The organism is Streptomyces sp. NPDC012888 (assembly GCF_042900645.1).
Lineage (GTDB): Bacteria > Actinomycetota > Actinomycetes > Streptomycetales > Streptomycetaceae > Streptomyces.
The window spans coordinates 55,783-166,430 of record NZ_JBIBBM010000020.1 but is presented as its reverse complement, the minus strand read 5'-3'; the positions used below and the strand labels follow the sequence as shown (position 1 = coordinate 166,430).

Genomic DNA, 110,648 nt, shown 5'->3' with positions numbered 1-110,648 from the left:
AGGTCAGCAGCAGGGAACGGGACACCTCGGCCGGGGCGTGCTCGGTGAGCTCCTCGGCCAGGACCGAGGCGGGTACGAGCTGGTCCGGGCAGGCGGCGAGCACGGCGAGCACCTGCCGTGCGGCTGCCGTGGCCGGCACCACGGCCAGTCCGTTCTCGCGAACGCTGAGTCCTCCGAGCACCTCGATGTCCACAGACCTCTCCCCCCGGTGATGTCATGGCGGGACCTCGCCCCGCGAAAAAAATAGTACTCATACGTTTTTTTCTTGGGAACAAGGCCGGTTCCACTTGCCCGTCCGGAGCGGCCCGCGTGCCCCGGGACAAAAAAGAATCCCCTGCTCAGAGCGGGGGATTCCGCACCGTGCAGGGGGAGTTGTGACGTACCTCAAGCCCTTCGGGGCGTACGTCAGAGGGTGTCCGGGACGGCCCGTCCGAGCAGTCGCCGGGCCTCGCACCCGCACGGCCCGGTGGTGTGCGGGCCGCCGCCGGGGCCGTGGAGCGCGCGGCCGCCGCGGCCCGGGGCGGTGTCGAGGCGTACCGCCACGGCGGGCACCACGATGCCCGGCAGCACGCTCGTGTAGAGGGCCGACACCTCACGGTCCAGGTCCAGTCCGAGCGTGTGCGACATGACGTTGAGCCCGGCGAACGAGCCGACGACCAGCCGGGACGGCTCCGCCGGGTCCACGTGCGGGAGCAGTTCGCCGCGCTCCCGGGCCTGGGTCAGCAGCGCGGTGTGCAGGTCGATCCAGCCCTGGTAGGGAGCGGCCCGGTCGAGGCCGCGCCCGCCGTGCTCCAGGGTCAGGCGGGCGCTGCCGCGCAGCAGGACGTCGCGGGTGAGCCGGTGCGAGAAGATCATCCCGACGTCGACGAACTCCTGGGCCTTGAACAGCTGCGGGGTGTGGACGGGCTCGATGGCGACCTGGACCTCGATGACCGCCTGCGCGAGGGCTTCCTTGGAGTCGAAGTGGAAGTACAGCGCGCCCTTGGTGACGCCGGCGAGCTCGACGATGTCCGAGAGTTTCGCGGCGTCGTAGCCACGGCTCTCGAACACGACGGCGGCCGCCTCCAGGATCGCCTGGCGGGTGCGCAGGGCCCGGTCCTGGGACACCCGCGCTCCCGGTTGGGGCCTCTCGGCCCGTGTTTCGGTCCCCACGCATACCTCCGGGTATGTTTCCGGGGTCCAGGCTTACACGATGGTGAAGCCGCCGTCCACCGGCATCGTCGCGCCGGTCACGAAGGAGGCGCGGGGGCTGAGCAGCCAGGCCGCGGCCTCGGCGATCTCGGCCGGGTCGGCCGTCCGCGGCTGCGGGACGCCCGCGTTGACCTGCTCCTCGATGCCGGGCACGGCCGCGAACCAGGCCTCCACCACCTCGGTGCGGGTGGTGCCGGGGGCGATGGCGTTGACCCTGATCCCGTGGGCGGCGTACTCGGCCGCCGCCGCCTTGGTCATGCCCAGTACCGCGTGCTTGGCGACGACGTAGGGAGCGGCCACCTGAGTGGCCATCAGGCCCGCGACGCTGCTGTTGTTGACGATGGCGCCGCCGCCGGTGGACAGCATCGCGGCGAGCTCGTCGCGCAGGCAGTTCCACACCCCGCGGACGTTGACGTCCATGATCCGGTCGTAGAGCTCGTCCTCCATCTCGTGCAGGGGGGTGCGGCCCTGGCCCCAGCCGGCGTTGTTGAAGGCGCAGTCCAGCCGCCCGAACCGGCGGACCGCCAGGTCGACCGCCTCCGCCGTGTCGGAACGGAGGGTCACGTCGGCGACCGCGTACTCCGCCTCGGCGCCCTGGGCCCGCAGTTCGCCGGTCAGCCGCTTGAGGTGGTCCTCCCGGCGGGCCACCAGGACCAGCCGGGCACCCTCCCGGGCGAACACCCTGGCGGCGGCGGCCCCGATGCCGCTGCTGGCCCCCGTGATGAGTGCGACCTTGCCTTCGAGCAGACGCTCTGCCATGACCCCTCCTTGGTGTGACGTTCGGACCGGCCGCGGGAGTTGGCGGCGGCCGACCCGTACCCGAAAAAAATACTCCGGGGTATGCTCCATGCAGACGGGGCCCTGTCCCGCCCGTCGGGGGACAGGCGGGCCAGGGCCCCGGCTGGGTGGTGCGCGCTTACTTCAGCTTGGTACCGGTGGAGCGCAGGTTCGCGCAGGCCTCGGTGACCCGCTGGGCCATGCTCGCCTCGGCCAGCTTGCCCCAGGTGCGCGGGTCGTAGGTGGACTTCTTGCCGACCTCGCCGTCGACCTTCAGGACACCGTCGTAGTTGCGGAACATGTGGTCCGCGACCGGGCGGGTGAACGCGTACTGGGTGTCCGTGTCCAGGTTCATCTTCACGACGCCGTTCTCCAGCGCGGTGGCGATCTCCTGCTCGGTGGAGCCGGAGCCGCCGTGGAAGACGAAGTCGAACGGGCTGGTCTTGCCGTACTTCTCACCCACGCCCTGCTGGAGGTCCTTCAGCAGCTCGGGGCGGAGGACGACGTTGCCCGGCTTGTAGACGCCGTGCACGTTGCCGAAGGAGGCGGCCAGCAGGTAGCGGCCCTTCTCGCCCAGGCCCAGGGCCTCGGCGGTGCGGATGGCGTCCTCGACGGTGGTGTACAGCTCGTCGTTGATCTCGTGGGTGACGCCGTCCTCCTCGCCACCGGTCGGGGTGATCTCGACCTCGAGGATGATCTTGGCGGCGGCGGCGCGGGGCAGCAGCTCCTGGGCGATCGCCAGGTTGTCGGCCAGGGTCTCGGCGGAGCCGTCCCACATGTGCGACTGGAACAGCGGGTTGCGGCCGGCCTTGACGCGCTCCTCGGAGACGGCCAGCAGCGGGCGGACGTAGCCGTCCAGCTTGTCCTTGGGGCAGTGGTCGGTGTGCAGCGCGATGTTGACGTCGTACTTCGCGGCGACGATGTGCGCGAACTCGGCCAGGGCGACCGCGCCGGTGACCATGTCCTTGCTGTGCTGACCACCCAGGAACTCCGCACCACCGGTGGAGATCTGGATGATGCCGTCGCTCTCGGCCTCCGCGAAGCCGCGCAGTGCAGCGTGCAGGGTCTGGCTAGAGGTCACGTTGATGGCCGGGTAGGCGAACTTGCCTGCCTTCGCCCGGTCGAGCATCTCGTTGTAGACCTCAGGGGTTGCGATGGGCATCTGTCCGCTCCTTGGATGTGCGGGAGTGTCTGGTTACTGGCCCTGACCTGGGGGCGACGTCGCCGTCGGGCCTATCTTTCCAGACTCCGGCACACCCTCCACCCCGCGGTGGCGGAGCGTTTCACGTGAAACACTCCGCCCCTGAGAAAGACGCAGGTCAAGCGCCTCGTCCGGCGAGCGGGACCAAAGTCACCGGTTGTCCGGCCCTTGGTCAGGCCAGCCCGAGGTCCTCGAGCTGGTAGCCGGTCAGGTACTCCAGACCCGCCTCGGCGATGGCTCCCGCCGCGCCCCGGTCCACGATGGTGGCGACCGCCACGACCTCACCGCCGGCCTCACGGACGGCCTCGACCGCGGTCAGCGGGGAGCCGCCGGTGGTGGAGGTGTCCTCCACGACCAGGCAGCGGCGGCCCTTGACGTCGGTGCCTTCGATCCGGCGCTGCATGCCGTGGGCCTTCTGCGCCTTGCGGACCACGAAGGCGTCCAGGCGGGAGCCGCGGGCGGCGGACGCGTGCAGCATGGAGGTCGCGACCGGGTCGGCGCCCAGGGTCAGACCGCCGACGCAGTCGTAGTCCAGGTCCTTGGTCAGGTCGAGCATGACCTGGCCGACCAGCGGGGCGGCCTCGCCGTCGAGGGTGATCCGGCGGAGGTCGATGTAGTAGTCGGCCTCGCGCCCCGACGAGAGAATCACCTTGCCGTGGACCACGGCCTTGTCCTTGATCTGCTGGAGCAGCTCACCACGCACGTCACTCATGCCGCCAGCTTACGGGCGGCGCCAGGTCCAGGTGGTCGCGACCTCCAGGGGGTCGACCGGGGTCACCAGGCGGGGCAGGGTGTTCAGCCCGTTCGGCGGTCCGGACTGCGGCTCGACGCACACCGCTTCCCGCTGCTCGTCGTAGACGACCACCCAGTCGGCCCGGCTGGTGATCCTCAGCTCCAGCGCGCCGGGCCAGGTGAGGGTGACGTCGACGCCGAACGGCATGCCGAAACAGTCGTCCCAGGGGCCGGGCCGCGGGTCGATGCGGCGCCCGGTGGGGATGTGGTCGTCCCCCCGCTCCTCCTGCCAGGCGGGGTCGAAGCCGATCCGGACGTCGCCGCCCTGCCCCAGGTTCCGCAGGAACCAGGGGTGCCAGCCGGCCTGGGCCGGGAAGGAGTCGTCGTAGGTCTCGATGCCCATGCCGAGGGTCAGGGAGTTCTCGGTCAGCTCGAAGGTCTGGGTGACCCGACCGCTGTACGGCCAGGGGTCGGCCAGGTCGTAGACGAACGCAGCCTCCGCCTTCTCCACCCGGGCCGGCCGCCAGGCCGCGTCCCGGCCGAATCCGTGGATGGCGTGCGGCGGGGCGTTGACCGGCATCTGGTGCCGCACACCTCCGTTGCGGAACTGCCCCAGCTCCATCCGGCCGCACCACGGCACCATCGGGAATGCCCCGTACTTCTCCCCCTGGCGCAGGAGCTCCGTACCGTCCACACGCAGGCTGCTGACGCGGCAGCCGTTCTCCTGGTCGACGGTCACATCGACGCCGGGGGCGCTCAGTTGCGTAGTCATGCCCCGACCCTAGAGGCTGCGGACGGCCTAGACCCGGCGGCGGCGCAGGGCGCGGCCGACGACCACGGCGCCGGCGAGGGCGACCGCGGCGGCGGGGGCCAGCCAGCGCAGACCGCTGCCGGTGGTGGTGGCGTCCGGGGCGGGTACGGGCGCGTAGCGACCGCGCGGCGGGGCGTGGTCCACCTCCTCCGCGCTGCGGCCGATCATGGTGCGGCGGGCGTGCGCGGCTTCGGCCGGGGGGTACTCCTCGTCGAGGCCGGCGGCGAAATCGCCCCCGAGGAAGGGGTCCAGGGAGGAGGGGGGCACCTCGGCCTCGAAGACCGACCCCGGGCCGGTCAGCCCGTCGGGACCCGGTGCCGCCCCCGCGTCCGCCACGTCCGCCACGTCCGCCGTGTCGTCGGTGTCGGTGTCGGTGTCGGCAGTGTCTGCTGTGCCGGCCCCCGCCCGGGACGCGTCGTCGGAGCGGTCCGGGGCCGCCGCGCCGGCCCTGCCGTCCTCGGCGGCCCGCAGCAACTGGTCGGCGGCCCGGTCCAGCAGCCGCTGGACGGTGGTGACGGTGGCCACCGGATCGAAGGCGGCGGCCCGGCCCTCGGCGGTTGCCCCGGCGGTGAACTCCAGCCGGGTGCCGCCCTCGGCGGGCGCCAGCCGCAGCTCCACGAGGACCTTGACGTTGCCGGTGCCGCGCGCCTCGGTGCCCTCGCCGGAGACGACGAAGGTGTCCTCGTCCCGTTCGGTGACCGCCAGCGCGCCCCGGTAGGTGACGGTGCTCCCGCCGACGCGGAGCCGGAGCCGCCCGGCCAGCGGCCCGGCCTCCGCGTCGGCGTCCTGCTGGAGTCCCGGCACGCAGCGGACCAGCCGGACCGGATCGCGCAGCACGGCGCGGAGGGCGGACACGGACACCGGGACGAACACCTGATGCTCCATGGGCCCGAGCCTAGCGCTGCCGGGCCCCCTTGCACCCGCCCGGAGCCGCGGGTGTCTCCCCGCTCAGAACGAGGCGTAGCGGGGGTGCGGCAGCGTCGACGGGGGAAGCCCCGGGATCCGCAGCCGGCGCGCGTCCTCGGACGCGGCCCGCAGTGAGGCCGTGGTCAGCGAGCGCAGCCGGCCCGCGGCGGGGTCGACGGCCGGCTCCGGTGCGCGGCCGCGGCCGGCGAGGACGAAACCCCAGTCCTGCGGCGCGGCCGCGGTGCCGGCCCGCCCCGGGGTGCGGTCGGGGCCGGCGGCGAACCCGGACCTCCGGCCGCCCGCCGCGTACGGGGTGGTGCGCAGGCCCGCCGCGCGCAGGGTGGCCTCGACGGTCCAGTACGCGCGGGGTCGGGTGGACAGCGGCCCCCCGTGCACGACGATGCGGCCGCCGGGGCGCAGGGCGCGCGCGGCCAGGCCGTAGAACTCCTGCGAGTACAGCTTGGTGCTCGGGGTGATGCCCGGGTCGGGCAGGTCCGAGACGATGACGTCGTAGCGGCGGGAGGCGCCCGGGCCACGGAGCCAGCCGAACGCGTCGGCGGTGACGACCTCGGTCCGCGGGTCCTCGTACGCCCGGCCGTTGAGCGCGGTCAGCTGCGGGTCGGTCCGGGCCAGGCGCACCACGCCGGGGTCCAGCTCCACCAGGGTCAGCTCCGTTACCCCCGGGTAGCGCAGGGCCTCCCGGGCGGCCAGGCCGTCGCCGCCGCCCAGGACCAGCACCCGGGCGTGCGGACCGTTCATCGCGGGGTGGACCAGGGCCTCGTGGTAGCGGTGCTCGTCGTGTCCGCTGACCCGGAGCCGTCCGTCGAGGTAGAGGTCGAGGGAGCGCGGCGGCCCGTCGGCGGGGCCGGTGACCACGAGTTCCTGCACGCCGGTCTGTACGGCGAGGCGGACCTCGGTGCCGTAGACGGCGGCCCGCGCGACCCGTTCGAAGTCGTCGGACAGCGCGGTCGCCGAGCCGAGCACGGCCAGGACGGCCGCGTTCCCGAACAGCAGCAGCCAGCGGGCCCGGGCGCTCAGGTCGCGGCGGAACAGCCACAGCACCAGCGCCCCGCCGACGGCCGCGTTGACCATGCCGGTGAGCATGGCGCCGGTCAGCTGGCCCAGCAGGGGCAGCAGCAGGAAGGGAAACGCCAGGCCGCCGACCAGGGCACCGACGTAGTCGGCGGCGAAGAGGTCGGCGACGGCTCCCCCGGCGTCCTGACGGCGGATCCGCTGGATCAGAGTCATCAGCAGCGGGATCTCGGCGCCGATCAGCACTCCGATGGCCAGCGAGAACGCCACCAGGGCGGGCCGGGACTCCCCCAGCCAGGCGAAGGTGGCGTAGAGGGCGCTCGCGGAGAGGCCGCCCACCAGCGCGAGCACGGCCTCGATCACGGCGAACCCGGCCGCCGGGGCGGCCCGGAGCCGTTTGGCGAGGAGGGAGCCGACGCCCATGGCGAAGACCATCACGGACAGCACCACGGAGGTCTGGGTGACGGAGTCCCCGATGAGGTACGAGGCGAGGGCGAGGAGTTCGAGCTCGTAGACGAGTCCGCAGGCCGCGCAGACGAACACGGTGGCCAGGACGAGGAGTCGGCCGGTCCGGGGCCGTACGGGCAGGGCGGCGGCCTGGCGGGCGGGCGCCGCGGCCCGCGGCGCCGGCACCACCGGGACTACCCCGCGGGGGACGGAACGGTCGATCATGCAGCGAACCGTACGTCACTGCATCCCCGCGCCCGGTCACCCACATGGGTGTAACTGGAGTGAGCGCTCCGGCAGTTGGAGTAACGGTGCAGAAACGATCGCGCGCCCCGGCGCGGACGTCCGCCCGCACCCCGGAAGCTGCCCGGGCGCGGCCTACAGCGCGGGCGCCGCCATCCGCACGCCGACCCTGGTCCGGGTCGCCACCAGCTGCCCTTCCTGTGGGTAGGCGTGCCAGGTGCGCCAGCGGACCTGGCCGTCGTGCCGCTGCGCGAGCATCGCGGTGAAGGCGTGCGGATCGCCCGGAAAGGTGCCGGCCAGCCCGTTCGGGTGGTCCGCGACCAGGGCGAGCAGTTCCTGCGCCCGCCCGGCGAAGGAGCCCTTGGACAGGGTCTCGACGCGCGCGGCGAACTCGTACTCCCAGTCGCCGACGCGCTTGGCGACACCGAGCGGCAGCGGCGTGCTGCTGCCCGGGATGCAGGCCACCGTCTCGGAGCAGAGCACCTGCCCCTCTTCCAGCAGCACCTGGTGGGAGGCCCCGAGGAGCCGCAGTTCCACCTTCGCGCTCGCCAGTTCGAGGTTCAGTACGGCCAGAGCGGGCAGCGGATCCCGGCCCAGGGCCCAGGCGAGGTCGGCGGCACGCGTGTCCGTGTAGGTGGTCTGGAGGGTCGTGAGCATGAGTCGGCTCCGCAAACGCGCGAGGGAGAGGGGCCGGAACCCCGCCGGCGTGCTCGACGGGTGAGGGGTCACCGGCTCGGGTCCACAGGAAGTCCCGCGAGGTCCGGGGACTGGTCTACTCAACCGAGGGAATCATGAAGGGCACGGCACTCACAGCGTTTTTACCCAACTTGAAGGGGTTTACATCCCTCCGGGGGCTACCCAGTTCACGTGTTCAACACTTCGCCCCAACGCCCGGTGGCCCGGCGGAAGTTGCCCGGACCCTCCGGGTACCGCCGGGCCTGCGGAAACGCCCCGCGCGATCAGCTCCCGCCGCCGCACCCGCCGCCGCCACCGCCACCGCCGCCGCCCCCGCAGGAGGACCCGGAGGAACCGGAGGAACCCCCGCAGGAGGACCCGGAGGAGCCGGAGGAGCCGTCCGCCCACCAGAAGGAGGACGACGAGGACGAAGACGAGGACGAGGAAGACGACGAGGACGACGGGCGGTGGGCGCCGCGCCGGCCCGCCGAGACGGCGAAGGTGGTGATCACACCGACCACCAGCAGGATGAAAAGGACGAAGACGACGGCCTCGAACACGGACCTCGCCCCCTTTCGCTCTCCTCGGTCCCCCGAGGTGCGGGATCCCCCTCCCGCGTGCGGTGGGGATGCCCGTCCCCGCAGCGGCCCAAAGCACACTTGAGCAACTCCAGAGGTTCCGCGCAGGATGGCCGTCATGAGCGCACCCGCGGGCGGTCGTCGCCCCCACCTGAACCGCCGCCTGGCCGCCTTCGGCACCACGATCTTCGCCGAGATGTCCGCGCTGGCCACCCGGACCGGTTCCATCAACCTCGGCCAGGGCTTTCCCGACACCGACGGGCCCGCCGAGATCGCCGAGGCCGCCGCCCGGGCCGTCCTCGAAGGCCGCGGCAACCAGTACCCGCCGGGCCCCGGCGTCCCCGAGCTGCGCGCCGCGATCGCCGCCCACCAGGAGCGCTTCTACTCCCTGCGCCACGACCCGGACACCGAGGTCCTGGTAACCGCCGGGGCCACCGAGGCCATCGCCGCCTCGCTTCTGGCCCTGCTCGAACCGGGTGACGAGGTGATCGCCCTGGAGCCCTTCTACGACTCGTACGCGGCGTGCATCGCCATGGCCGGCGCGACCCGCGTCCCGGTCACGCTGCGGCCCCGCGACGGGCAGTTCGCCCTCGACGTCGACGAGCTCCGGGCCGCCGTCACCCCCCGCACCCGGCTTCTGCTGCTCAACACCCCGCACAATCCGACGGGTGCCGTCCTGACCCCCGCGGAGCTGTCCGCGATCGCCGCCGTGGCCGTGGAGCACGACCTGCTGGTGGTCACCGACGAGGTGTACGAGCACCTGGTCTTCGAGGGCGCCCACACCCCGATGGCGGGCCTGCCCGGCATGCGCGAGCGCACCGTGACCATCTCCTCGGCCGGCAAGACCTTCTCCTTCACCGGCTGGAAGGTGGGCTGGCTGACCGCCTCGCCCGCGCTGGTCTCGGCGGTCCGTTCGGCGAAGCAGTTCCTCACGTACGTCTCCTCCGGCCCGTTCCAGTACGCGATCGCCGAGGCCCTCGCCCTGCCGGACTCCTACTACGAGTCGTTCCGCGCCGACCTGGCGGCCAAGCGGGACATCCTCGCCTCCGGTCTGGCCGCGGCCGGTTTCGAGGTCTACCGCCCCCAGGGCACCTACTTCGTCACCACCGACATCGCCCCGCTCGGCGAGAAGGACGGCCTTGCGTTCTGCCGGTCCCTGCCGGAGCGCTGCGGCGTCGTGGCCATCCCCAACTCGGTCTTCTACGACGACCGGGACGCCGGCCGGACACAGGTCCGCTGGGCCTTCTGCAAGCGCACCGACGTGCTGGAGGAAGCGGCCGCCCGACTGAGCCGGTTGTGACCGGGGCGGGGGGCACGTCCGTCGCCGGGACCTGGCGGCGGGAGACGGCCGGGCGCCGCGGGGGCGGCCGCCGGGGGCAGGACGACGGGCAGACCGGCGGGCAGGACGGCGGCCTGTGGGTGCCCGCGGGCCTGTTCGCCGTCGGGGTGTTCCTGGCGGTGCGGGCGCTGGGCGTCCTGGTGGTCGCGGCCGGCGCCTGGTGGGCGGGCCGGGACCCGGTCGCCGTGCTCGGGGCGTCCTGGGACTCCGCCTGGTACATCGCGATAGCGGAGCAGGGGTACGGGCGCACCCGGGTGTGGGTGGCGATCGACTCCGTGCAGAGCGACCTCGCGTTCTTCCCGCTCTACCCCGGGCTGATGCGCCTGCTCAGCGCGCTGCTTCCGGGCGTGGGACCGGCCGGCGCGGGGCTGCTGGCGGCCTGGGCGGCCGCGGTGGCGGGCGCGGTCGGGGTGTACCGGGTCGGGGAGCTCGTCGCCGGGGCCCGGGCCGGGGTGCTGCTGGTGGTGCTGTGGGGAGTGCTGCCGCACTCGGTGGTGCTGGGCATCGCCTACACCGAGGCGCTGCTGGCCGCCTTCGCCGCGTGGGCGCTGTACGCCGTGCTGCGCGGGCGGTGGCTGTGGGCGGCCGCGCTGGCGGTGCTGGCGGGCCTGACCCGTCCGACCGGAGTGGCCGTGGCGGCCGCGGTGTCGGTGGCCGCGCTGTACGAGCTGCTGCTGCGGCCGGGGGCTCCGGCGCGGGTCTGGGCGGCCGGGCTGCTGGCCCCGGCGGGCTGGGCGGCGTACCTGCTGGCGGTCGGGGTGCGCCGGGGGGATCCGCTGGGCGGCTACTTCGCCGTGCAGCGGGACTGGGGTTCGTACTTCGACTTCGGTCGCGGGCTGGCCGGGTCGGTGGCGCGGGTGCTGACCCGGGGGTCCCCGCTGGCCACCACGGTGGTGCCGGTGATCGTGGCGGTGTCCCTGGTACTGGCGGTGCTGCTGGTGCGGACCTGGGCCCCGCTGCCGCTGCTGGTGTACACCGGGGTGCTGATGGTGATCACTCTCGGCGGGGCCGGTTTCTTCGAGTCGAAGCCGCGGTTCCTGCTGCCGGCCTTCCCGCTGCTGCTGCCGGTGGCCGCCGCGATGGCGCGTGCCCGGCCCCGGGCGGCGGTCGCGGTGACCGTCGCCCTGGCCGGGCTCTCCTCCGGGTACGGGGCCTATCTGCTGCTCAGCGCCCCGCTCCCGCTGTAGGGGAGGGATCAGGCGTCGTCGCCCTCGCCGTCGCCCTTCTCCTCGTCCTGCGCGGAGTCGATCTCCTTCTCCAGGCCGAGCTGGTCCACGAGCCACTTGTCGAACTCGATGGAGGCGCGGACCCAGCTGACGGTGGAGGAGACGAAGTGCTCCAGGGAGACGCCGACGCCGATCAGCATCTGCGCCTCGCCGATCAGGCGGACGGAACCGTCGTCGTGGGTGTGGGTGTACACCTTGGGCCACAGGGTGCGGCGGTTCCAGTCGTCGATCGACTCGAGGAGCTGGGGCTTCTCGTCGATGGCGTGCGGACGGTCGTAGAACGTCCGCACCGAGAAGACCTGCTGCTCGCCCTCTCCGCGGAACATGAAGTAGGTGCGGAACTCCTCCCACGGCGCCGCGAGGTCACCCTCGTCGTCGACGACGTACTTCAGCTCCATCTGGTCGAGCAGCTGCTTGACCAGGTCCTGGTCGGGGACGACGGGGCCCGCCGGTCCTGAGGCCTGCGGTTCGGGCTGTCCCCCGAAATTCGGAATCGAGGCCGGGTCGATGCTCACCGTGTACTTCCCTTCGTGCGGATGGTGTCATCCTCCCCCATCGCGCCTACCCCGTGGCAAGCCCCGGCACCCCGATCCGCTCCGGGCGGACAGGATCCGCCCGGAGCGTTCCGCCGGCCCCGGCGCGGGAGCGGCTCAGAGGGCCTTCCCGACCAGCAGGTCCTCGCCGGCCACGTCCACCCGGACGGTGTCCCCGTCCCTGATCCCGCCCGCGAGGATCTCCCGGGCGAGCCGGTCGCCGACCGCGGTCTGGATCAGGCGGCGCAGCGGCCGGGCTCCGTACGCCGGGTCGTTGCCCTTGTCGGCGAGCCAGGCCAGGGCCTCGGGGGTGACGTCCAGGCCGAGCCGGCGTTCGGCGAGCCGGGCGGCCAGGCGGCCGATCTGGAGTTCGGCGATCCGGGACAGCTCGGCCGCGCCGAGCGGGTGGAAGACGACGAGGTCGTCGAGCCGGTTGAGGAACTCCGGCTTGAAGGTGGCCCGGACCAGTTCCAGGACCTGGTTCCGCTTGACCTCCTCGCTGGTGGTCGGATCCATCAGGAACTGGCTGCCGAGGTTGGAGGTGAGGATGAGGATGGTGTTGCGGAAGTCCACCGTCCGGCCCTGGCCGTCGGTGAGCCGGCCGTCGTCCAGCACCTGGAGCAGGATGTCGAAGACCTCCGGGTGGGCCTTCTCCACCTCGTCCAGCAGGACCACCGAGTACGGGCGGCGGCGGACGGCCTCGGTGAGCTGGCCGCCCTCCTCGTAGCCGACGTAGCCGGGCGGGGCGCCGACCAGCCGGGCCACGCTGTGCTTCTCGCCGTACTCCGACATGTCGATGCGGACCATGGCCCGCTCGTCGTCGAAGAGGAAGTCGGCGAGCGCCTTGGCCAGTTCGGTCTTGCCGACGCCGGTGGGGCCGAGGAACAGGAACGATCCGGTCGGCCGGTCGGGGTCGGCGATGCCGGCCCGGGTGCGGCGCACCGCGTCGGAGACGGCCCGTACGGCCTCGGTCTGCCCGATCAGGCGGCGGCCCAGCTCCTGCTCCATGCGCAGCAGCTTCTGCGTCTCGCCCTCCAGCAGCCGGCCGGCCGGGATGCCGGTCCAGGCGCCGACCACCTCGGCGATGTCGTCGGGGCCGACCTCCTCCTTGACCATGGTGTCCTTGGCCGCTTCCTGCTCGGCCTCGGTGGCCTCCGCGAGCTCGCGCTCCAGGGCGGGGATCTCGCCGTAGAGCAGCTTGGAGGCGGTGTCGAAGTCGCCGTCGCGCTGGGCCCGCTCGGCCTGTCCGCGCAGCGCGTCGAGGCGTTCCTTGAGCTCGCCGACGCGGTTGAGGGACTGCTTCTCCTTCTCCCAGCGTGCGGTCAGGCCGCGCAGGTCCTCCTCCTTGTCGGCGAGGTCCTTGCGCAGCTTCTCCAGGCGTTCGACGGAGGCCGGGTCGGACTCGTTCTTCAGGGCCAGCTCCTCCATGCGCAGCCGGTCGACGGAGCGCTGGAGCTCGTCGATCTCCAGCGGGGAGGAGTCGATCTCCATGCGCAGCCGGGAGGCCGCCTCGTCGACCAGGTCGATGGCCTTGTCGGGGAGGAAGCGGGAGGTGATGTAGCGGTCGGACAGGGTGGCGGCGGCGACCAGGGCGCTGTCGTTGATCTGCACCTTGTGGTGGGCCTCGTAGCGGCCCTTGAGGCCGCGGAGGATGGCGATGGTGTCCTCGACGCTGGGTTCGGCGACCAGCACCTGCTGGAAGCGGCGCTCCAGGGCCGGGTCCTTCTCGATCCGCTCGCGGTACTCGTCGAGGGTGGTCGCGCCGACCATGCGCAGCTCGCCGCGGGCCAGCATGGGCTTGAGCATGTTGCCGGCGTCCATGGCGGAATCGCCGCCGGCGCCCGCGCCGACGACGGTGTGCAGCTCGTCGATGAAGGTGATGATCTGGCCGTCGCTGGACTTGATCTCGGCGAGGACGGTCTTGAGGCGTTCCTCGAACTCCCCGCGGTACTTGGCGCCGGCCACCATGGCGCCGAGGTCGAGGGCGACCAGGCGCTTGTTGCGCAGGGACTCGGGGACGTCGCCCTTGACGATGCGCTGGGCGAGGCCCTCGACGACGGCGGTCTTGCCGACGCCGGGTTCGCCGATGAGCACCGGGTTGTTCTTGGTGCGGCGGGACAGCACCTGCACCACGCGGCGGATCTCGTGGTCGCGGCCGATGACGGGGTCGAGCTTGCCCTCGCGGGCGGCCGCCGTGAAGTCGGTGCCGAACTTCTCCAGGGCCTTGTACTGGCCCTCGGGGTCGGGGGTGGTCACCCGCCGTCCTCCTCGTACGTTCTCGAAGGCGTCGAGCAGCTTCTTCGCGGTCGCGCCCTGGCGGTCCAGGACCTCCGCCGCCGCGCCGCCCTTGGCGGCGACGGCGATGAGGAGGTGTTCGGTGGAGAGGTAGTCGTCGCCGAGCTTGCCGGCGCGGTCGTCGGCCTCGGCGAGTACGGCGAGCAGGTCGCGGCTGGCCTGCGGCGGCGCGACGGTGGAACCCGTGACGCTGGGCAGGCCGGCCAGGACCTTCTCGGCCCCGGCGCGTACGGCCGCCTGGTCGGCGTCGACGGCGGCCAGCAGGTCGGTGACGTTCTCGTTGTCCTGGCCGGCGAGCAGGGCCAGCAGGAGGTGCGCGGGGGTCAGGTCGGGGTGGCCGTCCTTCACGGCCCGGCTGGTGGCGGCGTTCAGCGCGTCCCGGCTCTTGTTGGTCAGCTCGGCGTCCACGTTCGGCTTCTCCTCTCCGGCTGCTGCGGGATTTTCCTGATGCAGTCAACGTGCACAAAGTTGAGTCTATTCCACTCAAGGCAGCGGGTGGGAGCCCCGGTACGCTTCGCTCCATGGCCCTCGACCCATTCGACCCGACGCCGGAGTACCTCGCCTTCTGGCGGGAACGGCACGTGTGCACCCTGACCACGCTCCGGCCGGACGGCACGCCGCACGTGGTGCCGGTGGGCGTGACGTACGACCCGGGGGCCGGAGTCGCCCGGGTGATCAGCAACAAGCACAGCAAGAAGGTCCGCAACGTGCTGGCGGCGCAGCCGGACCCGGTCCGGGCGGCGGTGTGCCAGATGGAGGGGCGCCGCTGGGCCACGCTGGAGGGCCGGGCGCGGGTGCTGACGGACGAGGCCTCGGTCGCGGAGGCGGTGGCCCGCTACGCGGAGCGCTACGGGCGGACCCCGTCGCCGAATCCGGACCGGGTGGTCATCGAGATCGCGCTGGACCGCGCGATGGGCCGGGCCTGAGCCTGCCGGCCGGCCCCGCGGATGCGGCCGCGGGCGGCCCGGACCCGCCGGGCGGCACCGGGCGGCCTGAAGTGGCGCGTCGACCCTGTCCGGTTCACGTACTGGACGCGGACATCACAACGGCGCCATCGTGTTCAGGTCCACGATGGCGCCGTTGTGTGGGGGAAGCGCCTGAGCGATCTGCGACGACGGGGGGATCGCGTCAGGCACTGCGGGGGGTGGCGGTGGTGATATCGGGTTCGAAGAGCTGGTGGTCGCGCTGGTCGAGGTTGACGAACACCATGCCGTACCGGACCTCGCAGCGGACGGGCTGCGGGGCGCCGCGGGGGCGGCGCAGACACCGGTAGGCGCGGACGTCCTCGTCCTCCTCGCGCACGATGACGATCGGCTGGCCGAACAAGGTGACCATCAGCGAATCGCCGGCATGGGGAATGGCCGTGACAAGATCGATGAACTGCCAGCCCGAGCGGTAGGCGGACGCCATCTCGCGCCGGAAGTCGCGGTCGTCGGGGGTCATGCCACCACCTCGACACGGTCCCAGCCACTGTCCACGGGCAGCGACGCGCGGACGCTGTCCCAGCCACTGTCCACGGGCGCGGCCTGGACGTCGTCCCAGCCGCTGTCCGGCGGGCGCACCTCGTGGGTCGCCGCTACACCAAGGCCCGCTCCGATCAGCCCCCCACAGGCCACGGCCGAGAAGATGACTGTGGCAAGCGTTGAGCGAAGCATTCTCTTGTACATGGTCGGCTTCGTCCTCACTTGAAAATCCGCTCCCCCGCGGGACAAGACGATGGCTCATTCGGGCACGTCAATGCCACAGGGACGATGCATCATGTTCTTGCATGTTCAGGACCCTGGGGGGTGTAGATTTGACCATCAACAGCACAAAACAGACACATCACCACCCAGTGACGGCGCTCTGCGACGAGGGAGCCCGCCTCTACAGCCGTGCCCTCAGCAGCGGCCGGATCGCCAGGTCGGACACCCGCAACGCCCCGTGCCTGCTGGAACTCGCGCTGCTGCAGCCCGATCCGGATGACGCGAACCTGCTCTGTCCGGTTCCCCCGGCCGTCGCGCTCGCCCAGCGCCTCCACCCCATCGAACGGGAGATCCAGGACCGGCGGCGCGACACCATCGAGCTGACCGAGGCTTTCGAGCCGTTCCTGGCCATCAGCACCCAGGTCCCCGCGAGCACCCACGCGATCACCGTGCTCGAAGGTTTCGACCGCATCAACGCCGCCCTGAACCTGGCCACCGCCGACTGCCACACCGAGATGCTCACCATCCAGCCGGGCGGCGGACGCAGCGCCCCGGTGCTCACCCAGGCCCTCCAGCGGGACCAGCCGCTGACCGACCGCGGGGTCAGCATACGTACGCTCTACCAGCACACCGCCCGCCACAGCCGGGGCACCCTCGCGTACGTGGAACGCATCTCCGCGGGGAAGGTCGAGATCCGCACCCTGGAGGAGCTGATCCCGCGGCTGATCGTGTTCGACCGGACGGTCGCCTTCATCCCGGTGAGCGACGACCGCAGCATCGCCCTGGAACTCCGCCACCCGGGCCTGGTCGAGTACCTCATCAACGTCTTCGAGGCGCTGTGGCACCGGGCCACGCCGCTGACCGAGCAGATCCCCTACACCACGACCACCTCCGGGATCTCCGGGGTGCAGCGCTCCATCGCCCAGCTCCTCGTCGAGGGCCACGTGGACGAGGCCATCGCCCGCCGGCTGGGGATGAACGTACGGACCTGCCGCGCGCACATCGCCAAGCTGGCCGGGACGCTGGGCAGCGGCAGCCGCGCGCAGCTGGGCTACCTCATCGCGCAGTCGGGGATCCTGGGCGGCCCCGGGGCCGTGGAGGGCGGCGAGAACGGCGCCTGCGCCCCGGGCGGGGAGTGAACGCGCGGCAGGCCCCCGCCCGGTGACCGGGCGGGGGCCTGCCGTGTCCGCGAGGGCTTCAGTCCTGGGCGCGCTTGGGGCGCCACACCACCAGGCCCTGCTGCGGCGGCTGGTACGGGACCAGGTCCCGGCGGTACGAGGCGTGCACCTGGGCCTCGCGCTGCCGCATGGCGACGGCCGCGCCGTCGACGGCCGCCGACAGCTCGGCCACCCGCTGCTGGAGCGCGGCGACCTGGTTCTCCAGCTCGATGATGCGCTTGATGCCGGCCAGGTTGATGCCCTCGTCCTGGGAGAGCGTCTGCACCGTGCGGAGAAGTTCGATGTCCCGGGCCGAGTAGCGCCGGCCGCGGCCGGCCGTGCGGTCCGGGGAGACCAGGCCGAGACGGTCGTACTGGCGGAGGGTCTGCGGGTGCAGACCGGAGAGCTGAGCGGCGACCGAGATCACGTAGACCGGAGTCTCATCCGTCAGTTCGTAGGGATTGCGCCGTCGGCCGTCCATCTCATGCTCCCTTCGCTGCCTCGAACAACGCGGCCCGGGTGTCCTCGTCCGCCGTGGCGTCGCGGAAGGCCTCCAGCGCCTCGCGGGCCTTGTCGGACAGGGCCGTGGGGACCGCCACCTCCACCGTGACGAGCAGGTCGCCGCGGGTGCCGTCCTTGCGGACCGCGCCCTTGCCGCGGGCCCGCATCGTACGGCCGTTGGGAGTGCCCGGGGGCAGCTTCAGCGTCACCGCCGGACCGCCGAGGGTGGGCACCCGGATCTCGCCGCCCAGGGTGGCCTCCGCGAAGGAGACCGGGACGGTCACCGTCAGGTTGTCGTCCTTCCGGCCGAACACCGGGTGGGCGCCGACGTGGACCACGACGTACAGGTCGCCGGCGGGTCCGCCGCGCTCGCCCGGGGCGCCCTTGCCGCGCAGCCGGATCCGCTGGCCGTCGAAGACGCCCGCCGGGATCCGGACCTGCATGGTGCGGGAGGAGCGGGCCCGGCCGCTGCCCTTGCACACCTCGCAGGGGTTCTCCGCGATCAGGCCGCGGCCCTTGCAGTCGGCGCAGGGGTCGGTGAGCGAGAAGCCGCCCCCGCTGCCCCGGGACACCTGGCCGGTGCCGACGCAGGTGGGGCACACCCGCGGCGTGCCGTTGGCGTCGCCGGTGCCGGAGCAGGCCTTGCAGGGTGCCTGGGAGGACATCCGCAGCGGGACCGTGGCCCCGTCCACCGCCTCGGTGAAGCTGAGCGTCACCTCGGACTCGATGTCCTGGCCGCGGCGCGGCTGGGTACGGGTACCCGTGCCGGCGCCGCCCCGGTTGAACAGCCCGCCGAACATGTCGCCGAGGCCGCCGCCGCCGAAGCCGCCCGCCCCGCCCTGGGCGCCCCCGAAGAGGTCGCCCAGGTCGAAGTTGAACGAGCCGCCGGCGCCCGGGCCGGGACGGAAGCCGCCGTTGCCGAAGAGGGCGCGCGCCTCGTCGTACTCCTTGCGCTTCTTGGGGTCGCCGAGGATGTCGTTCGCCTCGGAGATCTCCTTGAAGCGCTCCTCCGCCGAGGTGTCGCCCTTGTTGGCGTCCGGGTGGTACTCGCGGGCGAGCTTCCGGTACGCCTTCTTGATCTCGGCCTCGGTGGCGTCCTTGGGGACGCCGAGAACCTTGTAGTAGTCCTTCTCCACGAAGTCCTTCGTGCTCACCGACGTCCCTCCTCCCAGGTACAGCCGCTCTGGCTACTCACTGTCCTTCTTGGTGTCGTCGGACTCCTCGGAGTCCTCGGACTTGGGGGCCGCGGCCCCCGGCTGGGGCTCGGCCACGGCGACCCGCGCGGGGCGGATCGTGCGCTCGCCGATCCGGTACCCCGGCTGCAGGATCGCCACGCAGGTCGTCTCGGTGACGTCCGGCGCGTACGAGTGCATCAGGGCCTCGTGGATCGTCGGGTCGAAGGGCTCGCCCTCCTTGCCGAACTGCATCAGGCCCATCTTGGCGACGACCGTCTCCAGCGCCTCGGCGACCGACTTGAAGCCGCCCACCAGCTCGTTGTGCTCGCGGGCACGGCCGATGTCGTCCAGCGTCGGGAGCAGCTCGGTCAGGAGGCTCGCGACGGCGATCTCCTTGACCGTGACCCGGTCCCGCTCGACCCGGCGGCGGTAGTTCTGGTACTCGGCCTGGAGCCGCTGGAGGTCCGCGGTGCGCTCGGCGAGCGCGGTACGGGCCTGGTCCAGCTGCGCCAGCAGCGCGGTGTCGTTCGCGTTCGCTTCCCCGGCCGGGGCCGCCTGCTCCGCCTGGTCGGCGGAGTCGGCGGCCTGCGACGCGTCGGGCGTGCCGTCGGCGGGGACTTCGGGCTTCTCCTCGAAGCCCGGGGTCTCCTCCGACATCAGGCAGCGCCGCCCTTCGGCTTGTCCTCGTCGACGATCTCGGCGTCGACGACGTCGTCCTCGGCCTTGGCCTGGCCGGCGTCACCGGGGGCGCCGGCGGCGGACTGCGCGTCGGCGTAGATGGCCTGGCCCAGCTTCTGCGAGACGGCGGCGACCTTCTCGGTGGCGGTGCGGATCTCGGCCGTGTCCTCGCCCTTGAGCTTCTCCTTCAGCTCGGCGACGGCGGTCTCGACCTCGGTCTTGACCTCGGCCGGGACCTTGTCCTCGTTGTCCTTGACGAACTTCTCCGTCTGGTAGACGAGCTGCTCGGCCTGGTTGCGGGTCTCGGCGGCCTCGCGGCGGCGCTGGTCCTCCTCCGCGTACTGCTCGGCCTCCTGGCGCATGCGGTCGACCTCGTCCTTGGCGAGCGAGGAGCCGCCGGTGACGGTCATCTTCTGCTCCTTGCCCGTGCCCAGGTCCTTGGCGGTCACGTGCATGATGCCGTTGGCGTCGATGTCGAAGGAGACCTCGATCTGCGGGACGCCGCGCGGGGCCGGCGGGAGGCCGGTCAGCTCGAACATGCCGAGCTTCTTGTTGTACGCGGCGATCTCGCGCTCGCCCTGGTAGACCTGGATCTGCACCGACGGCTGGTTGTCCTCGGCCGTGGTGAAGATCTCCGAGCGCTTGGTCGGGATGGTCGTGTTGCGCTCGATCAGCTTGGTCATGATGCCGCCCTTGGTCTCGATGCCGAGGGACAGCGGGGTGACGTCGAGGAGCAGGACGTCCTTGACCTCGCCCTTGAGGACACCGGCCTGGAGGGTGGCGCCGATGGCGACGACCTCGTCCGGGTTCACGCCCTTGTTGGCCTCCTTGCCGCCGGTCAGCTCCTTGACGAGCTCGGCGACGGCCGGCATGCGGGTGGAGCCGCCGACGAGGACGACGTGGTCGATCTCGGACAGCTGGATGCCCGCGTCCTTGATGACGTTGTGGAACGGAGTCTTGCAGCGCTGCAGGAGGTCCTCGGTCAGCTGCTGGAACTGGGCGCGGGTGAGCTTCTCGTCCAGGTGCAGCGGGCCCTCGGCGGAGGCCGTGATGTAGGGCAGGTTGATCGTGGTCTCCGTGGAGGAGGACAGCTCGATCTTCGCCTTCTCGGCGGCCTCGCGCAGACGCTGGAGCGCCATCTTGTCCTTGGACAGGTCGACGCCGTGGCCGTTCTGGAACTGCTTCACCAGGTAGTCGACGACGCGCTGGTCCCAGTCGTCACCACCGAGGTGGTTGTCACCGTTGGTGGCCTTCACCTCGACGACGCCGTCGCCGATCTCCAGCAGGGACACGTCGAAGGTGCCGCCACCGAGGTCGAAGACGAGAATGGTCTGGTCGTCCTTGTCGAGACCGTAGGCCAGGGCGGCGGCGGTGGGCTCGTTGACGATGCGCAGGACGTTGAGGCCCGCGATCTCGCCGGCCTCCTTGGTGGCCTGGCGCTCGGAGTCGTTGAAGTACGCCGGGACGGTGATGACCGCGTCGGTGACCTTCTCGCCCAGGTAGGCCTCGGCGTCCCGCTTCAGCTTCTGCAGGATGAAGGCGCTCATCTGCTGCGGGTTGAAGTCCTTGCCGTCCAGGTTGATCTTCCAGTCGGTGCCCATGTGGCGCTTGACCGACCGGATGGTGCGGTCGACGTTGGTGACGGCCTGCCGCTTGGCGACCTCACCGACGAGGACCTCGCCGTTCTTGGCGAAGGCGACGACGGACGGCGTGGTCCTGGCGCCCTCGGCGTTGGTGATGACGGTGGGCTCGCCGCCTTCGAGAACGCTGACGACGGAGTTGGTGGTGCCCAGGTCGATGCCGACCGCACGAGCCATTTTGATGCCTCCATTGGACTTGAGTGGAACGGACTCAACCATGCCATGGGCCCGGGCGGGCGTCAACAGACCTGAGTCGAGTGCACTCAACTCTTACGCGCCGCTTACGCGCAAGCCGCCGGGCGGGGGACTCCCCGGTGCGCCGCGCCGGTCTTACCGGACCTCCGCGCCAGGGTGGCGGCATGCGCCTGCCGCAGCCGCCCCCAGCCAAGCGCGTCTTCGACCTGCTCGGCGCCCTGGCCCTGCTGGCACTCCTCGGACTGCCGCTGATCGCCCTCGCGGCGGCCCTGCACCTGACGGACCCCGGCGGCGCCTTCCGGCGGGATCCGGCCCTCGGCCTCGGCGGGAGGCCGTACCGGACCTGGCGGTTCCGCTCGGCTCCGGACGGCCGCCTGGCGCGCCGGCGGCTGGACCGGCTGCCGGAGCTGCTGAACGTGGTGCGGGGCGAGATGTCACTGGTCGGGCCGTGCCCGCTGCCCCCCGGCTCGGTCCCGGCCACGGCGGACCGGTTCCACGTACGGCCCGGGATCACGGGCCTGTGGCAGATCGGCGGGCGGTCCCAGCTCCCCTGGGAGGAAATGGACCTGCTGGACAGGCACTATGTGGAGAACCACTGGCTCGGCATGGACCTGGCCGTGCTGGCACGCACCCCGCGGGCGGCGTTCGCTCCGCGAAGGGTGGCCTGAGCGACACAGATCACCGGCCGCACAACTACAGTGCGGCCTTGTAAGTGGGTAACCTCAGGCTTTGACTGAATAAGTTACCGCTTAGTAACGGCCCGCCCGAGGAGCCCGCCATGCAACTCGCCGCGATCATTGTGTCGCTGACCCTGACCGTGATCGGCGTTGCGCTGCTCGCCCGCGCCATCGGCCAGTTCGTCCGCTACTTCAAGCTCGGCCAGCCGGTTCCCGCCGGCACCCGGACCGACAACCCCTACCAGCGCAGCGTCACCCTGGTCAGGGAGTTCCTCGGCCACACGCGGATGAACCGCTGGGGCATCGTCGGCATCGCCCACTGGTTCGTGGCGGTCGGCTTCCTGACGCTGCCGCCGACCATCGTCACCGCGTACGGCCAGCTCTTCCAGGCCGACTGGACGCTCCCGCTCCTCGGCGGCTTCCTGCCGTACGAGCTGTACATCGAGTTCATCGGCGCGATGACCACGCTCGGCATCGCCACGCTGATCGTCATCCGCCTGCTGAACCTGCCCTCGCGGCCCGGCCGCAAGTCCCGGTTCGCGGGCTCGAAGATGGGCCAGGCGTACTTCGTCGAGTACGTCATCCTCACCATCGGCCTCGCCATCTACGTCCTGCGCGGCCTGGAAGGCGCCTTGCACCACGTGGACTCCTACGAGGCCGCCTACTTCGCCTCGTACCCGCTGGTCCTGGCCTTCGAGGGACTCGGCGTCGACACGCTGCAGAACCTGGTCTACCTCTTCGCCATGATCAAGCTGAGCACCACCATGATCTGGATGATCACGGTCTCGCTCAACACCAACATGGGCGTCGCGTGGCACCGCTTCCTCGGCTTCCCGAACATCTGGTTCAAGCGGAACGCCACCGGTGAGACCGCGCTGGGCGCCCTCCAGCCGATGACCTCCGGCGGCAAGCCGATCGACTTCGAGGACCCGGGCGAGGACGACGTCTTCGGCGTCTCCCAGGTCGAGCAGTTCTCCTGGAAGGGCATCCTCGACTTCTCCACCTGCACCGAGTGCGGCCGCTGCCAGTCGCAGTGCCCCGCCTGGAACACCGGCAAGCCGCTCTCCCCGAAGCTCCTGATCATGTCGCTGCGCGACCACGCGCACGCCAAGGCCCCGTACCTGCTGGCCGGCGGCGGCAAGACCGTGGAGGGCGAGGAGAAGGCCTCCGAGGAGCAGCTGAAGGACGTCCCGGCGGCCGCGCTGGCCGAGGCCGAGCGCCCGCTGATCGGCACCGTCGAGGAGAACGGCGTCATCGACCCGGACGTGCTGTGGTCCTGCACCACCTGCGGTGCGTGCGTGGAGCAGTGCCCGGTCGACATCGAGCACGTCGACCACATCGTCGACATGCGCCGCTACCAGGTGATGATCGAGTCCGCGTTCCCGTCCGAGGCGGGCACGATGCTCAAGAACCTGGAGAAGAAGGGCAACCCCTGGGGCCTGGCCAAGAAGCAGCGCGTCGAGTGGACCAAGGAGGTCGACTTCGAGGTCCCGATCGTCGGCAAGGACGTCGAGGACCTCACCGAGGTCGACTACCTCTACTGGGTCGGCTGTGCCGGCGCCCTGGAGGACCGCGCGAAGAAGACCACCAAGGCCTTCGCCGAGCTGCTGCACATGGCGGGCGTCAAGTTCGCGATCATGGGCGGCGAGGAGAAGTGCACCGGTGACTCGCCGCGCCGCCTGGGCAACGAGCCGCTGTTCCAGCAGCTCGGCCAGGAGAACGTCGCGATGCTGAACATGGCGTTCGGCGAGGACGACGAGGACCCGGAGACGAAGAAGCCGAAGTCGGCGAAGAAGATCGTCTCGACCTGCCCGCACTGCTTCAACACCATCGCGAACGAGTACCCGCAGCTGGGCGGCGAGTACGAGGTCATCCACCACACGCAGCTGCTCCAGCACCTCATCGACGAGGGCCGGCTGGTCCCGGTGACCCCGGTCGACGGTCTGGTCACGTACCACGACCCCTGCTACCTGGGCCGCCACAACAAGGTCTACACGCCGCCGCGCGAGATCATGGACAAGGTCCCGGGCCTGCGCCAGCAGGAGATGCACCGCCACAAGGAGCGCGGCTTCTGCTGCGGCGCCGGTGGTGCGCGGATGTGGATGGAGGAGCGGATCGGCAAGCGCATCAACAACGAGCGCGTCGACGAGGCCCTCTCCCTCAACCCGGACATCGTGTCCACCGCGTGCCCGTTCTGCCTGGTCATGCTGACCGACTCGGTCAACGGCAAGAAGAACGACGGCCAGGCCAAGGAGTCGGTGCAGGTCGTGGACGTGGCCCAGCTGCTGCTGGAGTCGGTCAGGACCCCGCTCGCGGACGGGCCGGAGGCCGCGGAGGCCGAGGCGGAGCCGGAGCCCGCCAAGTAACACCCCGGGGTGCGCGTACACGCACCCGGCACCACACGGCGACGGCCGGTCCGCGGAGCGCGGGCCGGCCGTCGCGGCGTGTCAGCGGCTGCGACGAACACCCGCGAACTCCCCGTCGGGGTGGTAACCCGCCCGAACCCCCCGCCGCCGAACCGGCGGAAAACCCCCCGGGGTTCCCCTAAGGGATGTCACAGGTCAGCCGCAAAGGGTGCCTCTTCGGGCCGCCCGTCCCCCGCCGCGCCCCGGACCAGGTACGTTCGATCACGTGGCTGGATTCAGGATCGGACGAGGCCGGGACGACAACCGCGCCCCGCAACACCCCCCGCGGCAGCAGCCGTACGGTCAGCAGCACCCGCAGGCACCGTACGGCGGACAGCCGTACCCGCCGGCGGGCCCGCCGGGCCAACAGGCCTGGCCGCAGCACTCCGGGGGCCACGGCGAGCCGGAGTACTTCGACCCGCACGCCCACCCGGGCGCGCCCGACCCGGGCTACGGCTACGCCCCCGCGCAGGGCGCCTCGTACGCGAACAACCCGGGTCACACCCAGGCCTTCGCCGTGGGCGAGGACCCGTACGGCCAGGCCGCCACGTACCACGCCGGAGCGGCCGCACAGGCCCCGACGGGTCCGCGGCTGGGCTGGAAGGAGCTCCTGAAGGGCATCGCGACGCAGCCCGGGCCGACCTTCCTGCGGATGCGCGACCACGCCGTCTGGGGCCCGGCCCTGGTGGTGACTTTCCTCTACGGCCTGCTCGCCGTCTTCGGCTTCGACAAGGCCCGCGAGGACGCGATAAACGCCACCCTGTCGAACGCCGTCCCCATCGTGCTGTCGGCGGGCGTCGCGTTCGTGATCTGCGGTCTGCTCCTCGGCGGGGTCACCCACACCCTGGCCCGGCAGCTCGGCGGCGACGGCGCCTGGCAGCCGACCGTGGGCCTGTCCATGCTGGTCATGTCGCTGACCGACGCCCCGCGCCTGGTCTTCGCCGTCTTCCTCGGCGGCGACAACACGCTCGTCCAGGTCCTGGGCTGGGCCACCTGGGTCGCGGCGGGCTTCCTCTTCACCTCGCTGATCGCGAAGTCCCACGACCTGCCGTGGCCGAAGGCGCTCGGCGCGTCCGCGATCCAGCTGATCGCCCTGCTCTCGATCATCAAGCTGGGCACGATCTGACACCTGACGCGGAAGGGCCCGGCGGAACTCCGCCGGGCCCTTCCCGTGTACCGGGGCGCTGCCGCACCCGCCCCGTCAGGCGTCGAGGACCTGGCCCTCGCGGCGGACGACGGGCGGCTCGACCGACCACGGGAAGTTGATCCAGTCGTCGGTCTTCTTCCACACGTACTCGCACTTCACCAGGGAGTGCGACTTCTCGTAGATGACGGCCGAGCGGACCTCCGCCACGGTGCCCAGGCAGAAGTCGTGCACCAGCTTCAGCGTCTTGCCGGTGTCGGCGACGTCGTCGGCGATCAGCACCTTCTTGTCGGAGAAGTCGATCGCGTCCGGCACGGGCGCCAGCATGACCGGCATCTCCAGGGTGGTGCCCACGCCCGTGTAGAACTCCACGTTCACGAGGTGGATGTTCTTGCAGTCGAGCGCGTACGCCAGGCCGCCGGCGACGAAGACGCCGCCGCGGGCGATGCTCAGGATGACGTCGGGCTCGAAGCCGTCGTCGGCGATGGTCTGCGCGAGCTCCCGCACGGCCCGGCCGAACCCCTCGTAGTCGAGGTTCTCGCGTACTACGTCACTCATTGCGGTCGCCTACCTGCGTGCGGTGGAAGTTCTGGAAGGACCGCGAGGCCGTCGGCCCGCGCTGGCCCTGGTAACGGGACCCGTAGCGCTCGCTGCCGTACGGGAACTCGGCGGGCGAGCTCAGCCGGAACATGCACAGCTGGCCGATCTTCATCCCGGGCCACAGCTTGATGGGCAGGGTGGCCAGGTTCGACAGCTCCAGGGTGACGTGGCCCGAGAAGCCGGGGTCGATGAACCCGGCGGTGGAGTGCGTCACGAGCCCCAGCCGCCCGAGGCTGGACTTGCCCTCCAGGCGGGAGGCGATGTCCTCGGGGAGCGAGATGACCTCGTAGGTCGACGCGAGCACGAACTCGCCGGGGTGGAGGATGAACGCCTCGTCGCCCTCCGGCTCGACCAGCCTGGTCAGGTCGGGCTGCTCGATCGCGGGGTCGATGTGGGCGTAGCGGTGGTTCTCGAAGACCCGGAAGTACCGGTCGAGCCGCACGTCGATGCTGGAGGGCTGCACCATCGACTCGTCGAACGGGTCGATGCGTACCCGTCCGCTGTCGATCTCGGCCCGGATGTCCTTGTCTGAGAGAAGCACCCACCGAGGATACGCAGAGCGCGCGGGCCGCCCCCAATCGAGAGCCCCCGCGCGCGTCCCGCTCACCGCTTCGGCGCCCCCACGGGCACGACGGGCACGGCGTGCCTCAGCCGCGCGCACCGCGGACACCGGATGAGCCGCCCGGGCCCGATCCGGCCGGCACCGAGCTGCTGCATCGGGAACGTGGCGGTGCTGAAAACATGCCCTTCGGCACAACGGACGACGGTGTGCTCCATCGAGTCCCTTTCCCCAACGAGCGTACTGCGACGAATCGCCACATTAGGGGATGATCCGGAGCCTCTTCCAGCCGCCGCTCCGACCCCCACGGTACGCCCAACTCCCCCCATCCGGCCCCTCGCTCGGCCGGGAACAGGACAACGACCCCGCGGCGGGTTCGCCGGGGGCCGATCATGAGGTACAGTGTGCAACGCTGCGGAATCCACACAAGTGGTCCGCAATGCGGATGTAGTTTAATGGTAGAACATGAGCTTCCCAAGCTTATAGCGCGGGTTCGATTCCCGTCATCCGCTCCACGACAAAGCCCCAGGTCGGCGACCTGGGGCTTTGTGTTGTCTAGACCTCTGGAGATCCCTGCGAGCCGACCGGTCCGGGTCTATGCGCGCATGAGGTTCGGCAAGCTGACCTTCGGCGTCGGCTTCATCACCGCCGGCCAGGTCTTCGCCACCGCCTACACCCGGGCCGCCTTCGCCCGCTCCGCCGACCCCGCCCTGCACACCGTCGACGCCCCCGCCCTCATAGCCGCCGCCCGCACCCCGTTCCCCGCCTGGCTGCGCCCCCTGGTCCTGACGCGCTTCGCCCTCGCCACCCTCGGCTCCGCCCTCGTCCTGGTCCTCCTGTGGGTCTGAGCCCTCGCCCCACCCCGCTTCACCGGCGCGGAAGCTCGCGGCATGCCACAACGCGCGAGGACCAGGGGGTGAGCAGCGGTCATCAAGGGTGCGCCGGAGAGAGGCGAGACGGCGGGCCCACAAGGCGGCACGAAGGATCGCCGAGGACGGGGACGCAGTCCTCGTCTCCCTGCTTCCCGACCACGTCGGCACCGATGCCTACGTGCCCGTGGGGGCGGGCGGCCCGATCCGGAACCTGAAGCACGGGCTAGTCGACATGATGCGGGCCGCCGCTGTGCGTGTCAGCGTGATCCAAGAGGAATCCGTACCCACTTATCACGAGGAGTTGCCCTCATGGACGGTAGGCAGGACAAGCGTCAAGGGTCGGGCAAGGGCCGCGAGGCGCAGGTGCACCATCGCCTCGGAGACCCCGCGCACCCCCAGCCGGGCAAGTCGGCCCGCGAGAAGGGACAGAAGCCCGGTCCGAAGGAGACCTCGCGCCGCCGGGAGGACGACCTGCTGCGCGAAGAGGACCTGCACGACGAGGGACTCTGACCAGCGCACGACTCGCCCGCACGCCCAGAGCCCGCCGGTCCGCAGTCACTCCGGCCGGGTTCTGTGGCACGCGTCCACGCCCACGCGGGTGATCGGGCCGAGATGCCCGGTCAACACCCTGTCCTGGTCAGGCCGGTCACAGTCCGCCGAACAGGCGTAGAGTGAAAGCACCGGAAATACTTCGCACTCCGGCTTTCACGCAGGTGTCGTTTCCGGCGATCGCCTAAATACCGGGCTGCCGACGGGCAGTCCGGGGGCAGGTCCACATCATGACCACGACCCTCGAACGGACCCCGCCCCGCGACATCGCCGCAGAGCTTCCGGCTCGTTTGTCCCTCACCCCGAAGAGCACGCTCGCCGGCCAGCTGGACGGTGCCTGGTTTCCCTACTCCCGAGACCTCCGAGCCGAGCTCCCGGTACTGCTCGCTGCCCTGGACGAGCCCTGGGGCCGCATCACCCGCGTCACCGTGAACCCCGTCCGCTGGCCCGTCGTACCGCACACCGTGCCCATGGACGGGCGCAGGCCGCACGTGGGCTGGTTCACCGAACAGGACCCCGACAAGCTGATCCTGCTCTCCTACAAAGTCGGCCGCTGGGACCTTCTCGTCGTCCCGCCCGAGACCGGGCCCGCAGCGGCGGCCCGGCTGATGGCCGCCGCGGCGATACCGGGCAGCGTCCTCACCGCGGGCGCGCTGATGGCCAACGAAGCCGCCATCGGGCGCGGCATCCACGATGCCCGTCGCCGGCAGGACACGTGGGAGGGCGAAGGCGGGGCATGCATGTCCCCCTTCGGGCACCCGATGGACCGGAGCACTCTCCCGCTGCCCGGAAACGGCCGGAGGTGAGCCTCGTGGAGACCGTCGCCCTCATCGCGGTGATCATCCTCGCGATCGCCATCGGAACGCGCTGGATCCACCTGCTGAACGTCCAGCACGACGCGCGGATCGCGGCCTACCACTTCAGCGACCCCCTGCCGAGACCTCCCGGTCTCCCGGACGGCACCGGTCGTCGAGCCCACCGCACGGATGCCGACCGGTGAGGAACAGGATTCCTCCGACCGGGGGCGGCGGTCGGGGCGCCACGGTGCCCCGACCTGCCCGCCTCTCACCCACCCTGAAGGGAACTGGCTGGGCGCCAGTAGGACCCCCGCCGGCACCGGCGCCCACTCCCACGAGGTCTGAGAAGCCCCCACCGGCCCCGGAGAGCCGACTCCACACACGAAAGGACGCGGTCATGACCACACTGCGCGAGCGCAAGACCTACCGCGGACAGGTGCTCCGGGTGCTGTACGAAGCCGTCGAGGGCAACCGCCTCCTCGGCATCACCGGAGCGCAGCTGCGGCGCGACCTCCTCGTGCCGGAACAGGATCTGGCCGCCGCCTGCACCTACCTGGCGGGCGAAGGGCTGATCAACGTCGACTGGGGGCCGGGCAACACCCCCGCGATGGTCACCCTCACCCACGAGGGAATCCGTCGCATGGAGGCCGAGGAGGAGGGGACGGCACCGGGCCCGGCCTGATCCGGAAGAGACGGCACGCAGTCACGGATCGTTCCCGCAGTCACGGATCGTTCGGGAGTGCCCCAGGGTGGTCACCACGTCCCGGTGTTCCGAGGAAGATCACCGACGCGGACGTCGAGCGGGTGATCATCAAGACCCGCTGGCGCATCCACGGTTCCACCTGCACTTCACGTCACTAGATGCGGGCGAACTTCTCGGTCTGGTGGGCGAACTCCTGGGCCATGGCCGCGCTGACCGTGGGCCTGGTGTCGCCGATGGTGCCCAGGTAGTCCTCGGTGGTGGGACGGACCCGGGTTCCGGTGTCGAAGGTGCGCTCGAACTGGATCTGCGAAACGGTACGCGCCACATGGGCGATGTCGGCAGGGGTGAACCCCTCGCTGGCTGCTGCCAGCACGGCGCTGTCGGCCTCCGCGCCCGCTCGGGCCAGGTAGCTCTCCCACAGCGCGGTCCTGGCGCGGTCGTCGGGCGGGCCGATCGGCAGCACGTAGTCGAAACGGCCGTGCCGCAGGAACGCGGAATCGAGCGTGGTCACGTCGTTCGTGGCGCAGACGAGCAGCCGCCCGTCCTGGCCCCGGAACCGGACGATCGCCTTGAGCAGTTCGTTGACGACACCGACCGCGGTCGCGTCCGCACCGCTCCGGGCCCCCGCGATCTCCTCGACCTCGTCGATGAAGACCAGCACGTGGTCGAGCCGGGCGATCTCGTCGAAGCGCCGGTTCAGCCCGGTGGCCAGCCCGTACTCGGCGGCCAGCCGGGCGGGGAACAGTTCGAGGAACGGCCATCCCAGACGGCTGGCGATCGCGTGCGCGAACGTGCTCTTCCCCGTCCCTGGCGGCCCGAACAGCATCACCGCCCGCGGCAGCTCCACTCCGTGCTGGGCGGCCATTTCGGGATGGGCCAGGGGCAGGACCAGGCGCCTCTCGATGAGCTCCTTCTCCTTGTGCATGCCCGCGACCTTCTGCCACAGCCCCCCGCGCGGCAGCTCCGCTCCCAGCGACGCGAGCATGCTGACCGCATGAGGGGTCACTCGCCCGCGCTTCTCGAAGAAGACCAGGCCCGGACGGGCGCCGAAGCCGCAGTTGTGCAGGGCAGTGGCACCGGTCTCACCGTCGGGCAGGACCGCGTGCACCGCGCGGACACCACCGGAGAACAGCCGGTGCTCCAGGGCCGTGATGAGATCGCTGCCCAGCCCCTGGTGCCGCCAGGCAGGGGCCATGCTGATGCGCAGGATCCACGCCCGGTCTCCGTCCACCCTGCTCACGGCGGCGCCGACCACCTCCTCGTCCGCGGTGGCCACCACCGCCGGGTGGAGGGCTTGGAGGGCCGCCACGGCGTCCGAGAGCGGAAAGAGCGGTGATTCTTCGGTCGTACCGCTCTCCGCGTCGACTCGGATCACCGCTTCGAGATCGTCCTGGGTGTAGTCCCTGACACGCAAACCCGTCATGGTCAGCTCCGCGTGTTCGGTCGTACTCCCATCATCGGCCGATGTCCGCCGGACCCGCACATCGGCCCCTTCAGGCCAGCGGCACTGGCCGGCACGGCGACACCTCACGGCAGCAGAGCCCGCCTCGGTTGCCGTCCTCCGCTCCATGGCGAAGCCCCGGGTCAGCGACATCGGGCTGGTTTGTCGCCAGACGGGCAACAGCTGGTCCCGCTGGGCCACTGGCAGCGTGGCCGCCGGCGATCCGCAGCCCATCGACCGGTCCGTGCGCGGGCTGGGATCACCGGCAGTCGGCACGACGACGCGTGGCTGGACGCCAGGGCGAACGGCTCGGAACGCTCCTCGCAGACGGCCCTGCGCTCGTACCTCGAATCCTTGGCAGGTCGCCGATCTCGTGGCTGCCTGGGTCCACCACGTCCTGGTTGCCCGACTCGCGGATGTCCGCCGCCTGGATCATGCCGATCCCCCCTGCCCGGTCGCCGGTGGGGGAAGTGCGGCGACGAGGAGGTCGGCGGCCTGTGTGGTGTTGTCGGCGTGGACCGCGCGGGCCATGGCCGTGCGGGCGGCGTCGGGCTCCGTGTCCGGCGGCACCACCATCAGCACGAAGTGGTCCTTGTCGCCGCGGGTGATCAGGACGGTGTCATCGCCGACGGGGAAGGAGTCGAGGTGCACGACCCGGTCGTCGACGATCAACCGGGTCGGGATCTCGTTCCAGGCAGCGGCGTCCAGGCCGACCCGGGTGATGGGTCCGAGGTGTTCGGCCAGGACGGACACCAGTGCGGGAACCTCCCGCTCCACGTCGCGGGTGCGCGGCCACCATGCCCCGTCGAGGACGCCCTGCCGGGAGTGCGTCGTCTCCAGCCGGAGCAGGGCCGTACCGGGGCGCACCGCCATGTGGATCTCGTCCGGCAGGAGCAACGGGGGCGTGGGCGGGATGTCTGAGTCGGCCATGGTGGATCCGCTCGTCTACGGGTGAGCTGACGCAGCCCGCCCGCCACGGCTGTGCCCGAGGGGGCGACAGGCCGCCGGTGGGGCGACTGCGCCGTCATTTCACGGTACCCCCGGCTCCCGCAGGTCCGCCCGTCGCCCGGACACTCGTCCGTAGGGCCCGGAAGTCCCTCCCCGTCCCAGGCCCGAAACGGATTGCTCGGACGTAGGCTGGAAGTACCGGAAGTACTTCGAGCACCAGCTTCCACGCAGGTGTCGTTTCCGGGGATCACGGAGAACCGGGCTGCCGACGCGCAGCCCGGGGGCAGGTCCGCCATGACCACCACCCTCGACACGACAGCGAACCGCGCCCTGACCCCGGGGATTCCGGCCCGCTTGTCGCTCACCCCGAAGACCACACTCGCCGGCCGGCTCGACGGGGCCTGGTGGCCCCGCTCACGCGACCTGACGGCCGAGCTGCCGGCGCTGGCCGACGCCCTCAAAGGACGCTGGGGCCGCGTCACCCGCGTCCTGGTGAACCCCGGCCACTGGCCCGTCGTCCCGCACAAGGTCGCCGTCGCCGGCCATGTCCTGCATGTGGGCTGGTTCACCGAGCAGGACCCGGACAAGATCATCCTGCTGACCGACTCGACCGGCCGCTGCGACCTGCTCGTGATTCCGCCCGAGACCGAACCGGCCTCCGCGGCCCGGCTGATGACCGCCGCCGCCCTCCCCGGCAGCCCCCTCACCGCGGGCGCGCTCATGTCCGACGAAGCCATGACCGGCCGCCGTATGCGTGAGGCGCGCAGCAGCGAAGACGCCGGGGAGACCGACGGCAGGGCTGACCCGGGACCCCGGCCGCACGAAGCGGCGCACCCCGTCGTCGGCGCGCGGATGATCCCCCTGCCCGGGTACATGCGGGTGGCGACATGGAGACCGTGATCATGCTCGTGGCAGGCGCACTTCTGATCGCGCTCGGCACATCCCTGATCCACCGGCTCAACGCCCAGCACGACGCACGCATGGCGTCCCACCGCTTCAGCGCCCGCCCCCTGCCGCTAGCCCCGACGAATCGCCGATCGCCGGTCAACGGGCACCCTGCCCTGACCTCAGACCACTCCTCCGGCCCAAGGCCGCGGGCGGGGCGCCCGACGCCAGGGACGACCACCCGCCGGCCTCCCGCTGCGTCCCGAACGGAGCACGCCTTCTTGCACCCCACCGAGAACGAGCCCCCGCCGCAGGGGGGATACGCCGAGATCCGCATCGTCTCCGCCACGCCCGAGGCCGCCCGCGCGGTCGCCGAAGTGATCCGCCGGCGCTTCGCCGGGACGGAACAGCGCAGCTACCCTGCGCCGGGCGGCGGCACACGGCTCCACCTCACCGTCGACACCGAGACCGCCGCCGGTTCCGCCCGCACCTGGCTCGCCACCAGCAGACCCCCCACCGGCACCGGCCCGCACTCCGAGGAACCCTGACCAGGACCTGCGCATCCCGGAGCCGCTGCCCGGGCGGCGCGCCAGGCCGGCGTCCTGGCCGTCACCCTGGACGCGGTCGACGAGGACGACCGCCGCCTCATCCGCAGGATCGCAGGACTGTCGAGTGGCACTTCAAAACGCCGCACTCAGGTGAATAAATATCTGCCACCGCGGCATTAGAATTTGACGGATCCCGCGGGGAGAGTTTCTACCGCCACACAGCAGCCGCAGATATTCCTCCCCCACAACCCACCGCAGCGTGCTACTGTCGATCTCGGTTGCAGTTTTGGTACCCAAGAACCTCAAGCGCCTCCAGTCGGACCTTCGGGCCGCAAGAAGCGTTTAGTATTTCCGGTGATTTTCCGGGCGGGGCATCATCGCGGCGACACGGCGTCCGCACGGCGCAGACGTTGATGCATTGCCCCAAAGGAGATATGACATGGCTGCTGGTACCGTCAAGTGGTTCAACGCGGAAAAGGGTTTCGGCTTCATCGAGCAGGACGGTGGCGGCCCTGACGTGTTCGCCCACTACTCCAACATCGCCGCCCAGGGCTTCCGCGAGCTGAACGAGGGCCAGAAGGTCACCTTCGACATCGCGCAGGGCCAGAAGGGCCCGACGGCCGAGAACATCGTTCCCGCCTGACGCTGACACGCGTTCCGCAGTTGGGGCCCGCATCCCTCGGGGTGCGGGCCCCAACTGCATGCATTTCCCGCGGTGCGTTCACCCGCGGTATCGAGCATTGAGAGATCCAACCGACTGGCCCTCTCGGAGCTGCACGCGGTCACTTTTCCTGTTTCAGGCGTCCGAGTCAGTCCGACAGGTTCCGGTCCGCCAAATCTGCCGTCTCAATCCATTCGGCCCGTTCTCGCAATTCCGTGCGCCGCTCCTATGCTGCGGGAATTCCCTGATACGTGCCGTGTCAAGGAAGGTTCCGCATGAACCCCACACGTACGAGCGAGCGCTCTTCTCGCAGCCGCGGCCGCACCCGTTCCGCCGCGCCGAGCCGCTCGGGCGGCTACGGCCGCCGGCCCGCCGCGATCCAGGGCGAGTTCGCACCGCCGGAGACGATCACCCCGGCGCTGCCCGCCGTCGAGGCCTTCAGCGACCTCGAGATGCCGGCCCAGCTGCTCTCCGCGCTCGCCCGTGAGGGCATGGCCGTCCCGTTCCCGATCCAGGCCGCGACGCTGCCCAACACCCTCGCGGGCCGCGACGTCCTCGGCCGCGGCCGTACCGGCTCCGGCAAGACCCTGGCCTTCGGCCTCGCGCTGCTGGCCCGTACGGCCGGCCAGACCGCCGAGCCGGGTCAGCCGCTCGCGCTGGTCCTCGTACCGACGCGAGAGCTCGCCCAGCAGGTCACCGCCGCGCTCGCCCCCTACGCCCGGGCGGTCAAGCTGCGCCTGGCCACCGTGGTCGGCGGCATGCCGATCCACCGCCAGGCCGGTGCGATGCGCGCCGGAGCCGACGTGGTCGTCGCCACGCCCGGCCGCCTCAAGGACCTCATCGACCGCGGTGACTGCCGCCTGAACCAGGTCGCCGTCACCGTCCTCGACGAGGCCGACCAGATGGCGGACATGGGCTTCATGCCGCAGGTCACCGCCCTCCTCGACCGGGTACGTCCCGAGGGCCAGCGGATGCTGTTCTCCGCCACCCTCGACCGCAACGTCGACCTGCTGGTCCGCCGCTACCTGACCGACCCGGTCGTGCACTCCGTCGACCCCTCGCAGGGCGCGGTGACCACGATGGAGCACCACGTCCTGCACGTCCACGGCGCCGACAAGCAACGGACGACGACGGAGATCGCGGCCCGCGACGGCCGGGTGATCATGTTCCTGGACACCAAGCACGCCGTGGACCGCCTCACCCAGGACCTCCTCGACAGCGGGGTCCGCGCCGCGGCCCTGCACGGCGGAAAGTCCCAGCCGCAGCGGACCCGGACCCTGGCCCAGTTCAAGACCGGACACGTCACCGTGCTGGTCGCCACCAACGTGGCCGCGCGCGGCATCCACGTCGACAACCTGGACCTCGTCGTCAACGTGGACCCGCCCACCGACCCCAAGGACTACCTCCACCGCGGCGGCCGCACCGCTCGCGCCGGCGAGTCCGGCAGCGTCGTCACCCTCGTCACCCCCGACCAGCGCCGCGAGATGGCCCGCCTGATGCAGGCCGCGGGCATCACCCCGCAGACCACCCAGGTCCGCTCGGGCGACGAGGCCCTGAACCGCATCACCGGCGCCCAGGCACCGTCCGGCATCCCGGTCACCATCACCGCACCGGTGTCCGAACGCCCCAAGCGCAGCGCGGCCTCCCGCGGTCGACGCGGGCCCATGGCGGCTGCCCGGCGCGCCGCGCGGCTGCGACGGGCCGCCTTCGACCCGGCGGCCTGAGAACAACGTGATCAGGACACTGACCCACCTCTGCAGGAGGCACGTTTTGACGCTGGTCCAGATGGAACCCGGGACGGCGCATGCCGATGCCCATGCCGACCTCGGCCACCGGAGGGTGGCGGACGTGATGGAGGCGGCCGGCCCTCAGGTCTGTGACGACATGACGGTCGAGGTCGCCCTGGCCGTCATGGCCGGCGCCCGCGCGGACCGTCTGCTCGTCTGCGACGAGGAAGGCCTGTGCGCCGGACTGGTCACCCATGCCCAGCTCACCACCGTCAGCGACAGCGCGGCGTACACGGACCGGACCCGCCTGCGCGATGTCCTCGGTCAACGCGGGCCGTGCGCCACACCCATGACCACGATGGCCGAAGCCGAGCACGCGATGCGCTACCGCCGGCTCGACGCCCTGCCCGTCGTGGACGAACGGGGCAGCGCCCTCGGCATCCTGGCCCTCGCCCGCTGAACGACCTCACCGCGCGGTCGGACCATTCCCCTCTTCTCCCCTGTGAGGCATCATGCGCTGCATCATCGCCCGCTACCCGTTCGACCTGACCAAGAACGGCGTCCTGGAGGCCATGAAGGGCATCAAGCCCGAGCCGGTCACGGGCGAGTCCGTGACCATCGGCCGCCGCACCTACCCCGCCAAGCAGGTCGGCCAGGTCATCACCCGTCAGGACCGCCGTGACTTCAGCGCCGGTGAGGTCCTCAGGGCCATGACCCAGCTCGGGTTCACCTGCAGCGGCCTTCCCCAGGCCGCAGCACCGATGGTCGGCCTCAGCCCGCTCCAGGCGGCGGCCGCGATGCTCGGGGACCCCGTCACCGTCTGACCCACGGAGCCGGCGCCAGCCGGCACGTACCCAGCGACGAGGGCCCGACCGGCACGTGCCGGTCGGGCCCTCCTGCGTGCCGACGTCTTTCCTCTCCGCGGGGCGGGGCCAGTGGGCGCAGTGGTCAGGGAGTGGCCGAAGTCGCCGGCGGTCCAGCTTCCTGTCCTCAGCGCAGCGGAAAATCTATGTCGGCCAGAGTAGACATTGAGCTGTGACGCGGTTATGGTTTCTCTCGTACCCAGAGAGACAGCAGGGCCCGGCAGAGACGAACTGCCGGGCAGCAGTACCCGCAGTTGCAGTCCGCAGGACGGTGCGGTCGTGGAGTTCCGAAGCCAGAGCGGTTGCAGGACGGTGACGGGACTGACGACCGGACCGGGTAGCCCGTAGTCATCAGGGGCCGCCGCAAGCAGTACCGCAGTTAACGCAGTTGCAGTACCCGCAAGTGCAGTTCGCAGTACCAGAAGTTCGCAGTACCAGAAGTTCGCAGTTGATCACCGAGGGAAGAACGGAGGAGCAGAGCACCATCAGGATCGCCCGGGCGGAAGTGTGAGCCCGGGAACCGCAGGACATCGATAGTGAGGTGGTCTCCGGTCAAGCAACCGCGATCCCCGCACCCCCGGCAGCATCTCGGCCGGGGCGGCGGACACAGAAGGCCGGCGCAGTACTAGGGTCGGCAGATGGTGTAGCAGTTCCTTCGGGGCCCTGGTGCCGTACGGCACCAGGGCCCCTCCACGCGTTCCACGAGAGAGGTTCAATGACGGCAGACGACTCGTTCAGCCGGCTCGACGACGACGACTACCCCGCCTACACGATGGGACGGGCCGCGGCGATGCTCGGCACCACCCAGGGCTTCCTGCGCGCCATCGGCGAGGCCCGCCTCATCACTCCGCTCCGGTCCGAGGGCGGCCACCGCCGCTACTCCCGCTACCAGCTCCGCATCGCCGCCCGCGCCCGGGAACTCGTCGACCAGGGCACCCCCATCGAGGCCGCCTGCCGCATCATCATCCTCGAGGACCAGCTCGAAGAAGCGCAGCGCATCAACGCCGAATACCGCCGCGCCGCCGAAGCGTCCGGTCAGTCGGCCCCGGCCCCGGCCTCGGCCTCGGCCTCGGCCTGAGGTGAGTGTCCCCCGGCCTGAGGACGACCCGCGCCGCCAGTCGCGTCAGAAGTGGAACACGCCGAGATCGCGCACCGTGTCGGCCAGGGCGCGGATGAGGTCGTTCTCGGCTTCGGTCCGCCAGACGAGGGCGAAGGTCAAGGTCCCCATTTCCGGGACGGGCAGCCAGCGGATGTGGGACATGCCCCAGTACCTCGTGACATGGCCGGGGAAGGTGTGGACGATCTCGCCCATGCCGACGTGGCTGATCAGCTCGTCGGCGTTGTCCGAGGCCGCGTCCGCCACACGCTCGATCGCCCGGCCCCGCGGGGTGTGGAAGGGGAGGTAGCTGTCCTCCCAGTAGTCCGCCAGGCCGAGGGCGGTGGCGTGCGGGAACTCGGCGAGCAGCTCCATCGGCACGGAGTCCCGTGACGCGAGCCGGTGGTCGGCGGCCACGGCGAGGATCCGGGAGTCGGTGCACAGCGGCGGCCCGACGGTGAAGTCCGGCTCTTCCACCGGGAGCCAGGCCACCAGCACGTCCGTGGCGCCGGAACGGAGCCGGCCGAACACATCGGTGAAGGTCGCCTGGCGGACCTGGAGTCCCCACTGCGGGTGGCGCGCCCGGAACGTCTTCCAGTAAGGGTGCAGGTCGGCCATGTTGAAGGGCATCAGGCTGACGCGGAGCTGTGCCGTGATGCCGCGGGCCGCCAGCCGGGCGCGCTCCAGGGACTCGCGCAGGCCCGCATAGACGGGTTGCAGGTCATCCCGGAACTGCCGGCCGACCTCCGTCAGGAACACCGTGCGGCTGGTGCGGGTGAACAGCTCGGCACCGATGCGCCGCTCCTGCTTCTTGATGGCCTGGCTGACGCGCGCCTGGGAGACGTGCAACCTCTGTGCCGTCCGCCCGAAATGGAGCTCCTCCGCCAGCACCAGGAATATCTCGATGTCCCGCAGCTCCACCGGCGCCCCAGCCCCCCTCAGTCGATAACCCAGCGGTTATCGGACCGCGCGGAAGCCTATCTTGATCACGATCAGGGCCCGCGCGAGGGTTGAGGACATGCAGACTGCCCCACCACCGCGGTCCTCGAACCGGCCGGAACGAGCTGGAGCCGACGCCGGCCATGAGCGGTGACATCGACCTCACCGCGGCGCACGCGATGCACGACGCGCTGCGCCGGGAGCTGGCCCATCTGGACCGCATGACCACCAGCGCGGACCGTGACCCCCGGCAGTTACCGGCCACGGCCGGATGGGTGCTGCTGAAGAAGGCCCTCCGCGCCCACCACACGGCCGAGGACGAGGTGCTGTGGCCGGCACTGCGCCGGGGTCTGCCCGGCCGCCCGAAGGACCTGGTTCTTCTGGAGGCGATGGAGGCCGAGCACGCCGCCATCGAGCCGCTCATCGAGGCCATCGACGCCGGGCTCGCCGACCCCGAGGCCGACCGGCTGGGGTTGGGTGTTCTGACCGACGCCCTGGTCACCGGCCTGGCCGGGCACCTGGAGCACGAGGAGGCCGCGGCCCTGCCGCTCATCCGGAGGGTGCTGACGGCCGAACAGGGGAGTCACTTCGGCCGGGTCCAGGCCCGGCTGCTCGGCCACGACGCGCCGCTCCTGCTGCCGTGGCTCCTGGACGGCGCCGACGAGCCGACGGTGGCGAAGCTGCTCGCTCCCCTGCCGGCATCCGTTCGCGCCACCTGTGCCGCCGAGTGGGTCCCGGCGTACGACGCCCTGGACCGCTGGAGTCCCGGCACTGCCCCGACGCACTGACCACACAGAAACGAGAAGGACGAAATGCGCGTGCTGATCATGGCCTACGGGTCACGCGGCGACATCATGCCCCCGACCGCCCTCGCGGCACAGCTGCGGAAGCTGGGTGCCGAGGTGCGGGTGTGCGCACCTCCGGACGAGGAGTTCTCCCGGCTGCTCGCCGGTGTCGGTGTGGAGCACGTGCCGTTCGGCCGCGCCGTGCGCCCGCTGGTGACCGGCGCGCCGCCGTCGCCCGGCTTCGCCACCGAGTTCGCGGCCGAGCTGGTCGCAGGGCACTTCGGCACGGTGGCCGAGGCTGCCGAGGGGTGTGACGCGCTGGTGGCGACCGGCCTGATGCCGGCCGGCGCCCGGTCCGTGGCCGAGAAGCTGGGCATCCCCTACGTGTACGCCTGTTTCCACCCGTTCGAGATGCCGTCGACGAACTACCTCCCGTCGCCGCGGCCGGGCCCGGGGATCTCCGCCGACGGGATCGACCCGACCGACAACCGGGCCCTGTGGGACCTGGACGTCCAGAAGGTCAACGCCCTGTACCTCGCCCCGCTCAACGCCCATCGGGCGGAGATCGGGCTCCCGGCGCTGGACAACGTCCGCGACCACGTCTTCGGCGACCGGCCGTGGCTGGCGGCGGACCCGGTCCTGGGGCCGTGGCAGGATCTGACCGACCTCGACCTCGTCCAGACCGGGGCGTGGATCCTGCCCGACGAGCGCCCGCTGCCGGCCGACCTGGAGGAGTTCCTGGACGCCGGCACGCCGCCGGTGTACGTGGGCTTCGGCAGCATGCCCATGCGTGCCGCGACGGACGTCGCCAAGGTGACCGTCGAGGCGGTCCGCGCGCAGGGCCGACGCGTGCTCGTCTCGCGCGGCTGGGCGGAGCTCGGCCTCGTCGACGACGCGGACGACTGCTTCGCCGTGGGCGACCTCAACCACCAGGCGCTGTTCCCCCGGGTGTCCGCCGTCGTCCACCACGGCGGCGCGGGCACCACGACGACGGCCGCCCGGGCCGGCGCGCCCCAGGTCGTGGTGCCGCAGTTCGTGGACCAGCCGCACTGGGCCGCCCAGGTCGCCGCACTGGGCATCGGCGCGGCCCACGACGGCCCGGTCCCGACCTTCGAGTCCCTGTCGGCCGCACTCGGGACGGCCCTGGGCCCGAAGACGGCAGCACGGGCGAAGGCCGTCGCCGGCACGGTCCGCACCGACGGGACGGCGGTGGCCGCGAAGCTGCTGCTCGAGACGGTGCGGTCCCAGCCGGTGGGCCGGTGAACCACGAACAGATCCCCGGCATCGCGCACGCCGGACCCCCGAGACCTCCGGAACACGAGTACCTGGAAGTGAGTACACAGATGCAGCCGACGTTCGTACTGGTCCACGGAGCCTTCGCGAACTCCTTCTCCTTCGCGCCCCTCCAGGCGGAACTCGGCCTCCTGGGGCACCGTTCCGTCGCCGTCGACCTGCCCGGCCACGGGTTCCAGGCGACGTTCACCCGCGCCTACCAGTCGCCTCAGGACCCCGCCGGGCTCGCCACCGCGCCCGGCGCGATCAAGGGCGTCACGCTGGCCGACAACGCCGCGCACCTGATCCGGATCCTGGAACGGGCCAAGCGGAACGGCCCCGTGATCCTCGTGGCCCACAGCCGCGGCGGTGTCACGGCCACGGCGGCGGCCAACGCCCGCCCCGACCTGATCGACCGCCTCGTCTACGTCTCGGCCTGGGCCCCGGTCGACCTCGACGTGGGCGCCTACTACGCCGAACCGGAGATGGCCACGGTCGATCCCGCCGCGTTCGCCTCCGCGCTGGCCGGCAACCCCGCCGAACTCGGGCTGCTCCGCGTCAACTTCCGCACAGCAGACCCGGACGCGCTCGCGGCGCTCAAGGCGGCCTTCCTCGCCGACGGCACCGACGAGCAGTTCCTCACCTTCCTGAACACCTTCCAGCCCGACGAGAACCTGGACGCCGGCGGCTCCGCCGACCGGGCGCAGGCCGCGACCTGGGGCCGCATACCCAGGACCTACATCCGCCTGGCCGACGACACGAGCCTGCCCCCCGCCCTGCAGGACCGGCTGATCCGCGAGGGCGACGAACTGGCGCCGGACAACCCGTACGACGTCCGCACGCTGGAGGGCAGTCACTTGAAGTGGCTGGTCGACCCGGCACCGGCTGCCCGCGTCCTGGAGGAACTCGCCGCCCTCCCGGTCCCGTCCGCTCAGGCATGATCCGCCTGGTCGGCGGAGGACCCGGCTGCCGCCGACCGGCGAAAATCCCGCATGGCGGATCCGCCTATTCTGTGTTCGCGGACGGAGATATTGACCAGCGCCACCGGGAGAGTTTTTGTCGGCGACGCACAGGAGTAAAAACCGAACGCGCATGGACAACACGGGCATGCTACTGTCGAGCAGTTGCAGTTTTGGTACCCGAAACACCCCGCCGGCCTCGTGCCGCATGGAGGCGTTTTGCATTCCGGTCATTTTCCGGGCAGGGAATCATCGCGGCGACACGGAGTCCGCAAGGTGCGGATTCCGCTGCACTGCCCCAAGGAGATATGACATGGCTGCTGGCACCGTGAAGTGGTTCAACGCGGAAAAGGGTTTCGGCTTCATCGAGCAGGACGGTGGCGGCCCTGACGTGTTCGCCCACTACTCGAACATCGCCACCCAGGGCTTCCGCGAGCTCCGCGAGGGACAGAAGGTCTCCTTCGACATCGCGCAGGGCCAGAAGGGCCCGACGGCCGAGAACATCGTTCCCGCCTGATCTGACGCGTTCACACACAGCTGGGCCCGCATCCTTCTGGATGTGGGCCCAGCTGCATTAATTTGGCAGGGGCTGCCGCGTGCACCCCATTGGCTGCCGCATTCCGTTCGGCGTTTTCCGGTGAATCCCGGCGCCGATCTTCCGCTGCAGGAATTCGCGGCACGCGGGCAGCCGACAGGCCCCGGCCGGCACGCGCCGGTCGGGGCCTCTCGCAGATCCCCTACGGAGTCGGGGTCAGTGGTCCGAGTAGCTGACGTCGCCCATGGTCCAGGCACTGATGTCCGCGATCGAGACGCGGTACATCCCACCCGTCTCCGGGATCCCCACCGTGCCCTGGAGGATCCGTGCGAGGTGGAAGTGCAGGTGTGTGGGCGGGCCGTCCTTCGCCCCCGCGGCCGCGAAGACGGCGGAGAACTCGGCCAGCCGGTCGGAGTCCGCCAGGACCTCCGATACACGCTGGCGCCAGAGCGCTTCGGGTGCCAGCCGGCCTGTGATGACAGCGCCCCCCGTGACGACGGTCAGGGACATCTGGTTGCTCTGCCCGGACTCCACCAGCCTGGCGATGTCAACGAGCAGCTCGTCAATCTTCGACATGGACGCCGATCCTACGGGGCACCGCGCCCCGATCCCAGGTCGTCGCACCGGGCGGGCAGGGACGACCGGGGGCGCGCGGGTGCGGGAACGCCCTCGCCCCGGCGATCACGCCACACTCCCCCCACGGCCGCTGCCTCCCCACCCGGCGCAAGAAAATCTACGTCGGCCACAGTAGACATTAATGAGTAGCTGGGTTATTTTTTCTCTCGTAGCAAGGGGAGACGGCACGGCTGGCAGGGACGACCAGCGGGACCGCGGTCATGGTGGATGCGGTACCCCGAGAGCAGAGCAGTAAGGCGGTACCCCTGGTGAAGGCGTCGGGCTGCGGACGCGCGCACCGGGGCGCGGCAGCAGCGGCACCACGCAGACCGCTGAGCAGCACCCATCAGGTCGATCAGCGAGGAAGGAACGGAGGGACACGGCGCCATCAGGATCGCCCGGGCGGAGGTCTGGAGTCCGGGTACCGCAGGACATCGTTAGCGAGGTGGTCTTCGGTCAGGCAACCGCGATCCCCGCGCCCCCGGCAGCGAACAGGCCGGGAGGGCGGACACAGAAGGCCGGCGCTTCATCGGGGCCGGCAGGTGGTGTAGTAGTTCCTTCAGGGCCCTGGTGCCGGTACTGGCGCCAGGGCCCCTCTATGCGTGTCACGGAGAGGTGCAAATGACAGCAGATGACTCGTACGACCGTCTCGACGACGACGACTACCCCGCCTACACCATGGGCCGGGCCGCCGAGATGATCGGCACCACCCAGGGCTTCCTCCGTGCCATCGGCGAGGCCCGCCTGATCACTCCGCTGCGTTCCGAGGGCGGCCACCGCCGCTACTCCCGCTACCAGCTCCGCATCGCCGCCCGGGCCCGCGAGCTCGTCGACCAGGGCACCCCCATCGAGGCCGCCTGCCGCATCATCATCCTCGAGGACCAGCTCGAGGAGGCCCAGCGCATCAACGCCGAATACCGCCGCGCCGCCGAGTCCGGCACACCGCCGGAGCCCGCCTGAGACGACCACGTCCGATGCCGGCGTCAGCCGGAGGCGGTGAACCGGCCGGCGCCCAGCACGTCCCCGAGCCCCCCGAGCCGCTCCACCAGCCGCGTCGCGGGCCGGTCGCCGGCGCTTCGGCCCACGGCCGTCCGCAGGTCCGCCGCGTGCGGGCGGCTGTAGTACTCGTTCTCCTCTGCCGGGTACGAGGCACGCCGGCCCAGGTCGGCGAACCAGCGCCAGACTACTTTCGCGGCCGTGCCAGGAGACCGCGCACACCCCGCCCAGCAGCGCCGGGCGCAGGCGTGTGCCAGTGCCGCGAGCATCTCCGGCGAGGGCTGCGTGCCGCGGGCTTGTTCGAGACGGACGTGCGGCGCGGGAACACACGAACGCGGAGCTTTTCACCAGCGCCGGACCGCGCGCAATCGCCCGTGAGGCCGCCGCACCGGCGCGTGAGGGTGATCGGTGTGATCGGAATGCCGTAGTACCGGGTGCGCCTGCCGGGCTCGGGTGTGGTCCTCCGGTCAGGCTGTCGGGGCATTGCCGGCAGTCGACGGACGGAGTGTCATGACAGCAGGAACGGCCGGGCGTGGCGGGGTCGCCCGACTGGGGCTCGGCCTGGTGGCGGTGGCAGCGGTGCTGGGCGTCGCCGCGCCCGCGCAACCGGCGGTGGCGGTACCGGGCGCGGCGGCGGTGGCGGGGGCGGTACCGGGCGCGTCCGGTGGGCAGGTGCTGCGGGCGCCGCTTCCCGGCGGGCTAGGCCCGTGCCTGGGCAGCCGCTGCCCCACCGTGTGGCCCGACGTGCACACCGGGTCGGCCCGCGGCTACGACGAGGGCATCAACGTCTTCGTCGGCGGCGACTTCGCCGTGCGCGGGCGGGCCGCCGAGGCCGAGGGGAAGGTAGTCGTCCTGGGTTCGTTCAACCAGGACAAGGAGGCGCGCGGCGTGTACAACGTGGGCGTCGTCGGCGCCGGCTCGCAGGTGCCGCCGCCGCCGGGCTCCGTCTACCTGACCGCGGGCGGACGGGTGGACGTCGCGGAGGACGAGCGGCTGGAGGCCCTCGGCGGGGTGGTCCGGCACGCGCAGGGCACCTCCGGGACCGTGAGCGCGCTGCGGGTGGAGCGTGCCGAGGACGCGGCCACCCCGTACCTCCCGCTGCGCGACCAGCTCACCGCGGCCAGCCAGTGCTACGCGCGCCCCGGCGGCGTGCTGCGCCCGGCGACCGGCACGGCCGTGAACAACCAGTACGAGACCCTGTTCACGGGTGACGGCACGAGCGCCCTCCAAGTGTTCAACGTCGACGCCGACCTCGCCACCCGGGCCGGCGCCCAGCAGGGCATCCGGTTCGCGAACATCCCCGCCGGCGCGACGATCCTGGTGAACGTCCTGGGTGTGAACCGGCAGATCGTGACCTTCAGCGGCGAGCAGACCTACCGGCAGCGGCTGCTGTGGAACTTCCCCGACGCCACCAGCGTCGGGCTGCGCGGCACGGGCCAGTTCCAGGGGGCGGTGCTCGTCGGGCAGCAGGGTTCGCGGACCGAGGTGACGCTGCCCGGGATGAACGGCCGGTTCTTCACCACCGGCTCGCTCACCCACACCAGCCGGGTGGACGGTGGCGGCGGGCAGGAGTTCCACTCCTACCCGTTCACCGGTGACCTGCCCGAATGCGCCGGTCCGCCGGTGGTCACCCGCCCGGTGGAGGTCCTCAAGACCGACCCGCAGGGCGTGCCGCTCGACGGGGCGGTCTTCCAGCTGTGGGAGGAGACCAACGGAACCGAGGGCCTGCAGCCCGGCCCGGACGACCCCGACACGCGTGTCGGCCGGCCCTGTACGACGGGTGCGGAGGGCACCTGCCGGCGGACGGTCGGGGAGGGCACGTACTACTGGCAGGAGACGGCGGCCCCGCCCGGTTACGAACTCCCGGAGCCTCCGGCGGTGTTCGGCCCGCTGGTCGTGAACGCCACCACGCCGGAGTCGGGGGTGAGCGTCACGGCCGTCAACCAGCGCGGTACGCCCGGCCCGGACCGCGGGACGGTGTCGGTGCGGAAGACCAACCCGGACGGGGCCCCGCTCGCGGGCGCGGTGTTCGAGCTGTGGGAGGAGACCAACGGCGTCCGGGGGCTCCAGGCGACCGGGGCCGGGGCCGACCGCAAGGTGGGCGACGACTGCGTGACCTCCCGGCCCGCCGCGGTGTGCAGCCGCACGGTCCCGCTGGGCGAGTACTACTGGCGGGAGATTACCGCTCCCCCCGGCTACGAGCTGCCGGCGAACCAGGTGTTCGGGCCGCTCCGGCTGACGGAGGACAACGCCGGGGAAGGGGTGACGGCGGTCGCGGTGGACGACCCGTTCCGCGGTGAGATCACGGTGGTCAAGAAGGACCCGAAGAACAAGGAGCCGCTGCGGGGCGCGGTGTTCGAACTGTGGAAGGAGACCAACGGCGTCCGGGGGCTCCAGCGCGACGGCGGGAGGCCCGACACCCGGATCGGACGGCCCTGCGAGACCAACCGGAAGGGCGTCTGCGAGTTCTGGGGCCTGGGCGAGGGCTGGTACTACCTGGTGGAGACCGAGGCCCCCGAGGGGTACCGGCCTCCCGAGGAGCCGGTGACCGGGCCGCTCCAGCTGGACGTGCGGACCCCCGACCACAAGGTGACGGCCGAGGTCTTCAACCAGCGCGACGAGGGCCCCGGCCCGGAGCACGGCCACGAGGACGCGCACGGCAAGCCGCCGCACGACCCGCCGCGGAAGCCCTCGTACCCCTGGCCGCTGCCGGGCCCGGCCAAGCCCGCCGGCACCCCCGCCCCACGCACGGCATGACGCCGTGACGGCGACGCCATGACCGGCCGCGGGCCCGGGTCTTCGGACCCGGGCCCGCGTCGTGCCGCCCCCGCTCCGGCGGACGGCACGTAGCGGGACGGCCCGGCGAGTACGCTCGGCACGATCGCGGCGGACGGGTTCGACCTGCGCCGGCACCGGGAGGACGAGTGCCGTGCCGCGTGGCAGGCTCCGGAGTACCGCATCCTGCGTGAGGTGTCCAACACCGACTTCCTCCAGGCCGTCACGCTGCCGGCCACCTACCAGCGACGGGGCGCCGAGGCCGCGCGCGGTACCGAGGAGGACCGGCTGCCCCGGGTCGGCTGCAAGCGCAAGGACATGCTGGCGCTGTCCCTGGAGGACTACGCGGAGTACGCGCCGGCCGTGGTCGAGGGCTTCAAGAAGGCCGCCAGGTTCCTGCCGTACGGCACGTAGCTGATCCCGCTCGCCGCCATCCTGGCGGCCGCCGGGCAGGCGGCGGAGCCGGCCGGCGTCGGCGCAAGCTCGCGCGCTGGTACCGGTGCCGCCTCCGCCGGTGCCGGCCGGCGGGGGCGGCTCTTTCCGGCCTGCGCTTGCACTAAGTTCAACAAGGGTCTTGCACGGTGTTCAAGTGCCGGTTAGCGTTCTTCTTGAACACAGTGCAAGTGAGTCGCAGAGACGGAAGGGACCACCCCGATGAACCACGCCATCGCGATCCTCCAGCTCCTCGTCGCCGCCGCCTTCGTCAGCATCCCGCTGGTGCGCGCCCGCTTCGGCGCGACCGCCATGACAGCCGCCGAGGACGAACTGCGCCGCCAGGGCGTACGGCACACCGCCCTCACCGAGAACGGGATGCGCTTCGACGCCGGCGGGCACGAGACCTGGGCACCGGTGTCCGCCGCGGCGGTCACGGCCGCCTCGGCCGTCCTGAACCTTCTCGAGGCCTCCTGGGCCGGGGCGGCGACCTGGACCGTGCTGGGCCTGGTACTGCTGATCAACTGCGTGATCCTCTACAGCAACCTGACCGCGGTCGCCTCCGTCCAGGCCGCCTTCCGCCGCAAGGACGACGAGGAGCTCGCCCGCGTCGACGTGGCCGCGCTCCTCAAGGCCGCCGAGTCCGCGTTCCCCCGCTGGGTGTGGGTCCTGCAGAACGCCCGCCACGTCATCGTCTTCGGCGCCTCCGCCGCGGCCCTGGCCGCACTCGCCACCGCCTGACTCCCCCCGGAACGTGATCCTGCCGCCTCACCACCAGTACGCGGGGTAGCGGGGCGCGGCCGGGCGGGCCCGTGAGGCGGCCCACCCGGCGAGCACCAGCAGGACGGTCGCGCCCGTGAGCAGCGGCACGAAGCGGGCCGGGTCGGGGGCCCGCAGGACGATGACGACGGCGGTGGCGCAGGCCGGGGAGTGCGGGGTCCGGGCCACCGTCATCACCGCCAGGGCGGCCCCCGCGGCGACGGCCGCCACCCAGGCCGAGCTGCCGAACAGGCCCAGCGCCGCGTAGCCGACGCCCGCGCACAGCAGGTGGCCGAAGACCACGCTGCGGGGCTGGGCCAGCGGCAGGCCGGGCACGCTGTGCACGATGGCGGCGCTCGCGGCGAGCGGCGGCACCAGCACCGGCTCGTGGATCGCCGCGCCGATGCCGCACAGGGCCAGCAGCACGGCGGTGACGGCGCTGACGTTGTGCAGGGCCGCGGCCGGCGCGGGCGGGGCGGGCGCGCGGCCGGCCAGGGCCCGGCGTATCCGGGGACCGCGGCCGGCGGCGTCGGAGGGGCGCGGCGCAGGGGGCGAGGGGGGCGGGGGTGAGGCGGGCGTACGGGGCGGGGCGAGGGCTTCGTCGAGGGACATCGGGCGGGGGACGTTCTCCGGGCAGGGCCGAGCGCGGTGCGGCAGGGTCGGCAGGGTGGGGCGGGCTTGGCCGGTCGCGTGGGTTTGCGCGGGTTCGGCAGGGCAGGGGGTGTTTCGATCCTACGGACGCCTCCGTGCGGACCCGGCCGCCGGGCCTCGTCAGGCAGCCTCAGGCAGCGTCCGCGGGCGGCGGCGGGGAGACCCGGACGACCAGCAGGCTGGTGTCGTCGCCGGTGTCGCCGCGGACCGCGCCCAGCAGGGCGTCCGCCAGCGCCTCCACCGGGCCGGAGGCGCCGGCTGCCGGGTCCGCCGCCAGGCGTTCCGCGACCCGGCGCAGTTCCTCCAGGGTGTCGACCAGGCTGACCCTGCGGTGCTCCACGAAGCCGTCGGTGTAGAGCAGCAGCACGTCCCCCGATTCCAGCCGGGTCTGCGCCTCCTCGTACTCGGCGCCGGGCAGCGCGCCCAGCAGGATGTTGTGCGGGGCGTGCAGGAAGCGGGCCCGGCCGCCGCGGACCAGCAGCAGCGGCAGGTGGCCTGCGCTGGCCCAGCGCAGGGCCCGCTCCGCCGGGTCGAACAGCGCGCAGACCACCGTGGCGGTGGGGTGCTCGCCGCTGCGCAGGGCGACCTCGTTCAGCCAGGCCATCAGCCGGCCCGGGCCCTCGCCGGTGACCGCCAGGCCGCGCAGCGCGTTCCGAAGCACCAGCATGTTCGTGGCCGCCTGGAGGCCGTGGCCGGCGAGGTCGCCGACGACCAGGACGCTCCGCCCGCCGGCCAGCGGCAGCACGTCGTACCAGTCGCCGCTGACCCCGTAGTCGTGGGCGGCCGGCCGGTACCGGGACGCGACCTCCAGGTCGCCGTGCGTACCGGCGGGCGGCGCCTCGGGGACGATCGCCTCCTGGAGCTGGCGGACCACCCGGTTGCGCAGGTGCGCGTCCTCCTGGGCCGCGGACAGGGCGGCCTCGGTGCGGCGCTGGCTGGACAGGTCCTGGTAGACCCCGGTGAGGCCGGTCAGCGAGGCGCCCGCCACCAGCGGCTCGGCCGCGATCCGGACGTGCCTGACCCCGCCGCCGGGCCGGAGCACGCGGACGTCGGCGGTGCCGCCGCGCCGCCGTTCGAGCAGGTCCTCGGCGAGCGACCGCAGCCGGTACCGGTCCTCCGGGTGGAGCCGGGGTCCCAGCCGGGCCAGCGGCACCGGCGGGGCGTCCGGTTCCATCCCGAACAGCCGGTACGCGTTCCTGCTCCAGAGGGTCTCGCCGCCCGGCAGGTCCTCGTGGAAGTAGCCCACCCGGTCCAGCCGCCCCATCACCCGGGAGAGGGCTTCCCCGGCCTGCTCCTCGGCGCTCCACAGCAGCACCGACCGGCCGTGGCCGAGCGGCAGCACCCTGACGTCCTCCAGCCCGTGGAGCCGCCCGAGGCGCTGGGCGCCGGCCCGTTCGGTGGCGGGGCCCAGGGCCGCCCAGGCGTACGGGAAGACCTCGGCGGCCGGGCGGCCGACCGGGGCGAACACCCCGCCGCCGGCGGTCAGCGCGGCCAGGGCGGCGGCGTTGGCGTAGGAGAGCAGGCCGTCGGACTCCACCACCGCCGCGGGCCGGTCGTACAGGTCGAGCAGAAGGGACTCCGGCACCCGGGCCACCGGCCCGGGGCCGGCCGGCTCGGCCGTCTCCAGCAGCACCCCGCAGGGCTCGCACAGCAGCTCGGCCGTCCGCCTGGTCGCGGCGTCCGGCTCCCAGGGCGCCTCGCGCGCGGTGGCCGGCCCCCGGGAGGCCGGGTCTCCGCAGGCGAGGGCGACGCCCACCACCTCGCCGCGGTGGCGCAGCGGCAGCACGCCCCGGACGCCCGGACCGCCGGGCAGCCAGTCGTCCCGGCCCCACCAGGCCTCCCCCTCCCACAGCGCCCGGTGCAGCGGGGTGTCCGGCGGCACCCACTGCCAGTGCACCTTCTCCTGTGCGCCGGCTCCCGCGCCGGCCGCCCCGGCCAGCTCCAGGCAGTCGGTGTCGGTGCGCCGCCACAGGTAGAGGCTGCGTACGCCGATCCGGTGGAGTCCGCCGTCTAGCAGCATGCGGGCCGCCTCGTCGGCGGTGTCGGAGGCGGTCACCGCCACCGCGCTGCGCCGCAGCCGCCGGCCTTCGGCGGGGGCCTCGACGGCCGGCCCGCCGACGGCCGCGTTGACGATGTCGGCGGCCAGGTCGGCGGCGCCGAGACCGGTGGAGACGGCGAGGCCGCGCAGATGGTCGGCGGCCTCGGCCGGTTCGAGGCCGAGCTGGTCGACCAGCACGCCGGCGGCCAGGTCGAGCAGGGTGCGGCGGGCCCGGTCGGCGTGCAGGGCGGCGACCTCGGCGGTCAGCCCGGCCACGGCCGCGGCCAGGGCGTCGTCGGGGGGCCCGTCGGCGGACCCGTCCCGTTCTCCGCCCCGCGGCCGGCCGGGTCGCCCGGCGTAGCGACCGTCATCGGTCCCGCGTCCCGCAACGTCCATGTCAGGGGACTTCCGGTCCTTCGTCCCGGTCCTCGGCGTGCGGCCGGGGCGGGGGGTGGTCGCGCAGCACGGCGGCCCGGTAGCGGAGACGGTCGGCGTCCACCGGGTCGGCGGTGTGGTCGGCACGGTCGAGCAGGTGCTGTGCGCGTTCCTCGCGCCGCAGCCGGCCGCGCTCGGCGGTCTCGTCTCGCGCCTCGTGCGGGTCGCCCACCCTGTATATCCTGAATGTCCCATGTGGTTGACGCACGCCGGGCGGCTGCCCGGCGACCCGAACGGGTATGCGGCAATCGCCGGGGGTATATCCAGAGGAGCAGCTCACGACGGCCCCGCCGCATCCGCGGCGCGACCACCTCCGTCGGAGGAGCGGATCCAGATGACCGGAAGCAACCGCCGCACGACCAGCTCACCCGACCGGACCAACCGCAACGGCCGGACCGACCGGACCGACCGCACGGGTCGGACCGGCGGGACCGACCGGACCGGACGGACCGGCCCGGGTACGGGCCCGGCCCGGGCCGGCGGGGCCCACGGGCTCGCCGGCGCCGTCCCCCCGACGCCGGAGACGGACGAGTTCGGGCTGCCCGCCATGCCCGAGGTGCCCGAGGTGCCGGTGCGGGCCAGCACGGCCGACGCGCGGGTGCTGTCGGTGTCGCTGTTCCGTCGGCTGAGGGCGCTGGACGAGGGCAGCCCGGAGTACTCCTACGTCCGGAACACCCTGGTGGAGCTGAACCTCAGCCTGGTGAAGTTCGCGGCCCGGCGGTTCCGCAACCGCAGCGAGCCCGCCGAGGACATCGTCCAGGTCGGCACCATCGGGCTGATCAAGGCGATCAACCGGTTCGACCCGGAGCGCGGGGTGGAGTTCACGACCTTCGCCCTGCCCACCATCACGGGCGAGATCAAGCGTTTCTTCCGGGACAGCAGCTGGGCGGTGAAGGTCCCCCGCCACCTCCAGGAGCTGCGGATCGACACCGCGAAGGCCTACGACGCGCTGGAGCAGACGCTGGGCCGCGGGCCGACCGACGCGGAGCTGGCGGAGCGGCTGGGCGTCGACGAGGCGGAGATCGCGGAGGGCCGCAAGGCCGCGCACGCCTACTCGGCGCGCTCGCTGGACGCCCCGGTCCAGGAGGACGGCGACCCGTACGTCACCACGCCCTCGCTGGGCGAGGAGGAGGCGGCGTACGACCGGATCGAGTGCGTGGAGGCGCTGAAGCCGCTCCTGGCGGAGCTGCCCGAACGCGAGCGGCTGCTGCTCTCGCTGCGGTTCGGGGCGGAACTCACCCAGTCCCAGATCGGCGACCGGCTCGGACTGTCCCAGATGCACGTGTCCCGGCTGCTGAGCCGGACCCTCACCCGGCTCAGGACCGGGCTGCTGACGGACCCCGAGCCGGAGGAGTGACGGGCTCGGTGGCGACCGGACCGGCCGTACGGTCCGCGGCTTCCGCCACACCCGCCCGCTCCCCAGCACCAGCCTCGCCGGCCGCACCCGTGGTCTCCGCGTCCGCCGCCGCGCGCCCCGGGGAGCGGAGCTCCGGCGGGGCCGGCACCTCCGCCCAGACGGTCTTGCCGCCGCGCGGCTCGGGTACGGCCTCCGAGCCCCACTTCCGGGCCAGCCGCTCCAGCACCACCAGCCCATGACCCCCGGGCCGGCCCGGGTCGGGTTCACGGCGCCGCCGGGGCGCCTCGGGGTTGCCGTCGCTGACCTCGATCCGCAGCCACTGCGGGGTGCGCAGCAGAGTCAGCTCCCGGGGGCCGCCGGCGTGCAGGCAGGCGTTGGTGACCATCTCGGAGACCAGCAGCAGCACGTCCTCGGCCGCCTCCTCGCGGTCCGGGTCGGGCGGCCGGCCGTCGTGGCCGGAGTGGGCGGTCCAGCCCCAGTCGGCCAGGGCCCGCCGGGTGAAGTCTCGGCAGCGGGTGACGACGCCCTGGCTGTAGCCCTCCAGCAGGAGCCGCCGGGTCTGCTCATTCATCGCCGGCCCCCTGCGCAAGGGCCACCGCGAGGTCGGGGTGGACCGTGAACACCTCGTCGGCTCCGGTGATCCGGAACATGCGGGCCACGGGCTGCCGCAGCCCCACCAGCTCGACCCGGCCGCCTTGCTGCTCGGCCTGCAGGCGGGCCTGGAGCAGGATGTTGAGCCCCGTGGAGTCGCAGAAGCGGAGCCGGTCGCAGTCCACCAGCAGGCGGCCCCGGCCCGTGCCGGACCGGGCCGCCGCCAGCGCCTCGCGCAGGGGTTCCGCGGTGTCGTGGTCGAGTTCGCCCGACAGGGCCAGCACCGTCGCGCCGTCCATGTCCGTGGCCTCGACCGAGAATCGTCCGGTCATCGTCACCCTCGCCCGCTCACATGTGCCGGTTGGCGTAGTACTGCTCGATCAGGTGGATGAAGGCGACGTCCCCGTCGTGCCTGCCGCTCTCGTAGTCCGGGCTGTCCTTGATCTGCTGCTTGGTGGCGGCGATGTGCACGGTCTCGTTTTCGATGTCCACGTCCTTCACCAGCCCGGCCGGGACCAGGACGTGCCGGCCCAGGATCCACGGGCCCGTGTCGACCACCACGTACGCGCGGCCCGCGTCCGCGGAATGCTTGTCGATCCTGCCTATGTGGCCGTCCGAAGCCTCGACGCGGAAGCCGGCGAGCTCCGCGCCGGCCACGTGGCCACTGCTTCTGGCATAGCCCCACATATCGTGCGCCATCACGCCCTCCAGCCCCGGATCGTCCCGTCCTGCCCCCTGCCTGCAAGCGCCGCCTACCCACGGCCAGGGCGGCACAATCACTCCGCGCCACGCCCCGGCGCACATCACGTTCCGCGCAACGGAAGACGGTTTTCACATCGCGGTATATCGAGCGGACGGGGACGATTACCCTCGAACCCATGAACGCAGATGTCGAGACCGTCAGAACGGCGGACCGGAAGCACGTCTTCCACTCCTGGTCCGCGCAGGAGCTCATCGACCCGCTCCCCGTGGCCGGCGCCGAGGGCTCGTACTTCTGGGACTACGAGGGCAACCGGTACCTGGACTTCACCAGCGCCCTCGTCTACACCAACATCGGCTACCAGCACCCCAAGGTGGTCGCCGCCATCCAGGAGCAGGCGGCGCGCATGTGCACCGTCGCACCCGGTTTCGCCGTCGACGTCCGCTCCGAGGCCGCACGCCTCATCGCCGAACGCACCCCCGGCGACCTCGACAAGGTCTTCTTCACCAACGGCGGCGCCGAGGCCGTCGAGAACGCCGCCCGGATGGCGCGGCTGCACACCGGCCGGCCCAAGGTGCTCTCCGCCTACCGCTCGTACCACGGCGCCACCACCGGCGCGATCAACATGACCGGCGACGCCCGCCGGTTCGGCAACGACTCGGCCACCGCTGGCGTGGTGCACTTCTGGGGCCCGTACCTGTACCGGTCGCCGTTCCACGCCACCACCGAGGCCGAGGAGTGCGAGCGGGCGCTGCGCCACCTGGAGGACACGGTCGTCTTCGAGGGTCCCCGGTCGATCGCCGCGATCCTGCTGGAGCCCGTGGTCGGCGCCGCGGGCGTGCTCGTGCCACCCGCCGGCTACCTGGCCGGCGTGCGCGAGATCTGCGACCGCCACGGCATTGTCTTCGTCCTCGACGAGGTCATGGTGGGCTTCGGCCGGACCGGCAAGTGGTTCGCCGCCGACCACTGGGACGTCACCCCCGACCTGCTGACCTTCGCCAAGGGCGTCAACAGCGGCTACGTCCCGCTCGGCGGCGTCGCCGTCTCCGCCGCCATCGCCGACACATTCGCCCGGCGCCCCTACCCCGGCGGCCTCACCTACTCCGGGCACCCGCTGGCCTGCGCCGCCGCCGTCGCCACCATCAACACCATGGAGGAGGAGGGCATCGTCGAGCAGTCCGCCCGCACCGGCGCCGAGCTGCTCGGCCCGGGCCTGCGCGCACTGGCCGAGCGCCACCCCTCGGTGGGCGAGGTCCGCGGACTGGGGACCTTCTGGGCCCTGGAGCTCGTCCGGAACCGGGAGACGCGCGAGCCCCTCGTCCCGTACGCCGCGTCCGGCGCGGACAACGCCCCGATGGCCGCCTTCGCCGAGGCGTGCAAGAAGGGCGGTCTGTGGCCGCTGACCGCGGGCAACCGGCTGCACGTCGCGCCGCCCTGCAACATCGGCGCCGCCGACGTCGCCCAGGGCCTGGAGATCCTCGACGAGGCCCTGTCGGTCGCGGACGCCCACGCGACGGCCTGATCCGGCACGACCGGCGCACGTCGTTTCATCCAGTTCGCGGGTGCCGCTTCCCGTACGTTCCGTCCCGTTCCCAAGAGGGGACGAACGTGCTGCAATCCGAAGCAGCACCTACGGACCGGGATGCACGTCAGTCCCGGGGCGGTCCCCCAGGGACCGAACGGCGGGGGGCGGCACGCCAGGACGGGCTTTCGGGAAACGGCTCCGGCGGCGGACCGCCGGACGCCGGGCGTACGGGATCCAGTAGTCCGGACTCCGTGTACCCGAGGGATGACAGCATGAGCAAGCACGTCCTGGCCCAGAACCAGTACGGCAAGGCCGAGAACCGCATCGTCAAGGTGACCCGCAAGGGCAACGACGGCACCTGGCACGAGATCCGCGACCTCAACGTCTCGGTCGCGCTCCGCGGCGAGTTCCGCGACGTCCACCTGACCGGCGACAACACCAACTGCCTGCCGACCGACACCACGAAGAACACGGTGTACGCGTTCGGCAAGGAGCACGGCATCGCCTCGCCGGAGGCCTTCGGCATCCTGCTCGCCAAGCACTTCGTGTCCTCCCAGTCCCCGATCCGCGAGGCGCAGATCCGGATCGAGGAGTTCGCCTGGGAGCGGATCCCCGTCCCGACCCGCAAGGAGCAGCACTCCTTCGTCCGCAAGGGCCAGGAGGTGCGCACCGCGCAGATCACCTACAGCGAGTCCACCGGTCTCCAGGTCATCTCCGGCCTGAAGGACCTGACCGTGATGAACTCGACGAACTCCGAGTTCCACGGCTACATCAAGGACGAGTACACGACGCTGAAGGAGGCGTACGACCGGATCCTGGCCACCAAGGTGACCGCCCGCTGGGCGCACTCGGCGCTGGCCGCCGACGACGCGGCGCACGACTGGGACGGCTCGTACAAGAAGGTCCGCAAGCACATGCTGGAGGCGTTCGCGGAGACCTACTCCTACTCGCTGCAGCAGACGCTCAACCAGATGGCCGAGCGGGTGCTCGACAACTGTCCGCGGGTCAACGAGGTGCGCCTCAACCTGCCCAACAAGCACCACTTCCTGGTCGACCTGGAGCCCTTCGGCCTGAAGAACGACAACGAGGTGTACTTCGCCGCGGACCGGATGTACGGCCTGATCGAGGGCACCATCCACCGCGACGGCGTCCAGCCGGTGATCGCCACCAGCGACTGGATCGTCGCCTAGCCGCGCCAACGTCCGCTCCCGTAGGCGACTTTCGGCCGTTCCCCGCCGCTGTCTTGCCGAACCGCTCCTTGTCCCGGCCGCCGTGCCCCGGGAAGCTGGCAAGGAGGCGGTGCCGCCCACGGGTCGGCGGCACGCCGCGGCGCGGGGAGGCGGGGGCCGGGCATGACGCGGAGCGCGATCTGGCAGTGGCGGGGCTGGACGGGGGCGGGACCCCTCTGGCTCAACGCGGTGCTGCTGGCGGCGGTGCCGTTCACCACGGGTCCCCTTCCGGCCCAGATCGCGGTGATCGCGGCCCTGGCCGCGGTCGGCGGGCTGGTCCGGCACCTCTGGTTCGGGGACTACGGGCACCCGGCCGTACACCTCGCCGCCGCGCTGATGGGCGCGGCGGCGGTCGCGTTAGTGATCACGTGACCCGCGGGGACAACCACTCTGGGGAGTGAAAAACCGGGCGTCGAATGGCAGTTGAGGCATATGCCGCGCTAGCGTCGCGCCGACACCACACACATGGTCGACCCCGGCAGTGCGCCAACACCCCGGGGCCCGACACCGAAGAGATAGCGCCTTCGATGCGAATCCAGCTTACCGCGCGCACGCGCAACTTCACCGTCATGGCCAACGAGGTCCTGCGCGACCGCAGCATCAGCTTCACCGCGCGGGGGATCCTGAGCTACCTGCTGTCCCTCCCCGACGGCACCCGCGAAGACGTCCGGACCCTGGCCGACAAGCACCCCCGCGTGGGACGACGCGGAGTCTCCAAGGCCGTCGACGAGTTGATCGCCGCCGGCTACTACGTGCGGCGGACGACACAGGATCCGGAGACCGGACGGGTGAGGACCGAGACCTTCGTCTTCGACGTCCCCCAGAAGGACGAGGACTTCGACCTCCCCCCGAGGGACGAGGAGCCCGGCGCACCCCGGTGGGACGCCGAACCCGACGCACCCCGCCGGGAGGCCGGTTCCGACGCCACCCGGAGGGACGAGCCCCCGCTTCCCCCACCCCCGGGAACCGGCGTGCCAGCAGTAGGCGACGCGGGAAGGTCCCCCCAGGGGACAATTACCAGGGGACAAGAACCCTCCCTCCCCGGAAACTGCGAGCGCGGCGCCGCGCTGCTCGGGCGGATCGGCCGCTTCGAGCCCAGGCTGGCGCTGAGCACCCTGGAGATCGCGGTGCTGGCGCCGCTGGCGCAGCGCTGGGTCGACCAGGGCGTGCCCGAGCTCGAGGCCCGTTCCCTGCTCACCGACGGGCTGCCACGGCCGCTGCTGTCGGCCCGGGGGCTGCTCGCCGACCGGCTCACCCGCAAGCTGCCGCCGCCCCGCCCGCGCTCCGATGCCGCCGCGCCGCCGGAGCCGCTGCCCGAGTGCGCCATGTGCCACGGCCCGTTGCCGCGCGGCCAGGCGGGCGGCATCTGCGGCTGCTGCTCCGGGGTGATGGTGCGTGACGCGGACGAGGACCACCTCAGCGACGACGCCTACGCGGCCCGCGCGAGCCGGGTGCGCGACATCCTCCGCGCCCGCCCACGCCTGGCCACCCGCTAGGGGGCGACCGCGGTCGGCCGAGGGGGGCGTCTTCCTCCGCCGGTCGGGGGCATTTCGGTGAGTCCGCGGACAACGCCCCGGCGCGTCGGGGCACAGCCCCCGCATGAGCGGGACGCGGTACGCACTGGCGAGGGCCCTCACCGGGGTCTGTGTCGTGCTGCTCGCCCTCTTCGCCCCCGGCCCGGCCTCGTCCGCCGTGGCCGGCCAGGCGGAGCCGCGCCCCGCCTCTTCGGCTCCCGCCGAGCCCGCGGCTCCCGCCGAGGGCCCGGCGGACCCGGCCGCGGATCCCGAGGCGCGGGCCGCGGTGCGGGGAGCCGCGCGCGGGGCGCCGGTCCGGCGGCCGTCCGTGCTCGGAGCGCGGGTGGCCGTGGTGCCCCCGGTACGCGGCCACCCGTACGTTCGGCCGGCCCTCGGGCACGGGTTCTCCGAGCCCGTGGCGTCCCGGCGGCCGGTGCGGAGCGTGGTGCTGCGCTGCTGACCGGTCCGGCAGCAGCGAGAGCCCACCCTCCCCCGAACCCCGAGGTGCCGTCATGCCCATCGACCCGTTCGCAGCCCTGAACGCCATGCTCCGAGCCGAGGCCGCCCGCTTCGCGCCGCCGCCCCCGCCGAAACCGTCCACGGCGCCCACGGCGCCCACGCCGTCCACGCCGTCCACGGCGTCCGACCCGTCAGCGACCCAGGCGGGCCCGCAGGCCCCCGCCAAGGCGGCGAAGAGCGAGGAGTCGGAGGTGGAGGCCGCGGCCGCGGCCGGTGGTTTCGGCCGGGCCGGGAAGGGTCTTGCGCCCGGGGCGGAGGCCGCCCCGGGACGCGGACACTGAACGAGGCGCCGGTCCCCTGGTGCGGGGGCCGGCGCCGCCCCCGCGGTCCCGCGGGTCAGGGCTCGCGCGTGTGGTAGCGGTAGAAGGCGGTGATGCCGACCCCCGCGCCGACCAGCAGGCCGATGCCGGTGGAACGCAGGACGCTGTCGCCGGTGAGGCTGTAGAGGTAGCCCATGGCGACGCCCGCGAAGGCGCCCCACGCGGCGGCCCGCAACTCCTGCGTCACCCGCGGGGTCATCCGCGACAGGGCGAACACGCCGGCGGCGAAGAGGACTCCGCAGAGGATGCCGTAGAAGACGTTCCCGGCGTCGACGGGACCCGTCTGGCGTTGCAGGAACGCCGCGTAGATGCCGTAGACGAGGCCCCACATCAGGGGGCGGACGTAGGCGCTCCGGTCGAGGTGGTGCAGGTCCGGCGAGTGCCGGCGGGGGGCGGTGGGTGCCGCGTGTGCCATGACGGGGGCTCCTTCCCTCTCCCCCCGTCCATCAAGGGCACACCCGCCGCTCCCGGGCGGCAAGTGGATCAGCCGTGGGCGCGGACGGCGACGGCGTCCATCTCGAAGAGCATGCCGGGCAGGGCGAGGGACGCGACCCCGATCAGGGTCTGGGCGGGCAGTTCGGTGCCCCACGTGGCGTGCAGGTGCTCCAGCAGGACCTCCAGGCGCGCCGGTTCGTGGCCGACGACGTACGTGCCTATGCGGACCACGTCGGCGGGACCGAGGCCGGCCGCGGCCAGGGCGGTGCGCAGGTTGGCGAAGGTCCGCTCGACCTGCGCGGCGAAGTCCGGGGAGACCACCGCGCCGGTCTCGTCGGAGCCGTACTGGCCGGCTATGAACACCTGCTCGCCGGGGGCGGAGACGACGTGGCTGTAGCCGAAGCCGGTGGGGTCGTGGAGGCCTGCGGGGTTGGTGATGCTGCGGGTCATTCCGAACTCCTTGGACGTCCGTGCGTGCGTGTGCGTGCCTGTGCGGTGTGCGTGTGCGTGTGCGTGTGCGTGGGTCGTACGTGCCCGGGTGGTGCCGTCGGGTCGGGACGGACCGCTCAGCCGGCCTCCTCCAGCCAGGCGCGGAGCCGTTCGGGGGCTCCGGGGGCCTGCTGTTCGGCCTGCTGCCGGATCTCGTCGAGGGTCCGGGCGGCGAGTTCGCGGCGCCAGGCCAGTTCGGCGCGGCCCATGGCGTGCGCGATGGCGCACTCGGCGGCGTACGAGGCGGCGGGGCCGCCGCCCGGGCCCTGCTGCCGGATCTCCGCGCAGCGGAAGGCCTCCTCCGGCCCCTCGACGGCGGCGACCACGTCCATCAGGGTGATCCGGTCGAGCGGCCGGGTCAGCCGGAAGCCGCCCCGGGGGCCCGGGGTGGAGGTGAGGATGCCGGCCCGGGCGAGCGCCTGGAGCTGCTTGTTCAGGTAGGCGGGCGGCAGGTCGTGCCAGGCCGCCAGGCGGGCGGCCGGAACCGCCCGGTCCGGTCCGCTCCAGGCCAGGTTGACGCAGCTGTGCAGCGCCCACTCGACGCCCTCACTCATCCTCATATCCTGGATATTAGATGTCCAGATTAACTCCGGCAAGCACCGGTGGGGGTCCAAGCGCAGCAACACCGCTCGCGCCGCGGCGCCCCCCGCCCTTCCCTGGTGACGTGCGCACCTTCCTCTCGACGGCCCTGGCCGCGTTCCTGGCACTGCTCGTGCCGTTGAGCGCGGTCGCGTACTGGGCCGACCGCGAGCTGGGCGACGCCGACCGCTACACCGCCGCGATGTCCCCGCTGGCCGGGGACCCGGCCGTGAGCGGCGTGGTGGTCCGCCAGGCCACCCGGGCCATCTCCGACCAGATCGACGCGGGCGCCTTCCAGGAGCCGCTGGAGGCCTTGCTCGGCGAGGCCGTGCGGTCCTTCGCCGGCACGCCCGCCTACCGGACCGCGTGGGACGCCGCCAACCGGGCCGCGCACGGCGCCTTCCTCAAGGCCCTCACCACCGGCGACGGGAACGCGGTCACCCTCGACCTGGCGCCTGTCGTGGACCGGATCAAGGAGGAGCTGGTCGCCGACGGGGTGCCGTTCGCGGACCGCATCCCGGTCACCCGCACCGAGGTCGAGGTCATGGAGTACGACAACCTCGGCGCGCTCCGGAAGGTGTTCCGCATGCTCCAGATCGCCGGGGTCTGGCTGCCCCTGCTGACCCTCGCCGTGGCCGTGGCGTCCGTCGCGGTCGCCGTCCGCAGGCGCCGGGCGCTGGCCGCGGCCGGCCTCGGTCTCGCCGCCGGGGCAATGCTGCTGCTGGCGGCGGTGGCGGTGTGCCGCCGGATCGCCCTGGACGACCTGCCCGCCGACATCGACCGGCCGGCGGCGGAGGCGGTGTACGACGCGCTCACCGCGTTCCTGCGGTCCACCGCGTGGATCGTGCTGGCGATCGGGCTCGCCGCGGTGCTGGCCGCGTGGATCGCCGGACGCGTCCGGCACACCCGGCGTACCCCATAAGCTCGGATCGTCCAGAGAAGAGCAGAGAAGAACCGATTCGCGAGCGGCAGCACGGAAGCGGGATGAGCACGCAACGGATACCGGACGGCAGTACGGCGTGGCGGAACCGGGCTCGGCACCGGGACCGGTCCCGGGATCCGGACCGGTCCCGGGACCGGTCCCGGCAGAACCCGCTCGCGCCGCCCGAATGGCTACTCAAGGGACTGCGGCCGGGTTCCGCCCCCGTCCCGTGGGCGGCGGTGGTGCGGGCCGGCGTCGCGCTGGCCACCCCGCTGGCGGTCGGCTTCGCCGCCGACGAGCCCGAGTACGGCGCCCTCGTCTCCATGGGCGCCCTGGCCGGGGTGATCGGTGACACCGCCGACGCCTACCGGATGCGGATCCTGAACATCGCCGTGCCCCAGCTGTTCGGGGCGGCCGGCGTGGCCCTGGGCACCCTGGTCTACGGCCGGGGCTGGCTGGCGGTCGGCGCGCTGACGCTGGTCGCGCTGGTCTCCGGAATGATCTCCTCCATCGGTACGGTCGCCTCGGTCTCCGGGCTGCTGCTCCTGCTCAACGCCGTCGTCGGGGCGGGGCTCCCGATGCCCGAACCGTGGTGGACGGCCCCCCTGCTGCTGACCGCGGGCGGCATGTTCGTGCTGCTGCTGACCCTGCTCGGCTGGCCGCTGCGCGGGCGGCTGCCCGAGCGGGCGGCGGTCGCCGCCGCGTACCGGTCGCTGGCCGACCTGCTGGAGGCGGCCGGCGAACCGGAGTACGAGGAGCGGCGGCACGCCGTCACCCAGGCCCTCGACCAGGCGTACGACCTGGTGCTGGGGCGGCGGGCCCGGGAGCACGGCCGGAACGCCTCGCTGGCGCGGATGCTGGCGCAGCTCAACGCGGTCATCCCGCTGGTGGAGGCGGCGCCCGCCGCGCACCTGCGCGGCCGGCCCCTGCCCCCGGAGGTGCCCGCGGCCGTACGGCGGCTCGCCGACGCCGTGGAGGCGGGGCGGACCGAGCCGCTCGTACTGGACCTGCCCGAGCCGCCCGAGGGGCAGCCGGCGGCGCTCGCCGTCGACCACGCCCTGCGGCACGCGGCGGGCATCGTGCACGAGCGGGACCCCGAACGGCTCAACGTCGACGACAGGCTCGGCCGGCCGGCGGCCCTGCGGATCCGGTTCCGGCGGGCGGCGCGCAACGTGCTGGTCTCCGGCGCGTCCTGGCGGTACGGGCTGCGGCTGGCGCTGTGCATCGGCCTGGCGCAGGCGCTGGTGTCGGTGGTGGAGGTGGAGCGCTCGTACTGGATCCCGCTGACCGTCACCTTCGTCCTCAAGCCGGACTTCGGGTCGGTGTTCTCCCGGGCCGTGCTGAGGGCGCTGGGCACGGCGGGCGGGCTGGTGATCGCGGCGGCGGTGCTGGCGGAGGTGCCGCGCGGGTGGTGGGACGTGCCGGTGATGGCGCTGCTGGGGGCGCTGATCCCGGCGTTCTCGGTGAAGGGCTACGCCTTCCAGACGGCCGCGATCACCCCCGTGATCCTGCTGCTGTCGGACCTGCTGAACCACTCCGGGTTCGACCTGATCCGGCCGCGGCTGCTGGACAGCCTGATCGGTTGCGCGATCGTGCTGGTGGCGGGGTACCTGCTGTGGCCGGAGAGCTGGCACGCGCGGATCGGGGACCGGCTGGCGGACGCGGTGGACGACGCGGCCGCATACGTCGAACGGGCCTTCGCCGTGCCGGCGGGCTCGGACGCGGCGGCGGCCCGGGCGGCCCGCACGGCCCGGCTGCAGGCGCGGCGGCGGATCTACCGGGACCTGGCGGGGGTCCGCACGGAGTTCCAGCGGGCGCTGACGGAGCCGCCGCCGACGGGGACGCGGGCGGCGGCGTGGTGGCCGCTGGTCGTGGCGGTCGAACGGATCGTGGACGCGACGACGGCGGCGCGGGTCCGGGTCAACCACGGCGCGGAGCCGCCGGGGGCGGCGGAGGCGGGGGTGGCGGCGCAGCTGCGGGGGCTGGCGGAGGGGGTGCGGAGCAGTGCGATGCCGGTGGCGGTGCACGTGCGGGGGCCGGCGTCGCCGTCGGCGGTCCTGGTGCCGCTCCACCAGGAAGTGACCGCCGCCCGAGCCCTGGCCCGACCCTGACCCTGCCCCGCGGAGCTCCGCGAAGCCGCGGGGCACCTGCCGAAGCCGCGGCCCCCCGAAGCGGGCCCGGGCGGAGCCAAGCCGCGCGACCAACGCTCCGCCCGGACACACGGGGCTCCACCCCGAACCCAGCTCCTCAAACGCCGGAGGGGCTGGAAGTGCCCCCGGAACCGGCCCGCACGGACACACCACGCCTGGGCGATCCAGCCCGAGCGGCGCTTGAGCGGGACCAGGCGGAGCCCCAGAGCCACCTGGCGGAGCCGGGCCGCACACCCAGCCCGAGCGGCGCTTGAGCGGGCCCCGGCGGAGCCAAGCCGCGCAGCCAACGCTCCGCCCGGACACACGGGGCTCCACCCCGAACCCTCCCCCAGACTCCGTCCGGGGGGACCCCCACTCCTCAAACGCCGGAGGGGCTGGAAGTGCCCCCGGAACCGGCCCGCGGGGGCGGGGGGGGCGGTGGGGGTGTCGGGTCGCTGGTGGGGCGGGGGCGGGGGAGCATCGGAGCGTGTGGGTTCGGATCATCGGCCTCGCGGCACTGCTCACCGCAACGACCGGCTGCGCCGACGTCGGCGGCCTCCGCAGCGAGGGCGACCTCGGCGAGGCCAACGCCCCGCTGACCCTCTGGAAGGACGTCCGCCCCTCTCCCCCCGCCCCCGGCCAGAAGCCCGGCACCGCCGCCCCCGTCCCCGGCCTGCCCGAGGTCACGGGCGGCGGCATGCGCGGGGTCGACGCGCTCGCCGTCGTACGCGCCGACATCACCTCCGCCGCCCGCCAGGACGGCGGCACCGGCCGCCTCGTCGACCCCCGGGCCGTCCAGCGGCTCGCGCGCTGTACACAGGCTGTGGACGGCGGTCCCGACTGCCCCGTCCGGCCGCCCGTCCTGCACGACCTCACCGACGACGGCGCGGAGGACCTGATCACCGCCGTCGACATCGACGGCCGGCTCAGCGAGCTCCGCGTCTACACCGTCCGGGACGGGACCGTCACCCGGATCCTCTCCCGCCGCGCCGTCCTGGAGGGCGTGGAGGTGGCCGCCGCCCACCTCGCGCTCCGCGAGCCCACCTCCAACCCCGCCCTCGTCTCCATCTCCGAGTACGTGTGGGACCCGGCCGCCGGCGCCATGCGCCTGGCGGCGCTCACCGTAGACGAGTGCCCCTCCGTCAAGGAGGCCGCCTCGCCCTGCCCGCAGAGCGAGACATGAGGGGGCCGGGCCGGATGCCCCGGGCGACGAGCAGCCTGCGCTGGAAGATCGCGGCCACCACCACCGCCGTGTGCTGCGCGGTCGCCGCCGTACTGGGCGTCCTCGTGCACAACGTGGTCTCCCAGCAGGTCGCCGGCGAGGTCCGCAAGGACGTCCTGCGCGAGCTGGAACACGCCCTGCTCCACTACGAGTACGGCACCGCCCACGGCGACGTGAACAGTTCCGTCGACCCGCCGGAGCTCCCCGTGCCGCTGCAGCGGCTGGTGGCGCGCGGCCAGACCGGCAGCATGGTCGGCGAGTACCGGGACCGGCCCGTGATGTGGGCCGCCGGGCCCGCCGACGGCAAGGCCCTGGCGGTCTGGCTCCCGTACGAGAGCACCCGCGACCGGCTCCGGGACGTGGACACCGCCATCCTCGCCTCCTCCGCGCTCGCCGCCGGACTGGTGGCGCTGGCCGGGCTGTTCCTCGCCGACCGGATCAGCCGCCGGCTGGCCACCACCGCCGCCGTGGCCCGCCGGATCAGCGCCGGCGACCTGGACGCCCGGGTCGGGTTCCCCTCGACGGCGGCCGGCGACGACGGGCGCCACCGCGACGAGGTCCGCGACGTCGCCCTCGCCCTGGACTCGATGGCCCGGTCCCTCCAGGACCGGCTGGAGGCGGAGAAACGCTTCACCGCCGACGTCGCGCACGAACTGCGCACCCCGCTGACCGGATCGCTCGCCGCGGCCTCCCTGCTGCCGGAGGGCCGCCCCAAGGAGATGATCAACGACCGGCTGCGCGCCATGCACCTGCTGACCGAGGACCTGCTGGAGATCTCCCGGCTCGACTCCGGCGTGGAACGCGCCGACCTGGCCCGGACGGAACTCGGCGCGGCAGTGCGGCGGATCGTCGCGGCGAGCGGGCACACCGCCGAGGTGCGCGTGGTCCGCGACGCGACGGTGCTCACCGACCGGCGGCGGCTGGAGCGCATCCTGGCCAACCTGCTGGCCAACGCCCACAAGCACGGCCGCCCGCCGGTGGAGATCGAGGTGCACGGGCCGGTGGTCGTGGTCCGCGACCACGGACCCGGCTATCCGGCCGAACTCATCGAGCGCGGCCCGCAGCGGTTCCGCACCGGCGACCCCGGACGCGGCCGCGGCCACGGCCTGGGCCTGACCATCGTGGCCGGTCAGGCCGGGGTACTGGGCCTCGGCCTGACCTTCGCCAACGCCCCGGACGGGGGCGCGGTCACCACCCTCACCCTGCCGCCCGTCCCGGGGAACTGACCGGCTCAGACGCCGATGTTGCGGCCGTCCTTGCGCCAGACGCTCACGACCGACGGGCGGACCATCTTGCCCGGGCCGTCGGGCCACGCCGAGGCGGGGTTCTCGACGGTGGCGCCGTCGATCTCACCCGGGTGCTGGACGGCGACCAGGACGCGCTTGTCCTGGATGATCGGGCCGCAGGTCTCCGCCCCCTTGGGGACGGTCAGGAACTGCTTCAGCTCACCGCGGCGCTCACCGGTGGTGGCCACGCCGAACAGGCCGTCGTGCGAGCCGAGCTGCGCGCCGTCGGTGGAGATCCACAGGTTGCCGTGCGGGTCGAAGGCCACGTTGTCCGGGCAGGAGATCGGGCTGACCTTGTCCTTCGGGAACCCGGCGAAGTAGGTGGCCGGGTCGTTCGGGTCGCCGGCGACGAGGAAGAGGCGCCAGGCGAACGCGTCGCCGGCCGGGTCGTCGAAGCTCTCGGCGAGCTCCAGGATCTGGCCGTGCTTGTTGAGGTTGCGCGGGTTCGCCTCGTCCGCCCCGGGCTGACCGGCCTTGCCCCGGTTGGAGTTGTTGGTCAGCGCGACGTACACGCGGCCGGTGCGCGGGGAGGGCTCGACGTCCTCGGGGCGGTCCATCTTGGTGGCGCCCACCTTGTCGGCGGCCTGCCGGGTGAAGACGTACACCTCCTCGGCGGTCATGCCCTCGACGTGCGAGACGTTGCCGGTGGCCAGCGGGATCCACGTGCCGGTGCCGTCGAACTGGCCGTCCGAGGGGTACTTGCCGGAGCCGTCGATCTGGTCGGCCGGGGAGTCACCGGTCAGCTTGGCGACGTAGAGGGTGCCCTCGTCGAGGAGCGTGAGGTTGTGCTCCTTGGCGGCGCGGCTGTCGCCCTTCTTCATCCGCTTGCTGGAGACGAACTTGTAGAAGTAGTCGAAGCGCTCGTCGTCGCCCATGTAGATGACGGGGCGGCCGTCCTCGGTGAGGCGGGGCTGGGCGGCCTCGTGCTTGAAGCGGCCGAGGGCGGTGTGCTTGCGCGGCACCGAGTGCGGGTCGTACGGGTCGAGCTCGACGACGTAGCCGAAGCGGTTGGCCTCGTTGGGCTCCTGGGCCACGTCGAAGCGCTTGTCGAACCGCTCCCACTTGCGCTCGGAGGCGGCGCCGGTGATGCCGTAGCGCTTGAGGCGGGCGGCCTGGACGGGCTCGGTGACGGCGCCGCCGTTGGCGAAGTACTGGTTGAAGTTCTCCTCGCCGTGGAGGGTGGTGCCCCACGGGGTGGTGCCGCCCGCGCAGTTGTTGAGGGTGCCGAGGACCTTGGTGCCGGTCGGGTCGGCGGAGGTCTTGAGCAGGTCGCTGCCGGCGGCGGGGCCGGTGAGGCGGAACTCGCTGGTCGCGGTGAGGCGGCGGTTGAGCTGGTGGCGGGAGACGGCGGTCAGCTTGCCGCTGCGGTGGTCCTCCTGGACCACGACCACGGACAGGCCGTGCGCGGCCCACGCGATCTCGACCTGCTCACGGGTGGGGTTGGCGGCGTCGTAGCCCTTGAACATCAGGACTTCGTCCGTGTACTCGTGGTTGGCGACCATGAGCTGCTGGCGCTCGTACGAGCCGCCGAGCGGGAGCAGGCTGAGGAAGTCGTTGTTGTAGCCGAACTGGCCGGCCTGGGCGGCGGCGGTCTGCTTGTCGGGGTTGAAGCCCGGGGCGCCCTTGATGATCGGGTCGCCCCACTTGATCACGACGTTCTGGGCGTAGCCCTCGGGGATCGTGACCTGGTCGGCGGTGTTGGGGGCGACGGCGGTGAACCGGAGGCCGCGGGCGGCCTGGCCCTCGGCGCCGGCGGTACCGGCGGCGGCCTCGGCGGCGTTGGCGGTGGAGCCGGTCTGGCTCACGGCGACGGAGGTGCCGACGGCACCGGCGACGGTGACCACGGCGGCGGTGCGCAGCATCGAACGGCGGGAGTAGGCCTTGGCTATGACGTCGCCGGCGTACTCGTTGTCGCTGGTGTTGGGCACCTCGTGGAAGCAGGCGTCACCACAGCGGTAGCGGCAGGTCAGGGCCGACCGGCCACCCGCGTGGTTGTTCGTGAGAAGGGGCAGCAGCTTGCGCACGACGACGTCCTCCGGATAGGTACACGGCGACGCCCCCTGCGCCGACAGCGTGTCGGAATGAATCCAGCCGCGACGGTAGGAGGGGGTTGCGCCACTGCGGCGGCGGGCGGATGAACGCACGATGAACCGAACCCGGCGCGTCGGGGCGGCAGTTCACCCGGGCGGCCGTTGTGGCAGGGTGGCGGCCACCCCGAAGGGGCGCCCCTCCCTCGGTTCGTGCCGCGTGGCCGATAACCTTACGTGTCCACTGTGGGCAGGGATTATCCGCGCAGCACGGACAAATGACGCACGCACTCATGCGAAAGGCCTGGCCCATGGGTATTCGGAGCTTGTTGCGCAAGGTGTTCGGCCGGACGTCCGAGCCGGTCTCGGAGACCACCGATCCCACTGCCAACCCCCAGCCGGCCCTCCCTTCCCAGGCGGCCGAGCGCACACCCCTGGACGTGGCGGCGGAACTCGTGGCCGCCTCCTTCGACAACCCGACCGTTCCGCCCCAGTCCGCGCCGCGGGACCGGGGTACGGTCCTGACCGCGCAGGGCCCGGGCCCGCAGCCGGACCCGACGGTCCCGGAGGCCCGCCGCGGCGCCCAGCCGGAGCCGGCGCCGACCGCCGCCGAAACCCCGGCCGAAACCCCGGCCGAGCCCGGGACCGCCCCGGAGCCCGAAGCCACCGCCGAGCCGGCGGCCGTGGTCACCACCGAGGCCGAGGCCCCGGCCGCCGCGGCCCAGGCCGACGCGGAGCCGGCGGCTGTCGCCGACGCCGTGGTCGAGCCCGAGGCCCCGGCCGAGGCCGAAGCCCCGGCCGAAGCCGCGACCGCCCCGACGCCGGCCGCCGAGCCGGAGGCGGAGGCGCAGGCGGAGGCGCAGGCGGAGGCGCAGGCGGAGGCAGAGGCAGAGGCAGAGGCCACCGTCACGGAAGCCGCACCCGTCGCCGCGCCGGAGCCTGAGAGCGCACCCGCCGCCGAGGCCGAGGCCCTGCCCGCCGGGGCCCAGGCCGAGGCGGAGCCGGCTGCCGCCGGGGCCCAGGCCGAGGCGGACGCCCCGGTCGAGCCGGAAGCCGTGGCCGAGGCGGAGCCGGAGGCCGAGCCGGCGCCGGAGGCCGAGACCACCGCCGAGGCGGAGCCTCTTCCCGCCGCGGCCCGGGCCGACGTCGAGCCGGAGGCTGCCGCCGAGGCGCCGGCGGAGGCCGACCCGCAGCCCCTGACCGAGCCGGTCGCCGACCAGGAGGCGGAGCCGGTCGCGGCGGCTGCCGGGCCCGCCGTCACCGCGGCCGTGGTGAAGCGCCGGGCGCCCGGCGTCGCGGCCGCGTACAAGGCGGCCGGCCAGGTGCTCCGGTCCAAGGGCCGCAGCGGGGACCGGGCGACCGTGTACCTGGTCCTCGACCGGTCGGGCTCGATGCGCCCGTACTACAAGGACGGCAGCGTCCAGTACCTCGCCGAGCACGCCCTCGCCCTCGCCGCGCACCTGGACGAGGACGCGACCGTGCACACCGTGTTCTTCTCCACCGACGTGGACGGCACCGCCGACCTCACGCTCGACAACAGCGAGGGCTGGGTGGAGACCACGCACGCCGGCCTCGGCCACATGGGCCGGACCAGCTACCACCGCGCGGTCGAGGAAGTGCTGGAGCACTACCAGAAGCAGGGTTCGAAGGGCCCGGCCCTCGTCGTGTTCCAGACCGACGGCGCGCCCGACAACCGGGTGCCCGCCCGCCAGGCCCTCGCCGACGCGGCCGCCTTCGACATCCACTGGCAGTTCGTGGCGTTCGGCGACCACGACGCGAAGGCGTTCGACTTCCTGCGCAAGCTGGACGCCGAGAACGCCGGCTTCTTCCACGCCGGCCCCGCCCCCACCGGGCTTACCTCGGCCGCGCTCCTGAAGGGCATCCTCGGCTAGGTCCTGCCGTGCGCGGTCGCCGGACACGCGGAAGGGCCCGGGATCCGTGGATCCCGGGCCCTTCACCCACGCGGGTCACCTGCCCGCGGAACGCCTCGGTCGCGTCAGCGCGCCGCGTCCGGGTGGACCGCCTCGGTGACCGGCTTGGCGTCGGTCGCCTTCGCCTCCGCGGCCTTCACCTCGACCGGCTTGCGCAGTGCGATGTTCAGCTCGCGCAGGCGGGCCTCCTCCAGCACCGTGGGCGCGCCCATCATCAGGTCCTGGGCGTTGCCGTTCAGCGGGAAGGCGATGGTCTCGCGGATGTTCGGCTCGTCGGCGAGCAGCATCACGATGCGGTCCACGCCCGGGGCGATGCCGCCGTGCGGCGGGGCGCCCAGGCGGAAGGCGCGCAGCATGCCCGCGAACTCCCGCTCGACGGTCTCCGCCTCGTAGCCGGCGATCTCGAAGGCCTTCAGCATGACCTCGGGCTCGTGGTTGCGGATGGCGCCGGAGGACAGCTCGATGCCGTTGCAGACGATGTCGTACTGCCAGGCGAGGATGTCCAGCGGGTCCTTCTCCTCCAGGTCCTTCATGCCGCCCTGCGGCATGGAGAACGGGTTGTGGGAGAAGTCGATCCGGCCGGTCTCCTCGTCGCGCTCGTACATCGGGAAGTCGACGATCCAGCAGAAGCGGAAGACGTTCTCCTCGAAGTGGCCGGCGCGCTTGGCGGCCTCGACCCGGACCGGGCCCATGATCTTGGAGACCTCGTCGAACTCGCCGGCGCCGAAGAACACGGCGTGCCCGGCGGCGAGGCCGAGGCGCTCGGTGAGGACCTTGACGTTCTCCTCGGTGAGGAACTTGGCGATCGGGCCGGTCAGCGAGCCGTCCTCGCCGACGCGGACCCAGGCCAGGCCCTTGGCGCCGAGGGACACGGCGTAGTCGCCGAGGCCGTCGAAGAACTTGCGCGGCTGGGCGGCGGTGTCCGGCACGGGCAGGGCACGGACGTGCTTGCCGGCGAAGGCCTTGAACTCGGAGTTCTCGAAGACGTCGGTGATGTCGACGAGTTCCAGCTTGGCGCGCAGGTCGGGCTTGTCGTTGCCGTACTTCAGCATCGACTCGCGGAACGGGATCCGCGGGAACGGGGACGTGACCTCGCGGCCGCCGCCGAACTCGGTGAAGAGCTCGGTCATCAGCTTCTCGATCGGCTGGAAGACGTCCTCCTGCTCGACGAAGGACATCTCCACGTCGAGCTGGTAGAACTCGCCCGGCGAGCGGTCGGCGCGGGCGTCCTCGTCGCGGAAGCAGGGCGCGATCTGGAAGTAGCGGTCGAAGCCGGAGATCATCAGCAGCTGCTTGAACTGCTGCGGGGCCTGCGGCAGGGCGTAGAACTTGCCCGGGTTCAGGCGGGAGGGGACCACGAAGTCGCGCGCGCCCTCGGGGGAGGTCGCGGTGAGGATCGGGGTGGCCATCTCGTTGAAGCCGAGGGCGGTCATCTTCTGGCGCATCGCGGCGATCACGGCGGAACGCAGCATGATGTTGCGGTGCATGCGCTCGCGGCGCAGGTCGAGGAAGCGGTACTCCAGGCGGCGCTCCTCGTTGACGCCGTCGTCGGTGTTGATCGTGAACGGCAGCGGGGCGGCCGCGCCGAGCACCTCGACCTCGGCGGCCTCGATCTCGATCTCGCCGGTCGGCAGGTCGGGGTTGACGTTCTCGGCGCCGCGGGAGACGACCTTGCCGTCGACGCGGACGACCGTCTCCTTGGAGAGCTTGTCCAGGGCCTCGGCGGCCGGGGTGCCGGGACGGGCGACGAGCTGCGTGATGCCGTAGTGGTCGCGCAGATCGATGAAGAGGATGCCGCCCAGGTCTCGACGATTGTGCAGCCAGCCGCTCAGCCGGACGTCGGCGCCGACGTCAGAGGCACGGAGCTCGCCGCAGGTGTGGGACCTGTACCGATGCATCATTCATCCAGTTCTTCGCGATAGCAGGTGGGATACAACCCCACCAAGGTTACCGTCCGGGTCGCGAGCGGGCCGCCGACGGCCGGTGCGGGCGGCGGACGGGCCGCCCGGTGCGACGACCTGTAAAGATGACGGAATGCGCACCGAGGATGTCCTGGCAGCCGTCGCGACGGGTATGTGGCGCTGGGACAACGCGTCCGGGACGGTCACCCTCGACCACGAGGCCGCCCGGCTGCTCGGCCTGCCCGCGGAGCGGGTGGACCTGCCCGAGGCCGCCGTCCGCTCCCGGTTCCACCCGGTGGACTGGAACGAGATCAACGGCGTCGTGAACCTGGCGGTCGCCGAGGGGACGCTCGCCGAGGCGCTGCTGCGGGTGATGGACGAGGACGGGCGCGTGCTGCGGACGGTGCGCAGCCGCTCCAAGCCGCTGGAGAACGTCGCGGCGGACGGCCGGCTGGACTACCAGCTGATCGGCACCCTCCAGGAGGTCGCCGCCCCGCAGCCCGGCACGACCGCCGCGCACCCGGCCGTCACGGGTGACTGGCGGCGCTCCCGGGAGGCCTTCCTGCTGGACGCGGGCCGGGCGCTGGCGGAGGCACGGTCCACCGCGGAGGTGCTGCGGGTCGCCGCCTCGCTGTCGATGCCCGGTTTCACCCCGGACGGGCTGGCGGTCTTCGGTGTGGAGGGCGACCGGCTGTCGGTCATCGGGCACCACGGACACAACACGGGTGACGAGGGCCCGTTCACCGAGATGCTGCTGGGCACCGACTATCCGGCCGCCGAGGTGGTCCGCACCGGGCGGGCGGTCTACCTGCCGTCGCCGGAGGAGTACCGGCGCCGCTACCCGGCCGCCTGGCGGCTGGCGCAGCGGTTCGGCCGCCTCTCGTGGGCGTTCGTGCCGCTGGTCGTCGCCGGGCGGACCATGGGCGCCTGGATGGCCGCCTTCAAGCACCCGGTGTCGTTCTCGCCGGACGAGCGGTCCGTGCTGACGACGGTGGCGCGGATGCTGGCGCAGGCCCTCCAGCGGGCCGGCGTGGCCGAGTCCGAGCGGGAGCTGAGCACGGGCCTGCAGCGGTCGATGATGCCGACGCTGGGCCCGGAGATCCCCGGCATGACGGTGGCGGCCCGCTACGTGCCGACCGGCGGCGGGCTCCAGGTCGGCGGCGACTGGTACGACATGATCCCGCTGCCCGGCGGCCGGTTCGCCCTGGTCATCGGCGACGTCCAGGGTCACGACGTACGGGCGGCCGGGCTGATGGGCCAGCTGCGGATCGCCGTGCGCGCGTACGCCTCCGAGGGGCACCGACCGGACGCGGTGCTCTCGCGGGCCTCCCGCTTCCTGTCCGGGCTGACCGACTCCTACGAGGAGGACGACGTGGTCAGCCCGCGCTTCGCGACCTGCCTGTACGTGGAGTGCGACCCGCGGACCGGCACGCTGGAGGTGGCCCGGGCCGGTCACCCGGACCCGGCGGTCCGGATGGCCGACGGCACGGTGATGATGCGGCCCACGGCCGGCGGGCTGCCGCTGGGCATCGTCGCGGACACCGACTACCCCACCACCCGGTTCACGCTGGAGCCGGGCGAGACGATGATGCTCTGCACGGACGGGCTGATCGAGACGGGCGGGCACGACCTGGACACCGGGTGGGCCCGGCTGCGGGCGATCCTGGAGAGCGAGCCGCACGACGAGGTCGACCTGGAGAAGCTGGCCGACCTGCTGGTCTCCGCGGTGCACGGCCCGTCCTCGCACCACACCACCGGCCCGCTGGCCGACCGCCGCGAGGACGACATAGCGGTGGTGCTGCTCTGCCGCGAGGGGCCCGGCTGCGGCTGCGGCACCACCCTGGCCGGGGCGGTCCGGCCGGCCCGGCGGATCGTGCTGACCGTGGCCCAGGCGGAACCGGAGCGGATCGCCTCGGCCCGTCACCAGGTGGCGGGGCTGCTGCACGACTGGGCGGACGCGGACCAGGTGGACTCGGCCGTGCTGATGGTCTCCGAGATGGTCACCAACGTGCTGGTGCACACGGACGGGGACGCGCTGCTCGTGGCGGAGGCGGCCGGCGAACTCGGCTCGCGCCGGCTGCGGGTGGAGGTCGCCGACGGCAGCGACGAACTCCCGCACAAGCGGCATCCGGGCGAGATGGCCTCCAGCGGACGCGGGGTGCTGCTGATGGAGATGCTCGCGGACCGCTGGGGCGTGGACCCCCGCGGCGACGGGAAATCGATCTGGTTCGAACTCGACGAACGTACGGGCCCTACCCTGACGGGGTGATCAGCTCTCTGCTTCCCGAACCCGTCCGGCGGTTGGCCGCCTGGTGCGTCGTCTTCCTGCTCGTCACCGGTGTGGCGGCGGTACTGATCTGGCTGTGCGTCGTCTTCAAGGCGGTCGTCACGCCCGTGCTGCTGGCACTGCTGGGCACCGCCCTGCTCGGGCCGATGCACCGGCGGCTGATCCGGATGCGGGTGAACCGTTCCCTCGCCGCGGCCCTCACCTGCCTGGCCGTCGTCGCCGTGGTCGGCGGGGCGACGTACGTGGTGGGTGCCGCGCTGGTGCAGACGGGCGACGAGATCACCGACTCGCTGCGCAAGGCGGGACGGGACCTCGCCGAGCACTTCGGGGCGGCCGGCACCTCCCTGGAGGACCTCGCGAGGAACTCCAGGGAGCTGCTGTCGAAGTTCGGTGGTACGGCCGCCTCCGGCGTGATCACAGGGCTCAGCGTCGTCGGCCAGATGCTGGCGACGGCACTGCTGGCGATGCTGCTGGTCTTCTTCTTCCTGCGGGATTCCGACCGGGTCGTGGACGGCCTGCGCGCGCTGGTGCCGCGGCGCTCCGGCGACATGATCGAGGCGATGGGGAGGCGTGCGTACGACGCCGTCGAGGGCTTCATGCGCGGCACCACCTTCGTGGCGCTGATCGACGCCGTGCTCATCACCGTGGGCCTGCTGGTCCTGAAGGTGCCGGGGGCGGTGGGCCTGGGCGCCCTGGTCTTCGTCACCGCCTACATCCCGTACCTGGGTGCCGTCCTCTCCGGTGCCGTGGCGGTGCTGGTGGCCTTCGCCGACCGGGGCTGGATCACCGGCCTGTGGGTGCTCGGCGTGGTGCTGGCCGTGCAGGTCATCGAGGGCAACGTGCTGCAGCCGGTGATCCAGAGCCGGACGGTGCAGATGCACCCGGCGGTGGTGATGCTCGCGATCACCGCGGGCGCCGGTCTCGCCGGGATCCTCGGCATGCTGCTCGCGGTGCCGCTGACGGCCGCGGCGTTCGGCGTGATCTCCGAACTGCGCACCCGGTACGCCGAACCCGAACCCGAGACCGACCCCGTGTGAGCCGGCCGGAGGACCGGTCAGGAATGGAGAAGCCCCCCGGAGGGGGCCGGGGTTAGCGTGACGTCCATGGACATCACCATTCACACCAGCGTCCTCCCGCACGTCGACCCGGACGCCTCCGTGGCCTTCTACCGCGACGTCCTCGGCTTCGAGGTCCGCAGCGACGTCGGCCAGGGCAAGATGCGCTGGATCACGGTCGGCCCGGCCGGCCAGCCCGACACCTCCATCCTGCTGGCGCCGCCGGCCGTGGACCCCGGCATCACCGAGGACGAGCGCCGCACCATCGCCGAGATGATGGCCAAGGGCACGTACGGCTGGATCCTGCTGGCCACCCGGGACCTCGACGCCACCTTCGAGAAGGTGCAGGCCGGCGACACCGAGGTGGTCCAGGAGCCCACCGAGCAGCCGTACGGGGTCCGCGACTGCGCCTTCCGCGACCCCGCGGGCAACCTGGTCCGCATCCAGGAACTGCGCTGACGCCGGCGCGGACGACGAGAAGGGGGAGCGCATGTGCCGTCCGGGGTGGGGACGGGCCCGTACCGAGGCCCGGCTCCTGGACGACCTCGCCCGGCTGCGCCGGGTCCGCGACCGGATCGACCGCGAGTACGCACGGCCGCTGGACGTGGTGACACTGGCCCGCGACGCGGGCATGGCGGCCGGGCAGTTGGGCCGGGACTTCCGGCGGGCGTACGGAAGCTCGCCGTACGGCTACGTGAGGGAACGCAGGGCCGAGCGCGCGGCGGAACTGCTGCGCAGGGGCGGCCGGTCGACGAGAGGGGAACGGCGATGAGCGGCACGGACGGCACGAAGTACGACGGGTTCACCGAGGAGGAGCGGGCCGCGATGAAGGAGCGCGCCCAGGAGCTGAAGGCGCCCGCGCGCCGCGGCTCGCGCGCGCCCAAGGCTGACCCGGAGACCGAGGTGCTCGCGAAGATCGCCGAGATGCCGGAGGCGGACCGCGTCCTCGCCGAGCGGATCCACGCCATCGTCGGTGAACACGCCCCGGGGCTGACGCCGAAGCTCTGGTACGGGATGCCGGCCTACGCCAGGAACGGCAAGGTCGTGTGCTTCTTCCAGAGCGCGGCGAAGTTCAAGTCCCGTTACGCCACGCTCGGTTTCAACGACCCGGCGGACCTGGACGAAGGCGAGATGTGGCCGACGGCCTTCGCGGTGACGGGACTCGGGCCCGCCGTGGAACGGCGGATCGCCGAGCTCGTGGAGAAGGCCGCGGGCTGAACCGGCCGGGACCGCCCGCGACGGCCCGGGACGGCCCGGGACCGGCGAAGGCCGCCTCGTTGCCGACGTCGCGGGGCCTTCGTCCGAATGCCGCCGGCTCCGGCACCGGCACCGCGCCCGGGCGCCTGGCGTCGAAGCCGTCGGGGGCCTCGGCGGATCGGGGCGTGACCGTTCGTCACGGACAACCCTGACGGGCCGTCGGGTCCCGCCTACAGCCCGCCCTCGGACATCCCGTGCACGGCCGGGATCGTGCCCAGCCGGCCCTTCTGGAAGTCGTCGAACGCCTGCTGGAGTTCCTCGCGGGTGTTCATGACGAACGGACCGTAGTGAGCCATGGGCTCGCGGATGGGCCGGCCACCGAGCAGCACGACCTCCAGGTCCGGCGTGTGGGAGTCCTGCTTCTCGTCCGCACGGACGGTGAGCGAGGAGCCCTCGCCGAAGACGGCGGTCTGGCCGAGACGGATCGGACGGCGCTCGGCGCCCACGGACCCGCGGCCCGCGAGCACGTACGCCAGGCCGTTGAAGTCCTCGCGCCACGGCAGGGTGACCTCCGCGCCCGGGGCCAGTGTCGCGTGGATCATCGTGATCGGCGTGTGCGTGATGCCGGGGCCCTGGTGGCCGTCCAGCTCGCCGGCGATGACCCGGAGCAGCGCGCCGCCGTCGGGGGAGGTCAGCAGCTGGACGCTGCCGCCGCGGATGTCCTGGTAGCGCGGGGCCATCATCTTGTCCTTGGCCGGCAGGTTCACCCACAGCTGGACGCCGTGGAAGAGCCCGCCCGACACCACCAGGTGCTCCGGCGGGGCCTCGATGTGGAGGAGGCCCGAGCCGGCGGTCATCCACTGGGTGTCGCCGTTGGTGATGGTGCCGCCACCGCCGTTGGAGTCCTGGTGGTCGAAGATCCCGTCGATGATGTACGTGACGGTCTCGAAGCCGCGGTGCGGGTGCCACGGGGTCCCCTTCGGCTCCCCGGGCTGGTACTCCACCTCGCCCATCTGGTCCATCATGATGAACGGGTCCAGGTACCGGTAGTTGATCCCCGCGAACGCGCGACGCACCGGGAAGCCTTCGCCCTCGAACCCGGTGGGCGCCTCGACGACGGCCAGGACCTTGCGGTCCGCGCCCGTCCGGGGCGTTTCGACGCGGGGGAGCGTCAGCGGGTTCTCCACAGTCACTGCAGGCATGGTCGGAACCTCCTTCTGCGTCGAGTTTAGTTGAAACTCGAACTTTCTGCCACACCCACGGAACAGCGGAGGTCTCCCGGCCATTCCCGGCCGCGGACGACCGCCCGAGATCCACCCTCCTCCCGCCCGATTCGCCGCTCCCGCCTGCCAACCACGGCCCGGTCCCGCGCGTCCTAGCCGTCGTGATGGAGATCTTCGACCCCGCCGACCCCGTGTCCGGACCCGACCAGACCGCCGAGCCCGAGCTCCGGTCCGGCCCGCTCTGGCGGCACGCCCTGTGGGCGGTCGCCGTGACCGCCGCCGGCATGGGCCTGGGCTGGCTGGCCGCGCTGTACCGCCTGGGGCCGGACGAGTACGGCATCCCCAGCGCGGCCGAGGGCTCTCCCTGGGCCCTGCTCGCCGTCTGCGCCGCCGCCGGCCTCACCGCCGCCGCACTGCTGCGCGGCACGGCGGCCCGGATTCCCCTCTACGCCCCGACCCGGGTCTGCGGGGCCCTGGTGTTCGCCGCCACCCGGCTGGCACTGGGCTTCCGGCCGGAGCCGGCCCTCCTGGCCGCGGGCGCGGCCGCCGTCGTCGCGGCGGCCGCCGCCTGGTGCGCGTTCGGCGTGGTGACGCACCGCCGCGACGCCACGTCCGCCTAGGGGTGTGCGGCCGGGGCGCGGCCCGGGCGTGGCCTGGGGACGGCCCGCGCCCGTACCCCCGTACCGGGCGCGGCGGCCGCCGCTCCCATGCTGCGGTGGGCGGCCCGCGGGGCGCGATGCTTTCGGTCCTCGCCGAACCGTCCCGGGCGGGGTACCGCTCAGACCCCGCCGCGCAGGAGTTCCACGCCGAGGCCGGTCACCGTGTGCAGGACCGCGCGGCCGTCGCGCCGGGTGGTGACCAGGCCGGCCGCGCGCAGCGTCCGGGTGTGCTCGGAGGCGGAGGGCAGGGAGATGCCCAGCCGGCGGGCCAGGTCGGTGGTGGTGCGCTGGTCCAGCAGGCACTGCAGGACCGCGGCCCGGGTGCGGCCCAGCAGGGCGTCGAGGGAACCGTCCGCCGCGTCCGCCGTGCCGTCGCCGTCCGCGGCGGCCGGCGGCAGCGGGGTCAGCGCGGGGTAGATCAGCAGGTGCGAGCCGTCCGGGAGGCCGGCCAGCAGCGGTCGGCCGGTCCAGAACGGCGAGGGCATCAGGGTCAGCCCGCGGCCCCCCAGGCGGGCCTCGAAGTCGGGCGGCCCGGGCACCTCGAAGGTGGCGCCCGACCAGCGGGCGCCCGGGTGCAGCCCGGCCAGGGTGGCCCTGATGCCGTGCGCGGCCAGCAGCCGGCCGCGCCAGGCGACGTCCGCCCGGAAGGACCGCCGGATGGCGTCCCAGTGCGGGGCGATCACCGAGGCGTGGGCCGACCGCAGCGCCGCGTCGAGCACCTCCCAGGCCGCGCGGTCCCCGCCCCACAGGCCGCGCAGCCATCCGCCGGGGTCGCCGCCGCGGGTGCGGGCCACCGCGCGGGCGAGGTCGGCGTGCGGCAGGGCGCGCCCGGCCTCGCGTACGGCGTGGAGGGCGGCCGCGAGGTCGCGTTCCGGCGGTTCGAGGAAGGCGGGGTTGTCGCCGTCCGGGCGGACGAGCTCCAGCAGCGGCCGGGCGCCGGGCGGCAGTCCGCGGGCCAGTTCGCGGCGCCAGCGGCCGAAGCCGGCGGGCCCGTCGGTGCGCTGGGCGGCGGCCAGTGCCAGGCAGAGCTCGACCAGGGGCAGCGGTTCGGCGGCGAAGGCGGTGTCGAGCAGGTCCTCCGCGCTGAAGTGCACCCTGAGCAACGCGCCCCCCGTTCGGCCGGCCTCAGCCGTACATGCGGCGCATGGCGAAGTCGACCATCTGCTCGACCGCCTTCGCGTCGAAGACCATCCGGTGGTCGCCCTCCATGTCGAGGACGAACCCGTAGCCGGTGGGCAGCAGGTCGATGACCTCGGCGCCCGTGATGACGAAGTACTTGGACTCCTTGCCGGCGTACCGGCGCAGCTCCTTCAGCGTGGTGAACATGGGGATCACCGGGTGCTGGGTGTTGTGGAGCGCCAGGAAGCCGGGGGTGTCGCCGCGCGGGCAGTAGACCCGGGAGGAGGCGAAGATCTGCTGGAAGTCCTCGGCGGACAGCGACCCGGTCGTGAAGGCCCGGACCGCGTCCGCGAGGGACGGCGGAGACGGCTCCGGATACAGCGGCGGCTGCTGCTGCGCGTAGCCCGGCGGGGGCTGCTGCGCGTACTGCTGCTGGGCACCCGGGTTCTGGTCGTAGCCGTACATGGACCGAAGCCTATCGAGCCTGCGGCCCGGTGGGGCGGGTGCGGGGTGTTCCCGGCCCCGGATCGGGGCCGCCCCCGCTCAGCGCTTCAGGTCCCCGGACCGCAGGGCCCGTACGAACGGGACCCAGGCCGCCGCCGACAGGACGACCACGTCTCCGTCGGGCCGCTTGGAGTCCCGGACGGGGACGAGCCCGGCAAGGCCGTCGGCCACCTCGACGCAGTCACCACCGGAGGCGTTGCTGTAGCTGCTCTTGCGCCAGTGCGCGGCACCGAGGTCAAAGACGTTGCTGCGCTGCATTCCGGTAATCCTCTGCCGCTGACTCGACCATGGCGAGGGACGCCTCAGGTGGTAGTGCGGCGGCCCTCAGCAGATCGTACGACCTGCGGTAGTCCTTCACGAGCGCCGGATAGTCGATGAGTTGACCGCTGTGCAGCCCCTCGGTGTACACGAGTGGCGGCGCGTCCCGGAAGACCATCAGCTTGATCATGCCCATCATGAGTGGGTGGGCGGCAGCCGTTTCCGGCACGACCTGCAAAACGCTCTGGGATGCCCGGATCACGCCCACGATGTGCTCCAGCTGGTCCGCCATCGCCCCCGCCGGCAGCAGCGGCCTGCGGATCAGCGATTCGTGCACGATCGCCCAGAAGGCAGGCCGATCGTCCTTCCCCCACATCGTGGCCCGCTGCATGCGGGCAACGACCTGGGCCTCCACGATTTCCGGCGGCAGCCAGGGCATTCCGGTACGGATGACCTTCAAGGCGTACGCCGATGTCTGCAACAGCCCAGGGACCAACATGGGCGCCCATTCCTCGATGGTCTCGGCGTACGTCTCCATCTCCGCGACGTCCGCGAAGTACTCGGCGTGCCCGGACTGCTTCGCCTTGCGCGCATCTTCACAGCGGCGCTCGAAAAAGCCGTCCGTCCCCAGCTTCGCGTCCACGTGCCGGGCCAGATCCAGCGGCATCCGCCGCTCACCGCGCTCGATCTGGCTCAGGAACGGGACGCCCCGGAAGCTCCCCTCCGCCAGCTGCTCCAGCGTGAGCCCCGCCGCTTCCCGCTTGTAGCGGAGCTCGGCCCCGTAGAAGGAAGGGACATTCGCCGACGCGTCCGGATCCTTACGAGAAGGCACAATCCACCACCGTCATTTGCCACTTGCCCTGCGCAACCGGAAACCCTTCCCACGGTACGCGGCGAGGCCCCAGCCTGTGAGGGGTCAGTCACAGTCCGCCACGAAAGAGGTCCGCCATGAGCGACCACGCCCACGACCGCGACCGCACCGCCATCGAGGCCCTGGACCGCCTTCGCGCGGCCCTCGCCGGGCACGGCATCACCCTCCCCTCCCTCGACCTGCACCTCCCCTCCTACGCCGGCACGTACCGCACCCCGCCCCTCATCGCCCTCGGCAACTGCAACCCGGCCACCGCCCACCGGCTCGCCGACGCGCTGGGGGAGCGGTGAGCGGCGAGCTCACCATCCGGCTGCGCGCCGCTCCCCACGCGGCCCCGCTGCTGCGGCAGGCCGTGCGCGAGCACCTCGGGCCGGACGGGCACCCCGACGCCGAGCTCTGCGTGACCGAGCTGCTCACCAACGTGATCGCACACCTGGGCCCCGGCACACCCGTGACCCTGCGCGTCACCGGGACCGGAAGGGCAGCCCGTACGCGGGTCGAGCTCACCGATCCCGCCCCGCACCGCCCCGTCGCACCGCGCACGGCGGGCGGGACCGACGAGTCGGGGCGGGGGCTGGCCCTGCTCGACGCACTGGCCGTGCGGTGGGGGGGGCACGCCCGGGCTGGGCACCAAGACCGTGTGGTGCGAGTTTTGACCCTGGTCACAGTCGCCGGGAAAGGCTTGCCCTTATTACCGACGGGTAGCATCATGAACGTTACCGATTGGTACGTACGAGGAACCTGTCTCCCGAGCGCTTAACGGAGCCGTCGCCATGGGGCACTACAAGTCGAATCTCCGCGACATCGAGTTCAACCTCTTCGAGGTGCTCGGCCGCGACAAGCTGTACGGCACCGGCCCGTTCGAGGAGATGGACACCGAGACCGCGAAGAGCATCCTCGCGGAGATCGCCCGGCTCGCCGAGAACGAGCTGGCCGAGTCCTTCGCGGACGCCGACCGCAACCCGCCGGTCTTCGACCCGGAGACCAACACCGCCCCCGTCCCGGCCTCCTTCAAGAAGTCCTACGAGGCCTTCATGGACTCGGAGTACTGGCGCCTGGGCCTGCCGGAGGAGATCGGCGGCACCACCTCGCCCCGCTCCCTGATCTGGGCCTACGCGGAGCTGCTGCTCGGCTCGAACCCGGCCGTGTGGATGTACTCCTCCGGCCCGGCGTTCGCCGGCATCCTGCACGCCGAGGGCAACGAGGCGCAGAAGCGCGTCGCCCAGATCGCCGTCGAGAAGCGCTGGGGCTCCACCATGGTCCTCACCGAGCCGGACGCCGGCTCGGACGTCGGCGCCGGCCGCACCAAGGCGATCCAGCAGGAGGACGGCTCCTGGCACATCGAGGGCGTGAAGCGCTTCATCACCTCCGGTGAGCACGACATGGAGGAGAACATCCTCCACTACGTCCTCGCCCGCCCCGAGGGCCACGGCCCGGGCACCAAGGGCCTGTCCCTCTTCCTCGTCCCGAAGTTCCACTTCGACTGGGAGACCGGCGAGCTGGGCGAGCGCAACGGCGTCTACGCCACCAACGTCGAGCACAAGATGGGCCTCAAGGCCTCCAACACGTGCGAGATGACCTTCGGCGACAAGCACCCCGCCAAGGGCTGGCTGATCGGCGACAAGCACGACGGCATCCGCCAGATGTTCATGATCATCGAGTTCGCGCGCATGATGGTCGGCACGAAGGCCATCGCCACGCTCTCCACCGGCTACCTGAACGCGCTGGAGTACGCCAAGGAGCGCGTGCAGGGCCCCGACCTGGCGAACTTCATGGACAAGACCGCGCCCAAGGTCACCATCACGCACCACCCCGACGTCCGCCGCTCGCTGATGACGCAGAAGGCGTACGCCGAGGGCATGCGCGCCCTGGTGCTCTACACCGCGGCCGTCCAGGACGAGATCGCCCTCAAGGAGGCCAACGGCGAGGACGCCTCCGCCGCCATCGGCCTCAACGACCTGCTCCTGCCGATCGTGAAGGGCTACGGCTCGGAGCGCTCCTACGCGCTGCTCTCCGAGTCCCTGCAGATCTTCGGCGGCTCCGGCTACCTGCAGGAGTACCCGGTCGAGCAGTACATCCGCGACGCCAAGATCGACACCCTGTACGAGGGCACCACCGCCATCCAGGGCCAGGACTTCTTCTTCCGGAAGATCGTCCGCGACCAGGGCGCCTCCCTGAACCTCCTCTCCGAGGAGATCAAGAAGTTCCTCGCCACCGCCGAGGGCGGCGAGGAGCTGGCCGGCGCCCGCGACGCGCTGGCCAAGGCCGCCGTGGACCTGGAGGGCATCGTCGGCCAGATGATCGTCGACCTCACCGCCACCGGCGAGGACGTCAAGAACATCTACAAGGTCGGCCAGAACACCACCCGCCTGCTGATGGCCTCCGGCGACGTCGTGGTCGGCTACCTGCTGCTCAAGGGCGCCGCCGTGGCCGCCGAGAAGCTCGCCGCCTCCCCGTCCCCCAAGGACGTGCCCTTCTACACCGGCAAGATCGCCGCGGCGAAGTTCTTCGCCTCCCAGGTCCTGCCGGGCGTCTCGGCCGCCCGCGCGCTCGCCGAGACCGTCGACAACTCCCTGATGGAGCTCGACGAGGCCGCCTTCTAAGGCGGACACCCCCACACGTACGCGGTGTACGCGCGGCGGCCGGGTCCCTCCCCCACCGGGAGGACCCGGCCGCCGTCGTACCGCGCCGTCCACAGCCACCACCGGATGTCGGTCATCCATGGGACGCTCGTAGGTATGAGTCCGAGTCCACAGGAGCAGCAGCACGGCGGCCGGGGATACTCCGTCCCGGCCGGGAGGCCGTACGCCCTCAAGGAACTGCAGGCCAACCTCGGCGCCCTCGGCGACCAGGTCAAGGACCTGTACGACGGCGCCCACCCCACCGAGTACGACGCGGTGGCCGACGCCCTCTACGTGGCCTTCCAGACCGCGGCCGGCCTCGCCCCCGCCAAGAGCTACACCGGCTGCCCCGAACACCCCAACGGCGCCCTCGACCCCGAAGCCCCCGAAGGCTGGGGACGCTGCCTGATCTGCAACGACCGCCGCCGACTGGCCCGGCGCATGCAGGGCGGCCGGGCCGCCGCCCCCGCAGCCGGCCCGCCGCAGGAGCAGCGCCGCGGCGGCTACCCCGTACCCCCCGGCCCCTACACCCTCCAGACGCTGCGCGACCACCTCCAGGGCATCAACGAACAGCGCCTCGAACTCGGCCTCGGCTCCCCCGACCAGGCCTTCGTGCGCATCGCCGACGACCTGCACCGGGCGTTCATCGTGGCCCGCGAACTGTCCCGCCCGCGCAACACCTCCGGCTGCGCCGAACACCCCGGCGCGCCGATCGACCCCGATGCCCCGCCGGGCGAAGCCTGTATCTTCTGCGCCGGACGCAGAAGACGCGCCCAGCGCCCTCCGCAGGTCCCCGAGATGCTCCCCCGCATCCGCCGGGGAGAGCGACGGCAGCTGCGCCGCCGATTCGAGCGCCCTCCGGGCTGACCCGAACCGGGACGTGTTCACCAGCGCACGCACCCCCGCTCCTCGGCCATCCGCCGCAGCCCGGCCATGACGAACACGACCGTCGTTAAGGTGAACCACATGAGCTCTCCCGCCCGCTTCGACCGCGGCCACACCGACGATCTGATGACCTTCCTGGCGGCGAGCCCCTCGCCCTACCACGCCGTCGCCAACGCGGCCGAGCGGCTGGAGAAGGCCGGTTTCAGGCAGCTGTCGGAGACGGACGCCTGGGACTCCTCGGCGGGCGGCAAGTTCGTGCTCCGCGGCGGTGCCGTCGTCGCCTGGTACGTCCCCGAAGGCGCGGCCGCGCACACCCCGTTCCGCATCATCGGCGCCCACACCGACTCGCCCAACCTGCGGGTCAAGCCGCTCCCCGACACCGGCTCCCAGGGCTGGCGGCAGATCGCGGTCGAGATCTACGGCGGCACCCTGCTCAACACCTGGCTCGACCGCGACCTCGGCCTCGCCGGCCGGCTCACCCTGCGGGACGGCACCGAACGCCTCGTCAACGTCGACCGCGCGCTGATGCGGGTCCCGCAACTCGCCGTCCACCTCGACCGGCAGGTCAACAGCGACGGCCTGAAGCTGGACAAGCAGCGCCACATGCAGCCCGTATGGGGCCTCGGCGAGGTCCAGGAGGGCGACCTCATCTCCTTCCTGGAGGAGGAAGAGGGCCTGCCCGCCGGCTCGGTGGCCGGCTGGGACCTGATGGTCCACTCCATCGAACCGCCCGCCTACCTCGGCCGCCACCGCGAGCTCCTCGCCGGTCCCCGCATGGACAACCTGCTGTCGGTGCACGCCGGAACGGCCGCACTCGCCGCCGTCTCCACCGCCGACAAGCTGCCCTACATCCCCGTCCTGGCCGCCTTCGACCACGAGGAGAACGGCTCCCAGTCCGACACCGGCGCCGACGGCCCGCTCCTCGGCAACGTGCTGGAACGATCCGTCTTCGCCCGCGGCGGCAGCTACGAGGACCGCGCCCGCGCCTTCGCCGGCACCATCTGCCTCTCCTCCGACACGGGGCACGCCGTCCACCCCAACTACGGCGAACGCCACGACCCGACCCACCACCCCCGCGCCAACGGCGGCCCGGTCCTCAAGGTCAACGTCAACCAGCGCTACGCCACCGACGGCACCGGCCGCGCCGTCTTCGCCGCCGCCTGCGAGCGGGCCGGAGTGCCCTGGCAGACCTTCGTCTCCAACAACTCCATGCCGTGCGGCACCACCATCGGCCCGATCACCGCGGCCCGCCACGGCATCCAGACCATCGACATCGGCGTGGCGATCCTCTCGATGCACAGCGCCCGCGAACTCTGCGGCGCCGACGACCCCTACCTCCTCGCCAACGCCCTGGTCGCCTTCCTGGAAGGCTAGGCCCAGCCGGACGCGGAGCGGGGCAGCACCAGCACCTTGGTGGTGCTGCCGTCGTCCTCCTCGATGTCCGGCTCGTAACGGAACCCCAGCCGTTCCAGCAACGCCAGCGAGCCGCCGTTCGGCTCGGCCACGGTGGCGTACACCTCCGCCAGCCCCAGCGCCCCGAAGCCGTGGCCGAGGACCGCCCGCGCCAGCTCGGTGCCGAGGCCCTTCCCCCACGCCCCGGGCGCCAGCGCGTACACCAGCTCGTGTCCGTCGACCTGATCGGTCCGCTTGATCTCCGCGTGCCCGATCAGCGGCCCGCCCTCGGCGCGGCGTACCGCCCACACGTCGAACAGCCGCTGCGCGTACACCTTGCTGAAGATCCGCCCGAACAGGGCCCGTTCCTCCTCCTCGGACTGCGTCCCCTCGCCCATCCACCGGGAGACCATCGGGTCCAGGAAGAGGGCGACGAACTCGTCCTCGTCCTCCGGCCGGTACGCCTCCAGCCGCAGCCGCCCGGTCCTCAGTGTCGGTGTCACGCGCCCTCGCCTCCCTACTCGCGGTGCCGGCGGCCGAAGGCCCGCCTAGCCCTCGTCCAGGCCGGCGAGAACGAGGGCCAGGCGGGCCGTGCCGCCGGGGGCGACGGTGACCGGAACTCCCCAGTCCTGCTGGTGCACATGGCAGGCCGGGTACTCGTTCGCCGGGTCGTCGTCGCAGGACGCCGCCATCGCCGACACGTGCAGCACGCCGGACCCGACCCCGTCCGCCAGCTCCAGGTCACGGAACAGGTCGGTACCGGCCCCCTCACCGGAAGCAAGCAGCTCCGGCGGGGTCGAGGACACCAGCAACCGGGTGGACGGCCCGTAGCGCTCGTCCAGCTTCTGGCCGGCCGGCGCCTGGAACACCACGTCCAACCGCAGCTTGCCGGGAGCCACTTCGGTCGCCGCCCGCTGGGTCCGGTGCGCGACCGCGTCCACCCGCACCGCCTCCTCGGGCAGCCGCAGCCGGGTCAGCCGGTGCCGCGCCGACTCCACCACGACGATGTCCCCGTCCAGCAGCACCGCTGCACTCGGCTCCCGCAGGTCCGTCGCCAGGGTGCTGACCTCACCGGACTCCGGGTCGTACCGGCGCAGCGCGTGGTTGTACGTGTCGCAGACCGCCACCGACCCGTCCGGCAGCGCGGTCACCCCCAGCGGATGCTGGAGCAGCGCCTGCCCGGCGTCCCCGTCCCGGTGCCCGAAGTCGAACAGGCCCGTCCCGACGGCCGTGTGCACGACGCCCGCGGTGTCGATCCAGCGCAGTGCCGAGGTCTCGGAATCGGCGATCCACAGCCGGTCCCCGGCCGCCGCCAGCCCCGACGGCTGCGCGAACCAGGCCTCGGCCGCCGGCCCGTCGACCAGCCCCTCATTGGTCGTCCCCGCGGCCACCTGCACGGTCCCCGCCTCCGGGTCCCAGGTCCACAGCTGGTGCACGCCCGCCATGGCGATCCACACCCGGCCCTGCCACCAGGCCACGTCCCACGGCGAGGACAGGTCCACCTCCAGGGCGGGCCCGGCCGTCGGCGAGCCCTGCCACCACTGACGGCCGGTCCCGGCCACGGTCTCCACCGCGCCGGTCTCCGGGTCGAGGACCCGCAGCGCGTGGTTCACGGTGTCCGCCACCACCACCCGCCCGTCGGGCAGCAGCGCCAGCCCCTGCGGCTCGCTGAACTCCCCCGGGCCGAACCCCCGCTCACCGCTGCCGATCCGCCGCACGACGGTCTCCCCGTCGGCCTCCAGCTCCACCAGCTGGTGCCGGGTGGAATCGCTGACCAGAAGGTTCCCGTTCGCCAGCCGCAGCACCTTGCCGGGGAACCGCAGGTGCGTCGACACCGGCTCGGGCGCCACGTACGGCCCGTCCCCGCGCCGCAGCGTCCCCTTCGCCCCGTGCTCCGCCTCCAGCTCCTCGACCAGCCGCTCGATGGCGTGCGCGTGCCCCTCCCCGGCGTGCTGCGCGACCACGTACCCCTCGGGGTCGATCACGACCAGCGTGGGCCAGGCCCGCACGGCGTACTGCTTCCAGGTCGCGAGCTCGGGGTCGTCCAGCACGGGGTGGTGCACCTCGTACCGCTCGACGGCGTCGACCACGGCCCGGTGGTCCGCCTCGTGCACGAACTTCGGCGAATGCACCCCGACGACCACGACGGTGTCCCGGTGCCTCTCCTCCAGCTCCCGCAGCTCGTCGAGGACGTGGAGGCAGTTGATGCAGCAGAACGTCCAAAAATCGAGGATCAATGTGCGACCTCGGAAGTCGGCGAGCTTCAGATCCTTTCCGCCGGTGTTGATCCATCCGCCCTTGCCAATCAGCTCGGGGGCACGGACACGGGCACGTCGGCGGGGCGCGGGCGCAGGGGTGGGCGCCGAGGCAGCATCGTTCATCCTTCAAGCTTGCCATCCGCTTGTGAACGCAGGATCACGCCGGTGCCAACCGCTCGCTCAGGGCATGGGCTCCACCACTGCGACTTCCGAAAACTCCCGGAGGTACGTCATGTGTCCGGTCCGGCCGGTGTGACGGATGCACATGTCGGTGCACAGGTCCGCGTTACCGGTGGGCTCGGATGTCCACTGGCAGTCCAGGTCCAGACAGCGTGCGGTCGCCGTCGTCTCCGCGGACGGGTGACGGCGCATGACGTAGCTGACGTAACGGAGCACCGCTCTCACGCCGACCTCCTGGGGTGCGGGTGGTTCCGGAGCTCCCCGTTGCAGTCGCTGACCGTGGAGCCGTCGCCTGCGAGACGGGCCTCCCGGCGCTGCACGGCCAGCGCGGCGCAGACTCCGCAGCCGGCCACCGGTACGGGCTCCGGATCCGTTCGCAACGGCAGCTCTACCGGGGGTCGCGCGAACGTGTCCACGTACGCGGCAACCTCGCTCGGCTGGGTCAGCGTGAGGTAGCCGGAGACCAGCTCGACATTGACTTGTCCGGTGTCGAAGATCCAGAACCCTTCCACCGGCATCCGGGAGCGCTCGGTCGCGGTGGGGATCACGCCGAGGCCGACGCTGGCCAGTGAGCCGACCGTGAGCAGGTGGTGAAGCTGCTCCTCCTGGACGTCCGCCCCTCCGAGACCGTTCCGCAAGACCGATTCCTCAACCAGGAACGCGAACCGCCGGTGGCCTTCGTAGAGGACGCGCTGACGCTCCACACCCAGGTGTGCTGTCCGAGCTGAGGCCGGGGCCGCTGTGAGGGCTGCACCTGAGCTTGCCATCCGCGCACCCGTCCCCACCCGGACGGGTGACGGGCGCCGTCGGAGGGGGACGCCGGTGCGGGCACCGTGGGAGCGTGGGGCCGGGACGGAAGGAGCTGCCTGATGGACACCGCCGCCGAGCCGGGCGACCACACCGAGGGTGTGGGTCCGCTGCCGGAGCCGTTCGGTATCGAGCCGGCCACCGGCGGGCTGAAGTGAAGTACCTCGTCCGGGAGAAGGCGTTCGCCGTCGGGGACGACTACTGGGTCGAGGACGAGGACGGGCGGCACGCGTTCCTCGTCGACGGGAAGGCCCTGCGGCTGCGGGACACCCTGGAGCTCAGGGATCCCGAGGGGCGGGTGCTGATCACGCTGCGGGAGAAGGTGTTCAGCCTGCGGGACGCCATGGAGCTGGAGCGGGACGGGCGGCGGCTGGCACTGGTGCGGCGGAAGCGGATGTCGCTGCTGCGCAACCACTTCCAGGTGCGGATGGCCGACGGGACCGACGTCGACGTCAGCGGGCGGATCCTCGACCGCGAGTTCAAGGTCGAGTACGAGGGGGAGCTGCTGGCGCTGGTGTCGCGGCAGTGGTTCCGGGTGCGGGAGACGTACGCGGTGGACGTGGTGCGGGAGGACGCCGACCCCGCACTCCTCGTCGCCGTCGCGGTGTGCGTCGTCCGGATGGCCGAGAAGGAGCGCGAGGGGGCGTAGTCCCGCTAGTGCGACGGGCGGATGCCGAGGACGCGGTCCTTGAGGGCGGGGAACTGTTCGCGGGTGTCGGGGACCTTCGCCGGGTCCAGGTCGGCGACGAGGACCTCCTCGCCCGGGCCCGCCTCGGCCACGACCTCGCCCCACGGGTCGACGACCAGGCTGTGCCCGGCCTGCCGGACGCCCGCGTGGGTGCCGGCGGTGCCGCAGGCCAGGACGTACGACTGCTCCTCGACCGCCCGGGCCCGGCTGAGCAGGGTCCAGTGGGCGCGGCGGCGCTCCGGCCAGCCCGCCGAGACGACCAGGGTGGTGGCGCCGGAGTCGACCAGGCCGCGGAACAGCTCGGGGAAGCGGAGGTCGTAGCAGGTGGCCAGGCCCAGGGTCTGCTCGGGCAGCTCGACCGTGGTGAGGGAGTCGCCCGCGGACATCAGGACGGCCTCGCCCTCGTCGAAGCCGAAGCGGTGGATCTTCCGGTAGGTGGCGGCCAGTTCTCCGGCCGGGGAGATCACCATCGCGGTGTTGTAGAGCCGGCCGTCGCCCGCCCGCTCCACGATGGAGCCGCCGTGCAGCCAGACCCCGGCGTCGCGGGCCGCCCCGGAGAGTTCGGCGAAGGTGGGGCCGTCCAGTGGCTCCGCCTCGGTCTCGAACTGCTCGTAGGCGAAGGCCCCTACGGGCCACAGCTCGGGCAGCACGACCAGGTCGGAGCCGCGCTGTTCGCGGACCAGGCCGGCGACCCGGGAGCGGCGGGAAACCACCGACTCGGCGTCGTCCACGGAGATTTGGATGAGGGAGGCGCGCACGGTACCACCGTCCTGGCGTTCAAGGCGTCAACTCGGGCCTACGATCGTCACACGAAAGCACTGCCGGGGTGCTCCTGGGCAGCGTAGCTTTGGAAAACAAGTCCACATGCCGTCCACAACGCGCCACTGCGCCACTGAACAGCCGCGAGGGGTCCCGTTGACCGTCCATCCGCATCCCAGTCTCCAGCCCTATGCCGACGCGTGGACTCACTCCATCGAGGCAATATCCGAGCTGGTCCAGCCGTTGACGGAGGGTGAGTGGAACCGGGCGACGCCCTGCCCGGGCTGGTCGGTGCGGGACGTGGTGTCGCACGTCATCGGCATCGAGTGCGAGATGCTGGGCGATCCGCGGCCGATCCACTCGCTGCCGCGGGACCTGCGGCACGTGGTGGACGAGTTCAGCCGCTACATGGAGGTCCAGGTCGACGTACGGCGCCACCACACCGCGCCGGAGATGACCTCGGAGCTGGAGTACACGATCATCCGGCGGTCGCGGCAGCTGCGCAACGAGAAGCGGGATCCGGACACGATGGTCCGCGGCCCGCTGGGCGACCAGGTGACGCTGGAGCTGGCGCTGCGACTGCGCGCCTTCGACGTGTGGATCCACGAGCAGGACCTGCGCACGGCCCTCGGGGCGCCGGGGAACCTGGACTCGCCGGGTGCGTTCGTGGCCCGGGACCTGCTGCTGGCGGGGCTGCCGAAGGTGGTGGCGAAGCAGGCGGGGGCGCCCGCGGGGACGGCGGTGGTCGTGGACGTGCACGGGCCGGTGGAGTTCCTGCGCACGGTGCGGGTGGACGCGGAGGGCCGCGGGTCGGTGGACGGCTCGCCGTCGCTGGGTCCCGCGGTGACCCTGGCGACCGACTGGGAGACGTACGTACGGCTCGCCGCGGGCCGAGTGCGGCCGGCGGCGGTGGCCGACCGGCTCAAGGTCGAGGGCGACCGGGAGCTGGCGGACGCGATCCTGGCGAACTTCGCGGTCACGCCGTAGGCGGCGCCGGGGCCGGCGAGTCCCCGGCGGTGGGGCTGACCGGTTCCCGGAGGCGGCCGATCCGGTCACGTTGGCGTTCGCGTTCGTGGTCGCGCTCGCGGTCGCGTTCGCGGCGCAGGGCGTGCGGGCGCAGGCGCAGGATGCGGGCCACGCCCAGGGCCTGGAGGACGAACACGGTGGAGAACGCGATCCGGTAGTCGTCGCCGGTGGCGTCCAGCAGGACGCCGACGGTCAGCAGGGTGGTCATGGAGGCGAGGAAGCCGCCCATGTTGGTGATCCCGGACGCGGTGCCCTGCCGGGCCGGCGGGTTGGCGGGCCGGGCGAAGTCGAAGCCGATCATCGAGGCCGGGCCGCAGGTGCCCAGGACCGTGCACAGGGCGATCAGCAGCCACATGGGCGCCCGGTCGCCCGGCCAGGCCAGCACCGCGCCCCAGAGCAGGGCGGTGGTGGCGACGGTGCCCAGGGCGAGCGGGATCCGGGAGGACTGGCGGCGGCCGATGACCTGGCCGTAGACGAGGCCGAGGACCATGTTCGAGGCGACGATCAGGGTGAGCAGGCCGCCGGCGGCGTCCCGGGACAGCCCCTGGGCCTCGACCAGGAACGGCATGCCCCACAGCAGCAGGAAGACCATCGCCGGGAACTGGGTGGTGAAGTGCACCCACAGGCCCAGGCGGGTGCCGGGCTCCCGCCACGACTCGGCGAGCTGGGCCCGGACGAAGCCGAGGCCGCCGCGCGCGGGCGGTTCGGTGGCGTGGCCCTCGGGGTTGTCACGCAGGAACAGCACCACCGGCACCAGGACGACCAGCCCGCAGGCGGCGCTGCCGGCGAAGGCGGCGACCCAGCCGGCGCCGTGCAGGACGGGGGCGAGGACCAGCGTGGAGACCAGGTTGCCGGCCATGCCGACCAGGCCGGCCAGCTGGGCCATCAGCGGCCCGCGACGGGCCGGGAACCAGCGGGTGCCGAGGCGGAGGACGGATATGAACGTCATGGCGTCGCCGCAGCCGAGCAGGGCGCGGGCGGCCAGGGCCATGCCGTACGAGGGGGACAGCGCGAAGCCGAGCTGTCCGGCGGTGAACAGGACGGCCCCCAGCGTGAGCACCCGCTTGGTACCGAGCCGGTCCACCATCAGGCCGACCGGGACCTGCATGCCGGCGTAGACGAGCAACTGGAGCAGGGAGAAGGCGGCCAGGGCGGAGGCGTTGACGTGGAAGCGGTCGGCGGCGTCCAGGCCGGCCACGCCGAGGCTGGTGCGGAAGATGACGGCGACGAAGTAGACGGCGACGCCGATGGACCAGACGAACACGGCCCGGCGGCCACCGGGCGGCTCCACCGATCCGCGCTCCAGCGGCCCGTGCTCCAGCGGCCCGTGCTCCAACGGCCCGTGCTCCAGCGGCCCGCGCTCCAGCGGCCCGCGTTCCGGCGCGGTCATCGGTCCGTCCCGCGGACCAGCGCCGCGACCCGGCCGATGTGGCCGCGGGCCGCGGCGGCCGCCGCGTCGGCGTCGCCGGCCCGCAGCGCGGCCAGGATCTCGGCGTGCTCGGCCAGGGACGTCGCGACCCGGTCCGGGTGGTCGTGCAGCAGGGCCACGCCCATCCGCAGCTGGCGGTCGCGCAGCTGGTCGTAGAGGCGGGACAGGATCTGGTTGCCGGCGTGGCGGACGATCTCGGCGTGGAAGCAGCGGTCCGCGGCCATCACGGCGGGCAGGTCGCCGTCCTCCGCGTGCCGGCGCTGCTCCTCCAGCAGCTCCGCCAGCCGGGCCAGCAGCGCGGGCGGCGCCGGCACGGCCCGCCGTACGGTGAACTCCTCGACCAGCAGCCTGGTTTCGACCACGTCGGCGATCTCCTGGGCGGAGACGGCGAGGACCAGGGCACCCTTCTTCGGGTAGAGCTTCAGCAGCCCCTCGGTCTCCAGCCGCAGCAGCGCCTCCCGCACCGGGGTGCGGGAGACCCCGACGGCCCCGGCGAGCTCGCCTTCCGTGAGGAGGGTGCCGCCCTCGTAGCGCCGGTCCAGTACCCCCTGCTTGACGTGCCGGTAGACGCGTTCGGCTGCGGGGGGCGGCTTCAGGGCCGTTCCGGAGGACGAGGACGAGGGCGAGGACGAGGACGAGGGCGGCGGCATGGACGCAGCATAGATACAACGCGGGTGCGAGGCGGAAGCACGTCCAGGATCCGGACGGAGGCGGGCGGACCCGGGCGGAGCCGGGCGGAGTCCGGCGCCGGGCGCTGCATCGAAGGATGTAGCGGGGTTTCCTCCGGCCGCAGGACGTGGCGTGGCCGGGCCGCCGGGACGCTGGAGGCATGGCTGACACCACCGCCCCCGCCCCCGGCCCCGGCCCCGGCCCCGGCCCCGGCCGCATCCCGCTCCTCGACGTCCTGCGCGGGGCCGCCATCCTCGGCACCCTGATGACCAACGTGTGGATCTTCGCCGCACCCGGCTCCGAGTGGGGCGTGCTCGCGGGCGGCCTGGACACGCCGGACCGGATCAACGCGGAGTTCGTGTTCCGTTTCCTCGCCGACGGCAAGTTCCTGGCCCTGCTCACCCTCCTCTTCGGAGTGGGGCTGGCCATCCAGTACGAGTCGGCCGCCCGCCGCGGCCGCCCCTGGCCCGGCGGCTACTGGCGGCGCGCCGCCTTCCTGTTCCTGGAGGGCACCGTCCACTTCCTGCTGGTCTTCGCCTGGGACGTGCTGATGGGGTACGCGGTCACCGCCCTGGTCGTGGCCCGGCTGCTGGCCCGGACCGAGCGGGCCCGCCGGATCGCCCTGTGGACCGCGGGCGGTCTGCACCTGGCCCTGATGTCGCTGGCCACGCTGGCCGCGGTCACCTCGGCGGGCGCCGCCCCCGGCGTCTCGGAGCGCGCCGTGCGGCTGTACGCCGAGGGCGGATGGGGGGCGCAGATCGCGTTCCGCTTCGAGAACGCGATCGCCCTGCGCGTGGAGCCGGTGTTCTCCTTCGGGCTGCTGCTCTTCCTCTTCCTGCTGGGCGTACGGCTGTACCGGGCCGGGGCCTTCGCCCCCGACGCCGGCGGCCGCCGGATCCGCGCCCGGCTGGCGGTGTGGGGGCTGGGGCTGGGCCTGCCGCTGAACCTGGCCGTCGCCCTGGCCGGGCCCGACTGGTTCCTGCTGGGGCGCTACGTCGCCGCGCCGCTGGTCGCCCTGGGCTACCTCGGCCTGATCGGGTGGGCGCTGGACCGGCTGCCGGTGCCGGGGGTGGTCACCACCGCGCTGTCCTCGGTCGGCCGTACCGCGCTGTCCTGCTACGTGCTGCAGAACCTGCTGTGCGTGCTGGCCTGTTACGGGCTGGGGCTGGGTCTGGCGGCCCGGTTCGCCGACTCCCCGGACCGCCCCTGGTGGGTGATGGGGCTGTGGGCGGCCGTGTGCGCGGTGCTGGCGGCCGGGTCCTGGCTGTGGCTGCGCCGGTTCCCGAAGGGCCCGCTGGAGTCCGTACAGCACGCGGTGCTGACGGCCCTCGCCCCGGCCGGCGGCGGGCGGGGGGAGCCGGCCGCCGCCGGCCAGGCCCCGGCGCGGGTTGCGGAATAGCAACGATCGGCGGGATGGGCACATCCGTACGGGTCCGGGGCGTGTCTCCTGTTCGGATAAGTATCGGCATGTACACGAGGGACTCCCTTTGACTTCTGGCTTCTCGCCCTCCCGCCGCGCCCTGCTCGTCGCGGGCGCCACCGGCGGTCTGATGGCCGCCTCCCCGTTCTCCTCGACGGCCTCGGCGGCCCTGCCGCCCGGCTGGCCGTCGGTGACCGCCAAGGGCGCGTTCCTGCTCGACAACGCGACCGGTGTCGGACAGTTCGCCAAGGCGGCGGACACCCGCCGCCCGATGGCCAGCACCACCAAGATCATGACGGCGTACACCGTCATGACCACCGCGGGCCTGGACTACTACCGCAAGATCACCGTCCAGCAGGCCTACCCCGACTACGTCGCCCAGGTCGGGGCCAGCAGCGCCTACCTGTTCGTCGGCGACCAGCTGACCGTCGGCGGCATGCTGCGGGCCATGATGGCGCCCTCCGGCTGCGACGCCGCGTACGCGCTGGCCGACACGTTCGGCAAGGGCACCACCCGGGCGGCCCGTGTCGCGGACTTCATCGCCCAGATGAACGCCAAGGCGCAGGCGCTGGGTCTGACGAACACGAAGTTCGACTCCTTCGACGGCAACTCGCCGAACTTCAGCGCGAACAACTACACCACCCCGCGCGACCTGTCCCGGCTGGCCCGCGCGGCCATGCGGAACGGGTTCTTCCGCTCGCTGGTGGCGGCGCCCGAGCAGAAGACCACGGCCACCGCCGCCAACGGCCGCCTCCGCTACTACACCTGGCCCAACAGCAACCAGCTGCTGGGCGCCTACCCGGGCGCGATCGGCATCAAGACCGGCACCAACACCCCCGCCGGCCCCTGCCTGGTCTTCGCGGCGACCCGCAACGGCAAGACCGTGATCGGCACGGTGCTCGGCTCGTCGACGATCACCACCCGGTACGACGACGCCAAGAAGATCATGGACTACAGCCTCGGCCCGGTCCCGCAGTCCCTGCGCGGCGGACCCGAGCTGCGCGAGCTGCCTCCGGGCGCCAACCGCGACTGACGTCAGCGGGTGGCGTGCGGGGGACCGATCACGGCCCCCTCACGCCACTCCTGGCCGCCGTCCCGCCACCAGTGCTGGAGCCGCCCGTCGGCCCGCTCCACCACCACCTCGAGGTGGAAGCCGAAGCTGCCCTGGAGCATCCCGGTCACCGCGACCGCGTCCCGCCCGAACACCGCGCTCCGCCGCCACGGCGAACCGTCCCTGTTCCCCCGCCACCAGTGCTCCACCCGCCCGCCGGCGCCGACCACGCACAACTCGTAGTGGCCCGCCGTGTCCTCGTCCAATGCGCCGTACTGCGACTCGATCAGGCAGGGCGCGGAGGTGATCCGGCCGCCGAACACCTCTCCGGGACGCCAGGCGAACCCGTCCGCGTCCTCGCGCCGCCACAGCTGCATCCGGCCGTCCGTGCGCGCGGCCACCAACTCCAGCCGGCGGTCCCGGGTCTGCACCAGCGCCGGCCCGAAGTGGGCGATGCCGTGGGCGAACCGGCCGCCGTCGTGCCAGGTCCACGGCGAACCGTTGATGCGCCACCAGTGGTTCAGCCGGCCGTCCGCCGTGCGCACCACCGCCTCGAAGTTGCCGGGGCGGCCGTAGTCGCTCTGCACGAAGGCCGGTGTCGAGCCGACCGCCGCGTCGCCCCGCCCGAACAGCCCCCCGTCCCGCCAGGTCTCCGCGGACTGCTCGTAGTACCAGTGGCGGATCCGGCCCCGCCGCGTGACGTGCAGGGACTCCATGTTCCGGTTGTAGGTGGTGCCGGTGAAGGCCGGCTGCCCCGTGGCGTCGCCGCCGAAGGACGCGCCCCGGGCCCATGCGAAGGGCTCCTCGCCGCCCCTCCACCAGTGTTGGAGCCGGCCTCCGCCGTTCCTCGCGAGCAGCTCGAAGTTGCGGTGCTCGGGGCCGTTCCCGCTCTCGAAGACGTTCCCGGCGTGCTGCCGCCGCTTGCTCCACGGGTCGACGTCGGTGCCGGTCAGGCCGCACTTGGCCCAGTGGTCGACGCCGGCCTCGCCGTAGCCGATCCGGCCGAAGCCGCCGACGTGGTGGGCGGCGCCCCAGGAGTTCTTGAACAGCCAGCAGCCCTCGGTGTCGTCGTAGCCGGTGACCAGCACGCAGTGCAGACCCGCGGAACGGCGGGTCGTCGGGTGGTACACCCCGGCGCCGAGTCCGAAGAAGTCCTCGTACACCTCGAAGCAGGCCGTCAGCGGGCCCACCGTGTCCAGCCAGGTCTTCTGCTGCTCCACGTCGCCGAGCCGGACGTGACCGCCGATCCGCACCGTCCGCCCCGACCGGTCCCAGCACGGGCCGGCCCCGGTCCGCCAGGCCTCCCGCCGGGCGGCGGGCAGGCCCTCCGGCGGCACCGCGTACGGGTGGCAGTCCGGGTCGGCGATGCCGCCGTTGGCCGCGATCCAGTCCAGGGCGGCCTCCGGACTGCCGGGCTGCCCGCAGGCGGCCCGCATGCCGTCGCGGACGTCGCCCGGGGAACGCGCCGCCCACACGTGGTGCTCGATCCGGGCCATCGACTCCACCAGCCCGGCCGCGCCGAAGGCCCAGGAGGCACCGCACGGGTTCTGGTCCCGCACCTTGGTGATCCAGGGCCACCCCCAGCGGTGGCGCCAGTCGACGGCGTCCGGCCGGGCCACCCCGCCGGCCGGCCCGGGCATCCCGGGCATCCCCGGCAGCAGCCCGCGTGCGGCCCGCCGCCGGGTGAGGTGCGGGTTGCCGCTCGGCCGGCCGGCCAGCGCGCGCAGGTCGACCCGGCCGGCCTCGGCGGCGGTCGTCAGGCCGGCCGCGGGATCCACCCCCAGCGCGGCCCGGGGCAGCGGGTCGTCGTCCGCCAGGTCCTCGCGTACCGACCAGCGGGCGCCCAGCGCGGCCAGCCGCGCACGGAGCTCCCCCGCGGACCGCCCGCGCGCGGGCAGGTCGTACTCCTCAGGCATACCGGCTCCCCCCTTGAACCAGACCGATGCCAAGCCGTGAGCGTCCATCCGGCCGGACCGTCCGTCAAGGGGGGCTTCCGGCCGGTGCTACCGGGCGGCGACGGGCAGGCCGATCGGCGGCAGTCCGGGCAGGTTGGGCACGGGCAGGCCGGCGCCGGCGAGCAGGGCCAGCAACGCGTTGATCAGACTGGTGAGCACGTCGGTGACCTTGGTTCCGGCGTCGGCCGCGCAGCCGCAGGGACCGGCGGCCTTGGTGAGGCCCTCCACGGCCTTCAGCAGGCCGTCCAGGGCGGAGTTGATCAGGTCCAGGGGACCGGCGGCGGTCCCGGCCCGTACGTCGGTCCGCAGCGGGGCGGCGGCCGCATCCGCCTTCACGGGCAGCTTGGGCGCGTCGGCAGGCGGCTTCGGGGCCTCGGCGGGCAGCTTGGGAGCTTCGACGGGCAGCTTCGGGGCCTCCACCGGCAGCTTCGGCGCCTCGACCGGCAGCTTCGGGGCCTCCACGGGCAGGTCGGGCGCGTCGACGGGCGGGACCGGGACCGGGACCGCCGGGGCGGCCGGCAGGCTCGCCTTCAGCTTGTCCACGGCCGCCTTGAGAGCCGTGACGTGCTTGTCCAGGTCCGCCTGCGGCACCTTGCCCTCGTCGGCCTTCAGGATGGCCTCGACCAGGGCGGTGGCCGGCCTCAGCACCTCCGCGACGTTGCCCAGCGTGGAGACCTGCTTCAGCAGCGCGTCCGCCCCGGGGACGGGGGCGGACGCGGGCGCGGAGGCCGGTCTCTCCGGCGCGGAGGCGGCACCGGCCGCTGTGGTCGGGACGGCCAGCAGGCTCAGGCAGAGTGCGGCGGGGAGGGTGTGACGGGTGAGGCGGCGCATGGCGTTCTCCTGTCCGTGGACGGTCGACATGGGACGTGTCGCCCACCACTCACTGACAGACCGTCACCGACCGCAACCCGAGCTCGCAGCTACTTGTCCGGGACACGCCGAGCAACCGGCCTACGCTCCGCGCTGACCTGCGCGGAACCGCACGGGCACTGTCACCCGGCGGGGGTGCTGCACACGACGGACAGTCACCGGCCGGGCCACGCCCGGCCATCCGCGGACGAGCGACCTCGCGTAGTCGGCGCGGCCGCCGGAAGGACGGTCGACCGCGGCCCGGCCGCCGCTTAGGGTCCGGCCATGACCGTTGCCCTGAACGACGCCGTGCGCAAGCTCCTCGACGCGCCGTACCCGGCGGTCCTCTCGACCGTCAACCCCGACGGCAGCCCGCAGAGTTCGGTGGTGTGGGTGTCCCGCGAGGGCGAGGACGTCCTGATCTCCACCGAGCAGGGCCGCCGCAAGGAGCGCAACATCCTGCGCGAGCCGCGGGTGTCCCTGACCGTCTACGACCCCACCGACCCGTTCCTGTACGTGGAGGTGCGCGGCGAGGCGACCGTCACCGAGGACGCCGGGCGGGCGGTGGCCGTCCGCATCGCCGAGGAGTACGCCGGCCCGGGCGCCGGGGACGAGTACCGCGACCTGCCGCCGGAGGACGTACGGGTGGTCGTCCGGCTGACCCCCACCCGCGTCCTCGGCAACGCGGCCCGCGCCTGAAACCCGCCACACCCGCCGCACCCGCCGCCGGAACACGCCGCGGAAAGAACTTCCGGGCTCCTGTCACACTTCGCGCATCACCGCCGCCTCCTCCTGGCAGGACGCCCCGTACTGAACGGCCCGGCCGCACGACGCGGCACGGCCCCCGCCCGGGAGGGGCGGGGGCCGCGTCACGCCACACCCTGGTCCGGGCCCGTCAGGGTCAGGATCAGGACCAGCGTCAGGGGTCAGGGGTCAGGGGTCAGGGGTCAGGGGTCAGGGGTCAGAACAGCAGGCCGTACCCCTGGAAGCCGGTACCGGCCTTCACCCGCGCCAGGTACGGCTTCGCCGCGTTCCCGGTGCCCTGGTAGTACCAGAGCGTGCCCGAGGCGTCCCGGGCGACCAGGTCGGCCCTGCCGTCGGAGTTGAGGTCGCCCGGCGCCACCACGGCGTTGTAGATCCGCCAGTTGGTGCCGATCTGCGCGCGGACGCCGAACGGCGCGGCGGCGGTGCCCGTGCCCGGGTGCAGCCACAGCTTGCCCGCGGTGTCGCGGGTGACCAGGTCGGCCTTGCCGTCCCCGGTCAGGTCGGTGCCGTCGACCAGCATGTCGTAGGCGTTCCAGCCGGTGCCGGCCTTCACCCTGGTGCCGAACGGCGCCCAGGGGTTGCCGGTGCCCGGGTACAGCCACAGCGTGCCGGTGGTGTCCCGCGCCAGCAGGTCCGCCCGCTTGTCGCCGGTCAGGTCCGAGGCACCGGTCAGCGCGTCGTAGGCGTTCCAGCCGCCGCCGACCTTCAGCCGGTCCTCGTACACGGCGCCGTCACCGGAGGCCCGGTAGAACCACAGCACGCCGTTGCGGTCGCGGGCCACGGCACCCGGGCCGGTGCTCTGCACCGTCACCGGGCCCAGCCGCGTCAGCGCCGAGTACTGGTTCCAGTCGAAGCCCCAGCCGATCTGCTCGGCCGGGGCGAACGGCTCCGCGGCCTTGCCCGTGCCGCGGTGTTCGTACAGCTCGCCGCTCGCGTTGCGGCCCAGGAGCCGGAACCGCTCGGCCACCGGGACGGTGCTCGTGACGGCGAAGTCCGAGGTCTTCTCCGGATTGCCGGTGCCGAAGGTGTACACCTCGTAGGTGGCCCTGTTCCGCAGCCGCCACGCCGCCGTGCCCGACCCCGCCTTGAGCGTGTACGAGACCTTGTACTCACCGGGCCTGCCGATCTCGCAGCGGACGTCCCCGCCGCCGACCTCCCCGGTGACGTGGTCGCACGTGGCTCCCCCGGACGCGCCGGAGGTGTCGGCGACCGAGACGCCGGTGACCGTGACGTCCAGCTCCCCCTCGTCCCAGTGGCGGAAGCCGGGCACCGGGGTCATGCCCATCCAGAGCACGCCCTTGTCGACCGCGCGCAGCTTCACCACGTGCCGCACCGAGCCGCCCGCCGGCAGGGCGGGCGTCCACATCGACAGGGTGTTGCCGGCGACGTGCTCCTTGGTCCGGACGGTGATCGAGGCGTGCGCCCGGCGCGGGCCCACCGGCTTGGCCGCCGCGGTCTGCGCCTCCTTGACGCCGGCGTCGACGCTGCCGCCGCGCGGCACGTAGACGAGGCCGTAGTAGGCGGTCGTGCCGTTCGCCGCGGTGCCCAGGGCGGAGACCTGGGGCGCCGGGTTGATCCATTCGCGGATGTCGCAGAGGTAGACGCCGGGGGTGCCGGCCTTCTCCTTGCAGGACTCCGTCGGGTCGACCTTCAGGCCGTCCGGCACCCCGCCGCCGGACCAGCCGGCGTCGGTGAGCGGCTTCCGGCTCAGCGCGTAGACGTACGTGCCGTCCGGCCGCCCGTCGTTCTGCCCGCCGGTGCCCTGCGGCGACAGCTCGGCCCAGCCCTCGCCGGGCATCAGGACCTTGTCCGTGACCGGGTCGAAGAAGAACGTCGGATCCCCGGCCGCGACGGCCGTGCCCGTGCCCACGAGGCCGCCGGTGACGAGCAGCGCCGCCGCCACCCCGGCCCCCACATATCTGCGCAAGATTCCCCCCTGGAATCGGTCGGTCGGCGGACGTTAACACGCGTTCGCGCCACTGGCGCGAACCGCCCCCTCCCCGTCGGTGGTCGGCCGCTAGGGGAGGTGGCGGCGGACCGTCAGCCAGGCGGCGGCCGGGCCGGTCAGCGGGTGGCCGGGCGGGAGGTGCGGTACGACGTCCTCCAGGGCGGCCGTGAGGTTCTTGACGCGGCGCAGGCCGAGGATCCCGGTGAGTTCCAGGTCCCGCCAGTGGCGGGCGGCGCGGACCGCTTCCGCGGGGGTCCGGTCGATCCGGTCCAGGACGAACGAGCACAGCGCGGCGGGGTCGCGCAGACCGTCGGTGGCGTCGGTCAGCGGCCCGAACTGCCGGATCAGGTAGGCACGTACGCGGGCTTCGGCGGCGGCGCCGTCCATCGGCTCGCGCCGGCTCCGCACGGTGGCGGCCAGCGCGACGCGCCCCCAGCGGATCCGCTCCTCGTCACCCAGGGCGGTGTCCTGCATGTGGGAGACCGCCAGCGCCCGCATGCCCTCGGGGTCGGGGTCAAGGCCGAGGGCGGCGTCGGGGCCGTGCAGGGCCCACGGTTCGGCCTCCGCCAGCCGGAGCCCGCCCAGCGGCACCGCGGTGAGGACCTGGCCGCGGGTGAGCAGGGCGACCACCGCTCCGGCGAGGTGCACGGTGGCCGACTGCCCGGCGTCGAGGCGGTCCGCCGTCCGGCCGTGCCGCTCGATCCGGCGCAGCCCGGTGCGCCAGTCCCCCGCCGCGTACAGCTCGCCGGTCCGGGCCACGCCGCCGAGGCACCGCACCCTGGCCGTCCCGCCGCGCGGTCCGGCGTCCTCCACGGCGTACACCTGCAACCCGGTGATGGCCATCCCCGCCCCCTCCAGTCCGGGCGGCAGCCTAGACGGTGGCGCGGCGGGCGGCGGGCCCGTTCGCCCCGCGAGAAGGCGGACGCCCCCGGCCGGCCGGGGCCGGGCGGGGGCGTCCGCCTCGCGCTGCGGGCGATCAGGCCCAGGTGATCAGGCGCTTCGGGTTCTCCAGGACCGCCGCGACGTCCGCGAGGAACCGGGAACCGAGCTCACCGTCGATCAGTCGGTGGTCGAAGGACAGCGCCAGGGTGGTGACCTGGCGGGCCTTCACCTTGCCCTTGTGGACCCACGGCTGTTCCCTGATCGCGCCGACCGCGAGGATCGCGGACTCGCCGGGGTTGAGGATGGGCGTACCGGTGTCGACGCCGAAGACGCCGACGTTGGTGATGGTGATCGTGCCGCCCTGCATGTCCGCCGGGGAGGTCTTCCCCTCGCGGGCCGTGGAGACGAGCGAGGACAGCGCCTCGGAGAGCTCCGGCAGGGTCTTGGCGTGCGCGTCCTTGATGTTCGGGACGATCAGGCCGCGCGGGGTGGCCGCGGCGATGCCGAGGTTCACGTAGTGCTTGAGCACGATCTCCTGCGCCGCCTCGTCCCAGGCCGCGTTGACGTCCGGGTTGCGGCGGACGGCGACGAGCACGGCCTTGGCGATCAGCAGCAGCGGGTTGATCCGCAGGCCGGCCATGTCGGGGTCCTGCTTGAGGTCCGCGACCAGCTTCATCGTCTTCGTGACGTCGAAGGTGATGAACTCGGTGACGTGCGGCGCGGTGAACGCGGAGCCCACCATGGCCTGCGCGGTGACCTTGCGGACGCCCTTGACGGGGATCCGGGTCTCGCGGGCCCCGTCGGCGGCGGACGCCGGGCCGGCGGGCTGCGCCGCGACCGGGACGGCCGGTGCGCCGGCGGGCGCGGGGGCGGCGGGTGCCTGGGCGGCCGTGGCCGCCGCGGCGGCCGCGTGCACGTCCTCGCGGGTGACGACGCCGCCGTCGCCGGTGGGCACCACCGTGGCGAGGTCGACGCCGAGGTCCTTGGCGAGCTTGCGGACCGGCGGCTTGGCCAGCGGGCGCTCCGCCACGGGGACCGCGGCGAAGCCGCTGCCGGTGCCGTTGCCGCTGCCGTTGAGGGCGGCGGGCTCCGGGGCGTACGCGGCGCTCTGCGCGGGGACCGCGGCCGCTGCCTTGCGCGGGCGGCGCTTGGTGCTGGCCTGGGAGACGCCGTAGCCGACCAGGACCGGCTGGCGGCCCTCGGGTGCGGCCTCGGCCTCCCCGGCGGGCTCCTGGGCCGGCGCGGCGGGGGCAGCGGTGGCGGCGGCCGGGGCGGCCGCCACCGCCTCGGCGGCGGCGGGGGCGGCGGCGGGGTCGGCCCCGCCGACGGCCACCGAGATGATGACCTGGCCGACGTCGACCGTGGTGCCCTCGGCGAAGCGGAGTTCGTGCACCACCCCGTCGAACGGGATGGGCAGCTCCACCGCCGCCTTGGCCGTCTCCACCTCGCACACGACCTGGCCGTCCTCGACCGTGTCGCCCGGCTGGACGTACCACTTGAGGATCTCGGCCTCGGTGAGGCCCTCGCCCACGTCGGGCATCTTGAATTCGCGGATGGTCACAGCGGCTCTCCTCAGAACGCCAGCGAACGGTCGACGGCGTCGAGCACGCGGTCCAGACCCGGCAGGTACTCCTCCTCCACGCGGGCCGGCGGGTACGGGGCGTGGAAGCCGCCGACCCTCAGCACCGGGGCCTCCAGGTGGTAGAAGCACCGCTCCGTGATGCGGGCGGCGATCTCCGAGCCCACGCCCAGGAACACGGGCGCCTCGTGCACCAGCACCAGACGGCGGGTCCTCTCCACCGACGCCTGGACCGTGTCGAAGTCGATCGGGGACATCGAGCGGAGGTCGAGGACCTCGACCGACTTGCCCTCCTCGGCGGCGGCCGCGGCGGCCTCCAGGCAGACCTTCACCATCGGGCCGTAGGCGGCGAGGGTGAGGTCGGTGCCGTCCCGCACCACGCGCGCCTTGTGCAGCTCGCCCGGGATGGCCTCGGTGTCGACCTCGCCCTTGTCCCAGTAGCGCCGCTTCGGCTCGAAGAAGATCACCGGGTCGTCGCTCTGGATGGCCTGCTGCAGCATCCAGTACGCGTCGGACGGGTTGGACGGGGAGACGACCTTCAGGCCGGCCACGTGGGCGAAGAGGGCCTCGGGGGACTCGCTGTGGTGCTCGACGGCACCGATGGCACCGCCGTAGGGGATGCGGATGACCACGGGCATCTTGACCTTGCCCAGGGCCCGCGCGTGCATCTTCGCGAGCTGCGTGACGATCTGGTCGTACGCCGGGAAGACGAACCCGTCGAACTGGATCTCCACGACCGGCCGGTATCCGCGCAGGGCCAGGCCGATGGCGGTGCCGACGATGCCGGACTCGGCGAGCGGGGTGTCGATGACCCGCTCCTCGCCGAAGTCCTTCTGCAGGCCGTCGGTGATCCGGAAGACACCGCCCAGCTTGCCGACGTCCTCACCCATGATCAGGACCTTGGGGTCGGTGTCCAGGGCCTTGCGCAGCGACTCGTTGAGCGCCTTCGCGATCGACATCTTCTCGACAGCCATGATCAGTGACCCTCCTCGAACGAGGCGAGGTAGGCCGCGAACTGGGCGCGCTCCTCGTCCACCAGCGCGTGCCCGTCGGCGTAGATGTTCTCGAAGATCGACATCGTGTCCGGGTCGGGCATGTTGCGTACGGCCTCGCGGACGCGCTTGCCGAGGGCCTCGCTCTCCGTCTCCAGCGACTCGAAGAAGGCCTCGTCGGCGCCGCCCGAGGCGAGCAGGTGCGCCTTGAGACGGGCGATCGGGTCCTTCGACTCCCAGGCCGCCCGCTCCTCGTCCCGCCGGTAGCGGGTCGGGTCGTCGGAGGTGGTGTGGGCGCCCATCCGGTAGGTGAACGCCTCGACCAGGGTCGGGCCCTCGCCCTGGCGGGCCCGCTCCAGGGCCCAGCGGGTCACGGCCAGGCAGGCCAGGACGTCGTTGCCGTCGACCCGGACGCCGGGGAATCCGAAGCCCTGGGCGCGCTGGTAGAGCGGGACGCGGGTCTGCCGCTCGGTGGGCTCGGAGATCGCCCACTGGTTGTTCTGGCAGAAGAACACCACGGGGGCGTTGTAGACCGCCGAGAAGGTGAAGGCCTCGTTCACGTCGCCCTGGCTGGACGCGCCGTCGCCGAAGTAGGCGATGACCGCCGAGTCGGCGCCGTCCTTGGCCACGCCCATCGCGTAACCGGTCGCGTGCAGCGTCTGCGAGCCGATGACGATCGTGTAGAGGTGGAAGTTGTTGGTGTTCGGGTCCCAGCCGCCGTGGTTCACGCCGCGGAACATGCCGAGCAGGTTCGTCGGGTCGACGTCCCGGCACCAGGCGACGCCGTGCTCGCGGTAGGTCGGGAAGACGTAGTCGTCGTCCCGCAGCGCGCGGCCGGAGCCGATCTGGGCGGCCTCCTGTCCGAGCAGCGAGGCCCACAGGCCCAGCTCGCCCTGGCGCTGGAGGGCGGTCGCCTCGCCGTCGAAGCGGCGGGTGAGGACCATGTCGCGGTACAGCCCGCGCAGGTCCTCGTCGGTGATGTCGGCAACGTAGGAGAGAAACTCGGCATTCTCCGCGTTCTCTACCCGGTGCCCCTCGGGCGTCAGCAGCTGTACGAGCTGGGGCTCGGCACTCCGGTCGGCGCCGGCCTTGCGGGCCGGGGCCCCGGCCGCTCGCTTGGTGCCGCTGCTGCGTCGCGGCTTGCGCGCGGCAGTGCTCTCCACGGTCACGTGTGCTCCTCCGTCGGTCCGGCACCCGGGTTCTCCGGGGACCAGTGCGGCTCCGCCTGTATCCGTACCTGCGCACGGGGTGGGTGCGACTCGTCCGGAAACTGGCGTGACAGGTGCCCCGGCGAGTGCCCTGCGCAATGCACGTTACCCAGTACGCCGCGTCACCGCGAAACCCCATTTGACCTGCGATTTTGCTTGGATTTCCAAGTAAATCCGAGGAATGGGGAACAACCACTGGTCACAGCCTTGCAGGGGGCCGGAACAACGGCACGTTATCCCGGGTAACTCCGGCAGGGAAGAGGTGAGTGTGTGAAACTGACTCCGTGCGCGAAGATGGAAAAATCACGGTATTCCTCCTGGACGACCACGAAGTGGTACGCCGGGGCGTCCACGAGCTCCTGTCCAGCGAGACCGACATCGAGGTGGTCGGCGAGGCCGGTACGGCCGCCGACGCGCTGGTACGGATTCCCGCCACCCGGCCCGACGTGGCCGTCCTGGACGTGCGCCTGCCCGACGGCAGCGGAGTCGAGGTCTGCCGGGAGGTCCGATCCCGGGACGAGGACGTCAAGTGCCTCATGCTGACCTCGTTCGCCGACGACGAGGCGCTCTTCGACGCGATCATGGCCGGTGCCTCGGGGTACGTCCTCAAGGCGATCCGGGGCAACGAGCTGCTCAACGCCGTCCGCGACGTCGCCGCCGGCAAGTCGCTGCTGGACCCGGTGGCCACGGCCCGGGTGCTGGAGCGGCTGCGCGACGGCGGGAACGGCAAGGGCGACGACCGCCTGGCCAACCTGACGGATCAGGAGCGCAGGATCCTCGACCTGATCGGCGAGGGCCTGACCAACCGCGCCATCGGCGAGCGGCTCCACCTCGCCGAGAAGACGATCAAGAATTACGTCTCCAGCCTGCTCTCCAAGCTGGGCATGGAGCGGCGCTCCCAGGCCGCCGCGTACGTGGCCCGGCTCCAGGCGGAGAAGCGCTGACCAGGCCGGTGTCCGGCGGCGGCAGGGCGGCGGAGGGGCGGGGGACACCGGGTTTCCGGAGGAGCGAATTCCGTCACCTCACGTGACGTCCCGTGGTGCTGCGATTCCACGGGGCGGGCGATTCATTCGGGACCAACGTCCCGGATCATCGGGGCCGGCTCCTCTTTTCCGGCGGTGCGCCGGTGGCGCAGAGTGGGGCGCATGTCCCCGGAGGATCACCACGCCATGGAACTGCTGGGCCGCGTGCCGTACGGCCGCGTGGCCACCAGCATGCGAGCGCTGCCCTTCCTCGCCGCCGCCCGCCACATCGTGGTGGGCGGGAAGGTCGTCCTGCGGATGCACGCCGCGTTCGGCTACCACCGGGCCTGCAACGGCAGCGTCGTCGCCTACGGCGCGGACAACCTGGGTTCCGGGGAGTCCCGGCTGTGGTCCGTGCAGTTCACCGGGACGGCGCGGATCGTCGAACCGACCACCGCCGAGCTCGAACTCTTCGGCCCCGGACCGCACTTCGTGGACGGCGAGGTCTTCGACCCGGTCTACATGCGGATGGAGCCCCAGTTCGCGACCGTGCACAGCATGACCGGCAACCCGGACCGGGTGTACCAGCACGTCCTGTAGACGGGGAGGGGCCCGGCGGAAGGGATTCCGCCGGGCCCGTCGCGCGGCCGAACGCGCCTACTGCTGCTGGCTGTCGCCGGTCGGCTTGGGGGACACCGGAGTCGCGGTGCCACCGCCGTTCGGCGTACCCGACTTGCTGGTCGTCGGCGGGGTGCTCGTCGGCTCGTCCGAGGGCTCCGCGCTCGACGGGCTCCAGGACGGAGACGCGGTCGGGCTGAACGTCGTCGGCGAGCTGTGCCTCGTCCGGCCGGGCGTCGCGCTCCAGCTGTTCGACCGGGGAGGCTGGCGGCTCTCCTCCTGCTCCTCCTGCGTCTCCGGCGCGCTCGGCGTCTCGCCCTGCGGGCTGCTGGCCGGCGGGGACTGACTGGACGTCGTACCGCCGCCGGGCGGTGTGTTCTTCTCCCCCGCCTTGTTGACGGCGTACACCACGCCCGCGCCGATCGCGACGACCGCGAGCACCGCGAACAGCCACACCTTCCACCGGCCGCCGCCATGGCCGTCGGCACCACCGCGGCCGCCCTGGCCGCCGTCGTAGTAGCCGCCGGAGCCGCCGCCGCCCGGGAAGGCGGAGCCGTCGTCCGGGTTCAGCGGGGGCACCATCGGCTGCTGGAACTGCGAGGTGTTGGCGTGCTGGGGGTAGCCCGGCTGCGGGCCGGTGCCGCCCATCGGCATGGCGGCGGTCGGCGCCGGACCCCGCCCGTGCGGGAGCGCCATGGTGACCGGGCCGGTGTTCCAGGTACCGGTGCTGCCGCCCTCCTCCTGGAGCATCTGGAGGGCGTACTGCACCAGTCCGCGCATCTCCTCGGCGCTCTGGAACCGGTCGTCCGGGTCCTTGGCCAGCGAGCGCATCACCAGCCCGTCGAGCTCCGGCGGGACGCCGGGCGCGTTCTGCGAGGGCGGCACCGGCGCGTCCTGGACGTGCTGGTAGACGACGGAGAGCGGGGTCTCGCCGGTGAAGGGGGGCCGCAGCGCGAGGAGTTCGTAGAGCAGGCAGCCGGTGGCGTACAGGTCGCTGCGGTGGTCCACGGCCTTGCCGAGGGCCTGTTCGGGGGAGAGGTACTGCGGCGTGCCCATGACCATGCCGGTCTGGGTCATCGTCGACTGCGCGCCGTGCAGGGCCCGGGCGATGCCGAAGTCCATCACCTTCACCGCGCCGGTGTTGGTGATGATGACGTTGGCGGGCTTGATGTCGCGGTGCACGATGCCGTGCTGGTGCGAGTACGCCAGCGCCTCCAGGACCCCGGAGACGATGATGAGCGCCTGCTCCGGTCCCGGAGCCTCGGCGCTGATCAGGAGCTCGCGGATGGTGCGGCCCTCGACCAGCTCCATCACGATGTACGGCACGGTGTTCGGCCCGACCCGGTCCTCGCCCGAGTCGTACACGGCCACCACCGCGTGGTGGTTGAGCCCGGCGACCGACTGGGCCTCGCGCGTGAAGCGGGCCTTGGACACCGGGTCCTCGGCGAGGTCGGCCCGCAGCAGCTTGACGGCGACCGTGCGGCCCAGCCGTACGTCCTCCGCGGCGAACACCTCGGCCATACCGCCCCGGCCGAGCCGGTGCGTCAGCCGGTAACGGCCGTCGCCCACGAGCCCGCCGGCGCCCCAGTGCGAGGGGTCCTCGGCCATCCCGGCGCCGCCTGCCTCGGGTTCGGGTGCCATCAGTCCTCGCCGTCGTCTCTCTCGGCCGCGCATGCGGTGGTCTCGTTCAGGGTGCTCCCATGAACGCTACAGCCTCCACGCCGGTCGCCGTTCGGGCGACGGCGCGGGTGACCGCACTGTGGGGACCCGGTCACGGAACGGGTACGCGGCTTGACGTGTGCTTGCCCTCCGGCAGACTGGGCGCGACACAAGAGTGGCGAGGGGAAGCAACAGTCATGAGCCAGGACGGCAATCCAGGCCGGTACGCAGGCCGCTCCCTGGCCGGTGGCCGTTATCAGCTAAGGGATTTGCTGGGCGAGGGCGGCATGGCATCCGTGTACCTCGCCTACGACGCGGCGCTCGACCGGCAGGTGGCGATCAAGACCCTGCACAGCGAGCTGGGGCGCGAGCAGTCCTTCCGCGAACGGTTCCGGCGTGAGGCCCAGGCTGTAGCGAAACTGTCGCACACCAACATCGTCTCGGTGTTCGACACCGGCGAGGGCGACCTCGACGGCGCGGTGATGCCGTACATCGTCATGGAGTACGTCGAGGGCAACCCGCTCGGCTCGGTGCTGCAGGCGGACATCGGGCAGTACGGCGCCATGCCGGCGGACAAGGCGCTGCGGGTGACCTCCGACGTGCTCGCCGCGCTGGAGACCAGCCACGACATGGGGCTGGTGCACCGGGACATCAAGCCGGGCAACGTGATGATGACCAAGCGCGGCGTGGTCAAGGTCATGGACTTCGGCATCGCCCGGGCGATGCAGTCCGGGGTCACCTCGATGACGCAGACCGGCATGGTCGTGGGCACTCCGCAGTACCTGTCCCCGGAGCAGGCGCTCGGGCGCGGTGTGGACGCCCGCTCGGACCTCTACTCGGTCGGCATCATGCTGTTCCAGCTGCTGACCGGGCGGCTGCCGTTCGAGGCGGACTCGCCGCTGGCGATCGCCTACGCGCACGTGCAGGAGGAGCCGGTGGCTCCGTCCTCCATCAACCGGGCGGTGACGCCGGCGATGGACGCGCTGGTCGCGCGGGCGCTGAAGAAGAACCCGAACGAGCGCTTCCCCACGGCGGCGGCGATGCGCGACGAGGTCGCGCGGGTGCTGTCGGCGGGTCAGACCGGCGCACCGGTCATCGTGCCGGGCAGCGGCCCGGTGGTCAGCGGTGCCGGAGTCGGCTCGGCGGTGTTCCCGCCGGTGGACTCCTCCCTCCCGCAGCCGCCCCCGCAGGCGTTGCACACCCCGTACCAGCCGTACGCGCCCGCGCAGCACACCCCGCCGCCCACTCCTGCGCCGACACCGACGCCGACGCCGGGCTACGCCTACCCGCCCCCGCAGCAGCAGTACGCCGCGCCGACCCCGCCGCCGTACACCATCTCGCCGACGACGGCCCCGCAGCCGGCGGCGGGCGGCCGCCGGAACACGACGGTGACGGTGGGCGCGATCGCGGTGGCGCTGCTGGCCATCGGCGGCCTGATCACGGCGCTGTCGCTGAACGGCGACGACGGCAAGGACGAGGGCTCGGGCGGCACCACGGCGGCGAGCAGCGGCGCG

The 110,648-nt window shown here is 72.5% G+C and carries 111 protein-coding genes, 1 tRNA gene and 2 pseudogenes (2 of these 114 only partly in view); 59 read left to right on the top strand and 55 right to left on the bottom strand.

Translation table 11 applies throughout. The annotated features are described in order from the left end of the window. From ACFY61_RS29660 to ACFY61_RS29615, 10 genes are all read right to left on the bottom strand, one after another. Window positions 1–193, bottom strand: partial view of a BTAD domain-containing putative transcriptional regulator gene (locus ACFY61_RS29660; protein ID WP_389476997.1) — the 5' end (the start) only. It extends 506 nt beyond the left edge of the window; 193 of the gene's 699 nt are visible here — the first part of the coding sequence; its start codon is at window positions 191–193; its stop codon lies off the left edge, out of view. Between the two features lie 212 nt (window positions 194–405). Further along, window positions 406–1,107, bottom strand: coding sequence for a ScbR family autoregulator-binding transcription factor (locus ACFY61_RS29655; RefSeq protein ID WP_389476995.1), 702 nt, complete (start codon window positions 1,105–1,107; stop codon window positions 406–408). A gap of 78 nt (window positions 1,108–1,185) precedes the next feature. Further along, the gene (locus ACFY61_RS29650) at window positions 1,186–1,950 is read right to left on the bottom strand and encodes an SDR family NAD(P)-dependent oxidoreductase (RefSeq protein WP_389476993.1); all 765 of its coding nucleotides are present in this window, start codon (window positions 1,948–1,950) and stop codon (window positions 1,186–1,188) included. Between the two features lie 157 nt (window positions 1,951–2,107). Further along, window positions 2,108–3,130, bottom strand: coding sequence for a class II fructose-bisphosphate aldolase (gene fbaA, locus ACFY61_RS29645; protein WP_389476991.1), 1,023 nt, complete (start codon window positions 3,128–3,130; stop codon window positions 2,108–2,110). A gap of 211 nt (window positions 3,131–3,341) precedes the next feature. Next, window positions 3,342–3,881: an orotate phosphoribosyltransferase gene (gene pyrE / locus ACFY61_RS29640; protein ID WP_389476989.1), complete on the bottom strand. Its 540-nt coding sequence runs from the start codon at window positions 3,879–3,881 to the stop codon at window positions 3,342–3,344. Between the two features lie 9 nt (window positions 3,882–3,890). Then, window positions 3,891–4,673, bottom strand: coding sequence for an aldose 1-epimerase (locus ACFY61_RS29635; RefSeq protein WP_389476987.1), 783 nt, complete (start codon window positions 4,671–4,673; stop codon window positions 3,891–3,893). Between the two features lie 27 nt (window positions 4,674–4,700). Then, a complete protein-coding gene (locus tag ACFY61_RS29630; RefSeq protein ID WP_389476985.1) occupies window positions 4,701–5,597 on the bottom strand; it encodes an SRPBCC domain-containing protein in 897 nt (298 codons plus the stop codon). A gap of 63 nt (window positions 5,598–5,660) precedes the next feature. Further along, a complete protein-coding gene (locus tag ACFY61_RS29625) occupies window positions 5,661–7,322 on the bottom strand; it encodes a polyamine aminopropyltransferase (RefSeq protein ID WP_389476983.1) in 1,662 nt (553 codons plus the stop codon). Between the two features lie 153 nt (window positions 7,323–7,475). Next, a complete protein-coding gene (locus tag ACFY61_RS29620; protein ID WP_389476981.1) occupies window positions 7,476–7,997 on the bottom strand; it encodes a DUF2617 family protein in 522 nt (173 codons plus the stop codon). A 302-nt stretch (window positions 7,998–8,299) separates the two neighbouring features. Continuing rightward, the gene (locus ACFY61_RS29615) at window positions 8,300–8,575 is read right to left on the bottom strand and encodes a hypothetical protein (protein WP_389476979.1); all 276 of its coding nucleotides are present in this window, start codon (window positions 8,573–8,575) and stop codon (window positions 8,300–8,302) included. A gap of 127 nt (window positions 8,576–8,702) precedes the next feature. On the opposite strand from ACFY61_RS29615, the gene ACFY61_RS29610 reads away from it, so the two are divergent. Continuing rightward, entirely contained in the window at window positions 8,703–9,893 is a 1,191-nt protein-coding gene (locus ACFY61_RS29610; protein WP_389476977.1) for a pyridoxal phosphate-dependent aminotransferase, read from the top strand. After that, the gene (locus ACFY61_RS29605) at window positions 9,890–11,119 is read left to right on the top strand and encodes a hypothetical protein (RefSeq protein WP_389476975.1); all 1,230 of its coding nucleotides are present in this window, start codon (window positions 9,890–9,892) and stop codon (window positions 11,117–11,119) included. The genes ACFY61_RS29610 and ACFY61_RS29605 overlap by 4 nt, the downstream gene beginning before the upstream one ends. Window positions 11,120–11,127: 8 nt before the next feature. Here ACFY61_RS29605 and ACFY61_RS29600 read toward each other — a convergent pair whose 3' ends face one another. Together ACFY61_RS29600 and clpB are read right to left on the bottom strand one after the other, a co-directional pair. After that, on the bottom strand, window positions 11,128–11,673 hold the full coding sequence (locus ACFY61_RS29600) for a YbjN domain-containing protein (protein WP_389476973.1): 546 nt from the start codon (window positions 11,671–11,673) through the stop codon (window positions 11,128–11,130). Between the two features lie 135 nt (window positions 11,674–11,808). Then, complete coding sequence (gene clpB, locus ACFY61_RS29595) at window positions 11,809–14,394, bottom strand: ATP-dependent chaperone ClpB (protein WP_389476971.1); 2,586 nt, start codon at window positions 14,392–14,394, stop codon at window positions 11,809–11,811. Between the two features lie 113 nt (window positions 14,395–14,507). On the opposite strand from clpB, the gene ACFY61_RS29590 reads away from it, so the two are divergent. Further along, window positions 14,508–14,912 carry a pyridoxamine 5'-phosphate oxidase family protein gene (locus ACFY61_RS29590; protein ID WP_389476969.1) on the top strand — a complete coding sequence of 135 codons (405 nt, stop codon included), beginning with the start codon at window positions 14,508–14,510 and terminating at the stop codon, window positions 14,910–14,912. A gap of 202 nt (window positions 14,913–15,114) precedes the next feature. Here the strand turns inward: ACFY61_RS29590 and ACFY61_RS29585 are convergent, their stop codons facing one another. Further along, on the bottom strand, window positions 15,115–15,429 hold the full coding sequence (locus ACFY61_RS29585; RefSeq protein ID WP_150208898.1) for a (2Fe-2S)-binding protein: 315 nt from the start codon (window positions 15,427–15,429) through the stop codon (window positions 15,115–15,117). A gap of 325 nt (window positions 15,430–15,754) precedes the next feature. Here ACFY61_RS29585 and ACFY61_RS29580 point away from each other — a divergent pair, with 325 nt between their 5' ends. After that, entirely contained in the window at window positions 15,755–16,810 is a 1,056-nt protein-coding gene (locus tag ACFY61_RS29580) for a helix-turn-helix transcriptional regulator (RefSeq protein WP_389476968.1), read from the top strand. Between the two features lie 58 nt (window positions 16,811–16,868). Here ACFY61_RS29580 and ACFY61_RS29575 read toward each other — a convergent pair whose 3' ends face one another. From ACFY61_RS29575 to dnaK, 4 genes are read right to left on the bottom strand one after another with little or no spacing between them, the layout of a single operon-like run. Further along, window positions 16,869–17,309 carry a heat shock protein transcriptional repressor HspR gene (locus ACFY61_RS29575; protein WP_389476966.1) on the bottom strand — a complete coding sequence of 147 codons (441 nt, stop codon included), beginning with the start codon at window positions 17,307–17,309 and terminating at the stop codon, window positions 16,869–16,871. A 1-nt stretch (window position 17,310) separates the two neighbouring features. Next, on the bottom strand, window positions 17,311–18,483 hold the full coding sequence (gene dnaJ, locus ACFY61_RS29570) for a molecular chaperone DnaJ (protein WP_389476964.1): 1,173 nt from the start codon (window positions 18,481–18,483) through the stop codon (window positions 17,311–17,313). Between the two features lie 33 nt (window positions 18,484–18,516). Further along, entirely contained in the window at window positions 18,517–19,161 is a 645-nt protein-coding gene (grpE, locus tag ACFY61_RS29565; RefSeq protein WP_389476962.1) for a nucleotide exchange factor GrpE, read from the bottom strand. Next, window positions 19,161–20,999, bottom strand: coding sequence for a molecular chaperone DnaK (gene dnaK, locus ACFY61_RS29560; protein ID WP_389476960.1), 1,839 nt, complete (start codon window positions 20,997–20,999; stop codon window positions 19,161–19,163). Before dnaK ends, grpE begins: the two co-directional genes overlap by 1 nt. A 182-nt stretch (window positions 21,000–21,181) precedes the next feature. On the opposite strand from dnaK, the gene ACFY61_RS29555 reads away from it, so the two are divergent. From ACFY61_RS29555 to ACFY61_RS29545, 3 genes are all read left to right on the top strand, one after another. Beyond that, window positions 21,182–21,685: a sugar transferase gene (locus ACFY61_RS29555; protein WP_389476958.1), complete on the top strand. Its 504-nt coding sequence runs from the start codon at window positions 21,182–21,184 to the stop codon at window positions 21,683–21,685. 110 nt (window positions 21,686–21,795) lie between these two features. Next, window positions 21,796–24,060, top strand: a complete 2,265-nt coding sequence (locus ACFY61_RS29550) for a (Fe-S)-binding protein (RefSeq protein WP_389476956.1) — start codon at window positions 21,796–21,798, stop codon at window positions 24,058–24,060. 265 nt (window positions 24,061–24,325) lie between these two features. Further along, window positions 24,326–25,225 (top strand): YIP1 family protein, encoded by a 900-nt coding sequence (locus ACFY61_RS29545; protein ID WP_389476954.1) that lies wholly within the window; start codon window positions 24,326–24,328, stop codon window positions 25,223–25,225. A 75-nt stretch (window positions 25,226–25,300) separates the two neighbouring features. On the opposite strand, the gene ACFY61_RS29540 is transcribed toward ACFY61_RS29545, so the two are convergent. Both ACFY61_RS29540 and dcd read right to left on the bottom strand, forming a co-directional pair. Next, window positions 25,301–25,801, bottom strand: coding sequence for a phosphoribosyltransferase (locus ACFY61_RS29540; RefSeq protein ID WP_389476952.1), 501 nt, complete (start codon window positions 25,799–25,801; stop codon window positions 25,301–25,303). Continuing rightward, the gene (dcd, locus tag ACFY61_RS29535) at window positions 25,794–26,384 is read right to left on the bottom strand and encodes a dCTP deaminase (protein WP_389476951.1); all 591 of its coding nucleotides are present in this window, start codon (window positions 26,382–26,384) and stop codon (window positions 25,794–25,796) included. Before dcd ends, ACFY61_RS29540 begins: the two co-directional genes overlap by 8 nt. A 459-nt stretch (window positions 26,385–26,843) precedes the next feature. Between dcd and ACFY61_RS29530 the strand changes: the two genes are divergently transcribed. The 6 genes from ACFY61_RS29530 (at window position 26,844) to ACFY61_RS29505 (ending at window position 29,302) form a co-directional block, all read left to right on the top strand. Continuing rightward, a tRNA-Gly gene (locus tag ACFY61_RS29530) sits at window positions 26,844–26,917 on the top strand. A gap of 90 nt (window positions 26,918–27,007) precedes the next feature. Next, window positions 27,008–27,250 carry a hypothetical protein gene (locus tag ACFY61_RS29525; protein ID WP_389476949.1) on the top strand — a complete coding sequence of 81 codons (243 nt, stop codon included), beginning with the start codon at window positions 27,008–27,010 and terminating at the stop codon, window positions 27,248–27,250. A gap of 333 nt (window positions 27,251–27,583) precedes the next feature. After that, window positions 27,584–27,784 carry a hypothetical protein gene (locus tag ACFY61_RS29520; protein ID WP_389476947.1) on the top strand — a complete coding sequence of 67 codons (201 nt, stop codon included), beginning with the start codon at window positions 27,584–27,586 and terminating at the stop codon, window positions 27,782–27,784. A 269-nt stretch (window positions 27,785–28,053) separates the two neighbouring features. Further along, on the top strand, window positions 28,054–28,629 hold the full coding sequence (locus tag ACFY61_RS29515; protein ID WP_389476945.1) for a DUF5994 family protein: 576 nt from the start codon (window positions 28,054–28,056) through the stop codon (window positions 28,627–28,629). Between the two features lie 5 nt (window positions 28,630–28,634). Then, on the top strand, window positions 28,635–28,823 hold the full coding sequence (locus ACFY61_RS29510) for a hypothetical protein (protein ID WP_389476943.1): 189 nt from the start codon (window positions 28,635–28,637) through the stop codon (window positions 28,821–28,823). A 194-nt stretch (window positions 28,824–29,017) separates the two neighbouring features. Continuing rightward, window positions 29,018–29,302 (top strand): hypothetical protein, encoded by a 285-nt coding sequence (locus ACFY61_RS29505; protein WP_389476941.1) that lies wholly within the window; start codon window positions 29,018–29,020, stop codon window positions 29,300–29,302. A 175-nt stretch (window positions 29,303–29,477) separates the two neighbouring features. Here ACFY61_RS29505 and ACFY61_RS29500 read toward each other — a convergent pair whose 3' ends face one another. Both ACFY61_RS29500 and ACFY61_RS29495 read right to left on the bottom strand, forming a co-directional pair. Beyond that, window positions 29,478–30,746, bottom strand: coding sequence for an ATP-binding protein (locus ACFY61_RS29500; RefSeq protein WP_389476939.1), 1,269 nt, complete (start codon window positions 30,744–30,746; stop codon window positions 29,478–29,480). A 450-nt stretch (window positions 30,747–31,196) separates the two neighbouring features. After that, a complete protein-coding gene (locus tag ACFY61_RS29495) occupies window positions 31,197–31,694 on the bottom strand; it encodes a DUF5994 family protein (protein ID WP_389476937.1) in 498 nt (165 codons plus the stop codon). Between the two features lie 312 nt (window positions 31,695–32,006). On the opposite strand from ACFY61_RS29495, the gene ACFY61_RS29490 reads away from it, so the two are divergent. The 7 genes from ACFY61_RS29490 (at window position 32,007) to ACFY61_RS29460 (ending at window position 37,474) form a co-directional block, all read left to right on the top strand. Then, entirely contained in the window at window positions 32,007–32,612 is a 606-nt protein-coding gene (locus ACFY61_RS29490; protein ID WP_389476935.1) for a DUF5994 family protein, read from the top strand. A gap of 266 nt (window positions 32,613–32,878) precedes the next feature. Next, window positions 32,879–33,145, top strand: coding sequence for a hypothetical protein (locus tag ACFY61_RS29485; RefSeq protein ID WP_389476933.1), 267 nt, complete (start codon window positions 32,879–32,881; stop codon window positions 33,143–33,145). 439 nt (window positions 33,146–33,584) lie between these two features. Beyond that, window positions 33,585–33,788: a cold-shock protein gene (locus ACFY61_RS29480; RefSeq protein ID WP_112446604.1), complete on the top strand. Its 204-nt coding sequence runs from the start codon at window positions 33,585–33,587 to the stop codon at window positions 33,786–33,788. Window positions 33,789–34,081: 293 nt separating this feature from the next. Then, window positions 34,082–35,530 carry a DEAD/DEAH box helicase gene (locus tag ACFY61_RS29475; protein WP_389476931.1) on the top strand — a complete coding sequence of 483 codons (1,449 nt, stop codon included), beginning with the start codon at window positions 34,082–34,084 and terminating at the stop codon, window positions 35,528–35,530. Between the two features lie 46 nt (window positions 35,531–35,576). Further along, window positions 35,577–35,993, top strand: coding sequence for a CBS domain-containing protein (locus ACFY61_RS29470; protein WP_389476929.1), 417 nt, complete (start codon window positions 35,577–35,579; stop codon window positions 35,991–35,993). Window positions 35,994–36,045: 52 nt separating this feature from the next. Further along, on the top strand, window positions 36,046–36,357 hold the full coding sequence (locus ACFY61_RS29465; RefSeq protein ID WP_389476927.1) for an SCO5918 family protein: 312 nt from the start codon (window positions 36,046–36,048) through the stop codon (window positions 36,355–36,357). Window positions 36,358–37,111: 754 nt separating this feature from the next. Further along, window positions 37,112–37,474 carry a MerR family transcriptional regulator gene (locus ACFY61_RS29460; RefSeq protein ID WP_389476925.1) on the top strand — a complete coding sequence of 121 codons (363 nt, stop codon included), beginning with the start codon at window positions 37,112–37,114 and terminating at the stop codon, window positions 37,472–37,474. A gap of 45 nt (window positions 37,475–37,519) precedes the next feature. Here ACFY61_RS29460 and ACFY61_RS29455 read toward each other — a convergent pair whose 3' ends face one another. Then, a complete protein-coding gene (locus tag ACFY61_RS29455; protein WP_389476923.1) occupies window positions 37,520–38,413 on the bottom strand; it encodes a LysR family transcriptional regulator in 894 nt (297 codons plus the stop codon). 161 nt (window positions 38,414–38,574) lie between these two features. Between ACFY61_RS29455 and ACFY61_RS29450 the strand changes: the two genes are divergently transcribed. The 4 genes from ACFY61_RS29450 (at window position 38,575) to ACFY61_RS29435 (ending at window position 41,964) form a co-directional block, all read left to right on the top strand. Continuing rightward, entirely contained in the window at window positions 38,575–39,219 is a 645-nt protein-coding gene (locus ACFY61_RS29450) for a hemerythrin domain-containing protein (RefSeq protein WP_389476921.1), read from the top strand. 24 nt (window positions 39,220–39,243) lie between these two features. Next, window positions 39,244–40,479 (top strand): glycosyltransferase, encoded by a 1,236-nt coding sequence (locus tag ACFY61_RS29445; RefSeq protein ID WP_389476919.1) that lies wholly within the window; start codon window positions 39,244–39,246, stop codon window positions 40,477–40,479. 80 nt (window positions 40,480–40,559) lie between these two features. Further along, complete coding sequence (locus tag ACFY61_RS29440) at window positions 40,560–41,429, top strand: alpha/beta fold hydrolase (RefSeq protein ID WP_389477041.1); 870 nt, start codon at window positions 40,560–40,562, stop codon at window positions 41,427–41,429. Window positions 41,430–41,760: 331 nt separating this feature from the next. Then, window positions 41,761–41,964, top strand: a complete 204-nt coding sequence (locus tag ACFY61_RS29435; protein ID WP_389476917.1) for a cold-shock protein — start codon at window positions 41,761–41,763, stop codon at window positions 41,962–41,964. A 234-nt stretch (window positions 41,965–42,198) separates the two neighbouring features. Here the strand turns inward: ACFY61_RS29435 and ACFY61_RS29430 are convergent, their stop codons facing one another. Continuing rightward, window positions 42,199–42,558 (bottom strand): hypothetical protein, encoded by a 360-nt coding sequence (locus ACFY61_RS29430; RefSeq protein WP_389476915.1) that lies wholly within the window; start codon window positions 42,556–42,558, stop codon window positions 42,199–42,201. Window positions 42,559–43,218: 660 nt separating this feature from the next. Here ACFY61_RS29430 and ACFY61_RS29425 point away from each other — a divergent pair. After that, complete coding sequence (locus ACFY61_RS29425; RefSeq protein WP_389476913.1) at window positions 43,219–43,557, top strand: MerR family transcriptional regulator; 339 nt, start codon at window positions 43,219–43,221, stop codon at window positions 43,555–43,557. A 23-nt stretch (window positions 43,558–43,580) separates the two neighbouring features. On the opposite strand, the gene ACFY61_RS29420 is transcribed toward ACFY61_RS29425, so the two are convergent. Beyond that, entirely contained in the window at window positions 43,581–43,862 is a 282-nt protein-coding gene (locus ACFY61_RS29420) for a hypothetical protein (protein ID WP_389476911.1), read from the bottom strand. Window positions 43,863–44,103: 241 nt separating this feature from the next. On the opposite strand from ACFY61_RS29420, the gene ACFY61_RS29415 reads away from it, so the two are divergent. The 3 genes and pseudogenes from ACFY61_RS29415 to ACFY61_RS29405 all read left to right on the top strand — a co-directional run bounded on the left by ACFY61_RS29415 (window position 44,104) and on the right by ACFY61_RS29405 (window position 47,541). Next, window positions 44,104–46,350: a choice-of-anchor A family protein gene (locus tag ACFY61_RS29415; RefSeq protein ID WP_389476909.1), complete on the top strand. Its 2,247-nt coding sequence runs from the start codon at window positions 44,104–44,106 to the stop codon at window positions 46,348–46,350. Between the two features lie 120 nt (window positions 46,351–46,470). Beyond that, window positions 46,471–46,871 (top strand): annotated as a pseudogene (locus ACFY61_RS29410) (hypothetical protein); the annotation flags it as partial. A 151-nt stretch (window positions 46,872–47,022) separates the two neighbouring features. Beyond that, entirely contained in the window at window positions 47,023–47,541 is a 519-nt protein-coding gene (locus ACFY61_RS29405; RefSeq protein ID WP_389476907.1) for a hypothetical protein, read from the top strand. A 27-nt stretch (window positions 47,542–47,568) separates the two neighbouring features. Here ACFY61_RS29405 and ACFY61_RS29400 read toward each other — a convergent pair whose 3' ends face one another. The 3 genes from ACFY61_RS29400 to ACFY61_RS29390 all read right to left on the bottom strand — a co-directional run bounded on the left by ACFY61_RS29400 (window position 47,569) and on the right by ACFY61_RS29390 (window position 50,855). After that, window positions 47,569–48,171, bottom strand: a complete 603-nt coding sequence (locus ACFY61_RS29400; protein WP_389476905.1) for an HPP family protein — start codon at window positions 48,169–48,171, stop codon at window positions 47,569–47,571. Window positions 48,172–48,340: 169 nt separating this feature from the next. After that, window positions 48,341–50,644 (bottom strand): SpoIIE family protein phosphatase, encoded by a 2,304-nt coding sequence (locus ACFY61_RS29395; protein ID WP_389476903.1) that lies wholly within the window; start codon window positions 50,642–50,644, stop codon window positions 48,341–48,343. Window position 50,645: 1 nt separating this feature from the next. Continuing rightward, window positions 50,646–50,855: a hypothetical protein gene (locus ACFY61_RS29390; RefSeq protein ID WP_389476901.1), complete on the bottom strand. Its 210-nt coding sequence runs from the start codon at window positions 50,853–50,855 to the stop codon at window positions 50,646–50,648. Between the two features lie 162 nt (window positions 50,856–51,017). Between ACFY61_RS29390 and ACFY61_RS29385 the strand changes: the two genes are divergently transcribed. Beyond that, window positions 51,018–52,040, top strand: a complete 1,023-nt coding sequence (locus tag ACFY61_RS29385) for an RNA polymerase sigma factor SigF (protein ID WP_389476899.1) — start codon at window positions 51,018–51,020, stop codon at window positions 52,038–52,040. Here ACFY61_RS29385 and ACFY61_RS29380 read toward each other — a convergent pair. From ACFY61_RS29380 to ACFY61_RS29370, 3 genes are read right to left on the bottom strand one after another with little or no spacing between them, the layout of a single operon-like run. Then, window positions 52,000–52,611, bottom strand: a complete 612-nt coding sequence (locus ACFY61_RS29380) for an ATP-binding protein (protein ID WP_389476897.1) — start codon at window positions 52,609–52,611, stop codon at window positions 52,000–52,002. The genes ACFY61_RS29385 and ACFY61_RS29380 overlap by 41 nt on opposite strands. Then, complete coding sequence (locus ACFY61_RS29375) at window positions 52,604–52,963, bottom strand: STAS domain-containing protein (RefSeq protein ID WP_389476895.1); 360 nt, start codon at window positions 52,961–52,963, stop codon at window positions 52,604–52,606. Before ACFY61_RS29375 ends, ACFY61_RS29380 begins: the two co-directional genes overlap by 8 nt. Window positions 52,964–52,979: 16 nt before the next feature. Then, on the bottom strand, window positions 52,980–53,288 hold the full coding sequence (locus ACFY61_RS29370) for a PRC-barrel domain-containing protein (RefSeq protein WP_389476893.1): 309 nt from the start codon (window positions 53,286–53,288) through the stop codon (window positions 52,980–52,982). Between the two features lie 221 nt (window positions 53,289–53,509). Here ACFY61_RS29370 and ACFY61_RS29365 point away from each other — a divergent pair, with 221 nt between their 5' ends. From ACFY61_RS29365 to ACFY61_RS29340, 6 genes are all read left to right on the top strand, one after another. Then, window positions 53,510–54,853 carry an aspartate aminotransferase family protein gene (locus ACFY61_RS29365; protein WP_389476891.1) on the top strand — a complete coding sequence of 448 codons (1,344 nt, stop codon included), beginning with the start codon at window positions 53,510–53,512 and terminating at the stop codon, window positions 54,851–54,853. Window positions 54,854–55,128: 275 nt separating this feature from the next. Then, window positions 55,129–56,046, top strand: a complete 918-nt coding sequence (gene pucL / locus ACFY61_RS29360) for a factor-independent urate hydroxylase (RefSeq protein ID WP_389476889.1) — start codon at window positions 55,129–55,131, stop codon at window positions 56,044–56,046. Between the two features lie 162 nt (window positions 56,047–56,208). Continuing rightward, entirely contained in the window at window positions 56,209–56,457 is a 249-nt protein-coding gene (locus tag ACFY61_RS29355; protein WP_389476887.1) for a hypothetical protein, read from the top strand. A gap of 155 nt (window positions 56,458–56,612) precedes the next feature. Next, window positions 56,613–57,581 carry a hypothetical protein gene (locus ACFY61_RS29350; RefSeq protein WP_389476885.1) on the top strand — a complete coding sequence of 323 codons (969 nt, stop codon included), beginning with the start codon at window positions 56,613–56,615 and terminating at the stop codon, window positions 57,579–57,581. A gap of 103 nt (window positions 57,582–57,684) precedes the next feature. Beyond that, window positions 57,685–58,059, top strand: coding sequence for a hypothetical protein (locus ACFY61_RS29345; RefSeq protein WP_389476883.1), 375 nt, complete (start codon window positions 57,685–57,687; stop codon window positions 58,057–58,059). A gap of 52 nt (window positions 58,060–58,111) precedes the next feature. Beyond that, window positions 58,112–58,399: a hypothetical protein gene (locus ACFY61_RS29340; RefSeq protein ID WP_389476881.1), complete on the top strand. Its 288-nt coding sequence runs from the start codon at window positions 58,112–58,114 to the stop codon at window positions 58,397–58,399. Between the two features lie 55 nt (window positions 58,400–58,454). Here ACFY61_RS29340 and ACFY61_RS29335 read toward each other — a convergent pair whose 3' ends face one another. From ACFY61_RS29335 to ACFY61_RS29325, 3 genes are all read right to left on the bottom strand, one after another. Beyond that, the gene (locus ACFY61_RS29335) at window positions 58,455–58,853 is read right to left on the bottom strand and encodes a hypothetical protein (RefSeq protein WP_389476879.1); all 399 of its coding nucleotides are present in this window, start codon (window positions 58,851–58,853) and stop codon (window positions 58,455–58,457) included. A gap of 68 nt (window positions 58,854–58,921) precedes the next feature. Then, the gene (locus ACFY61_RS29330; protein ID WP_389476877.1) at window positions 58,922–59,323 is read right to left on the bottom strand and encodes a RidA family protein; all 402 of its coding nucleotides are present in this window, start codon (window positions 59,321–59,323) and stop codon (window positions 58,922–58,924) included. Between the two features lie 116 nt (window positions 59,324–59,439). Then, window positions 59,440–59,916 carry an RrF2 family transcriptional regulator gene (locus ACFY61_RS29325; RefSeq protein WP_389477039.1) on the bottom strand — a complete coding sequence of 159 codons (477 nt, stop codon included), beginning with the start codon at window positions 59,914–59,916 and terminating at the stop codon, window positions 59,440–59,442. Between the two features lie 110 nt (window positions 59,917–60,026). Here ACFY61_RS29325 and ACFY61_RS29320 point away from each other — a divergent pair, with 110 nt between their 5' ends. The 4 genes from ACFY61_RS29320 (at window position 60,027) to ACFY61_RS29305 (ending at window position 65,440) form a co-directional block, all read left to right on the top strand. Further along, window positions 60,027–60,863 carry a hypothetical protein gene (locus ACFY61_RS29320; protein WP_389476875.1) on the top strand — a complete coding sequence of 279 codons (837 nt, stop codon included), beginning with the start codon at window positions 60,027–60,029 and terminating at the stop codon, window positions 60,861–60,863. A 62-nt stretch (window positions 60,864–60,925) separates the two neighbouring features. Beyond that, the gene (locus tag ACFY61_RS29315) at window positions 60,926–62,974 is read left to right on the top strand and encodes an FUSC family protein (RefSeq protein WP_389476873.1); all 2,049 of its coding nucleotides are present in this window, start codon (window positions 60,926–60,928) and stop codon (window positions 62,972–62,974) included. A 505-nt stretch (window positions 62,975–63,479) separates the two neighbouring features. Further along, window positions 63,480–64,175, top strand: a complete 696-nt coding sequence (locus tag ACFY61_RS29310; protein WP_389476871.1) for a hypothetical protein — start codon at window positions 63,480–63,482, stop codon at window positions 64,173–64,175. 14 nt (window positions 64,176–64,189) lie between these two features. Further along, window positions 64,190–65,440: an ATP-binding protein gene (locus ACFY61_RS29305; protein ID WP_389476869.1), complete on the top strand. Its 1,251-nt coding sequence runs from the start codon at window positions 64,190–64,192 to the stop codon at window positions 65,438–65,440. A gap of 5 nt (window positions 65,441–65,445) precedes the next feature. Here the strand turns inward: ACFY61_RS29305 and ACFY61_RS29300 are convergent, their stop codons facing one another. Continuing rightward, window positions 65,446–67,524, bottom strand: a complete 2,079-nt coding sequence (locus ACFY61_RS29300; RefSeq protein ID WP_389476867.1) for a PhoX family protein — start codon at window positions 67,522–67,524, stop codon at window positions 65,446–65,448. A 314-nt stretch (window positions 67,525–67,838) separates the two neighbouring features. Between ACFY61_RS29300 and ACFY61_RS29295 the strand changes: the two genes are divergently transcribed. Further along, on the top strand, window positions 67,839–69,419 hold the full coding sequence (locus tag ACFY61_RS29295; RefSeq protein ID WP_389476865.1) for a VWA domain-containing protein: 1,581 nt from the start codon (window positions 67,839–67,841) through the stop codon (window positions 69,417–69,419). Window positions 69,420–69,523: 104 nt separating this feature from the next. On the opposite strand, the gene aspS is transcribed toward ACFY61_RS29295, so the two are convergent. Continuing rightward, the gene (gene aspS, locus ACFY61_RS29290) at window positions 69,524–71,356 is read right to left on the bottom strand and encodes an aspartate--tRNA ligase (protein ID WP_389477037.1); all 1,833 of its coding nucleotides are present in this window, start codon (window positions 71,354–71,356) and stop codon (window positions 69,524–69,526) included. A 136-nt stretch (window positions 71,357–71,492) separates the two neighbouring features. Here aspS and ACFY61_RS29285 point away from each other — a divergent pair, with 136 nt between their 5' ends. The 5 genes from ACFY61_RS29285 to ACFY61_RS29265 all read left to right on the top strand — a co-directional run bounded on the left by ACFY61_RS29285 (window position 71,493) and on the right by ACFY61_RS29265 (window position 75,919). Then, window positions 71,493–73,628: a SpoIIE family protein phosphatase gene (locus tag ACFY61_RS29285; protein ID WP_389476863.1), complete on the top strand. Its 2,136-nt coding sequence runs from the start codon at window positions 71,493–71,495 to the stop codon at window positions 73,626–73,628. Beyond that, the gene (locus ACFY61_RS29280; protein WP_389477035.1) at window positions 73,628–74,683 is read left to right on the top strand and encodes an AI-2E family transporter; all 1,056 of its coding nucleotides are present in this window, start codon (window positions 73,628–73,630) and stop codon (window positions 74,681–74,683) included. Before ACFY61_RS29285 ends, ACFY61_RS29280 begins: the two co-directional genes overlap by 1 nt. A 66-nt stretch (window positions 74,684–74,749) precedes the next feature. Then, window positions 74,750–75,160, top strand: coding sequence for a VOC family protein (locus tag ACFY61_RS29275; protein WP_389476861.1), 411 nt, complete (start codon window positions 74,750–74,752; stop codon window positions 75,158–75,160). A 31-nt stretch (window positions 75,161–75,191) separates the two neighbouring features. Beyond that, on the top strand, window positions 75,192–75,473 hold the full coding sequence (locus tag ACFY61_RS29270) for a helix-turn-helix domain-containing protein (RefSeq protein WP_389476859.1): 282 nt from the start codon (window positions 75,192–75,194) through the stop codon (window positions 75,471–75,473). Next, window positions 75,470–75,919: an iron chaperone gene (locus ACFY61_RS29265; protein ID WP_389476857.1), complete on the top strand. Its 450-nt coding sequence runs from the start codon at window positions 75,470–75,472 to the stop codon at window positions 75,917–75,919. Before ACFY61_RS29270 ends, ACFY61_RS29265 begins: the two co-directional genes overlap by 4 nt. Before the next feature lie 209 nt (window positions 75,920–76,128). Here the strand turns inward: ACFY61_RS29265 and ACFY61_RS29260 are convergent, their stop codons facing one another. Continuing rightward, window positions 76,129–77,100 (bottom strand): pirin family protein, encoded by a 972-nt coding sequence (locus tag ACFY61_RS29260; RefSeq protein ID WP_389476855.1) that lies wholly within the window; start codon window positions 77,098–77,100, stop codon window positions 76,129–76,131. Window positions 77,101–77,285: 185 nt separating this feature from the next. On the opposite strand from ACFY61_RS29260, the gene ACFY61_RS29255 reads away from it, so the two are divergent. Beyond that, window positions 77,286–77,741: a hypothetical protein gene (locus ACFY61_RS29255; protein WP_389477033.1), complete on the top strand. Its 456-nt coding sequence runs from the start codon at window positions 77,286–77,288 to the stop codon at window positions 77,739–77,741. A gap of 158 nt (window positions 77,742–77,899) precedes the next feature. Here the strand turns inward: ACFY61_RS29255 and ACFY61_RS29250 are convergent, their stop codons facing one another. The 4 genes from ACFY61_RS29250 to ACFY61_RS29235 form a co-directional block, all read right to left on the bottom strand. Then, window positions 77,900–78,874: an ArsR/SmtB family transcription factor gene (locus ACFY61_RS29250; protein WP_389477031.1), complete on the bottom strand. Its 975-nt coding sequence runs from the start codon at window positions 78,872–78,874 to the stop codon at window positions 77,900–77,902. Window positions 78,875–78,905: 31 nt separating this feature from the next. Further along, window positions 78,906–79,364, bottom strand: coding sequence for an SseB family protein (locus ACFY61_RS29245; RefSeq protein ID WP_389476853.1), 459 nt, complete (start codon window positions 79,362–79,364; stop codon window positions 78,906–78,908). A gap of 78 nt (window positions 79,365–79,442) precedes the next feature. Then, the gene (locus ACFY61_RS29240; RefSeq protein WP_389476851.1) at window positions 79,443–79,661 is read right to left on the bottom strand and encodes a DUF397 domain-containing protein; all 219 of its coding nucleotides are present in this window, start codon (window positions 79,659–79,661) and stop codon (window positions 79,443–79,445) included. Beyond that, on the bottom strand, window positions 79,639–80,493 hold the full coding sequence (locus ACFY61_RS29235) for a helix-turn-helix domain-containing protein (protein ID WP_389476849.1): 855 nt from the start codon (window positions 80,491–80,493) through the stop codon (window positions 79,639–79,641). The genes ACFY61_RS29240 and ACFY61_RS29235 overlap by 23 nt, the downstream gene beginning before the upstream one ends. 116 nt (window positions 80,494–80,609) lie before the next feature. Between ACFY61_RS29235 and ACFY61_RS29230 the strand changes: the two genes are divergently transcribed. The 5 genes from ACFY61_RS29230 to ACFY61_RS29210 all read left to right on the top strand — a co-directional run bounded on the left by ACFY61_RS29230 (window position 80,610) and on the right by ACFY61_RS29210 (window position 85,412). Further along, a complete protein-coding gene (locus ACFY61_RS29230; protein ID WP_389476847.1) occupies window positions 80,610–80,822 on the top strand; it encodes a hypothetical protein in 213 nt (70 codons plus the stop codon). Then, on the top strand, window positions 80,819–81,292 hold the full coding sequence (locus ACFY61_RS29225) for an ATP-binding protein (protein WP_389476845.1): 474 nt from the start codon (window positions 80,819–80,821) through the stop codon (window positions 81,290–81,292). Before ACFY61_RS29230 ends, ACFY61_RS29225 begins: the two co-directional genes overlap by 4 nt. A 13-nt stretch (window positions 81,293–81,305) precedes the next feature. Further along, entirely contained in the window at window positions 81,306–83,135 is a 1,830-nt protein-coding gene (locus tag ACFY61_RS29220; RefSeq protein WP_389476843.1) for an acyl-CoA dehydrogenase, read from the top strand. A 135-nt stretch (window positions 83,136–83,270) separates the two neighbouring features. Then, complete coding sequence (locus ACFY61_RS29215) at window positions 83,271–84,020, top strand: hypothetical protein (RefSeq protein WP_389476841.1); 750 nt, start codon at window positions 83,271–83,273, stop codon at window positions 84,018–84,020. Window positions 84,021–84,119: 99 nt separating this feature from the next. Next, window positions 84,120–85,412 (top strand): M18 family aminopeptidase, encoded by a 1,293-nt coding sequence (locus tag ACFY61_RS29210; protein ID WP_389476839.1) that lies wholly within the window; start codon window positions 84,120–84,122, stop codon window positions 85,410–85,412. Here ACFY61_RS29210 and ACFY61_RS29205 read toward each other — a convergent pair. The 4 genes and pseudogenes from ACFY61_RS29205 to ACFY61_RS29190 all read right to left on the bottom strand — a co-directional run. After that, a complete protein-coding gene (locus ACFY61_RS29205) occupies window positions 85,409–85,933 on the bottom strand; it encodes a GNAT family N-acetyltransferase (protein ID WP_389476837.1) in 525 nt (174 codons plus the stop codon). The two genes, ACFY61_RS29210 and ACFY61_RS29205, sit on opposite strands and share 4 nt — an antisense overlap. Before the next feature lie 45 nt (window positions 85,934–85,978). Further along, entirely contained in the window at window positions 85,979–87,811 is a 1,833-nt protein-coding gene (locus ACFY61_RS29200; RefSeq protein WP_389476835.1) for an NHL domain-containing thioredoxin family protein, read from the bottom strand. 57 nt (window positions 87,812–87,868) lie between these two features. Beyond that, window positions 87,869–88,093 (bottom strand): hypothetical protein, encoded by a 225-nt coding sequence (locus tag ACFY61_RS29195; RefSeq protein ID WP_389476833.1) that lies wholly within the window; start codon window positions 88,091–88,093, stop codon window positions 87,869–87,871. A gap of 176 nt (window positions 88,094–88,269) precedes the next feature. Further along, a pseudogene (locus ACFY61_RS29190) lies at window positions 88,270–88,635 on the bottom strand (Scr1 family TA system antitoxin-like transcriptional regulator); the annotation flags it as partial. Between the two features lie 194 nt (window positions 88,636–88,829). On the opposite strand from ACFY61_RS29190, the gene ACFY61_RS29185 reads away from it, so the two are divergent. Continuing rightward, window positions 88,830–89,324 carry an LURP-one-related/scramblase family protein gene (locus tag ACFY61_RS29185; protein ID WP_389476831.1) on the top strand — a complete coding sequence of 165 codons (495 nt, stop codon included), beginning with the start codon at window positions 88,830–88,832 and terminating at the stop codon, window positions 89,322–89,324. A gap of 5 nt (window positions 89,325–89,329) precedes the next feature. Here ACFY61_RS29185 and ACFY61_RS29180 read toward each other — a convergent pair whose 3' ends face one another. Continuing rightward, entirely contained in the window at window positions 89,330–90,121 is a 792-nt protein-coding gene (locus tag ACFY61_RS29180) for a carbon-nitrogen family hydrolase (protein WP_389476829.1), read from the bottom strand. Window positions 90,122–90,278: 157 nt separating this feature from the next. Here ACFY61_RS29180 and ACFY61_RS29175 point away from each other — a divergent pair, with 157 nt between their 5' ends. Beyond that, entirely contained in the window at window positions 90,279–91,109 is an 831-nt protein-coding gene (locus ACFY61_RS29175) for a maleylpyruvate isomerase family mycothiol-dependent enzyme (RefSeq protein ID WP_389476827.1), read from the top strand. On the opposite strand, the gene ACFY61_RS29170 is transcribed toward ACFY61_RS29175, so the two are convergent. Both ACFY61_RS29170 and ACFY61_RS29165 read right to left on the bottom strand, forming a co-directional pair. Then, the gene (locus ACFY61_RS29170; protein ID WP_389476825.1) at window positions 91,099–92,538 is read right to left on the bottom strand and encodes a nitrate/nitrite transporter; all 1,440 of its coding nucleotides are present in this window, start codon (window positions 92,536–92,538) and stop codon (window positions 91,099–91,101) included. The two genes, ACFY61_RS29175 and ACFY61_RS29170, sit on opposite strands and share 11 nt — an antisense overlap. After that, window positions 92,535–93,227, bottom strand: coding sequence for a GntR family transcriptional regulator (locus ACFY61_RS29165; protein ID WP_389476823.1), 693 nt, complete (start codon window positions 93,225–93,227; stop codon window positions 92,535–92,537). Before ACFY61_RS29165 ends, ACFY61_RS29170 begins: the two co-directional genes overlap by 4 nt. A 179-nt stretch (window positions 93,228–93,406) precedes the next feature. Between ACFY61_RS29165 and ACFY61_RS29160 the strand changes: the two genes are divergently transcribed. Together ACFY61_RS29160 and ACFY61_RS29155 are read left to right on the top strand one after the other, a co-directional pair. Then, window positions 93,407–94,645, top strand: coding sequence for a DUF418 domain-containing protein (locus ACFY61_RS29160; RefSeq protein WP_389476821.1), 1,239 nt, complete (start codon window positions 93,407–93,409; stop codon window positions 94,643–94,645). A gap of 88 nt (window positions 94,646–94,733) precedes the next feature. Then, window positions 94,734–95,699, top strand: a complete 966-nt coding sequence (locus ACFY61_RS29155) for a D-alanyl-D-alanine carboxypeptidase family protein (protein ID WP_389476819.1) — start codon at window positions 94,734–94,736, stop codon at window positions 95,697–95,699. 2 nt (window positions 95,700–95,701) lie between these two features. Here ACFY61_RS29155 and ACFY61_RS29150 read toward each other — a convergent pair whose 3' ends face one another. Both ACFY61_RS29150 and ACFY61_RS29145 read right to left on the bottom strand, forming a co-directional pair. Then, on the bottom strand, window positions 95,702–97,633 hold the full coding sequence (locus ACFY61_RS29150) for a C1 family peptidase (protein WP_389476817.1): 1,932 nt from the start codon (window positions 97,631–97,633) through the stop codon (window positions 95,702–95,704). An 87-nt stretch (window positions 97,634–97,720) separates the two neighbouring features. Then, on the bottom strand, window positions 97,721–98,533 hold the full coding sequence (locus ACFY61_RS29145; RefSeq protein WP_389476815.1) for a hypothetical protein: 813 nt from the start codon (window positions 98,531–98,533) through the stop codon (window positions 97,721–97,723). Between the two features lie 273 nt (window positions 98,534–98,806). Between ACFY61_RS29145 and ACFY61_RS29140 the strand changes: the two genes are divergently transcribed. Further along, entirely contained in the window at window positions 98,807–99,220 is a 414-nt protein-coding gene (locus ACFY61_RS29140) for a PPOX class F420-dependent oxidoreductase (protein ID WP_389476813.1), read from the top strand. A gap of 262 nt (window positions 99,221–99,482) precedes the next feature. Here the strand turns inward: ACFY61_RS29140 and ACFY61_RS29135 are convergent, their stop codons facing one another. The 5 genes from ACFY61_RS29135 to pdhA form a co-directional block, all read right to left on the bottom strand. Continuing rightward, a complete protein-coding gene (locus ACFY61_RS29135; RefSeq protein WP_389476811.1) occupies window positions 99,483–101,213 on the bottom strand; it encodes an FG-GAP repeat domain-containing protein in 1,731 nt (576 codons plus the stop codon). A 90-nt stretch (window positions 101,214–101,303) separates the two neighbouring features. Beyond that, window positions 101,304–102,077 carry a hypothetical protein gene (locus ACFY61_RS29130; RefSeq protein ID WP_389476809.1) on the bottom strand — a complete coding sequence of 258 codons (774 nt, stop codon included), beginning with the start codon at window positions 102,075–102,077 and terminating at the stop codon, window positions 101,304–101,306. Between the two features lie 133 nt (window positions 102,078–102,210). Further along, window positions 102,211–103,677 carry a dihydrolipoamide acetyltransferase family protein gene (locus tag ACFY61_RS29125; RefSeq protein ID WP_389476807.1) on the bottom strand — a complete coding sequence of 489 codons (1,467 nt, stop codon included), beginning with the start codon at window positions 103,675–103,677 and terminating at the stop codon, window positions 102,211–102,213. Between the two features lie 11 nt (window positions 103,678–103,688). Further along, complete coding sequence (locus ACFY61_RS29120) at window positions 103,689–104,669, bottom strand: alpha-ketoacid dehydrogenase subunit beta (protein WP_389476805.1); 981 nt, start codon at window positions 104,667–104,669, stop codon at window positions 103,689–103,691. Between the two features lie 2 nt (window positions 104,670–104,671). Continuing rightward, window positions 104,672–105,856, bottom strand: a complete 1,185-nt coding sequence (gene pdhA / locus ACFY61_RS29115) for a pyruvate dehydrogenase (acetyl-transferring) E1 component subunit alpha (protein ID WP_389476803.1) — start codon at window positions 105,854–105,856, stop codon at window positions 104,672–104,674. Window positions 105,857–106,179: 323 nt separating this feature from the next. Here pdhA and ACFY61_RS29110 point away from each other — a divergent pair, with 323 nt between their 5' ends. Then, entirely contained in the window at window positions 106,180–106,839 is a 660-nt protein-coding gene (locus ACFY61_RS29110; protein ID WP_389476801.1) for a response regulator, read from the top strand. Between the two features lie 201 nt (window positions 106,840–107,040). Continuing rightward, window positions 107,041–107,457, top strand: a complete 417-nt coding sequence (locus tag ACFY61_RS29105; protein WP_389476799.1) for a pyridoxamine 5'-phosphate oxidase family protein — start codon at window positions 107,041–107,043, stop codon at window positions 107,455–107,457. Between the two features lie 57 nt (window positions 107,458–107,514). Here ACFY61_RS29105 and ACFY61_RS29100 read toward each other — a convergent pair whose 3' ends face one another. Beyond that, window positions 107,515–109,116: a protein kinase gene (locus ACFY61_RS29100; protein WP_389476797.1), complete on the bottom strand. Its 1,602-nt coding sequence runs from the start codon at window positions 109,114–109,116 to the stop codon at window positions 107,515–107,517. Between the two features lie 215 nt (window positions 109,117–109,331). Between ACFY61_RS29100 and ACFY61_RS29095 the strand changes: the two genes are divergently transcribed. Then, on the top strand, window positions 109,332–110,648 hold the 5' portion of the coding sequence (locus tag ACFY61_RS29095; RefSeq protein WP_389476795.1) for a protein kinase. Its footprint extends 318 nt past the window's final position; the window shows 1,317 of its 1,635 coding nt (coding positions 1–1,317); its start codon is at window positions 109,332–109,334; its stop codon lies off the right edge, out of view.

Bases quoted from the DNA above. Each gene is read 5' to 3' on its own strand.
- ACFY61_RS29140 (WP_389476813.1), top strand. From the start codon at position 98,807: ATGACCGTTGCCCTGAACGACGCCGTGCGCAAGCTCCTCGACGCGCCG.
- ACFY61_RS29265 (WP_389476857.1), top strand. From the start codon at position 75,470: ATGAGCGGCACGGACGGCACGAAGTACGACGGGTTCACCGAGGAGGAG.
- ACFY61_RS29480 (WP_112446604.1), top strand. From the start codon at position 33,585: ATGGCTGCTGGTACCGTCAAGTGGTTCAACGCGGAAAAGGGTTTCGGC.
- ACFY61_RS29450 (WP_389476921.1), top strand. From the start codon at position 38,575: ATGAGCGGTGACATCGACCTCACCGCGGCGCACGCGATGCACGACGCG.
- ACFY61_RS29330 (WP_389476877.1), bottom strand. From the start codon at position 59,323: ATGACCCGCAGCATCACCAACCCCGCAGGCCTCCACGACCCCACCGGC.
- ACFY61_RS29350 (WP_389476885.1), top strand. From the start codon at position 56,613: ATGCGAATCCAGCTTACCGCGCGCACGCGCAACTTCACCGTCATGGCC.
- ACFY61_RS29105 (WP_389476799.1), top strand. From the start codon at position 107,041: ATGTCCCCGGAGGATCACCACGCCATGGAACTGCTGGGCCGCGTGCCG.
- ACFY61_RS29365 (WP_389476891.1), top strand. From the start codon at position 53,510: ATGAACGCAGATGTCGAGACCGTCAGAACGGCGGACCGGAAGCACGTC.
- ACFY61_RS29395 (WP_389476903.1), bottom strand. From the start codon at position 50,644: ATGGACGTTGCGGGACGCGGGACCGATGACGGTCGCTACGCCGGGCGA.
- ACFY61_RS29150 (WP_389476817.1), bottom strand. From the start codon at position 97,633: ATGCCTGAGGAGTACGACCTGCCCGCGCGCGGGCGGTCCGCGGGGGAG.
- ACFY61_RS29420 (WP_389476911.1), bottom strand. From the start codon at position 43,862: ATGCTCGCGGCACTGGCACACGCCTGCGCCCGGCGCTGCTGGGCGGGG.
- ACFY61_RS29435 (WP_389476917.1), top strand. From the start codon at position 41,761: ATGGCTGCTGGCACCGTGAAGTGGTTCAACGCGGAAAAGGGTTTCGGC.
- ACFY61_RS29255 (WP_389477033.1), top strand. From the start codon at position 77,286: ATGGAGATCTTCGACCCCGCCGACCCCGTGTCCGGACCCGACCAGACC.
- ACFY61_RS29270 (WP_389476859.1), top strand. From the start codon at position 75,192: ATGTGCCGTCCGGGGTGGGGACGGGCCCGTACCGAGGCCCGGCTCCTG.
- ACFY61_RS29245 (WP_389476853.1), bottom strand. From the start codon at position 79,364: ATGTACGGCTACGACCAGAACCCGGGTGCCCAGCAGCAGTACGCGCAG.
- ACFY61_RS29315 (WP_389476873.1), top strand. From the start codon at position 60,926: ATGAGCACGCAACGGATACCGGACGGCAGTACGGCGTGGCGGAACCGG.
- ACFY61_RS29295 (WP_389476865.1), top strand. From the start codon at position 67,839: ATGGGTATTCGGAGCTTGTTGCGCAAGGTGTTCGGCCGGACGTCCGAG.
- ACFY61_RS29490 (WP_389476935.1), top strand. From the start codon at position 32,007: ATGACCACCACCCTCGACACGACAGCGAACCGCGCCCTGACCCCGGGG.
- ACFY61_RS29355 (WP_389476887.1), top strand. From the start codon at position 56,209: ATGACGCGGAGCGCGATCTGGCAGTGGCGGGGCTGGACGGGGGCGGGA.
- ACFY61_RS29620 (WP_389476981.1), bottom strand. From the start codon at position 7,997: ATGCTCACGACCCTCCAGACCACCTACACGGACACGCGTGCCGCCGAC.
- ACFY61_RS29240 (WP_389476851.1), bottom strand. From the start codon at position 79,661: ATGCAGCGCAGCAACGTCTTTGACCTCGGTGCCGCGCACTGGCGCAAG.
- ACFY61_RS29625 (WP_389476983.1), bottom strand. From the start codon at position 7,322: ATGATCGACCGTTCCGTCCCCCGCGGGGTAGTCCCGGTGGTGCCGGCG.
- ACFY61_RS29275 (WP_389476861.1), top strand. From the start codon at position 74,750: ATGGACATCACCATTCACACCAGCGTCCTCCCGCACGTCGACCCGGAC.
- ACFY61_RS29345 (WP_389476883.1), top strand. From the start codon at position 57,685: ATGAGCGGGACGCGGTACGCACTGGCGAGGGCCCTCACCGGGGTCTGT.
- ACFY61_RS29430 (WP_389476915.1), bottom strand. From the start codon at position 42,558: ATGTCGAAGATTGACGAGCTGCTCGTTGACATCGCCAGGCTGGTGGAG.
- ACFY61_RS29120 (WP_389476805.1), bottom strand. From the start codon at position 104,669: ATGGCTGTCGAGAAGATGTCGATCGCGAAGGCGCTCAACGAGTCGCTG.
- ACFY61_RS29610 (WP_389476977.1), top strand. From the start codon at position 8,703: ATGGCCGTCATGAGCGCACCCGCGGGCGGTCGTCGCCCCCACCTGAAC.
- ACFY61_RS29460 (WP_389476925.1), top strand. From the start codon at position 37,112: ATGACGGCAGACGACTCGTTCAGCCGGCTCGACGACGACGACTACCCC.
- ACFY61_RS29260 (WP_389476855.1), bottom strand. From the start codon at position 77,100: ATGCCTGCAGTGACTGTGGAGAACCCGCTGACGCTCCCCCGCGTCGAA.
- ACFY61_RS29220 (WP_389476843.1), top strand. From the start codon at position 81,306: ATGGGGCACTACAAGTCGAATCTCCGCGACATCGAGTTCAACCTCTTC.
- ACFY61_RS29415 (WP_389476909.1), top strand. From the start codon at position 44,104: ATGACAGCAGGAACGGCCGGGCGTGGCGGGGTCGCCCGACTGGGGCTC.
- ACFY61_RS29590 (WP_389476969.1), top strand. From the start codon at position 14,508: ATGGCCCTCGACCCATTCGACCCGACGCCGGAGTACCTCGCCTTCTGG.
- ACFY61_RS29385 (WP_389476899.1), top strand. From the start codon at position 51,018: ATGACCGGAAGCAACCGCCGCACGACCAGCTCACCCGACCGGACCAAC.
- ACFY61_RS29210 (WP_389476839.1), top strand. From the start codon at position 84,120: ATGAGCTCTCCCGCCCGCTTCGACCGCGGCCACACCGACGATCTGATG.
- ACFY61_RS29505 (WP_389476941.1), top strand. From the start codon at position 29,018: ATGACCACACTGCGCGAGCGCAAGACCTACCGCGGACAGGTGCTCCGG.
- ACFY61_RS29540 (WP_389476952.1), bottom strand. From the start codon at position 25,801: ATGAGTGACGTAGTACGCGAGAACCTCGACTACGAGGGGTTCGGCCGG.
- ACFY61_RS29160 (WP_389476821.1), top strand. From the start codon at position 93,407: ATGGCTGACACCACCGCCCCCGCCCCCGGCCCCGGCCCCGGCCCCGGC.
- ACFY61_RS29520 (WP_389476947.1), top strand. From the start codon at position 27,584: ATGGACGGTAGGCAGGACAAGCGTCAAGGGTCGGGCAAGGGCCGCGAG.
- ACFY61_RS29130 (WP_389476809.1), bottom strand. From the start codon at position 102,077: ATGGCCATCACCGGGTTGCAGGTGTACGCCGTGGAGGACGCCGGACCG.
- ACFY61_RS29585 (WP_150208898.1), bottom strand. From the start codon at position 15,429: ATGACCCCCGACGACCGCGACTTCCGGCGCGAGATGGCGTCCGCCTAC.
- ACFY61_RS29495 (WP_389476937.1), bottom strand. From the start codon at position 31,694: ATGGCCGACTCAGACATCCCGCCCACGCCCCCGTTGCTCCTGCCGGAC.
- ACFY61_RS29325 (WP_389477039.1), bottom strand. From the start codon at position 59,916: ATGAGTGAGGGCGTCGAGTGGGCGCTGCACAGCTGCGTCAACCTGGCC.
- ACFY61_RS29515 (WP_389476945.1), top strand. From the start codon at position 28,054: ATGACCACGACCCTCGAACGGACCCCGCCCCGCGACATCGCCGCAGAG.
- ACFY61_RS29575 (WP_389476966.1), bottom strand. From the start codon at position 17,309: ATGGACGGCCGACGGCGCAATCCCTACGAACTGACGGATGAGACTCCG.
- ACFY61_RS29375 (WP_389476895.1), bottom strand. From the start codon at position 52,963: ATGACCGGACGATTCTCGGTCGAGGCCACGGACATGGACGGCGCGACG.
- ACFY61_RS29215 (WP_389476841.1), top strand. From the start codon at position 83,271: ATGAGTCCGAGTCCACAGGAGCAGCAGCACGGCGGCCGGGGATACTCC.
- ACFY61_RS29445 (WP_389476919.1), top strand. From the start codon at position 39,244: ATGCGCGTGCTGATCATGGCCTACGGGTCACGCGGCGACATCATGCCC.
- ACFY61_RS29425 (WP_389476913.1), top strand. From the start codon at position 43,219: ATGACAGCAGATGACTCGTACGACCGTCTCGACGACGACGACTACCCC.
- ACFY61_RS29525 (WP_389476949.1), top strand. From the start codon at position 27,008: ATGAGGTTCGGCAAGCTGACCTTCGGCGTCGGCTTCATCACCGCCGGC.
- ACFY61_RS29100 (WP_389476797.1), bottom strand. From the start codon at position 109,116: ATGGCACCCGAACCCGAGGCAGGCGGCGCCGGGATGGCCGAGGACCCC.
- pucL (WP_389476889.1), top strand. From the start codon at position 55,129: ATGAGCAAGCACGTCCTGGCCCAGAACCAGTACGGCAAGGCCGAGAAC.
- ACFY61_RS29285 (WP_389476863.1), top strand. From the start codon at position 71,493: ATGCGCACCGAGGATGTCCTGGCAGCCGTCGCGACGGGTATGTGGCGC.
- ACFY61_RS29580 (WP_389476968.1), top strand. From the start codon at position 15,755: ATGTTCAGGACCCTGGGGGGTGTAGATTTGACCATCAACAGCACAAAA.
- ACFY61_RS29555 (WP_389476958.1), top strand. From the start codon at position 21,182: ATGCGCCTGCCGCAGCCGCCCCCAGCCAAGCGCGTCTTCGACCTGCTC.
- ACFY61_RS29335 (WP_389476879.1), bottom strand. From the start codon at position 58,853: ATGGCACACGCGGCACCCACCGCCCCCCGCCGGCACTCGCCGGACCTG.
- ACFY61_RS29145 (WP_389476815.1), bottom strand. From the start codon at position 98,533: ATGTCGACCGTCCACGGACAGGAGAACGCCATGCGCCGCCTCACCCGT.
- ACFY61_RS29305 (WP_389476869.1), top strand. From the start codon at position 64,190: ATGCCCCGGGCGACGAGCAGCCTGCGCTGGAAGATCGCGGCCACCACC.
- ACFY61_RS29500 (WP_389476939.1), bottom strand. From the start codon at position 30,746: ATGACGGGTTTGCGTGTCAGGGACTACACCCAGGACGATCTCGAAGCG.
- ACFY61_RS29380 (WP_389476897.1), bottom strand. From the start codon at position 52,611: ATGAATGAGCAGACCCGGCGGCTCCTGCTGGAGGGCTACAGCCAGGGC.
- ACFY61_RS29475 (WP_389476931.1), top strand. From the start codon at position 34,082: ATGAACCCCACACGTACGAGCGAGCGCTCTTCTCGCAGCCGCGGCCGC.
- dnaK (WP_389476960.1), bottom strand. From the start codon at position 20,999: ATGGCTCGTGCGGTCGGCATCGACCTGGGCACCACCAACTCCGTCGTC.
- ACFY61_RS29465 (WP_389476927.1), top strand. From the start codon at position 36,046: ATGCGCTGCATCATCGCCCGCTACCCGTTCGACCTGACCAAGAACGGC.
- grpE (WP_389476962.1), bottom strand. From the start codon at position 19,161: ATGTCGGAGGAGACCCCGGGCTTCGAGGAGAAGCCCGAAGTCCCCGCC.
- ACFY61_RS29200 (WP_389476835.1), bottom strand. From the start codon at position 87,811: ATGAACGATGCTGCCTCGGCGCCCACCCCTGCGCCCGCGCCCCGCCGA.
- ACFY61_RS29165 (WP_389476823.1), bottom strand. From the start codon at position 93,227: ATGCCGCCGCCCTCGTCCTCGTCCTCGCCCTCGTCCTCGTCCTCCGGA.
- fbaA (WP_389476991.1), bottom strand. From the start codon at position 3,130: ATGCCCATCGCAACCCCTGAGGTCTACAACGAGATGCTCGACCGGGCG.
- ACFY61_RS29630 (WP_389476985.1), bottom strand. From the start codon at position 5,597: ATGGAGCATCAGGTGTTCGTCCCGGTGTCCGTGTCCGCCCTCCGCGCC.
- ACFY61_RS29650 (WP_389476993.1), bottom strand. From the start codon at position 1,950: ATGGCAGAGCGTCTGCTCGAAGGCAAGGTCGCACTCATCACGGGGGCC.
- ACFY61_RS29635 (WP_389476987.1), bottom strand. From the start codon at position 4,673: ATGACTACGCAACTGAGCGCCCCCGGCGTCGATGTGACCGTCGACCAG.
- aspS (WP_389477037.1), bottom strand. From the start codon at position 71,356: ATGCATCGGTACAGGTCCCACACCTGCGGCGAGCTCCGTGCCTCTGAC.
- ACFY61_RS29550 (WP_389476956.1), top strand. From the start codon at position 21,796: ATGCAACTCGCCGCGATCATTGTGTCGCTGACCCTGACCGTGATCGGC.
- pyrE (WP_389476989.1), bottom strand. From the start codon at position 3,881: ATGAGTGACGTGCGTGGTGAGCTGCTCCAGCAGATCAAGGACAAGGCC.
- ACFY61_RS29230 (WP_389476847.1), top strand. From the start codon at position 80,610: ATGAGCGACCACGCCCACGACCGCGACCGCACCGCCATCGAGGCCCTG.
- ACFY61_RS29170 (WP_389476825.1), bottom strand. From the start codon at position 92,538: ATGACCGCGCCGGAACGCGGGCCGCTGGAGCGCGGGCCGCTGGAGCAC.
- ACFY61_RS29400 (WP_389476905.1), bottom strand. From the start codon at position 48,171: ATGTCCCTCGACGAAGCCCTCGCCCCGCCCCGTACGCCCGCCTCACCC.
- ACFY61_RS29440 (WP_389477041.1), top strand. From the start codon at position 40,560: ATGCAGCCGACGTTCGTACTGGTCCACGGAGCCTTCGCGAACTCCTTC.
- ACFY61_RS29405 (WP_389476907.1), top strand. From the start codon at position 47,023: ATGAACCACGCCATCGCGATCCTCCAGCTCCTCGTCGCCGCCGCCTTC.
- ACFY61_RS29340 (WP_389476881.1), top strand. From the start codon at position 58,112: ATGCCCATCGACCCGTTCGCAGCCCTGAACGCCATGCTCCGAGCCGAG.